Origin of the sequence: Pantoea sp. S61 (assembly GCF_016625145.1) — a bacterium.
GTDB lineage: Bacteria > Pseudomonadota > Gammaproteobacteria > Enterobacterales > Enterobacteriaceae > Pantoea > Pantoea rwandensis_B.
This window is the reverse complement of sequence record NZ_JACVUO010000003.1, coordinates 1-115,343: the sequence shown is the minus strand read 5'-3', so window position 1 is coordinate 115,343 and position 115,343 is coordinate 1. Positions and strand designations below refer to the sequence as shown.

The window sequence follows — 115,343 nt, the reverse complement described above, 5'->3', positions numbered from 1 at the left end:
AATTATTGTTTTTTCATAGGATACGCGAAGGCGTTTCTCACTGAAATAGTGATAAAAAACCCGGTTACATTTTTCACCGGGCCGATACATTACCGGCCCGGGAAAGCGTTACAGTTTCAGTTCAGATTCTTTCAATGCCGTACCGCCACCCAATACTTTGTAGAAAGTATTCAGGTTTTGGTAGTAGGCCTGCTCAACACTGACCAAACTGGTCCGCGCCGTGTAGAGCGTACGCTGGGCAGTTAACGCATTCAGATAGGTATCAACCCCGTTCTGATAACGCAGGTCGGCCAAATGATAGTAAGTCTGCGATGCAGCAACATTATTACGTTGGCTGGTCAACTGATCGTTGATGGTGCCACGCCGTGCCAGCGCATCCGCGACTTCAGAGAAAGCGGTTTGCACAGACTTCTCATACACCGCAACGTAATACTCTTTCTGCGCTTTGGTGTAGTTCAGGTAGGAAACGTTATAGCCACCTTTGAAAATCGGCAGCGAAATGCTAGGTGCAAACGACCAAATACCTGCGCCATTCTTAAACAGTGAAGACAAATCGGCACTGCCAACACCTCCGCTTGCGGTCAGCGTAATGCTCGGGAAGAAGTTGGCTCGCGCGGCGCCGATATTGGCATTGGCCGCTTTTAGGTTGTGCTCGGCCTGCAACACGTCTGGGCGATTGTTCAGTGCGTCGGATGACACGCCAGCAGGTACGGTTTTCAAAGCATTGCCAATCGACTCAATATCCTGGGGTAACAGGCTATCCGGTACACGCTTCCCGACCACCAAATCCAGCGCATTCTTATCCTGCGCCACGCTGGTGGTATAGCTGGCCACATCTGCCTGTGCAGATTGATAAGTCGTTTCTGCTGAAGCCACATCCACCATCGAATCCACGCCGTTTTGCAGACGTTTGCGCGTCACCTCCAGCGACTGACGCGCACTCTCTGCCGTCTCTTTCGCGATCGCCAGATTACTGCGATCCGCCGCCAGCTGTAACCAGTAATCCACCGTGTTATACAGCACCGTCAGGCGCGTGCTGCGAGCACCCTCCAGCGTACCAAGATAGGTTTCATACTGCTGACGCGAAAGACTCTGATTCTTGCCAAACAGGTCCAGCTCGAAGGAGCTCACGCTGCCTTCCGCCGAATAGGTATTACTGAGCGCGGTTTGATTCCCCTCGCCCGTCAACGCACGCGAACGGGTGCCGCTCACGCCTGCGCTAATCGTCGGAAAGAGATCGGCGCGCTGCTCGCCGTACTGTGCGTGTGCCGATTTCACACTGGCGACCGCTTCACGCAGATCGCGGCTGCTGTCCAGCGCCATCGCCACCACCTGACGCAGCTTGCTATCCAGCACATAATCCTGCCAGCTGATATCACGATAATTCGCTGGCGTGCCCTGCAAGCCACGATAGGCATCGCCGGTTGGCGTGCTGCTGCTGACCGCATCATTGGGACGATCGTAGTGCGGATCGAGTGACACACAGCCCGCGAGAAAGCACGGTAACAACACCATTAATAATTTTGCAGACATATTACTCCTCCGCCTTCACAGCTAATTCGGTTGACTGTGCATCGTCATGCGGAATCGCCGGAAACACGCGACGGACCAGAACAAAGAACAGCGGTACAAAGAAGATGGCCAGTAACGTTGCTGTCAGGGTGCCGCCGATAATACCTGTCCCGATAGCAATACGGCTGTTAGCACCCGCGCCGGTAGAAATCGCCAGCGGCAGCACCCCAGCAGTGAACGCCAGTGACGTCATGATGATCGGACGCAAACGCATCGTGGCGGCATGAATCGCAGCTTTCACCAGATTCTCGCCTTTGCGGTAATTTTCCTCCGCAAACTCCACAATCAGAATCGCGTTCTTCGCGGATAGGCCGATGATGGTGAGCAACGCCACCTGGAAGTACACATCGTTTTCCAGACCGCGCAACGTAATCGCCAGAAGTGATCCAATCACCCCTAACGGCACCACCATCATCACCGAGAACGGCACCGACCAGCTTTCATACAGCGCGGCAAGACACAGGAACACCACAATCAGAGAAATGCCATACAACGACATCGCCTGGTTGCCAGAAAGTTTTTCCTGATAAGAGAGTCCACTCCACGCAAAGGTTGTGCCAGCCGGTAGTTTGGCCGCCAGCTTTTCCATTGCGGTGATGGCATCGCCCGAACTCTTGCCCGATGCTGACGATCCTTCAATTTCATAAGAAGCCAGGCCGTTATAGCGTGACAACACATCTGGACCGTAAGCCCATTTTGAGGAGGCGAACGACGAGAACGGCACCATGGTAGTGTTACTGCTGCTATCCGTTCCACGCACATACCATTGATCAATATCTTCAGGCTTACTGCGGAACTGTTGATCGCCCTGCATATACACTTTCTTCACGCGACCACGATCGGTGAAGTCGTTGATGTAACTCCCGCCAATCGCTGCACTCAGCGTGTCGTTAATGTCGCTAATGGTCAGCCCCAGCGATTGCGCTTTGGCATCATCAATACTGACATCCAACTGCGGCAGATCTGGCAGTGAGTTCGCGCGTACCGCACTCAACACCGGGTCCTGATTGGCTTCGGCAATCAGCTGGTTACGCATTTTCAGCAGTTGGTCGCGATCGGTGGCCCCGCGCGCCTGTAATTCAAAGGTAAAGCCGTTCGATTGACCTAACCCCGATACTGAAGGCGGTGAAAGTACAAAGATCTGCGCGTCACGGATGCTGGAGAGCGCAGCCATCGCGCGGCCTGCAATGGCGTCGGCGCTGTTCTCCGTGCCTTTACGCTCGCTCCAGTTTTTCAGCGAGATAAAACCAATACCGGCGTTTTGTCCGCTACCCGCAAAGCTGAAACCGTTAACCAGCATGCTAACGTTAACGTTGTCTTTTTCTTTGGTGGCAAAGTACTGCTGTACCTGCTGACGGACTTCACTGGTACGGTTTTCCGTGGCACCCGGTGCCAGCTGATACTGCACCATGATATAGCCCTGATCTTCCGTTGGCAGGAAGCCGGTTGGCAAACGCATATACAGCACCGCACAACCGATCAACAACACGCCGTACAGCAGCAGGTAGCGCACTGAACTGTTCACCACATGGCCCACACCGTTTTGATAGCGCCCCTGCACTTTTTCATAACTGCGGTTAAACCAGCCAAAGAAACCTTTGGTGCCGCTTTCGTGGTTATGAGGTTTCAGTAAGGTTGCACAAAGTGCCGGCGTCAGTGTCAGCGCCACAATCACCGACAGCACCATCGACGACACAATGGTGATCGAAAACTGGCGATAGATCACACCGGTTGAACCACTGAAGAAGGTCATCGGCAGGAACACCGCCGACAGCACCAGCGCGATACCAATCAAAGCACCGGTGATCTCCTTCATTGATTTTTCCGTGGCTTGTCGCGGCGGTAACCCCTCCTCGCGCATCACGCGCTCAACGTTCTCCACCACCACAATCGCATCATCGACCAGCAAGCCGATGGCAAGCACCATGCCAAACATGGTTAAGGTGTTTATCGAGTAACCAAACAGCGACAGCACACCGAACGTACCCAGTAAAACCACCGGCACGGCAATCGCCGGGATCAACGTCGTACGAATGTTCTGCAGGAACACGAACATCACGATAACCACCAGGATCACCGCTTCGATCAGCGTTTTCACCACCTCTTCAATCGAGATTTTGACGAAGTCGGTGCTGTCGAGTGGATATGCGATCTCGTAGCCCGCCGGCATGCTGCTACGGAACTCATTGATGGTGGCTTTCACCTGCTCAGCGGTGGAAAGCGCATTCGCACCTGATGCCAGCTGCACAGCGATACCGGATGCGGGATGGCCATTCGCCAACACGTTGGCACTGTAGTCTTCATCGCCCATTTCAACGCGCGCGACATCACTCAGTCGCACTACCGAACCGTCTGACTGACTCTTAAGCACGATGTTGCGGAACTGCTCTGGTGTTTGCAGACGCGAACGCGAACGAACTGTCGCCACCAGCTGCTGCTCTTTGCTGGCTGGCTGTGCGCCCAATTGCCCAGAAGAAACCTGGGTATTTTGGCTCTCCAGCGCGGTGGTGACATCCGACGGCATCAGTGAATAGGACGCCAGCTTACTCGGGTCCAGCCAGATGCGCATCGCGTACTCGGCACCAAACACTTGCACGCTACCCACGCCGGAAACACGCGCCAGCGTATCTTCCATATTACTGACCATATAGTCAGCGACATCGGAAGAGCTGCTTTTATTGGTTTTGTCGTACACCGCCAGAATCAGCAGGAAGTCGCTCTGCGCTTTCTCCACGGTGACACCTTGCGTGGTGACCGCGGTAGGCAAACGGCTCTCTGCCTGCTGAACCTTGTTCTGTACCTGAACCTGGGCGATATCGGGATCGGTGCCCTGCTGGAAGGTCACATTGATCTTTACCTGCCCGGTCGATGCCGTGCTGGTGGAGTCAAAATAGAGCAACCCATCCAGCCCGGTGAGCTGCTGCTCAATCACCTGGGTGACGCTGCTCTCCAGCGTTTCCGCCGACGCACCGGTGTACGTTGCCTGAATACTGATCTGCGGTGGCGCGACGTCAGGATATTGCGCTACGGGCAGGCTGTTAATACTGAGTAGACCGAACATCATAATGCAGATGGCGATAACCCAGGCAAATACCGGCCGACGAATAAAGAACTGAGCCAACATATCAGTTACCCTCGCTGGTCGCGGCTTTATCGTTTGGCGTCACTTCCACGGCTTTAACACTCATGCCCGCCTGCACTTTTCCCGTGCCTTCAACAATCAACTTGTCACCACTATTGAGGCCAGAGGTGATCAGCCACTTATTCCCGATCACGCGATCAGCAACCACTTCACGGCTTTCGACTTTATTCTCTTTATCGACCACCAATGCCGTGGCGTTGCCTTTGGCATCACGGGTGATCCCCTGCTGCGGTGCCAGGATTGCGTCGGATTTTACGCCGTTCGTCACATTGGCGCGGACATACATGCCTGGCAGGAGCTCATGTTGCGGATTAGGGAAGATAGCGCGCAGCGTCACGGTGCCGGTGGCTTCATCTACCGACACCTCCGTCAGTTCCAGTTTGCCCGGATGGTCATAAGCACTGCCATCTTCGAGTTTCACCGTCACAGGCACGGCATCAGTGCTCTGCTGTAAGGAAGCCTGCTGACGCTTCAGTTTGAGCAGTTGGACGCTGGATTGCGTCAGATCGACATAAATTGGGTCGAGAGCACGAATCGTCGCCAGCGCAGTGGTTTGACTGGCGGTCACCAGCGCACCTGGTGTCACCGATGAAATGCCAATACGACCGCTGATCGGCGCTTTGATTTGGGTGTAATTCAGATTGATGCGCGCACTTTCTACAGCGGCACGATATTGGTCCACCGATGCCACGTTTTGCTGATAGGTTGCCAAAGCATCATCAGCATCCTGACGCGACACGCCGTTCTCTTTCACCAAAGCTGCATAACGCTCCGCTTTTAATTTGCTGCTTTTTACCAACGCCTGCGCGTTCTTTAATTGTGCGAGCGCTTGATCGTAACTGGCCTGATAGCTGGCCGGGTCGATCTGATATAACACCTGTCCGGCTTTCACTTCGTCGCCTTCGGTAAACAGGCGTTTCAGGATAATGCCCTCAACCTGCGGACGAACTTCGGATGTCATACTGCCGGTCACACGTCCGGCAAGTTGGCTGTCCAGCGTAACCGATTCGTTTTGCAACGTTTTCACACCCACTTCCGTTGTGGTGGCGTGGGTTTGCTGATTGCTACTTTGATCGCAAGCGGCGACTAACAACACCAGTCCGGCGATCACACTGCGCTGAAAATTCTTCATGAATAACCCTGTAGTGAACGTTCATTCTCACCTCACAGTCTACCAAAACATCCATAGATCAACTGTCAGGAAAATGAAAAGAAAGAGAACGGCGCTAAGCTAAACGTGCGGAGCCAAATAGGGAGCTTAAAAAGTTCCGTGAGTGCTTATAAGCAACTGGCGAATAGGCAATTGATATGGGAATCAGTAAAGAAGTTGCTCTTGCGGCGGCGGAACCCGACATGCCAATACACAGGCCGATAGCGATACTAATGGCTTTACAACGCGCATAATAGACGTGGCGTGTGGTAACAGACTGACAATATTTATGTTATTAGGCTTTGCCGCCAAATATACGCTTTCCGTTTCTGTGGCTTTGCACTCAGAATTAATCGCTTCCCTGTCATTTAATCTGATTCACGGTGCAATCAGCGGCATCAGTGCGGGGATATTCTGGGGGAGCATGCTGATTTATTTCATTCCCTGGTATCGACAGCGTAAGAGATTATCCATTTAGCGGGTAAAAAAGGGAGGGCGCCACGTGCAGGCGTCCCTTCCGCGACATTAACGCTTTGCGATCACCGCGGCTAATGCCAGCTGCGGTATCGTCAATGGACGCTCGCTCTCCGGCATGCTGTTTGCGGCGGCTGCCATTGAGACCTGCGCCAGTGCTACGTGTTGTGCGCCCTGCTCGCGCCCCTGTTTTACCGCGTCGGCGATGAGCGCGTGATAGCGTTGATGATCGCCCGCTTTAAATGCGGCCCAGGCGTCAGGAATCAGTGCGACCTGCAGCTGTTTATCCGCTGGCAGCGTCGGTGGACAGAACAACAGACGGGTAGCCGCTAAAGTTGATTCAGCCGCGCAGAGCACCAGTGCAGGTCCTGCCATTTGATGCAGATGATCTGCCAGCATCCGATCTGCGCGATATACCGGGCACCCCGTGTTCTGAGGATTAAAGGTGTCGGCCACGGGCCCCAGCGTTGAACAGGTGATCACTATCGCATCAAACCATGGAGTAAAACTGTGCAGCAACTGTGCCAAACGATGCTGCTGCTCCTGCGTCATACCGCCACTCTCCTCTGCTTCAGCCAGCAGGTGCGGCATCACGATATGACTCAATGAATGAGCAGGTAATTCAAGTGATCGGGCCGCGTGGTCAAACAGCGCGATATTGCTGGCGGCAGTGTGCAGGCAAGCGATGGTCATGGGCTTCCTTATTGTTGTGCGATTGAAATGTCCGCTTAGTCCCGGCGGCGTGATTGCAGTGGTAGATTATTGCTTCACCGTCTAATAATATTCAAAATTATTTAACATATTTAGCCGTTACCCTCATGAACCTGCACGTGCTCGCCTTTATCATTGCGATATTACCGGTGGCCTTGTCGCCAGGAGCGAGTTTCACCCTCGCGATCAACAACACGCTGGTGGCAGGCTCGCGCGGGCTGGCGGCGATCATTCTCGGCACTGCACTGGGTATTTATACCCATGCGCTGCTGATTGGCTTGGGGATCAGCGCCCTGTTAGTGCGATCTCCTATTATCTTTAATCTGTTAAGCGTGGCGGGTGCCGCTTATGTGCTGTGGCTCGGTATACAGCTGTTGCGCCGTGGTCATCATATTTCCCAACCCGTCGCCTCCTACCGCAGCGCCCGCATGGGGATTAAAGATGCCTGGCTAGCCAATGTGCTCAATCCCAAAGCGGTGATGCTCTATCTCACCGTGGTATCGCAATTCGCCGGGCGCGACCATGCCTTGCTGCATTATCTGTTGCTGGCCTCCATACACGTTGCCATCATGGCGCTGTGGCTGGTCATCATCTGTTTTACGTTGCTGACCTCGGCGCGAGTAATCAATATTCGAAAGCTGTCTATTGCCATCAATATCGGGGGGGGATTGATTTTGGTGTTCTTTGCTATCAGCAATTTGGTTCAGCTTTTTATGACATTAAAAGGATTTCCGTGATGATTACAAAGAACAATTTTCGAGGTATTAATAAAAGATAAACGCGTAGTCATTAACCCCTCAAAATCAACCCCATAATTAAGAGCTGACTCACAAAACTACCAATAGTCACCCTTTCAAGGGGTGTCACTCTACTTGAATAAAATATCATTTACTTTTCAAACTTACAGATTGAAAATAATTTCCTCGTAAAAATGATGTGCAATCTTTTTTTAGTCTACCCTCATTTATATCAAGACTGATTCGACGTCATAAAACATTATTTCTTTGAGGAGAATGATGATGCCTGAAACATGGAATAACGATCCCGCGATCGTAACCGAAACGGTTACTGGATTGCCATTAAAACGAATTTCCTGGAGCGCCGTTCTTGCAGGCGTTATTGCTGCGCTTATTGTCCATATATTCCTTGGGTTACTCGGAACCGCAATTGGCGCGACGGTTATCGATCCTCAACAAGATCAAAACCCTCTGGCACACTTAGGTACAGGCGTATTAATTTGGACCGGTTTAAGTATGCTGATTGCCATTGCTGCGGGGAGTTATGTAGCAGGCCGTCTTGCGCAACGTGAAGGTGCGTTGCATGGACTGCTTATGTTTGGTGTGAGCACGCTTATCACGCTTTGGCTGGCTTTCTCGCTTGCCAGCGGAGTGGTAGGAGGTGCCTTCAATATTCTTGGTGCAGGAGCGAATGTTGTTGGAAATGGCCTCTCAGCTGTTGCACCTTCTGTTACGAATATGGCTAAAGAGAAGTTGCAAGAAAACAACATCAATCTTGATTCGCTACAAAACGAATTACAGACCACCCTGCGCCAAACGGGAAAACAAGAATTACAGCCAGAAAATCTACAACAGGATGTCAATAGTGAGGCTAACGGGGCAAGGCAACAGGCTGCCAATACCGCGCAAAATCCGCAAAATGCCGATACCGATATTATCAACTGGGTACGTGGCGTGATGAGTCGTCACTCTGATACCCTGCAAGCCGCAGATCGGGACGCACTGAAGAACATCATCAAAGCGCGCACCGGAAAAAGCGATCAGGAAGCCGACCAGATTGTGAACCAAACGGTCGAAAGCTATCAAAAAGCCGTTGCACAGTTTCAGCAGTTAAAACAGCAGGCCGAACAGAAGGCTCGTGAGGCCGCAGAGAAAGCCGCCGCAGCCACTGCCAAGGCAAGCTGGTTCACATTCTTTGTATTACTTATCGAAGCGGTTCTGGCAGCTGTTATTGGCCGTATAGCTCGACGTACACAACCACGTCAGGTTTTAACCCAAAATGTTCACCATTAAGGGAAATGGGTAAAAGCTTTTATCCACTGCCATGGTCTTGTGATGGGCTATGGCAGTCTAATTACTCACTTTGATACTAAAAACAAGCAACACCTGCGCCGCCTGGCTTATTTTTAAATCTCATCGCAAGCGAAACGGTAATTAACCAAAAAAATACACTTCTTAAGAAAAATCCTCATAAAACCGATCGGTTAAATAAAACCCAGCCCATTTCTCTAGTTGTCCTATATTTAACGAGGTCTTTAAAAATATACTGGAGTGGAACAATGTCGAATGAAGCAAATAAAAAAGAACTCAGCCATCGAGCCCCCACTAAAGGGCCAGAATCATCCCAACCCGGTTTAGGATCTTTAGCGCCTGAAGACGGTTCGCACCAACCACCCGCAGAACCAACACCGCCTGGAAAGCAGCCTACCGCACCCGGCAGCCTTAAAACGCCTGAAACCCAAAGCGCCAAACTCCAACAATTGGAGATAAACCGTAAAAACGGTTCTCATCAGGCGCTCACGACGAACCAGGGCACGCGCATTGCCAACGATCAGAACTCATTGCGCGCGGGCACACGTGGCCCCACTTTGCTCGAAGATTTCATCATGCGTGAAAAAATCACGCACTTTGACCATGAACGCATCCCTGAGCGCATCGTTCACGCCCGAGGATCTGCTGCTCACGGCTACTTTCAGCCTTATCACGCGTTAACAGCACTGACAAAAGCGCACTTCCTTTCTGATCCGGAACAAATCACCCCGGTGTTTGTCCGTTTCTCCACCGTCCAGGGCGGCGCCGGATCGGCTGACACCGTGCGCGATATTCGTGGGTTCGCCACTAAGTTTTATACCGATGAAGGGGTTTTTGATTTAGTGGGTAACAATACCCCCGTATTTTTCATTCAGGATGCCCATAAATTCCCGGATTTTGTGCACGCCGTTAAACCTGAGCCGCACAATGAAATTCCTCAGGGTCAAAGTGCACATGACACCTTCTGGGATTACGTTTCCCTGCAGCCCGAGACCTTGCATAACGTCATCTGGGCGATGTCCGATCGCGGGATTCCACGCAGCTATCGCACCATGGAAGGTTTCGGTATTCACACTTTTCGATTGATCAACGCGGAAGGCAAAGCCACTTTTGTCCGCTTCCACTGGAAGCCTGTCGCAGGTAAGGCCTCTTTACTTTGGGACGAGTCGCAGAAATTAACCGGGCGTGATCCAGATTTCCACCGCCGTGACCTTTGGGAGGCGATCGAAGCGGGTGATTTCCCCGAATATGAATTAGGCCTGCAGCTTATCCCCGAAGAGGACGAGTTTAAGTTCGATTTCGATATCCTTGATGCCACTAAACTGATTCCGGAAGAGTTGGTGCCGGTAGAGATCGTTGGCAAGATGGTGCTAAACCGCAATCCCGATAATTTCTTTGCAGAAACAGAACAGGTCGCCTTCCATCCTGGACACATTGTTCCGGGGCTGGATTTTTCCAACGATCCGTTGCTGCAAGGCAGGTTATTCTCGTACACCGACACGCAGATTAGCCGCCTGGGCGGGCCTAATTTCCATGAAATCCCTATCAATCGTCCGGTTTGCCCTTATCATAATTTCCAACGGCAAGGCATGCACCGTCAGGACATTGATACCAATCCAGCAAATTATGAGCCCAACTCGATTAATGATAATTGGCCACGTGAAACACCGCCGGCAGCAGAAGGTGGCGGCTTTGACAGCTATCAGGAGCGAATGGAAGGACATAAAGTGCGGGAGCGCAGCCCCTCCTTTGGCGAATATTACTCTCAACCGAGATTGTTCTGGTTAAGCCAAACGCCTGTCGAGCAGCAGCACATCATCGATGCCTATTCGTTCGAGTTGAGCAAAGTTGCCCGCCCTTACATTCGAGAGCGTGTGGTCGATCATCTGTTGAATATTGATATCGCTTTAGCACAAGGGGTTGCCGATAACCTCGGGATTGCCCTCACGGCTGATCAATTGAAGACGCCGCCCGCACCAGACGTTAATGGCCTGAAGAAAGACAGTAGCCTGAGTTTGTATGCTGTGCCCGACGGTGATATCAAAGGCCGTCAGGTTGCTCTGCTGTTGAGCGATGGCGTGAAATCGGCAGATGTACTGGCCACATTGCAGACACTGAAAACCGCTGGCGTACACACAAAATTACTGGCGCCACATATGGGTCAGATTCGTGCTGATGATGGGTCAGTGTTACCGGTTGACGCGACTTTTGCTGGACTACCTTCACTGACATTTGATGCGGTATTTGTCCCAGATGGCAACATTGATGCACTGCTGTTGAGTGGAGACAGTCGCTACTTCTTATTGGAAGCGTATAAACATCTTAAGGTGATTGGCCTCAGTGGAGAGGCTCGTCGTTTTAAGGCGCAATTCGCGCTCAAAGATGATGAAGAAGAAGAAGGGATCGTGGAGGGTGATACTTCCGACGACAAGGTACTGAATGCCTTTGTCGATGCAATGAAGGCTCATCGCGTATGGTCGCGTAGTCAAAAAGCGCTTTCCGTCCCTGCTTGATGGAGTCCTTAAGACAACGGAGAAGCAGCCTTCTCTAAACAAAAAAGCGCACCTGTACAGGTGCGCTCCTTAAAATGATTTCATGATTTCATGACTTCATTACTTCAAACGGAACGCCACTACGCTGTCACCCGCCTGGGTACCCAGCGAACCGTGACCACCCGCCGCGATGACCACGTACTGCTTACCGTCTTTACCCATAAAGGTTGACGGTGTGGCCTGCGCACCCGCGCTCAGCTCGGTCTGCCACAGCAGCTCACCGGTGGTGCTGTCGTAAGCACGGAAGAAGTTATCCGCGGTTGCGCCATGGAACACCAGATCACCCGCTGTCAGCAATGGACCACCGTGTGCCACCATGCCCATCGGGAAGCCGATTGGGAAGCGGCCCGGCAGGAAGCTGGTTTTCAGATTTTTGGTCACACCCACACGGCGCAACCACTCGGTTTTCCCGGTTTTCAGATCCACACCGACCATGCGACCCCAAGGTGGCGCGATACACGGAATGCCCAGCCCAGACGCCAGCTGCTGAATGTGAATCGCGTAGTCACCCTGGAAGTTTTCATTCCAGTATGGCTGGCCATCTTTGGTGAACAGACGCTGCGTTTCGGTCTGCGGCGTACGCTTGATCAGGTTGTATTTGTAGGCCAGGCGTACCGGTGCGGCAATGAGCATCTGACGCTGCGGATCAACCGCCACAGAACCCCAGTTGAACACGCCAATGTTACCCGGGAAGATCAGCGAACCGGCTTCAGTGGCTGGCGTCCATGGGTTGCCATCATAACGCAGCGAACGGAAATCCATGCGGCATGACATCTGGTCAAACGGCGTGATGCCCCACATTGATTTCTCAGTCAGCGGGTCTGGAATGAAGTTCAGGCTCGACACCGGCTGAGTCGCGGCAAACTTCTCACCCGGCACACCGCCTTCAGTGGATACCTTCACCTGATTAACCGGATACACCGGCTGACCGGTCAGACGATTCAAGACAAACAGGTTACCGGTTTTAGTTGGCAGGATCACCACAGGCTGTTTCTGACCCTGATAATCGATATCCAACAGCGACGGCTGTGATGGGTTATCGCGGTCCCACAGATCGTGGTTCGAACTCTGATAACGCCATTTGAACGCACCGGTTTGCAGATCCAGCGCCACTAATGCGTCGCGGAACTTCTCGGTGTTGCTGTTAGCATCACGCTCGATGCCCACTTCATCCGGTGACGCGTTACCAAACGGCACGTAAACCAGACCATTTTTCAGGTCAGCGCTCAGCGTGCCCCAGGCGACGGGCGTATCCTGCGGATAGTTTTGTCCTGCTGCCACTGGCGATGTATTGTCAGGGTTAGCCGGATCGAAGTTCCATACCAGACGACCGGTTTCGGCGTCATAAGCACGAATCACACCCGACGGGTTACCGCTGTTGAAGCCGTTGTCCATGACTGAACCACCGACAATCACCAGCTTGCCGGCCACCAGCGGTGCGGCAGTTTGCATCAACGCATGTGGGCGCACTTCGCCCATGTTGGCATGCAGATCCACCACGCCGTTAGTGCCGAAATCAGCACAAGGTTTGCCGGTATCGGCATCCAGAGCAATCAGCTGTGCATCGGTGGTGGCGTTGAAGATACGCTTACGGCAGATGGCTGGAGCCGCAGCTGAATCTTGCGCAGCAACCGGGCTTTGCTCGTAATAGCTCACACCACGACAGGTCTGGTGCTGCTGCAGGTAAGAACGATCTTTATTTGGTGTGTACTTCCACTTCACCGCACCGGTTTCAGGATCGAGTGCGTGCACTTCGTTATGAGGCGTACAGAAGTACAGCATACCGTTGGTTTTCACCGGCGTAGCCTCGAAAGTGTACTCGCTGGCATCCGCATCCTGACGCAAATCGCCAGTGTGATAAGTCCAGGCCACTTCGAGGTTTTGTACGTTCTCTTTGGTGATTTGATTCAGTGAAGAGAAGCGTTGACCGTCAGTGGTCCCGCCGTATGCGGTCCAGTCGTTAGCGGCACCCTGCTCGCTGGCTTGTTCACGCGCATTGCTGATCGTACCCGCCTGTGGCAGTGGATCGTAAAAGCACAGCCCGATCACCACCACAATCATCACGATGACGGTGCCACCCAGGAAGGTGTGGAAGCGGCGTTCGCCCTGATACAACGGTTTGACAACCCACGGCATCGCCAGCCACAGGCCGATCACGCCAAACAGATCGCCACGAGGGATCCATTGCCATTTATCAAAGCCCACTTCCCAGATAATCCAGGCCAGGGTAATCCACATCAGAACCGCATACAGCGTCAACGCACTACGCTGGTTTCTGAACAGTAAAATAGCGGTAATCAGCAAGCCCACCGCCATCAGTGCATAGAACGCGCTGCCGCCCAGCATCAGCAATTTTCCGCCCATATAGAGCAGCGCTAATGCCAGAATCGCCAGCACGATACTGGTTAATTTGTTAACCATGCCAATCCCTCAACGTTTTTCATCAATTACCACCCAAAATAAACCCACATAAACTCAACAGAATTTTAACGTACGTTATCGAACAGTAAAAACCCGTTGCTGAGTGTGTCGTTAGCTCCGCTTATGAATGTAGCCGGGCTAAAGACTGATGAATCCCGCCGAGTTCAATGTGTGACTGAAATCACGTTTTATTTTTCGTCGTGAGAATTAATCATTAGTGAGGATAAATCGCATTTTTTGATAACGCCCCATGCGAGATATTTTACCCGTTGCGGCTTTTGCGCTCACTGCATAACGTTGCGCGGATTTGTTACTACGCCTGCTGTAGCGGAAAACTTACGCTGTTTTCTTTTTTCTCAGGGAAACACGATGAAAGTTACGCTTATCGCCAGCGCATTGCTGGCCATCACCTTCAACGCTTTTGCTGCCAAAACCGAACTCGTGGTGGGCGATCAAAAAGGCAACGCCCGAGCGGTGATGTCCGCCGCCGGTGAACTCAACAATCTGCCTTATGAGATCAAATGGTACGAATTTCCTAACGCCGCTCCCTTGCTTGAATCACTCAATTCTCAGCATCTGGATGCGGGATTAGTCGGTGATGGTCCACTGGCTTTTGCGGTAGCGGCAGGCGCTAAAATTCGCGCCATTCAGGCCTCGCAATATCTGGGCAACGGATTGCTGGTCAAAAAGGACAGCGCTGTTCGTAACATTGCCGACCTCAGAGGTAAAAAAGTGGCCACGGTGAAAGGCTCATCAGGCCAAAACATGGTGCTCAACGCACTTCACCAGGCCGGATTACCTGATGACAGCGTTAACTTTGTTTTCACCACGCCTGCTGAAGCGACATTAGCACTGGATAACGGCGCAGTGGATGCCGTGGCGACATGGGAACCCTATGTCTCCTTTGCGGTAGCTCAGTCAGGTGATCGCATCGCTATCGACGGTAAGGAGGCGCCCGTCTCCAACTATCTGGTGGCCACCGATAGTGCGATCAGCAGTAAACGCACGGAGCTGAGTGATTTTCGGCAACGCCTGATACGCGCTCGCGCATGGGGCGTGGCTCACCCGCAGGAGTATGCCAATGGCATCGCATCGTTGTTGCGCCTGCCTGATAACGTCACCCTGAGTAAAGTTCAGCGTGAAAACAATGCCCCGGTTGAAGACTATGCGCTGGTGGCACAGCGCCAGCAGGCCGCCATAGATACCTTCGCGCGCAGCGGATTAATCAAACCCGGCCTGCAAGCAAGCAGCCTGGTTGATGCATCATTCTTTGAAAAACAGGGAGCGTCTAAACCATGATGAATCTGGCGTTGTACCTCGACTCAGGCATTCATCAGGGGGGCTGGCGTCATCCGCAGGCCGCCACGACCGGCGGCCGTAACTGGCCGCTGTACCGTAAAATTGCCCAACGCGCTGAAGCGGCAAAACTCGATATGATTTTTGTGGCGGATAAGTTAGCGATTGATGATGTGTATGGCGGACATCTGGCACATACCGTGCAGCATCGTCAGGTAGGTTGGTCTGAGCCGCTCACCTTACTGGCCGCACTGGCGGCGGTCACCGATCGTATTGGCTTAGGCGGTACGGTCTCCTCCTCCTATTCCGAACCCTATACCACCGCGCGGCAGTTGGCCAACATCGATCACATCAGCAATGGGCGCGCGGCATGGAACGTGGTGACCTCACTTACTCATGCCGAAGCACGTAATTTCGGCCGCAGCCAGCACTTCAGCCATGAGGATCGCTATCGCCGAGCAGCAGAGTTCATCGACGTGATGAAAACCCTCTGGGACAGCTTTGAAGAGGATGCGTTGGTGGTAGATAAAAGCCGCGCACGCTTTGCCGACCCGGCGCGTTTTCATCGCTTCGACCACCAGGGTGAATCGTTTGAGGTGCAGGGTCCCCTAAACCTGCCCCGTCCGCCGCAAGGGCATCCGGTGGTGATTCAGGCCGGTGTTTCTGAAGCTTTTATCGATTTGGCCGCCCAACACGCAGAGATGCTGTTTGTAGTGCAACCTAACCGGGAACGCGCGCAGCAATTTTATCAAACCCTCAAAGAACGTGCGCAACACTACCATCGCCAACCCGATCAACTCCGTGTCATGCCGGGTTTAGTGCCCATTGTTGGCCACAGCGAACGGGATGCCAGCGATCGTGCTGAATATCTCAAATCACTGATCACCGTGGAATCCGGCCTTAGTTTTGTCTCTGCCAGCATGAACATCGACCTGTCACAGTATCCGGTAGATGGACCGGTGCCCGATTTGCGTGAACAGATCACCGGCAGTAAAGGCCGTTTTCAATATGTCATTGCCAACGCGATCGAGCAAAATCTGACGCTCGGCGAGATGGCGAAACGTTATGCGGAGAGCCTGTCGTTCCCTTCACCCACTGGCACGGCGGATCATATCGCGCAACAGATGATCGATTGGTATCAACATCAGGCTTGTGATGGATTTGTCATTCTTCCCACCTATATTGATGAAAATGAAGATCTGTTCCTCAGCCAGGTGGTACCGCGCTTGCAAGATGCAGGGGTGTTTCATCAGGATTATGCTGCGGGCACACTGCGCGAACGTTTAGGCCTTGCTAAGCCGGCTAATCGCTTTCATTGATACGTTCGCTGATGATCGCAAGCAATCGCAAAAATTATGCTTTTTGCGATTACTTGCGATATCTCAACGTTTTTTTAGCCACTCTTTGAGTTTCCATAAGGAGACCGGCGCTTGATACACCGTGCCCTTACCCTCTTTGATCGGTCTCAATAAGCCTTGATCGGCCAGGTTTTTTAACCGACTGCGCGCGGTATTATCTGCGATACCGAGTCTTGCCTTCACCCCTGCGGCGCTCAACAGCGAACCCGGCGCATGCAGCGCAATCGCCATGATATCCAGCTCACCTTTCGCCAACGACATATTCTCTTCGACCCAATGCACCAGGCGCGCCCGTTCCTGATGCAGCGTGGTAATTTGCTCTGTGAAAGCGTGCACGGCGCGCATGACGACTTCACATTGGAATTGGACAAAATAGGTAAGATCAAGCTCGTCCGTTTCGCTGTAGAGGTAAGACATTCCGTATTTAACGGCGGCAGCCTTGAGGAGTTTACTGATCGAAATATAGCGAAAGGCGTGATAGCCACGACGGATCAAATGATGATAGAACAAGCCACGAGCCGTACGTCCATTGCCATCATTGAAGGGATGAATGTAACCAATGGCAAAATGCAGAATACACGCGACCAGCAACGGGTGTGTACCCTGCTGTTCAAGAAACTCAACTTCAGCGCATAACGCATCCAGCATGCCATTCAGTGCGGCATAATCGGGCGGTTGATGAATGATTTCGCCATCTCGCCCGGCGACAAATACGTCATTGTTGCTGCGCACTTCCCCGGGCCGATATTTTTCGTCATTGATGCCGGAACAGGCGATGTGATGCATATGCAGGATATCGGCGCGGGTCAGCGGCCCCTCGCCCATTGCGGCAATATGCTGCATCAGCCGCCAATTCCCCATGATCATGCTCTCATCTTCGTTGCGGGGCTCCCTTCCTACCTCCAGTAATTCCATGGCCACCCGCGAGGTGGTTGCGGCCCCTTCAAGCTGGCTGGAAGAAATCGCCTCTTCCATGATCAATTGGGACATCAGGTAGGAAGCCGCGTCTTCATCAGTCGGCTCACCGTTGCGCGCAAAGGTCATGCGATCCACCAGGGAGATGGCCGCGTTAATTTTGGCGGTAAAGTTGCAACTCACTTCCTGTGACGCAATCACGAAGTGCTGAGCACTACTCTGTCGTTTAAATTTTAACGCGCTCCACGCGGCCAATCGTTCATCAGCATCCCGGATACGACGGCTAAGCTCGTCGAAATGCAGATAACGCATATCCCACTCAGCATAGCGGCTTAGCAGCTCCACTGTCTCAGCGTGGGTCTGGGTATCAAGCAGTTGTTTAGGGGGACGGCGTAATCTCATCTCAAGCAATCTCAAAAATAGTCACTTTTGAGTTTACTTGAGAGAGTGCGCGGTGACCAATATTGCATTCATTTAAAAATGAAAAATTGATGACTCCCCGCACTATAAAAGAACGCTTATGTGATCATGCTGGTGCAAAGTGTCTAACCATGAGCAACCTGTTGATCACCCTTATTACATTTGGGGCTTTCCTTGCAGACTCTCACTAGTTGTTAGCAGCCTTACCATTTTGGCATCAGCTTTGCTTAATGATTTCTGTGTTCTTTTTCAGGAGTCGCGCTATGCAAGCATCCTCTACTCGCTACACAATTTTTTCACTGCTGTTTTTGATCGCGCTGATTAACTACGTTGATCGCGGCGCGCTCTCTTTTGCTGCTAACGCCATCTCCCAAGAGTTTCATTTCAGCAAAGTCCAACTGGGCGCGGTGCTGAGTTATTTCGGTTTCGGTTATCTGTTTGGCTCGCTGTGTGGTGGTTTTCTTGCCGACCGACTTGGTACTAAAAAGGTGTGGCTGATGGCGGGCATCCTGTGGTCGTTGCTGGAAATGGCTACTGCATGGGCCGGAGAAGTCGGCATGGCCATATTTGGTGGTTCAGCCATTATGGGGTTTGCCGCGTTACGAATCCTGTTTGGTTTTTCCGAAGGTCCAGCCTATGCGCTGATGAACAAAACCATTGCTCACTGGGCGCCAGATAATGAACGCGGTTTTGCCTTGAGCATCGGTTTGCTGAGCACTCAGGTCGGTTCGCTGTTAACGGCCCCGATTGCCGTAGGACTGCTGCTGTTAACCAACGACTGGCGGATGATGTTTATTCTGCTGGGTGCTTTCTCTCTGCTGGCCATGCTGTTGTTTGCGCGTAACTTTACTGACACGCCGCTGTTGCACCCGCGCGCCAACGTGGCTGAACGGCAGCTGATTATCAATGGACAAAAGCGTGAAAACCAACATGACGGCGCGCTGCCATGGTGGCGCTTCTTCACCAGCCGTACCCTGGTGTGCAACGCGCTCGGTTATTTCAGCTTCCTCTATATCACCTTCACCCTGGTGACCTGGTTGCCTAAATATCTGCAGGATAACTTCCACTACGATCTGCATTCTTTGTGGTACGTGGCAATGATTCCGTGGAGCGGTGCCTGCTTCACTGTCCTGCTCGGCGGGCGTATTGCCGATCGACTGCTGGCACGCTTTAACAATCTTCGCCTCGCAAGGAACGTCTTTGCGGCCATCACGCTCTGCGCGACCGCCTGTTGTTTTATGGCGATTCCATGGATGAGTTCAGCGACAGGTATCATCGCACTGATGACGCTGGGTAACGCGCTCAATGCGCTGGTGAATAACGTGTATTGGTCTGTAGTGATTGATGTGACGCCGAAAGCCTCAGTAGGTGCTTATAGCGGCATGACGCTGGCGATTGCCAATCTCGCCTCGATCATCTCTCCAATGTTGTGCGGTTGGTTAGCGGAATATTACGGTTACAACGCGATGTTCACCGTCACCGCCTGCATAGCTTTTGGCAGTATGCTGGCGATGACGCTGTTGCAACCCGAGAAACGCCTGCAGTCCGATGCACCGGCAGTAGCAGCACAGCAGGCGATGTAGTTTCTATACCGCGTGCCGCTGACAGAACGCAGCAATGTCTGGCGACTGGAAGTCCGCCAGATGTGCCATCAGCTTCTCCAGCGGCCAATTCCACCACGCAATCGCCTGCAACTGAGCCGCGATGTCCGGCGTGAAACGGCCACGAATGGGTTTCGCAGGCACGCCGCCAACAATGGTGTAAGGTGCCACGTCTTTAGTGACCACCGCGCCAGCAGCCAATACCGCACCATCGCCGACGGTCACGCCCGGCAATACAATCACGCCATGACCGATCCACACATCGTTGCCGATGATGACGCGGTCCTCTCGACGGTTGGCAAAAAAACCCGCATCACGCTGTGCCTGAGGGTCATAATATTCCGGGCAGTAGGTAAAACGATGCTGGGAAGCGCGATCCATCGGATGATTCGGTGCCCCAATACGCACCTGATTGGCAATCGCGGTGAAACGTCCAATCTGCGCATCAGCGACACAACAGTGCTCGCCCAGGTAAGAGAAATCACCCAACTCGCTATATTCAAGATAACTTTCGGCGAGAATCTCACATTGCTGACCAATGTGGGTTTCGCGCATACGCACGCCAGGATCGATGACGGTGTGTTGCAGTTTAGCCGGTTGGACAGCGGCAATAGCCATAGCAAGCTCCAATGTGGTCAGAGGTCTGGATAACGGGATGTATCAGGTCAACGGCGAAGCACAACACTAAAGCGGCAAGATGACAGAAATGCTATCGTAGCGGCTTCGTTATCGGCCATTTAAGGAAAGGGAATGAGAACACCGTGGTCACTGTTAGCACTATTGTGGTCTTCTGGTCAGGCGTCAGCGGCACTGCCCGCTGATATCAAAGCGGGTGATATCGTGCAGGTGCAGTTATCACAATTGCATCCCACGCAAGCCGCGATTGGGTACCGCCAGTTGGATTACAAACTGCACCGTTACCAGGCCGATTCCAAAAAGCTGTTCGATGATTTTTGTGAAAGCATGGGACAGAAAGGCGTAGACAAGTTCAACAGCAAATCACGCATCTCAGATCCAGACAGCTTCACCTGTAAAGCCCCGGTGGGTGCGCAGCCAGGACCGATGAAAACCGCCGTCATCGCCCCGGATAATGCACTCTACCTCACGGATGGTCACCACACTTTCAGTAACTTTGCTGACATTGGTGGCTTGAAAACACGCGTGCAGGTGCGCATCACCAATGATTTCCGCAATCTGAAAACCATGAGTGCTTTCTGGCAGCAAATGGAGGCCGCGCATCTGGTCTGGCTGGATACGCCCAAAGGCAAAATCACCCCGCATGACCTGCCGAAAGAACTCGGCCGTAAATATATGCAGGATGACGAATATCGTTCGCTGGTCTATTTCGTGCGCGATATCGGCTTCGAGAAAGAGGACAATCCCCCGCCGTTCCTTGAATTCTATTGGGGTAAATGGCTGGAGACTGAACTGCCGCTGAAATCATTCGATCTGCACGATCGCAAAGGCTATGGCAAAGCAGTGAGTGCTATTGCCGAAAAAATCACGGATATTCCCAAAGACACGGTAATTGCGCAAAGCGATAGCGGTGCGCTGACCGCTGAAAAGCTCGGCGCAATGAAAAAGGTGAACGAGAAGAAACTGGACAAGCTGATTTCTGAAGATGGCAAATTGGGTTGGGCGTTCAAACAGTAATGGCAAGCACGGGGTGTGCATTACACCCGTGCTTATCACCCTCTTTTAGCGCGGTTAAATAATTACACCAACTCGCAATCCTTCACATCTGCTGAAGGAGCTAATAGATTTTTATCGAACTCACGCAATGGCGCTGTATCACGGATACGCATCGGCCAGTCAGGATTGGCCAGCGCGCTTTTACCCAGCGCCACAAAATCAGCCCCCTGTTCCAGTGCCTGTGAGGCTCGATGGCAGTCTGACAGCGAACCATTTGCCACAATGGTCAGACTGGGTGCCACCTCGCGAGCAAGCTGCACCAGCGAGCGTGCATTGTCAGTAAACGCGGGTTGTAGCGCGTCATATTCGGTGAGGTGCAGGTAATCAATGCCCGAATCCGCTAACAGACGGAACACCTGCTTTGCGCCCGCTTCCCCTTCCCGCCACTTATGGTGGAAATCATTCACTTTGCCCTGTGAAATACGCACACCTAAGGTGACATCCTGGCCAATGCGCTGGCGTACCGCTCGGATCACCGCAAGGGTCAGCGACAAGCGTGCTGTGATATCGCCGCCCCAGCGATCGTGACGCTGATTGGTGTAATCCGTGAAGAATTGATCGAGCAGATAGCCATTCGCACCATGAATTTCAATGCCATCAAATCCGGCTACACCAATCGCGCGCGCGGCAGTCTCGGCAAAACTGTCAATTGCCTGCTGAATCTGCTCCTCGCTCATTTCTGTCGGCAACGCATAGTCGCCATGACCATGGTAAAAGCCCAGCTGTTCTCCGCGCGGTTGCACGGCTGAGGGAGCAAGGGTATCGCGTCGGTAAATATTGCCCTGGGAAATCGCGCCTGCATGCATCAGTTGTGCGATGATTTTGCCGCCATGCTGATGCACAGCATCCGTAATGGCCCGCCAGCCCGCGACCTGTCGGCTATTGACCAAACCAGCCTGGAACGCGTAAGTCTGCGACCAGGCTTCATCGATATACAATCCTTCCGTAATGATGGTGCCAAAACCGCCGCGAGCGAAACGGGTGTAATAGTGCTTCATACGGTTGCCTGGCACGCCATCCACCGTGGCAGAGATGCGTGTCATGGGCGCAACCATGATGCGATTCTTCAATGCGAGGCGATTTAACGTGCCGCTCTGAAATAAGTGTTTATCGGCCATTTTGCCTTGTTCTTTCCTGATTATCGTCAGAGCGCAGTATAGTGTGTCGCATTAAGCGCAAAAATGGCCAAAGATGATACGTCTGTATAACGGAAATCGTTAAAATGAACTCCAAAGATATTGAGGTTTTCCTGATGGTGTCGCAAACCCGTAGCCTGACGCAGGCGGCACGTCGGCTAAATACCACGCCGATGACGGTGTCACGGCGGCTGGCCTCGCTGGAGGAAGATCTCGGCGTGAGGTTGCTGCACCGCACCACCCGCGCTATCGCGCTAACGGTAGAAGGGGAAGAGTTTCTGCCTTACGCTAAATCACTGGCGGAAACCGAGCAGAGCGCACGCAACCTGTTTTCCCCACACCAGCAAGGTGCGACCGGACAACTGCGTATTACGGCACCTTCAGGATTTGGCCGTCGCACCATCATCCCTTTGTTACCTGCTTTAATGGAGGCGAACCCCGAACTGCGCATTGAATTTCAGTTCAGTGATGATGTGACCGATCTGGTGGGATTGGGCTACGATGTCGCCATTCGTATTGCACCGCTGCGTGACTCCCGTCTGGTTGCTCATCGTCTTGCTGACAACCCGCGTATGCTGTGCGCCTCACCCGATTATCTGCAACGCTTTGGTACGCCTCAGACATTGAATGATCTTCACAGGCATAACTGCCTGCGACTTTCCGGTGTGGTGCAGTGGAGCTTTATCATTGATGGACATATTTCCAGCTTGAGCGTGGAGGGGCGTTTCAGTGGCAGTAACGTAGAGGGTGTGCGTACACTCTGTGTGGCCGGCAGTGGCATTGCGCAGTTATCCGAGTGGGATATAAGGGAAGAACTATCTGCAGGCACACTGGTTGCCATCGATTTACTCGATGCCCAACCACAGATGCTCGGTGTTTGGGCGCTGTTCCCTACCACGCGACAATTACCCGCACGCGTGACGGTATTTCTTAATGCGCTGAAACAAGTAATGGACAAAAACAGATAAATACCCTGTTCTCGCGCCGCCGTTATAGGCTTAAATCATTGATTCAATGATTCACTTCATGGAGGCCCATCTTGAAACCTGAAATTCACACCCTCGCATCGACAGAAATCTATCACAATCGCTGGATGACGCTTAAAGAAGATAAAATTCAACGGGCGGATGGCAGTGAAGGCATCTACTCAGTGATTGAAAAGAACGATTTTGTGGTGATTCTTCCGGTAGAGCAGGACAGTATTTTCGTGGTGGAGCAGTACCGTTATCCTATCAGTGAACGCACCATTGAGCTTCCCCAGGGCAGTTGGGAACTCGACCCTGGCGCCACACCCGAAGCGCTGGCCGCTGGCGAGTTGCAAGAAGAGACCGGGTTAATTGCCGATCGCTGGCAGTATGTTGGCTATCAAAAACTGGCACAGGGATATTCAGCGCAGGGATACCACATCTACCTTGCCAGCGAGTTGCGCTATCAGGGACAAAGCCTGGATGCGGAAGAAGTTGGGCTGACCGCGCGAAAAATGAAGATCAGCGAGTTTCTGCAACTGGTGTTGGCAGGGAAAGTCACCGATGCCACCTCCGTGACCGCGTTTTTGCTGGCGCGGGCGAAAGGGTTGATAGATTAATTAAAAGTTAAGTTTGAGGCGTCGTTCATGAATAATGAACTGATGAAGTTATTGCGTGTTATTCCCAGGGCGCACTGCCAAGGCCGGACGCCGTGAGTTTGAGGAGTACGCATTGCTGCACACTCCTCCTTAAGGCTGACGATTAGTGACCCGCGATGTCCGCCAGCACCTTTTGCGCATCCGCTTTTTCAACCGCTACGCCATCAATATAAAGCTGGCGCCGTTCTCCGGCTGGCAAGGCGATCTGCAGCGTTTTCCAGGCAGGCTGGTAATCGCCTTTACGTTGGAAACTCAGGTGAATCGCTTCGGCATCGCTGCGCATTTCCCAGCTTAACCACAAGGCGTTGCCCTGCTGATAACCCCAGGACTCACCGTCATCTTCAAATACCAGACCTTTGCTCTCGCCTTTACCCTGTAATGGATAAAGTTGCAGCGTGCGACGGTCATCCGCTTGCGCATCCACATGACGCAAACGCTGACTGAGCGGCAATGCAGCGCCAGCTCGCACCAACATCGGCTGGGTTTCCAGTGGTGCTGGCAAGGTGATCCACTGACCGCCGCTATACCACTGCTGCGTTGCGAAGTCATACCAGCCAGTTTGGTTATCTGGCAGCCACAAACGGCGTTCACGCTGTCCTGCTTCCACCACGCTGGCCACCAACAGATCGCGACCCAGCATAAACTCATCGCACTCAGCGAAGGTCTGTTTATCCTGCTCATGATCGAGGAAGGTTGGGCGCAGCATCGGCTCATCATCAGCATGCGCTTGCCACAGCAAGGTATAGAGGTAGGGCAGCAGGCGATAACGCAACTCAATTGCAGCACGAATCGCTGGCGTGACTGTCGGATACATCCAGGGTTCATTCACCGTGTGATCGTCATTCCACGAGTGAATGGTGAAACGCGGATGCATCACGCCGTTTTGCACCCAACGCACGAACAATTCTGCATCCGGCTTATCACCCGAGAACCCGCCCACGTCATGACCCACGTTGTACAGTCCCGACAAGCTCATCCCCAGGCCCATGCGGATGTTGTAACGCAGTGACGTCCAATTAGTACGGTTATCACCACTCCAGGTTTGCACATAGCGTTGCATGCCGGCGCAGCCAGAACGCGAGATCAGGAAAGGACGCTTCTCTGGGGCAAAACGCTGCTGCGCTTCCATTGACGCACGCATCATCAGTAATGGCATCACCGGGCGAATATGCTTGATGGCAATGGGTGTGCCGAAACCGTGGCAGCGCGCTTCACCATCCCACACTTCATATTCGTTGTTGTCGTTCCAGGTAGAGTCAATGCCCTTCTCCAGCAGTTGTTTGGTGACATTTTCCTGCCACCAGGCCACCGCCTGCGGATGGGTAAAATCGAGATGTGAACCTTCATCGTCCCAGAACACCGAGCGCTCTGGCGCATCCTGTTCCGAATCACGGATAAACAAACCTTGCGCCGCAACTTCTTCGTAGCGCGGATGGTCCTGCAATAAGCAAGGCTTGATGTTGGCTGCCAAGCGCAAACCGGCATCGTGAAACGCCTGGCTCATCACTTCCGGTTGCGGCACCTTGTCGTAGTTCCAGTTGAACACATAACGTTTGTTATTAATCGAGGTGTAACCCGATGACAGCTGGAAGGAGTCGCATGGAATGTCGTGCTGTTCGCACAACCGGATGAATTTCATCAGCTGATTCTGCGCGTCCGGTGCATCGGTGTAGTGCATGGTGGAGCCGCTGTAACCCAGGCTCCATTTCGGGCCAAACAGCGTTTTACCGGTCAGACGCACAAAGGCTTTGGTGACATCCAGCACTTTGCTGCCAACAAACAGATAGTAATCAATATCGCCACTTTCAGCCTGCCAGCGGCGATAAGGCTGATGGTAGTTATCTAACTCATTACCGAGATCGAACCAGCTGCTGCTGAGGTTATCGTAGTAAAGGCCAAAGCTCACTTCGCTGCGGCGCGTAATGGTAAAGGGTACATGTTTGTACAGCGGATCGGTTGAAGAGGCGTTATAACCCATCGCATCAAGGTTACGCATTTCATAACGCTTGCCATTGCGCTGCAGGTCACCGGCTTTCTCGCCCAAGCCGTAATAGGCATCGTCATTCATACGACGCTGGTAGTGCGCCACGCCATCGCCGTGCGCGTTAATCAGGTAGGCACTGGTTGGGCGGTCGCAGGTCAGCAGTTGCCAGGCGCCAGCGCTATCACGATGTTGCCACTCCAGCGCCAACGGCTGATGGACAATCACGCGCAGCACATCGGTGGAGACCACCAGCGTATCGCCCTCTTCTTCCAGCGTGAATCCTGGCAGGGTAAAGCCTGCCAGACTGTCACGCGGACGCCCTTCCCACGGCACATCGCTGTCTGGCGCAATGCTCCAGGTGCGGTCCAGCGCATAGCCGCTTTGGCGTTTAATCGAGACACGGAACATGCCAGATTCCAGCACATACAGGTTCAGCGTGTATTTTCCATCGACGGTTAATGCAACATGGTGTTGATCAGAATGTGTGAGTGACCAATTCTTTAAGGTTTTCATTGTTACCTACTTTATTCAGGCGCGCTGCGCGCGACGTTCAGCAATAAATGCAATCAGGAAGACCGCGCCAATCAGGTCGAAGAAGCCCATGGCGACAAACAGCGGGTTAAAGCCAATCTTGTCGGCGGTGACGCCGATCACCAGTGAGAACAGGAAGCTGGAGATCCACGCGAAGGAACCGCGCATACCGTTGACGGTGGCCATCTGGCCCTTATCGAATTTCTCCACTACCAGCGCGCTGAGCATGCAGGAGATGATCTGGTGACCGAAACCGCCAATCGAGATCAGCGCAATTGCGACGTAGGGATCTTTAGTCATCGCCACCAGCGCGAGGGAGAGCATCAGGAAAGAGCCGGTGACCGAGCTGGCGACCACGGAGTTGACCAGTCTAAAACCAAACAGACGGGTGTAGAGACGCGTCAGATAGCCACTGGCCACACTGCCGAGGTCCGCAGCGAGGAACGGCATCCAGGCAAACATGGCGATCTGCTTGAGATCCATCCCGAGATCTTTCGCCAGATAGAGCGGCACCCAAAAACTCAGTACGCCCCACGCCGGTTCAGCCATAAAAGCGGGAATGGCGATACCGTAAAAACGTTTATTTTTTGAAACGCTTTTCAGTGCCTTGAAGAAAGGGAGTTTGACGGCGGGAGGTTCATTATCCTGACGAATGAATTCGAGTTCCGATGTAGACAGATTGGGATGAATTTCAGGATCGCGATACAGCAACCACCAGAGCACCACCCACGCCAGCGCCAGGCAACCGGTGAACAGGAAAGCGCCCTGCCAGCCGAAAGAGGCGTGCGCGAAGTAGATGATGGGCGGTGCCAGCATCGCACCAATTGAGAAGCCCACGCCGGCCCAACCCGCTGCAACCGGACGCTCTTTTTTCGGGAACCATTCGCCTAACACTTTGGCGTTGGCTGGTGTTGCCGCAGCTTCCGCGCCACCCATGACAAAGCGCAGAATAGCAAGATGCACCCAGCTCGCTGCCCCGGCATGGAACAGACAGGCAACCGCCCAGACCGAAGCACAAATCAGGAAGCCGACTTTGAGGCCGATGACATCAATCAGCCAGCCGCAAATCGGTTGAAAGAAGGTATACGCCAGCTGAAACGCACCGACGATCCATGAATATTGTTCAGTGGTGATGCCCAGGCTGGTTTTCAGCTCAGGTGCCAGAATGCCCAATGAGTTACGCGTGATGTAGTTGACGGTAACGCCCGCTAAGAACAACACCAATACCCACCAGCGCAAATTGCGGAAGGTGCGTTTGCTGCCAGCGGCAGCGATCCCTGGATTCAAACTGCGGTTCATCTGGTTCTCCAATCTTTATTAACATCATGAGCTTACAAATCCTGTGATCTTTGCGCGGGCATCGATAAACCGGAAATATCGCTGGCTGCCGCACAGGAATTGCTGCTTGTTGTTGAGGAGCGACTTCAGTGAGTCATCTCTAACCATCCGCCAGGAGTGAACCACAGATGCTGAATCTGGTCGCCAGTAAGATGCCGCATTTGTGATCTGGTTAACCAAAATGGCTAACTAGGTTGACATCCGCTGTCAAAGAGTCGAATTTTAGGGCCTGAAAGCGCAATCCATGTCAAAAACAGTGCGCTAACCGATAAATAGGTCAACCAATATAAGAATCGTCTTGAGTTTCATCTCAGGGCCGAGAAGAGGTAACAACATGAAGCAGACCTGGCGCTGGTATGGCCCAAATGATCCCGTTTCTCTTGCCGATGCACGCCAGGCTGGCGCGACCGGCATCGTCACCGCCCTGCACCACATCCCTAACGGCGAAGTGTGGTCGGTGGACGAAATTATGCAGCGTAAAGCCATCGTGGAAGCCGCTGGTCTGGTGTGGTCAGTGGTGGAAAGCGTGCCGATTCACGAAGAGATCAAAACCGGTAGCGGTGAGTGTCATAAGTGGATCAGCCATTATCAGCAGTCTCTGCGAAATCTGGCGCAATGCGGTATCAAAACAGTCTGCTACAACTTCATGCCGATTCTCGACTGGACGCGTACGGACCTTGAATATCTGTTACCCGATGGCGCGAAAGCGCTGCGTTTCGATCAGATCGAATTTGCCGTGTTTGAACTGCACATTTTGCAGCGTCCCGGTGCGGAGAAGGATTACAGCGCCACTGAAATAGCGCAGGCAGCGGATCGTTTCGCCACCATGAGCGAAGCGCATAAAACCCGTCTGACGCGCAATATCATCGCGGGTTTACCGGGCGCCGAAGAAGGTTACACGCTGGACCAGTTCCGTGCGCAATTAGCCCGTTATGACGGTATCGGCAAAGCTGAGTTGCGTGAAAACTTCGCCACCTTCCTGCGCGCCATTATTCCGGTAGCAGAAGAAGCCGGCATTCGTATGGCTGTTCACCCGGATGATCCACCTCGTCCGATTCTTGGTTTACCGCGTATTGTCTCCCATGCAGAAGACTTGCAGTGGATGATCGATACCGTACCCAGTCCGGCGAATGGGTTCACCATGTGCACCGGTTCTTATGGCGTCTTAGCTGAAAACGATCTCGCCGGCATGGTGAAGCGTTTTGGTCCGCGTATCTACTTCGCGCACTTGCGGTCAACCAAACGCGAAGAGAATCCAAACACCTTCCACGAGGCGGCGCATTTGGGCGGCGATGTCGACATGTTCGCCGTGATCAAAGCGATTGCTGAAGAAGAACATCGCCGTAAAGCGGCCGGTCAGGAGGATTTGATTCCGATGCGCCCTGATCATGGTCACCAGATGCTCGACGATTTAAGAAAGAAAACCAACCCCGGCTATTCCGCCATTGGTCGTCTGAAAGGGTTGGCGGAAATTCGCGGTGTGGAGCTGGCGATCCATCGCGCTTATTTCTGAAAGCTTAGCGCCGTTGTGGTCGCCATAAATGGCGACCCTATAATCCATCGGTAGGCTGTAGGGGACATCCCCCCAAAATCCACCGGTAGGCCATATGGGGCCTCTCCCTAACATGCATCGGTCCGATGTAGGGTGCGCATTTATGCGCATCGGGTCGAATGGAGTTTACATGGAACACAACCTTGCCAATGGCGAGCTAAACGTCACCCGCCCCGCCTGGAATCATCAGCGGCTGGTGCCGCGTATTGTGCATATCGGCTGTGGCGCCTTTCATCGCGCGCATCAGGCGTTGTATCTGCATCATCTGCTTGAAATCAGCGACACTGACTGGGGCATTTGTGAGGTCAACCTGATGTCGGCGAGCGGCAAACTGTTGGTCGAACAACTGCGCCAGCAAGACCTGCTCTACAGCGTGACGGAAAAAGGTGCCAAGCAAAACGACGTTCACCTCGTTGCGGCCATCAAAGAAGCCTTGCACCCTGCACTGGATGGACACGACGGCATTATCGACGCGCTGGCTCGTCCGGAAACCGCTATCGTTTCATTGACGGTGACGGAAAAAGGCTATTGCACTCAAGGTGCCAACGGTGAGTTGGATGCTGACAATACGTTGATAAAACATGATATTGCGCACCCCACGACGCCGAAATCTGCCATTGGTTTCATCGTCGAAGCATTACGTGTTCGTCGTGAACGCGGTGTTGGGCCGTTTACGGTGCTCTCCTGCGACAACCTGCGCGATAACGGCCATGTGGCGCGCGCCGCTGTGGTAGGCCTGGCGCAGTTGCGCGATGCGGCACTGGCGCATTGGATTGATAAGAACGTGACATTCCCCAGCAGCATGGTTGACCGCATCGTTCCCGCGGTGACAGATGAAACCCAACAGGAAATTCGTGCGCTACTGGGCGTAGACGATCCCTGCGGCGTGGCCTGTGAGCCGTTTCGCCAATGGGTGATCGAAGATAAGTTTGTCAACGGTCGCCCAGAATGGGATCGCGTTGGCGCGCAGTTTGTGACCGACGTTGCGCCATTTGAAATGATGAAACTGCGTATGCTCAACGGCAGTCACTCATTTCTTGCCTACCTCGGGTATTTGGGCGGCTGTGAAACCATCGCTGACACCATGCAACTCCCGACCTATCGCCAGGCGGCATTGGCACTGATGATGCAGGAGCAGGCACCTACGCTGTCGATGCCTGAGGGGATCGATCTGCAAGCCTATGCCAGCCAGTTGATTGAGCGTTTTAGCAACCCTTCCCTGCGCCATCGAACGCAACAGATTGCGATGGATGGAAGTCAGAAGCTGCCACAGCGCTGGCTCGATTCCGTTCGCTATCACTTGCTGCAGGGCAGTGACTATCGCCACTTGATACTGGGCATTGCTGGCTGGATGCATTACGTACTCGGACAAAATGAACGAGGTGAAGCGTTTGATGTGGTTGACCCATTAATTGCCACGCTAAAAGACATCAACCAGCACACGCCAGAAGGCGACGCGCGTATTCGCGCCCTGCTCGCCGTGAGAACCATTTTTGGAGACGATTTGCCCGCCAATCCGGGCTTCGTCAGCCATCTTCAACAGGTGTACGCGCAACTTTGCCAGCATGGTGCCCGCGCCGCCGTTGCATCCCTGAATCAGGAGCCGAAATGAAGCACTTTATGGATGACGATTTCCTGCTGCAAAGCGACGTTGCGCGTCGTTTGTACCATGACTTTGCCGCCGATATGCCGATCTACGATTATCACTGTCATCTCAACCCGCAGGAGATCGCCGAGGATCGTCAGTTCGCAAACCTCGGTCAGATTTGGCTGGAAGGTGACCATTACAAATGGCGCGCCTTGCGTGCTGCAGGCGTGGATGAATCGCTGATCACCGGTAAATCTACGAGCGATTACGATAAATATCTCGCGTGGGCCCACACCGTGCCCAAAACGCTGGGCAATCCGCTCTACCATTGGACGCATCTGGAGCTGCGTCGCCCATTCGGCATCACCAAGACGTTATTTGGGCCGGACACCGCACAACGCGTATGGGACGAATGCGCCGAGAAACTGGCAACCCCGGCATTTTCTGCACGCGGCATTATGCGTCAAATGAATGTACGTATGGTTGGCACCACCGATGATCCGGTTGATTCGCTGCAATATCATCGTCAGATTGCTGAAGACAGCAGCTTTGATATTGATGTCGCCCCAAGCTGGCGCCCGGATAAGGTGTTCAAGATTGAGCTTGAAGGCTTTGTTGAATACCTGGGACGGCTGGAGGCATCAGCGGATGTGGCGATCACCGACTTTGATGCGTTGCGCACCGCGCTGTTGCGCCGTTTAGATCACTTCTCTGCCCATGGCTGTCGTGCAGCGGATCACGGGATTGAAGTGCTGCGCTTTGCGCCGGTTCCCGACGATAGCGTGTTGGACGCCATTCTGGCGAAACGTCGCAACGGCGACACGCTAAGCGATCTGGAAATCGCGCAGTTTAGCAGCGCGGTGCTGGTCTGGCTGGGTTCCGAGTATGCACGACGTGATTGGGTGATGCAGTTACACATCGGTGCCATTCGCAATAACAGCACTCGCCTGTTCCGTTTGCTCGGTGCCGACAGCGGTTTTGACTCCATTGGCGATAACAATATTGCTTTGCCGCTCTCGCGCCTGCTGAATGCGATGGATGTTAATGATCAACTGCCAAAGACCATTCTGTACTGCCTCAATCCGCGTGACAACGAAGTGCTGGCGACAATGGCAGGTAACTTCCAGGGTGCGGGCATCGCCGGAAAAGTGCAGTTTGGTTCCGGCTGGTGGTTCAACGATCAGCGCGATGGCATGCTGCGCCAGTTGGAGCAACTGTCTCAAATCGGTTTGCTCAGCCAGTTTGTCGGGATGCTGACCGATTCACGCAGCTTCCTCTCTTACACACGTCACGAATACTTCCGCCGTATTCTGTGCAACCTGCTCGGTCAATGGGTGCAGGATGGCATTGTGCCGCACGATGAAGCCGTACTTGGCAGCATGCTGCAAGATATTTGCTTTAACAACGCACAGCGCTACTTTGCCCTCAATCCACGTTGAAAATTGCGCCCTGTGCTATAGTGCAGGGCGCAATTGATGGCAGCGTCAGTGGTCGTAAACTTCTTAATCAGCAGAAAAGAGCTCATGAAAACACAAGCATCAGCACAGCGCCCTTATCAGGAAGTGGGGGAAATGTTGCGTAACATGATTACGCAAAAGCAGTATGCCGTGGGCGAACGGTTGCCGCCTGAGCGTGAACTGGCTGCGCTGCTGGATGTCACGCGTACGCTGGTGCGTGAGGCTCTGATTATGCTGGAACTGGAAGGCTTGATTGAGGTGCGCCGGGGTGCAGGCATTTATGTTGTAAATGACAGTCCTACACCGCGAGCAGCAGCGCAGGCGGCCTGCAATGATGCCGGTCCGTTTGAGATGCTGCAGGCACGTCAGCTTCTGGAGAGCAATATTGCTGAGTTTGCCGCGCTGCAGGCAACCCGTGAAGACATCATTAAGATGCGACAGGCGCTGGAACTGGAAGAGAAAGAACTCGCTTCTGGCGCGGTCAACGAAAGCGAGAACGGCGATCGTAATTTCCACTTAGCGATTGCCGAAGCCACCCACAACAGCATGTTGGTCGAACTGTTTAAGCAGTCCTGGCAGTGGCGTGAAGACAATGTGATGTGGAGCCAGCTGCATCGTCATCTGGTCAACACTCATTACCGCAAACAGTGGCTGGACGACCACAAGAAGATCCTCGCCACGCTGATTAAGAAAGATGCACGCGCCGCCAAGCAGGCTATGTGGCAGCATCTGGAGAATGTAAAACAGCGCTTGCTGGAATTTTCAGACGTCGATGACATCTATTTTGATGGTTACCTGTTTGAATCCTGGCCGCTGGACAGCGCCAACGGCTAGCATGAGCCCTTGTCACCAAGGGCTTTCAGGTGATTACTGCGGTAACGAAGTTTTTAAACGCTGTGCTGCGAGAGCTAAATTGGTTTCCGATACCGAAGCATACGAAATACGCAGTGTAGAAGTATCCGGATTATCACAGTAGAAGAATTCACCCGGCACATACACCACGCCGTTGCTCAGCGTGGTTTTCAGCCATTCGGTGGTGTTGAAGGCTTCTTTGAATGTTGCCCACAGGAACATGCCACCCAGCGGGCGATAGAAGTGCAGCTTATCCCCCAATTCCGTCTCCAGTGCTGCACACAGTGCATCGCACTTCTGCTTATAGGCCGCGCGAATTAAGCGAATCTGCTCCGGCAAGCGACCGGTTTCCAGATAATGACGCGTCAGGGATTGTGACAAGGCACTGGTGTGCAGATCCGTAGCCTGCTTCAGGTTCACCACCGATGATTTCAACCAACCCGGCATGGTAATCCAGCCAACACGCGCACCCGGTGCCAAAATTTTGGAGAAAGTCGAGGTATAAATGACATTCTCACTGGCACCCATGGCTTGCGCATGGGATTTCAATGGGCGGAATGTCTGGTCGGTGAAGTTAATCTCGCTGTAGGGATCGTCTTCAAAAATCAGGAAATCATACTGTTTCGCCAGTGCAACCAGCTGCTGACGGCGCGCTTCTGATAAGGTCACACCGCTTGGGTTGCCAAAGGTCGGAACGATATACACGGCTTTGATTGACGTCTGTTTGACCAGTTCTGCCAGCTCGTCAACGATCATGCCTTCGCCATCGGTGCCCACAGACTTAAATTGCGCATCAGCTAACTGGAAGACCTGTAACGCGGCGAGATAAGTCGGACGCTCCACCACCACCACGTCGCCTGGGTTAATCAGCGCGCGCGCAAGGATATCCAGTGATTGCTGTGACCCGGAAGTGACCACAACGTCGTCCGGTGTGCAATCGATACCACGATCCGCTGAAATGCGGCAGATCGCTTCACGTAACAGCGGATCCCCTTCACTCAAGCCATACTGAAACGCGTTGTGGCCATCCTGTGATAACGCACGATCCATCGCGATCTGCAGGCCTTCGGTATCAAACAGATCGGGATTCGGGATACCGCCACCGAGAGAAATCACCCCTTCCATTTTGCTGTGTTTCAATAGATCGCGAATGGCTGATGAATGAATGCGTTTAACGTTACGGGATAACTTTTGCGACGACATAAAACCTTTACCTGATTATATTTTTCTAAGGCTAAATTCATAACATAAGTTAGCTATGCTGATAATCACATTTTCACGGTTTGGCAAAGAGAATTTAGTACCGGAAGGAAACGACTGATATTGCGAAATTATCACTGTGGGCAAAGAACGAAAAAAGGCGGAGGGGTGAGCTCCGCCTTGCTTCAAGTTCCGGTCAATGTGCCTGACCGGTCAGTTGCAAAAGGGCAACGATGATTTGCAGGATCACCCGGACCAGGTCCAGGAGTAACCGAACAAGTTCCATCACTTTCCTTCTCCTCTGACAGGAGCGCGCCTTTCAGCCGTCAGGGCTTTGACTCCACCCGCCGATGGCCTGAGCACAATTGTGAGGAGTGCTGAGCGCCACTCATTGTGGAAGCCACAGGCCAGCACCACCTGAAACCTGCCGGGATTTGACTATCCGCGCCCCTGGGAGTCATCAGAAAACAATGAGACTGCGCTCGCCACTCAACACCTGTATAACCATACAGTATTTTAGCGAAACTTGAAATATTTCCCCGCACATTTTATGATTTGCTTTGTGAGGAGTGCTGAGCACCCCGTTCGCAGCGCGGTTACCAGCCAGTTAGCGAACATAAAAAAAAGGATTTGGCGTGATAGCCAAATCCTTTTTTATTGCCTGCGATAATCAGTTTGCCGAACTGACACGCCAGATAGCATTACCGGCATCATCCGCGATCAGCACACCGCCCCGCTGGTCTGAAGCCAGGCCGACCGGCAAACCTCGTACCTGTTTTTGGTCATCGGTCAGGAATCCCGTGACGACTGGCTGCGGCTGTCCAACCGGTTTTCCGTTTTCGAATTTCACCCACACCACCTGGTACCCATTCAACGGCGTACGATTCCAACTGCCGTGCTCACTGATAAATGCCCCTCCGCGATACTGCGGCATGTTATCTGCGCCATAGAACAGCAAGCCAAGCGGTGCCACATGCGAGCTGAGCGCGTAGTCCGGCTTGATGGCTTTCTCGACTAAATCGGGACGCTGTGGCTGCGCTCGCACATCGATATGTTGGCCATAATAGCTGTAAGGCCAGCCGTAAAAGCCTTTCTCCTGCACTGATGTCATGTAATCTGGCACCAGGTCTGAGCCGATTTCGTCTCGCTCGTTGACAATCGCCCACAGCTTGCCGCTTTGCGGTTCCCATTGCAGACCGGTTGGATTGCGCAGACCGCTGGCATAAATGCGACTGGCTCCGCTGGCTGCATCGACCTCTAATACCGCAGCACGGCGGTACTCTGCACCAATGCCGTTTTCCGTAATGTTACTGTTGGAACCAACGCCGACATAAAGCTTAGTCCCGTCCGGACTGGCGACCAGTGATTTAGTCCAGTGGTGGTTAATCGGCCCACCGGGCAACTCGGTTACCACCACGGGCGGTGTGCGAATCTCGGTTTGGCCGCTCTCATACGGGAACTTCACCAGACTATCGGCATTGGCAACATACAGCGTGTTGCCCACCAGTTGCATGCCAAACGGCGCGGTGAGGTTGTCGATAAAACGATGTTGCTCCCATTTGCCGTTCACGTTACGTAGAAGCGTAATTCGGTTTCCGCCAGCCCCGCCTTTACCTGAGGCATTTTTCACCATACCGGTGATGAGATCTTTAGGTGCCGTGGTCGGCTTCGGCGTACCGTTGGATTCGGCGACCAGCACATCATTATTAGGAAGGACCAGCACCTGGCGGGGATGCTGCAAATTGTCGGCGATCTTTTCAATTTTCAGCCCCTGCGCGACCTTCGGCATTTCACCCGCTTTCCACGGTATGGCTTCTGGCACCTGCATCGGCGGCATAAAGAAGTTTTGTGCTTGCGGCAGCTCAGGATTGGGGCCAATTTGCTTTTGCGGATCGATCAACGCACCATCGTCACAGGCGCTCAGAACCATTGTCAGAGTCACTGCACCAAGAATCTTCTTCATTCGCGACCTCCTGACGTGCTGCGTCCGCGCAGCGCGAGCTGCATATTAGCGACCAGCAGTAAGGCCACCACCACCGTAGAGAGTGTGACGCCAAGTGGCACCACCGCGTAAGCATCGCGACTGTGAATAAAAGCATTCGCGATAGCCACGAGGATAGCCAGCAGTGACAGCCAGAAATGAAGCTTCTCACTGGGATAAGGGCCGCGAAATAAGTAAACAAGAGTGATTAATCTTGGCAGGATCGCCAGCACCAGACCCATCGCAATCAACCAACTGGCTGATTTGGTCCACATGATGACGAAGGTTTGCAGATAGATGATATCGAACAGCCAGGCCGCGACAAAAAAGCCCAGCGGCAGCGGCTCCAGCAGAGCGTAAAGCCCTACAGCAAACGCTGAACGTCCCGAGGTATATAACATTTCACTCTCCCTATTACGTTTATTATTCAGGCGATGGCGGCGATTTCGCTTCCCCGAAATCGCCGCCTGGCGCCTGTAAAATATTAGTAAAGATGAAGAGTAATGAGCGTTATTGCCGCAAATAGCCTAAATTATGACTTCTCAGCCGGCAGTGTCACCCAGTAACCTGGCTGATAAGGCAGTGGCAGAAACTTCTCATGGAACTCGCGGAAGGTGGCGTCAGGATCGAGATCTTTGAACAGGTCCGGATGCAGCCACTTGGCCAGTGCCTGAATCGCGACAAACTGATACGGGCTGTCGTAGAACTGATGCCAGATGGCGTGCGCATTACCGTTATGCGCTACTGGCAAAGTTTTAAACGCATCGCGCATCATCAGCAACTTCAGACGTGCCGTGGCTTCTTGTGTATCAGCACCAGGACCCACGCCCACCCATTTACCCACGGTGTTGTAGTTCTTCCAGTTTGCGCCCGTCACCACCACTACATCCGGGCGGCTGGCAATGATTTGCTCTGGGTTGAGAGTACCGAACGTCCCTGGAATCAGATCTTTAGCGATATTGCTGCCGCCAGACAGTTCCACCATCTGACCAAAGTTCTCGTTTCCAAACGACATGCAGCATTCGTCGGTATACCCGCCCGCACGGTCAATCATCACTTTCGGACGCGGACCCGCGAAGTTTTTCAGGCGATCGGTCACCTTTTCGATCTGCGCACGGCGGAAAGCCACGATTTCTTCAGCACGCTGCGGGTTATTGACCAGTTCGCCCATGATGCGGATGCTCTTCTCGGCGTGCTCCATCGGTTTCTCACGGAAGTCGATAAACACCACCGGTACGCCAACCGCCTGCAACTTCTCAATCAACTTGCCTTCATCCGTCGCCGCTTTGGATTCCAGATTCATCAGCACCAGATCCGGTTTTAACGTCAGGGCTTGCTCAACGTTAAAGGTGCCGTCTTTTGCGCCACCGAAGGTCGGCAGCTTTTTAATTTCCGGATACTTTTTCTCATAGGCCATATAACCGTCATAGTCGGCCTTATGGAAGTCATCACGCCAGCCCACCACGCGATGGAACGGTGCAGCAGTATCGAAAGCCGCCAACAGATACATCTGGCGCCCTTCGCCCAAAATAATGCGTTTCGATTCCTCTTTAACTTCAACCTGACGTCCTGCAATGTCAGTGATGATTTTTGCCGAAGCGGAATCCGCCACAGCCAGTAACCCCAGCGCTAACAGCCATTTTTTCATTGAATCTACCCATACAAATGATAATGATTATTATTAAAATTTCGCGGCGTCACTATTACCTGGCAGACACGAAATGAAAAGCCCCTAAGACACATTTTTTTACATCCGTTAACGCATCACATCACTGTGCCATCGCTCACAAAACGTCCCGCATCCGTGAATATGCTCACAGCAAGCCATGCAACTGCCCAATTAATCGGCTGCTCTTCCCGCATTTTGGCTAATGCGTAAACAAAATGTGAAGGCTAAATTACGAAATGAAACGCCGTTTTAATTTTTAGATAACGCTCAGCATGAGCATGGAAATCGTTCTGGAGGCCATACCGTGAAGATCAGCGCCATTGATGTCACTCTTTTTACCTACCCAACGCGCCGTGTTTCCGACAGCGCCGGGCACTCCCATCCCGGTGCAGAAACCGATGCACAAATGGCGCTGCTCACCCTGACCAGCGAAGACGGCGACTGTGGTTACGCCTTTGCGCCAGCAGAAGTCATACGGCCGCATGTGGTCAACGCCTTCTTCCGTAAGGTGCTGATCGGGCAAAACGCCTTTGATCGTGAACGTCTGTGGCAGGATCTGGTGCACTGGCAGCGCGGCAGCGCACATCAGCTCACCGAACGAGCGCTCTCCGCCGTGGAACAAGCCCTGTGGGATTTGATTGGCCGCAAACTTAAACAGCCGGTGCATAAGCTGCTGGGCGGCTATCGCGAGAAAATCCCCGCTTACGGCAGCACCATGTGTGGCGATGAGCTTGAAGGTGGCCTCTCAACGCCGGACGAGTACGCCCAGTTTGCCGAGAAGTTGGTAGCACGCGGTTATCAAGCCATCAAACTGCATACCTGGATGCCGCCGGTTTCATTTGCCCCCAGCACCGCGATGGATATCAAAGCCTGTGCCGCGGTACGCGAAGCGGTAGGTCCGGATATCGCCCTGATGCTGGACGGCTACCACTGGTACAGTCGCAGCGAGGCCCTCACCATCGGTAAAGCACTGGAGAAGCTTAACTTCGCCTGGTTTGAAGAGCCGATGGAAGAGGAAAGCATGGCCTCCTATGCCTGGCTGGCGGAAAACCTCAGCATTGACGTCCTTGGGCCGGAGAGTCTCGGCGGCAAACACCACAGCCGTGCCGATTGGGTGCGTGCAGGAGCCTGTGACATCCTGCGGGCCGGGGCCAACGGCGTCGGTGGCATCTCTGCCACCCTGAAAGTGGCCAGCCTGGCCGAAGCCTTCGGCATGGATTGTGAAGTCCATGGCAACGGTGCAGCCAGCATCGCGGTGGTGGGTGCGATTCGTAACTGCCGCTGGTATGAGCGCGGACTGCTGCACCCTTTCCTCGAATACGAACAACCGCCCGCCTATCTCAACAGCCTGGTCGATCCGATGGATGACAAGGGCTTTGTGCATCTACCCACGCGGCCTGGACTCGGGGAGGACATCAATTTCAGCTGGATTGAAACGCATACGGTGAATCGCTGGTAAGCGTCGAACACAAGCAGTACGGCAAACAACTATAAACCTCTGACCTGCTGGACTTTGCTTATGAATATTTCTCGTTATTGCAGAGCGTGGTGTGCCACGCTGCTGCTGCTCACGGGTAGCCCGTCGCTGCTGGCCGCCACGCCAGACGACCAGCTGATCGTGGGCATGAACATGAACAACCTATTGACGCTCGATCCCGCTGCCATGACCGGCAATGAAGTAGTGGGCATTGTGGTCAATCTTTATGATGGGCTCGTCGAGTTGGACCCGCGCCAGCTCACCCACGTGCGCCCTGCTCTGGCGGAACGTTGGGAGATCAGCGCCGATCATCGCCAACTCACTTTCCATCTGCGAGATGGCGTGCATTTCCATTCCGGTCACCCGCTGACGAGCGAAGACGTGATTTGGTCGATGCGTCGGGTGCTGCATCTAAATCTGGCACAAGCTTCAGTGTGGAAATCGTACGGCTTTAGCAAGGACAATGTGGATCAGATGATCACTGCCCCCGATGCCCACACGGTGGTGATCCAGTTGCCTAAGCCTAACGATCCGCAGCTGGTGCTCTATTCCCTGGCCTCACTCGGCAGCATGGTGGTGCTGGACAGCAAAACGGTGCAGGCACATGCGGTCAATAATGACTGGGGCAACCGCTGGTTAACCACGCACGAAGCCGGTTCAGGCCCGTTTCGTCTTGATGTGTGGCAGGCCAAAGATGTATTGCGCATGAGCAGGGATGAAAATTACTGGCGTGGCGCTGCCAGATTAACCCGCGTGGTGTTCCGCCATTTGCAGGAGTCACAAACCCTGCGTTTGATGATGCAAAAAGGGGATATCGACATCGCCAGTAACATGGCCATTCCTGATGTGCAGGCGCTGCGCCACGATCCCGATCTCAGCATTGATGCGGTGCAGAAAGGCACCCTCTATTACCTGGCAATGAGCATGAAGGATGACCACTTCGCCAACCCGCAAGTGCGCGAAGCCGTGCGCTACTTAGTCGATTATCAGGGCATCAATAAAACCCTGATGGCCGGTTATGGCACCTTGCATCAGCGTCCGATCCAGTCTGGTATGCCTGAAACATTGCCCGATCCCGGCTATCGACTCGATGTGCCACGCGCCAAAGCGTTGCTGGCGGCTGCGGGCTACCCTAATGGCTTCGACACCACCTTGCGCGTGTTAGCCGACCAACCCTTCCTGAACATCGCCATCGCCATTCAATCGACACTGATGCAGGCAGGCATTCGCGCCAAAATCATCACCGGCACCGGTAACCAGATTTATGGCGCAATGCGCGAACGCCAGTTCAATTTACTGGTCGGTCGTGGTGGCAGCGGTGTAGAACCGCACCCGCACTCTAGTCTGCGTTCGCTGGTGTACAACCCGAATAATGCTGACAGTGCCCGGCTGACGAATTTTCAAGGCTGGCGCACCGGTTTCTACGATGCCCAGCTCAACAAGATGATCGATCAGGCGCTACTGGAACGAGATACACAAAAGCAACAGCAGGATTATTTTGCCATTCAACGACGTTATGACCAGTTGATTCCGGCTCTGATGCCGATTTCTCAAATGACCGATTCGGTGGTGGTGAACAATCGCGTGCAGGATTATGTGCCGCACCCTTCCGCCACCACCTTCCTGCGCGATGTGTGGAAAACGCCAGACAGCCTGGCTGGAGGTGCCCAATGACCTTAACCAAACGTCACTGGCGGCGAGCGCGTAGCCGTGTATTGCAGGTCGCAATCACGCTGTTCGGCCTGTTGCTACTCACTTTCTTTATTGGCCGCGTGATGCCGCTGGATCCGGTGCTGGCGATTGTCGGACCGGATGCCGATCACGCCACCTATCAGCAGGTTTACCACCAGCTGGGTTTTGATAAACCGTTGTGGATGCAGTTCTGGATTTATCTGCAAGGCTTGCTGCACGGCAATCTTGGGCTGGCGCTGCTCACCGGACAGCCGGTGATCAACGATATTTTGCGTGTGTTCCCAGCCACCGTTGAACTGGCCACACTCGCCATTCTGCTCGGCACCGGTCTGGGCGTGCCGCTGGGCGTGTGGGCTGCTGCACGGCGCAACAGCGTGGTGGATTATCTGGTGCGCATCATCAGTCTGGCCGGCTACTCCACGCCAATTTTCTGGGTCGGTATGATCGGTTTACTGCTGTTCTACGCGCATCTGGGTTGGGTCGGCGGTGCCGGTCGGGTTGATTTCAGTCTCGATGGCATTGTGCCGCGTCGCACTGGATTGTTGCTGATCGATGCGCTGCTGGCAGGCAATCTCACGGTGTTTAACAATGCGCTCAATCATCTGATCCTGCCCGCTTCTTTGTTGGGCTTCCATTCACTCGCCTACATTAGCCGCATGACGCGCAGCTTTATGCTGGCGCAGCTGTCGCAGGAATTCATTTTGACCGCGCGGGTGAAAGGCCTGACGGAGTGGCAGGTGATTTGGCAACACGCCTTCCGCAATATTCTGGTGCAGCTGCTAACGGTGGTGGCGCTGGCGTATGGATCCCTGCTCGAAGGCGCGGTGCTGATTGAAACCGTGTTTTCCTGGCCTGGCTTTGGCTCTTATCTCACGGGCAGCCTGATGCTCGGCGATATGAATGCGGTGATGGGCTGCGTATTGGTGGTCGGCCTGATTTTCGTGCTGCTTAACCTGCTGTCTGACCTGCTTTATCAGGTATTCGATCCGAGGACCAAAGTATGACTGTTTCTCTCGATCTGCTTCATGCCAGCACCACGCGCGAACGCGTGGCACGCTGTCGCCGTACTCTCTCGCGTATCGGCCATTTCCTGTGGCAAATGGCCTGCAATCCCCTCACGGCCATCGGTGGGGGCATCATTTTACTGCTGCTGATCGTGGCGCTGTTTGCACCGTGGATCGCCCCCTACCACCCACTGATTCAGGATTTGAATAACGCACTCACGCCGCCAAACGCACAGCACTGGTTTGGCACCGATGAGTTTGGACGCGACATCTTCAGTCGTCTGGTGTGGGGGGCGCGCATTACTTTGTACATCGTCATGCTGGTGTCGATCACCGTCGGGCCATTAGGCCTGCTGTTGGGTGTGACTGCGGGCTACTTCGGCGGCAAAGTGGACAGCGTATTAATGCGCGTCACCGATATCTTCATCTCGTTCCCGAGTCTGGTGCTGGCGTTGGCGTTTGTCGCGGCGCTGGGTCCCGGCCTGGAACATGTGGTGATGGCCATCACCCTCACCGCCTGGCCGCCGATTGCTCGCCTGGCTCGCGCGGAAGCGCTGTCGCTGCGTCAGGCGGACTTTGTCTCTGCCGTGCGCCTGCAAGGTGCCTCTTCCCTGCGCATTTTGTGGAAACACATCGTGCCGCTGTGTCTGCCCTCGGTGATCATCCGCATCACCATGAACATGGCCGGCATTATCCTCACCGCCGCCGGACTCGGTTTTCTTGGCTTGGGCGCGCAGCCGCCCGATCCTGAATGGGGCGCGATGATCGCCAGTGGCCGCACTTACATGCTGGAGTGCTGGTGGGTGGTGACCGTGCCGGGATTAGCGATTTTGATCAACAGTCTGGCGTTTAATTTCTTAGGAGATGGCTTACGTGACATCCTCGATCCCCGTAGCGAATAGCGCTGTTCCCCTGCTCGATGTGCAGGACCTTCAGGTTAATTTCGTCAATGGCCGCCAGATGACGCCAGCGGTGCGTGGCATCTCCTTCCAGTTAGGCAAAGAGAAGCTGGCAATTGTCGGTGAGTCAGGCTCAGGCAAATCCACGGTCGGCCGGGCGCTGTTGCAACTGCACCCGCGCAGCGCGCAAGTGACCGCACAGCGCATGCAGTTTGCCGATGTCGATCTGCTACGCGCTTCGCCTGCACAAATGCGTGCCGTGCGCGGCAAACGTATTTCGATGATCATGCAAGACCCTAAATACTCACTGAATCCTGTGGTACGCGTGGGTGAGCAAATTGCCGAAGCCTGGCGCAGTCACCATCCGGGGCAGCGCGAGGTGGCACGCCAGCGGGCGCTGGAGATGCTGGAGGTGGTACAGATTCGCGATCCACTGCGTGTGTACCAATGTTATCCGCACGAGATCTCAGGCGGTCAAGGCCAGCGCGTGATGATCGCCATGATGCTGATCACCGACCCCGAGTTGCTGATCGCCGATGAGCCGACCTCGGCGCTGGATGTGTCGGTCCGGTTGCAGGTGTTGACGCTGCTGGATGAGTTGGTGCAGCAGCGCGGGCTGGGCCTGATCTTTATCAGTCACGACCTCAATCTGGTGCGACGTTTTTGCGATCGCGTGTTGGTGATGTATGCCGGCCGCGTGGTCGAATCGCTGGCCGCCGATCAGCTCGATCATGCCCGGCATCCTTATACCCAGGGATTACTGGCCTCGCTGCCGGATATGGACGCACGCCGCTCGCGATTACCGGTGCTGCAGCGCCAGTCCAGCTGGTTACAACCTTAAGGAGAGAGCATGAACGAGATGATCCGTGTGAGTCACCTTAACCTTAGCTTTGGCGAGGACGAGCAGCGCAACCAGGTGCTGTATGACGTCAATTTGTCGGTGCGTGAAGGAGAAATTTTTGGCCTGGTCGGCGAGTCTGGATCGGGGAAAACCACGGTGCTGAAATGTCTTGCCGGGCTGTTTACCCATTGGGACGGCGAGCTCGCGATTGCAGGACGAAAACGGGAGCATCGCATCGACCGTGCCCTCTGCCGCCAGGTGCAGATGGTGTTCCAGGATCCCTATGGCTCGTTGCATCCGCGCCACACCATTGGCGACATCCTGGAAGAGCCTTTGCACATTCACAGTATCGGACAACGTTCGCAACGCGTGATTGCCATGTTGGAAAAGGTAGGACTCAATCGTGCCTGGCAAACCCGCTATCCGCATCAGCTCTCTGGCGGTCAGCGCCAGCGTGTGGCCATAGCCCGTGCGTTGATTCTCGAACCACGTGTGCTATTGCTGGATGAGCCCACCTCCGCGCTCGATGTCTCCGTGCAGGCAGAGATTCTCAACTTGTTAAGCGACTTGCAGCAGCAGGAGAACTTGACCTACATGATGGTGACGCACGATCTGGGCGTCGTGGCGCATCTGTGCCATCGAGTGGCGGTGATGCAGCATGGCAAGCTGTTAGAAACATTAGATGTGGAAACCCTGGTGGGGAATGGTGCGCAGATGCCCTATACGCGAATGCTGGTGGAATCGAGCCGGGCTTAAATAATGGGGCCTGTTAAAGCATCAATTAAGCATGGGGTGATAACGCAGTCTGGTGCCGCAGCAGAGGCGCTGCGGCCCGTACCCTTGCAGATGAAAGAAAACTGCCTTTTTGAAAAAGTCAGTCTGGCCAGATCATAGGCTTAACTCATCGATCTTAAGAACCAAACCCCATCCATAAGATGGCTTGGTTCGATTCTGCAAGGCGCGCATTCAGGCTCACCTGCATACCCAGACAAAATTATCTCGGCTGAACGCAACCCATCGTTACAGCAGGTCACGAACAAAGCGCACGATGTCCTGATTCTGTCCGTGTTCGAACAGACACGCCTGGAAGCGAGCACCGCCAACGGCGGCTTTCACCAGTTCAGGATCCAGTGCGCGCAGTGAATCAAGGTAATCTTCTTTCAGCAACGTGGCTTTCACCTGATTGAGAATGCCCGCATTACGCACCTGCGGTTCTTTACGCTCTGGCGGATAGCCTAAGCCTTTTTCGCCGGTGAAGGCTTTCTCGAAGATAAACCGTAGATTCAATTCGGCTCCCCAACCAAAACCCTTGGCGAAAGGCAGCGACAGCGCATTGCCGTTGTTAATTTGCGCGAACAGATAAGCATCGGCGGGATCGATACAGTAGCCGCACACGACACCGGGATGCAGGTTGAGCGACACCAACGCTCCTTGCCCGGTCCCACAACCTGCGACCACAAAGTCAGCCGCTTTACTGTTCAGCAACAGTCCAGCCATGATGCCGAGGTGAATATAAGTCAGATGATGATCCTGCTCGTCGCTCATGCCGACGTTAAACACCTGATGGCCGAGCGGTTGCGCGACAGTTTGCAGTTCTTTCCATACGGTTGCGTTCTTAGCGGCCTGGCTATTTTCCATCATCAAAGCGATTTTCATGATCCATCCTCATATTAATTTGAAACACCGTTTCATTTTAATCAAGGTGCGCTAAAATGCAGCCCTGAAATGTCCCTTTCGATGTGAGATCTGTCACACATTGATGAAGTCACTGGTGAGGAAAACCGATGTTTATTTATAAAAGCGCGACGACTAAAGAAGACCTCGGCAACGGCGTGACGCGGCGCGTCATGGCCCACGGGGGGCGGATGATGGCGGTCGAAGTGACCTTTGAAAAGGATGCAGTGGGGCCATTGCATCATCACCCCCATGAGCAACTGACCTATGTGTTGGCCGGCCGTTTTGCTTTTACGATTGATGGGGTTACGCAGGAAGTCGGCGCGGGAGACACATTATATAAAGCGCCTAATGTGGTGCACGGTTGCGTCTGTCTGGAGGCGGGTACGCTGCTGGATACCTTCACGCCACAGCGCGAGGATTTTCTCGGGTCGCGGTAGATAGCGGATACACATGCAGGTGCATCCCTGGAGAGTGCATGCGTTCCTGCTGGATTGCCGCTTGCACGTTAAACGATCGGCGTTAGCGCCGTCTGGGGCCGCTCATTAACTTCTGTACGTGATGTCAAAAGGCTACAAATATGGCGGGTAGCTCAGGATGGACAGGATGGCAGCCGCCCCAGTGCGCAAAAAAAACTGCCACTTGGAAAAGTGACAGCTTTACTAAGCAAAAGCCTTATTTGTGCGTCAATACGCTGCTTAGCGCGATCTGACACTCACTTACGCGTTAGTGAAATTTTTCAGCCCACCATAGCCGCAATTTCAGTCCCCAGGCACTGCTCCAACCGGTGGTGGTGCTGACCACTTTGCCGCGCTGTAACACGATAAAGGTCGGCGTCACGTTGATATCCCAGCGTTGACTCACTGCACCGTTTTCATCGTTCACCGCCGGGCCCTGGAGGCCTTTTTTCTCCAGCCAGGTGGCGACACGCTGGTCATCACCCGACCGTAGTGCCACGGTCACCACCTGCGTACCGTTCTGGCTGAGCGCAGCCACCGTGGGCGTGGTGAGTTTGCACACCCCACACCAGGTGGCCCACACATACACCAGCACCGGCTTATCCTGACTTAACGTGGCCAGGTTGACTTCGCCATTGATCGTCGTCAGCGGCTGTTGTGCCAGATCGGCTGGCAGCTGCGGGGCGCGCAGCCAATCCATGCCCCACATTATCGCCGCGGCGATCAGCACCAGCACTGCTGCTTCACGCAGCCAGCGCTTGAGACGCATCATGGTTTCGCCTGCAACGCGCCCTTCACTGCGGCTTCCAGTTGCGCATAAGGCACCGCGCCGCTGATCAGCTCATTGCCCACCAGCGTAGCAGGCGTGCCCTGTACACCTAACTGCTGCGCCAGCGTCAGATTCTCATTGATGGTGTCGAGGCTGGCTTTACTGGGTTCTTTCAGCTTGATACCGGTTTTATCCAGCGCCGCGGCAATGCTCGCTTCGTAGTGGTTGCCCTTTTTCGCCATTAAGCGCTCGTGGAGTTTCAGGAAGTTTTTAGGTTGCTGTTCCCAAACCGTCAATGCCAAACGCGCGGATGTCAAAGAGGTTTCGGCACGATACGGCAGCGGTTTTAATACTACCGCCACCTGTGGATAGGTTTTCAGCAGCTTCTCAATATCCGCATCGAATTTCTTGCAGAACACGCAGTTGTAGTCAGTGAAATACACCAGCGTCAGCGCCGGCTTTTCTGCCCCGATGCGCGGCGAGCCGGCATCATTGAACAGGGCATCGTGGTTTTTCTTCACCATCTGCGCGACAACGCTCTGCTGCTGTTTCGCCGCTTCTTTATCAAAGGCATCAGCTGCTTCGGCCAGAATAGCCGGATTCTGCACCAGCGTTTCACGAATCAGCTGTTTGATGCGTGCCTCTTGTTCAGATGTAAACGGTGCCGCCGCCAGTGCGGGCAGGGTCAGAAACATCAGGGACAGTAACAGGGATTTTTTCATCATTTTTTGGCCTCAGAGAGAGTCGAAATCACCGCTTCACGACTCAGCAGCGGTGACAAAATCTGGCCATGCGGCAGTGCCGGGCCATAAATTTGGTTAAAAGGGATGGCAACGCGATCGCGCTTGCGCAGGAATTCACCGATCGCGGGGTCCGGCTGAGTCCAGTCACCGCGCAGCAGCACCACATCATCGGCTTTCAGCGCGGCGCGCACGTCAGGTTGATTCAGCACCCGGGATTTATTCACCTTGCAGGTAATGCACCAGTCGGCGGTGACATCGACAAACACGCGCTTATCTTGCTCCAGTGCCTGATTGATCGCCGCTTCGGTCAGCGGCTGCCAGTAGAGCGTTTCCTCCTCTGGCTCAATGCGCGTCATCAGGAATACCGCCCCAACCAACGTCAGGGTGATAAACACCACTCCGGCTTGCTGCAGCGCCCGACGCTTAATTAACCAGCCACACAGCACCAGCAGCAATACACCACCCAGCACCATGGCAAAAGATTCACCCCAGTGTGGGATCAGCAGTGTGACCAGCCAGAAAGTGGCGAGCAGCATCAACAGACCAAGCAGGGTACGCAGATGAACCATCCAACGCCCCGGACGAGGCAGGCAGCGCGCCAAACCTGGCAACGCCGCGACCAACAGCCATGGCAGGCTCATGCCGATACCTAATGCGGCAAACAGCAACCACAACTGCGGCAAGGGTGCGGTAAGCGCATAGGCCACTGCGGTTCCAAGAAACGGTGCGCTGCACGGCGTCGCCAGTAACGTGGCAAAAGCCCCCTGACCAAAATGCCCCAGCAGCCCGCTACCGCCCTGCGTTGCCAGTCGGGTGTTAAGACCTGAAGGTAAACGGAAATGCAGCAAATCAAACAGACTGGCAGTGAAGAAGAACATCACCAGCACCATAACCAACAGGAAACCACTGCTCTGGAACTGGATGCCCCAGCCCAACGCCTGGCCACTCAGCCGCAGGCCGGTCATCAACGCCGCGAGTAGCAGGAACGAGAACAGGATTCCGGCGCTGGAGGCAAGAAACTGCTGCCGAGTCTGACGCCGCGATTGGCCTTGTTGCTGCACCAGACCGCTGAGTTTTATTGCCAGCACCGGCAGCACACATGGCATCAGGTTGAGGATCAATCCCCCCAACAGCGCCAGCCATATCACTGACCATAAGGTTTGTGATGTGCTATCGGAAACAAGGGGCTGAGCGCCGATGATCACCGAACTTTGCTGGGCGATACCCGCGTCAACCACCACCAGCGACAACGTTTTACCGCGCAAATCGGGTGCCGCTTCACCCCACTCATCGGTGACCGCAACCCGCGCGCTGAGGATGTCGCCCTTCACCGTGATCTGCGGTGCAGCCAGCATGCTGCCTTGTGGATAGTCGAAGAACAGCTCAGGTTTAGTCCATCCACCCTGACGCTGAGCGCGGATTTGGAGTTCGCCATTGACGTTGCTGACGTCGAGTTGATCGGTCAAACCGCTTTCAGCGGGGATCTGCCCCATCGCCTGGGCGTAATCGCGGGCAAAATCGGGGGCAGCCTGCTGGTCGAGATCCAGAGTGAAGGGGAAATCGGTCAGAATGCAGACATCGCTACAGGTCGAGAGTGTGAGCGTGCCGGCCAGTTTTTTATCTGACACCTCTTCAAGCTCAATCGGCAGCGTGATATTGCCTTTGTAGCCTTGGGTGGTGAGCCCGCTCACGTCAAAGCGAGCAGGCGCAGGCCAATACCATGTGGCCTTGCTGGCGGTCGTTTGCCAGCGAATTTCCGGGGCCACGCCGCCCTCGCCCGGCGAACGCCAGTACGTTTTCCAACCGTTTTCCAGTCGGATATCCAGTAATATTTGCGCATCAGCGCCATGACTCGCGCTGCGTAAGCGTACTTCTGCATGGCTGTTTTGTGCATTACGCAGCCAGCCTGTGTCGGCAGCGTGCACAATACTCGTGCAGCTGACCAACAGGAGCAGCAGGCTCCTGATAAAGAGATTCATTAATTTTTCTCCGGTGAATAACAAGGTTTACGCGATGGACAGCGTGGTGTTATTCCCGGAAGACACAGAAGGTCAGATGCCGCCGCTGTACGGGCGGAAAGAGAGGCTCACGACGATAACCTGATGTGGGTTTAGACGAGAAGAGCGTGGTCAGTAAGGCGATGACCATCAACAGAAACGGCATGACGCTGTCGATAATCGGGGCAGCAGCGTGGAGTGATTTTGCGCTGATGGAACAGATTTTTTCGCCACCGATTTGGTCGTGATCGCTGAACGACGAGGCGCTGATCTGCGCCTGAGAAGCATTGGGCAGATTAAAACTACGCTGGGCGAGACAAAATGCCAGCACCAGACAAAGCAGTGCCAGAATCCATTTTGCGCGTTGTGCTGATTTGGTCATGCCATCGCCCCAGAGTAAAGTGCGGGCATTTTAAGCACATGCAGCAGAAACACCAAGCGTTGCTGTGTAAACTTTTGTCTGGCTCAGGTTCTTCGTGGCGTTGTCGCAGCGAAGTCTATGCGCACCACTCGGCCATCATGGGGCTTAAGAAGCACGTAATACGTTACGCTGCGACACGGACTGGCAATTTACTGTGGATTAAACAATATCATCCACTACTCCGCCATCGACGCGCAGTGCCGCGCCAGAGGTGGCCGAAGCTTGTTGCGAGCACACGTATACCACCATATTTGCCACCTCTTCCACCGTGGCTGCACGCTGAATCACCGAACTCGGACGCTGCGCCATGACAAACTCTTTCGCCAGTACTTCTAGCGTTTTTCCGGTTCGTTTGACTTCGTCTTCCATCATTGCTGCAAAACCATCTGAGATGGTGGGGCCAGGCAGCACGCTGTTAACCGTCACGCCGCTCCCTGCTGCGACTTTCGCCAGCCCACGCGCCAGCGAGAGTTGTGCGGTTTTGGTCACACCGTAATGCACCATATCCGCGGGGATGTTGCGCGCCGATTCAGAAGAGATAAACACCACGCGCCCCCAACCGCGTTTCACCATCTCCGGCAGCAAAGCGCGGGATAGTCGCACACCCGACATCACGTTGGTCTGCCAGTAAGCTTCCCAGGTGTCGTCATCGGTGGCGTAGAAGTCTTGCGGGCCGAAAATTCCGGCGTTGTTGACCAGAATATCAATGGGCGGCAATCCGTTCAGCAATTGCTTTACGCCCTGTGCGCTGCCGAGATCGGCAATAAAAGTATGAATTTTGGCGCCAACCACCAATCCATTCAGCTTCTCACGTGCCCGGCTCACCGAGTCTTCACTGCGCCCATTAAGCACCACTTCGGCACCGCTCTCAGCCAATCCCTGAGCGATGGCGAAGCCAATGCCGCCCGTTGAAGCAGTGACTAATGCGGTTTTACCGTGCAAATCAATGTTCATAGAGTCTCCTTGATGGATGGGCTATATCATGCAAAACATTCAACAAGCCTGGTTGAGCGTGTGAAATATGCCTTGTCAAATCATGCGGTTATTATCACGGCTGTGAATTAGCACAAGCGTGTCTGGCCTGCTTTCTGCCCCGCCAAATCACCCGCTGCGCCACCGCCAGCAGCAATAACCGTGCCGGACAAAACCGCTGCAGGTGGACGGTTGTATTTGCTTGCACTTCCCTAAGCACAATCTCTTCAGCGCGATCCATACTGACAACTTGATGCCTAAAGGAGTGACCGTAATGAAGACGATTGCTATCGCCGCACCGGGCGCTATGGGCGCAGCCATCGGTGCTGTACTTGCCCGGCATGGGGCGCGGGTGATTGCTCCGCTGAGCGAACGCTCAGCCCAGTCACAACAGCGTGCCCAACAGGCCAATATCACCAACTGCAGCGCACAGGCGCTTTGTGAGGCCGATATGATTCTGTCGATTCTGCCGCCCGAATCGGCACTCAGCTGGGCACAACAGATGGCTCCGCTTTTACAAGCCGCCGCGCACAAACCGTTGTATGTGGATTGCAACGCCATCAGTCCGGAGACGCTCAAACGAGTGGTTCAGGTGATTGAAAGCACCGGTACCCCTTTTGCCGATGCGGCGATAATTGGCTTGCCGCCTGGCGAGCAGAATCCTTCCGGACCGCGTTTCTGGTTTGCAGGGCCACATGCCGAAAAACTGGCGCAGTTAAGTGATTATGGGTTACGGGTGCGGGTGATGGGGGCTGAGAACGGCGCCGCCTCGGCATTGAAGATGGCTTATGCCGGGATTAATAAAGGCATCACTCTGCTGACCTCGGCGATGCTGATCAATGCCAGCCGAGTGGGTGCCGCCGATGCACTGCGTGAAGAGATGCAGGAGAGCCAGCAGGCGTTACTGAAGCGAATGGAAAAAGCCGCCCCGGATATGCTGCCAAAAGCCTGGCGCTGGGCGGCGGAGATGGATGAGATTGCCACGCTTAATCAGGGCGAACTGGCCACCGATCAACTCTATCGGGCCTTAGGGGAAATCTGCCGCCAGCTGGCTGACGATCGCCAACACGATCAACAGTTCAGCGCCTTACTGGCGGACTTCTTTCAACCTGATGCAGACAAAGCGGGCTGAGCACTCACCGGCAGCCGCAGCTGACGTTGCAACCAGGCACTCGCCGCCGCTTCATCCGGATCGGCGGCATTGAGTTGCAACACCGGCCCGAGCGCCATCGGCTGCGCCGTTTCCGCCAGCTTACGTAGCTCAGGCAGATACTCGGCACCTGGATGACCCGGCATGCGATCGGTCAGTCGTGACTGATAACGCGCTACCGCTTCGTCAGGGGTGATCGCCAGCCACAGCTCCAGCACCCGAGTGATACCCGCCTGCTCTAATCCTTGCTGCAAGACTTCTTTTGGCTGGAAGCCGAACCAGGCGTCAATCAGGTATACGCAGCAGGTGGGAGCTTGCCCGACCACCTTCCAGATTGCCTGATAAGCCGCACAACCCAACTGACGGTTACGCAGGCGATCCACCGGCGCGAAACTGGCCATAAAAGGTTCTTTGAGGCTGTCCAGCGTCAGTACCGGAAAACCAAACCGTTCCGCCATAGCCCGTGTCAGGGTGCTTTTCCCCGACGCGGGAATGCCGTTGACCAGCACCACCATCTTTTCTTCAGTGTGAGAAGTCATAGGATTTCTATCACCTCCGCCACACTGCTGGCCTGACGTAACCGCACCAGCGTCTCTTCATCTTCCAATAGTGAGACAATCGCGCGAATGCCCTCTTCGATGTGTGCATTGCTGTCACGCGCGCCGAACATGATGACGATATCGGCTTTGTCACTCCCCTCAAAAGAGATCGGCTCATCCAGCACAATCATGCTGAAGCAATCTTTCAGCACGCCCGTTTCCGGACGCGCATGCGGAATGGCTATCCCTTCCTCAAACACATAATAAGCGCCGTGCGTCAGAGTATTGGCTATCACCGCCTCCGGATAGGAATCCTTCACATATCCACCGCTAACCAACGGTTGTGCAGCCAGCGCGATCACTTCGCGCCAGTCCGTGGCGCTGATCCCCACCTGAATCGCATTCGCTTCTTGCAGCAGTCGCTTAATACTCATACTGCCTCCTTAAATTGATTTGCGGATGGTATTACGCAGTTCATCAATTTTAACGAACAGCGGATCAATTTCCTGACGAAAACGGCGGCTTTTCGCAAAGATATTTAATGCACGATTATATTCCAGCATTAATTGTTTCTGCGCATCGACCGCTTGCGGATTAATAGCGAGCTGTTGTTCCAGCTCGCTAATTTTTCCACTGATGGTTTCTGCCTGAAGATCTATTTCTTGTGAATCCTGACTCTTATTATCCGAGCCCTTTTTCAAGAATCCAAACATAGCGTCTCCTGCCCCGAATGGCGCCAGGGCAACTCAGGTTTATTACGTCATGAGTGAGTCGTACTTAACGGAACAGTGAAATCTTTTCTACCAGCACATTGGTGACGGCATCATTAGCGGGCACCAGGAAGTTGCGTACGCTGTCATTCACTTTACCTTTTTCAAACGTCTGCTTGCAGTTTGCCACCCACTGCACATTCATTTCCGTGCCGACGTTCACTTTTTCGATACCGCTGCGCACGGCCAGACGCATATCGTCATCGCTTACGCCGGTGCCGCCATGCAGTACCAGAGGCGTTTTGGTGGCATCCGTGATATCCGCCAGACGCTGATGCTGAATGTGTGCCTTACCGGTATACAATCCGTGTACGGTGCCGATGGAGATGGCCAGCATATCCACGCCGGTTTCTTCGACGAAGCGTTTGGCATCATCTACGGTGGTGAAGGAAGCATCGTTCATTTCGACTTCTTTACCGTCTTCTGAGCCGCCAATCGCACCCAGTTCCGCTTCTACTGAGACGTGCAACGGGCGCGCCATATCAATCACGCGACGCGTATTGGCAATATTCTCTTCAATCGATAAATGCGAGCCGTCATACATAATGGAACTGAATCCTGCATCCAGTGCCGTTTGAATCGCATCGAGATCTGAACAGTGATCGAGATGCAGGCACGTTGGCACATTACGGCTTTCAGATAACGAGCGAATCGCATCCACTAATAATTTATGTCCCAGATATTTCGCCGTGCCGGTTGAGATCTGAATCATTAATGGACTGTTGGTTTTCTCTGCTGCTTTAAAAAAGGCCGGTAACATTTCCAGGCAGTGCAAATTAAAGGAACCAAGCGCTTTAAATTCACGTTGTTTAGCCACCTGTAACAGATCGGTAAAGTTATAAAGTTTCATGAAGCTTTTCCTCGTGGGATTTAGGGGATTTTCCGTTAACAAACCAGGCGATCAGAGTGATAAAGACAATAAAGAGTGCGACGAACAACCAGTTGCCCTGGAACGCATGGCCCAAAACCAATCCGGTACTGATGACGTCAGAGTCACTGAAGGTCACACCGGTGAAGCCGTAGCTTTCGAGCATTGGCACCAATATGGCCGGCAGGAAAGTGATGAACAGGCCATGAACAAAACCGCCAATCATCGCTCCACGACGTCCACCCAGCGCATTACCGAATACACCTGCGGTGCCACCGGCAAAGAAGTTGGTGAGCAGGCCAGGCAGAATCATCGCCAGACCGAACATGGGGAACACCAGCATACCGACCACGGAACCCAGAGTTGTCGCCAGGAAGCCGACGATCACGGCATTCGGTGCGTAAGGGAACATCACCGGACAGTCGAGCGCGGGTTTTGCATCTGGCACCAGGCGCATCGCAATGCCACGGAACGCTGGCACCAACTCGTTGAGCAGTAAACGCACGCCGCTATACAGCACGAACACGCCGGCGACGAACTGAATCGACTGCATGAAGGCATACATCAGATAGTTCATGCCGTTGCTGTACTGGCCGATAAATTCTGGTCCTGCTGCCACTGCCGGGATCAGGTACATCGGTACCATCACCACTGCCATCGACAGATAGGTGTCCTGCAGGAACTTGAAGTTGTCTGGCAGCTTGAGATCTTCCGTTGAGCGCGAGCCTTTACCGACCACCTTCGCCACTGCCGCCGTCAGCAGATAGCCGATGGTGCAGAAGTGTCCCAGTGCCACGTCATCAGAGTCTGTGATTCGGCGCACCACCGGCTGAGCCAGCGCTGGCATCACGACCGCCATAATGCCGCCGAAGATGCCGCCTGTTAGGATCAGCGGTAAACCCGTCAGCCCGGCTTTATAGCCGATCACCGCTCCGATGGTTGCCATCCACAGCAGCGCCTGGCCGGTGAGGAAGATGTATTTGAACGGCGTCAGACGCGCGATGATGATGTTGACGATAAAGATCACCAACAATGTCAGCGCTACTTCTGATCCCAACTCGCGGCTTGCTAATCCGGCAATGGCGGCCACATCGGTGATATAGCCCTTCATACCAAAACCGTGGGTGAAGATGGTATTCAGGAAGGTCAGCGTACCGACTATGATATTGATACCCGCCATCATGATTAAAAAGCCCAGCAGGGTTTTAAAGGTGCCTTCCACCACCTTACCTGCGGATTTTTTCTGCAGTAGCAGACCAATCAGAGCAATAAAGGCGATCAGAATTGATGCCTGCCCTAATAAGTCTTTTACCAGGAAGTTGATCACACTATTCATAGTTAGCAACCTTCAGATTACGTTCTTTCATAAACGCCACGATTTTTTCCTCAATTTCAGCTTTATCGGTCAGCTTGTTGAGAATAATCACCCGTTTAATTTGTTCCGGGCTGGCATCCGCGTTAAGGACATCCGCAAATGCTTTTTGAGTGAGAATCATATCGGATTTAAAAGCATTGGCTTCTGAAATAGTGGTGTGATCAATATCCGCTTCAATTTCGAGTTTCTTTAATACGGATTTGGCACTCATTTCGATGGCGAAACTAGAACCCAGACCACATCCACAGACACATAATATTTTCAGCATGGCGTTTTCCTCACAGAATATGCAGTTGTTTAGCGAGTTTGTAATGATGCCCTTCGGTATCAACCAGGCGTTTTTTCATGCTTATAAGATCAATCGGTATCGGTCGATTACTGCCATTAATAATCACCGCTTTGTTGCGCATCCCCGACTGAATACAGCGCGCAACTTCACTGGCCATAATGGTGCCTTGATAAATCTCTTCACAGGTCGGGTCACCACTACGCAAGCCATAACCGATAATAGTTTTACGAATTCGTACCCCTATCAGCGGCTCAATCTGTTTAATTAAGGTATCAATCGCGCCCTGAAAGCCCGGTGAATATTCACGCGTGTAACCTTCAGAGCAGAGAATCACCACGCTGTTCTGAGCGGCAAGCCGCTGCGTGATGCGTTCTGCCAGTTCTTGCGCCGGGATCTGGCACTCCGGAATCAGCGCGAAATCAGCATTGGATTTGATCGCCGATTGCAGCGTCAGTTCGCCACAATAGCCGCCGAGCAACTCAACCATAAATACACGACCGGTTAACGCGCGGCCGGTATTTCTTAATTTCGATACTTCTTTTAAGACTTGCTCACAAGCGGTAGAGAAACCAATGGTGTAGTCACTGCCAAAAACATCATTATCAATGGTCATGCCTACACCAAAGCAATTCACGCCGAATTCGCTTAATGTATGTAAAAACTGTAATGAGCCATCACCCCCGGCCATAATTAATACATCGATGCGTAGCGATTTGAGTTGTTTGGCGATCACCTCATACTCAGGGCGAATTAATTTTCGCGTGGTTCGTCCCGATTGCATCACGGGAATTGAAGTGATGGCATAATCCACCAGATCGCGCTGCGACATTTCCTGATGGCGATTTTCTAATAAACCGGGAATGCCGCCATTAAATAACACCATATCCGCCTTCGTCATACGTGATATCTGAAACACAAAGTTATTTATTCCGGTAACATCGCCACCGCTTATCACTATGCCAATTCTCATTGTCATCACTCCGTATGCTGCGCGTCTGACATTCATTCTTCCGGTGAACGGCTTTTCTATTTGCAACGAAGATCACATTTTTGCCATGAATTTCATTCCTCGTAACGTTGACAAGCATTAATAAGCGCTGTTTTTTGTGATATTAATCACATTGCGAATTTTGGCCATCATTTAATAAAACCAATAAAATCATTTGGTTATATTTATTTAATCGTAGAATACGCACCGAACCTGCCATCGCCTTTTCATCTGAATTTCTTTCGATCTGAATTGTGATTGCCCACGCATTTTTATCAGTTCGCCGACTTTTCTCCATGAAGGATAAAGGGATAATGATTCAGTGCGTTATTTGTTGATCAGTACCGATGAATGATTGACGTCACGTTTATCTGGCTGTCCAATATCGCAGCAAATAAATGACGAAGAAGAGAAAACATGACCAACTCGCAGGAGATGTTGCGTCAGCTCGCTGGCATAGTGGGCGGCAAACAGGTATTGACCCATGCCGATGATAAAGCCTGGTACACCAAGGGATTTCGTGTCGGTCGCGGTGAGGCACTGGCAGTGATATTGCCGCAAAACTTGCTGCAACTGTGGCAAAGCCTAAAGGTATGCGTGGCACAGGACGTCATTATTTTGATGCAAGCCTCGAATACTGGCGTGACCGGCGGGTCAACCCCGGATGGCAATGATTATGACCGCGACGTGGTGATCATCAGCACCCGCCAGCTCAAGGGCGTACAGGTCATCGATCAAGCGCGACAGGTCATCGCCTTCCCCGGTAGCACCCTGACCGAACTGGAGCACACGCTGCAACCGTTGGGACGCGAACCGCATTCGGTGATTGGTTCCAGCTGCATTGGCGCTTCTGTCGTGGGAGGCATCTGTAACAACTCGGGCGGTTCACTGATTCGCCGGGGCCCCGCCTTTACTGAAAAATCACTGTTTGCCCGTATCCATGATGATGGGCGCTTAGAGATGGTCAATCACCTTGGTATCGATTTGGGTGATACGCCGGAGGCGATGCTGAAGAGTCTGACTGAACAACAGTATCAGACCGGCGACCAGGCCGATTGGGACGGCAAAATCTGGGCTGAAGATTACGCCGACCGTCTGCGGGATGTCCGCGCTGATTCCCCTGCGCGCTTCAATGGTGACCTACGTTATCTGCACGACAGTTCCGGCAGTGCAGGAAAAGTGGTGGTGTTTGCTGTGCGGCTGCCCACCTTTGAAGCGAGCGCGGGGAGCGACACCTTTTATGTCGGCACCCATGATGAGAGTGTTTTGGTGGCGTTACGCCGTTTTCTCCTCACCGAAATGAGCGAACTGCCACTGCAGGCAGAGTACATTCATCGCAACGCGTTCGATTTAACCGTGCGATACGCCAAACATATGTATCTGGCGATCCGTAAATTCGGTCCCCAGGCCATTCCTAAGATGATGGGCAATAAAGCGAAATGGGATGTCCGTGTCAGTCATCTGCCGTTCCTGCCACGCAATTTTGTTGATCGGGCGCTGCAATGCTTTAACCAGCTCACACCCAGCTTTATTGCCCCGCGCATCATGGCTTATCGCGACGAATATCAACATCATCTAATGATCAAAGTCGATGCGCAGCAGACCAACGAATTGCAGACGTTGTTGCAGCAATTTTTTGCCGGACATCCCGGCGGCTTTTTCCATTGTGATGCCCGCGAAGGCGCAGATGCATTCCTGGTGCGTTTTGGCGTAGGCGGGTGCACCATCTCTTATTGTGATGCGCTGGGTTATAACCCGAACGAAAGGCTGGTGGCCTTCGACGTGGCGTTGCGCCGCAATGACGATGCCTGGCGCTTAACCTTGCCGGATCACTTAGCGGCACAGGTGCAGGTCGATTCCTGCTGCGGGCACTTTTTCTGTTATGTGAATCATCAGGATTATGTGCTGAAGGAAGGGGTGGATGCGAAGGCGTTTAAAGAAGCGGTCAAAGTCTATCTTGAACAGCGTGTTGCGAAGTACCCGGCTGAGCATAATGTGGGACATCTCTATCAGGCATCGTGCGAGCATGTGGCGCACTGGAAGCAACTGGATCCGACTAACAGCTGCAACCCTGGCGTGGGAAAAACCAGTAAGAAGAAGTATTGGGCGTAAAGGCAGATCCAAAGAGCGCCTCATTTTTAGCTGAAACGCATCCTGACGCTGGTGCAGGGTCAGGATGCGTCACCTTGCTTGGCTGGTATGCCGTGCGAATTACTTCGCGTATGCCTCGGTAGAAAGGGTCAGCGTCACATCATCGCTCACGGCTGGAACGTACTTATCCAGCTTAAAGTCCGAACGTTTAATCACGCCCGTAGCGTCAAAACCAATCGCCTGCTTCTTCACCATCGGGTGCATGCCCTGTTGATTCAGCGTCGCGTGTAGCGTGATCGGCTTAGTGATGCCTTTCAGCGTCAAATTGCCTTCCACATCAAACTTATTGTCGCCCTTCGCCACCACTTTGGTGCTGTGGAACACAGCTGAAGGATATTTAGCTGTATTGAAATATTCCGCACCATGGAACTCTTTGGTCAGCGCGGGCACATGCGTATCAATCTGGGAAACCGGCAGCGTTACATCGACGCGCGATTGCTCTGGATGATCCTTATCGAACACCAGCGAACCTTTGCTGTTCGGGATGTCGGCCGTTGGATGGGAGAAACCGAAGTGCGTCCAGGTCATGATAACCGAGGTATGCGCGGGGTCGAGGTCATAATGCATCGCCGCAGCCTGAGAAATAGGTGCATACAAAGCAGCGGCTGCCAGCATTGGCAGGACTAAACGGGTAACGTTTTTCACTCAGAGTTCCTTTTAGATCGGGAGAATCTATTGAGTGTCTCGAAATCCCGGGCTGAGGAATAGTGAAGAGATTTGCCCGTGACCTTCAAATATATTCAAAAATATCAGTAGGTAATGGTTTAGTGTGGTGAAAGTTTTTTAGACTGATAGTATTCATAGCCTGTTAACTATGACATCTGTCATAGCAGAAATAAGCTGTGGGATTGCGCACACAACACCGCAGTATTTGATTGGCGATTCATTCAAGTAGTGTTCAATTAAAAATAGCGGCCTGCCCCGTATTTTGCTATGTTCTCGTTTATATACCTACAATCTGTAATGGAATTATTGATAAGGAAATCAACTTGCACAACGACTACATCATTTCTCAAATCGAGTCAGACAGGTCTCTAGCTCTGCGCTTAGAGAACGCCGTCAAAGGTGTAAGTGAAAATCTTGCAAAACAAATGAGCCAGATTGGCTCTGGTGTGACCCGACTCAGCTGGTATACGTCATGTTTAACTGATAACTATCTCGACGTGTGCTTTAAATTAAAGGACGAAGATGTTAGATTTTTACTCGGCCTACGGGAAATTTACAAAAGGCAGAGCATTGCAGTAGATATAATACAAATATATGTGGAGCATGAAATAAAAAACCTTAACTCTCATGGTAGAGATAAAATAATTAAAGAGTTAAGTGGGTATGGTAGTCGAATAGCATCCAACTTTGGCTTGAGCAATGGGTTTTCCCTGTCTATTGCAATAGCTGTAACTCGTGGGTTAAATATTTCTGCATTTCATGCCGGGAGATGGGTGGCTATTCCTGTATCGGCAGCAGGGCTTTATGGTGTTGTTCAGGATGCTGCAGAATCAGCTGGAAGATTGAAAATCTTAAACCCTTTATTTTATCATGTTCTTTATACTGAAAAATTAGAAATGATGTACTTTATAGTGGAACCGGTTCTTGGTCATGTCATTAAAGATTCCTTTTTCGAAGAAGATAGAGTAATAAAAAATATAAAAGATCTCCTCGCAATATCAGGAGTTCAATAAGACAATGAAAATACTAAAGAAGTTACTAAATGACATTCTATGGATGCAAGTTTATATTGTCATCCCTGTTATAGTTTTGGCTTGCATTGCAGCATTTACATATGACCGGTGGCCTGAAAAAACTTGGGGGACGTTAGCTATAAGTGCATTTATACTGTATGGAATATTGACTTTGCTCGCAAAGAAATTTTGGAAATGACTTTGATTATTCATAAATACTCATGGAGTAGGATGGGATGTTGAAAAAAATTGTACATTAAGAGCATGTTCAAATCAGAGGGTTACATAACTGATTGTGCCCTGCACATTTTCATGGCTGAGGCCGAATACCGCCGGCATTTAGTGCAGATGGAGGGATAATATGTCTACGTACAAAGAGTTACTGGAAAAACAATCCGCAGAAAGCCAACTACGCATCACAAAGAAAGTTGAAAAACTGCGTTAGGAAATTGCTTTAAGCCAACTGCGTGAAGAGTTAAACCTGTCACAAACATAACTTGCCCGCACGATTGGCATATCCCAACCAACGCTCGCTAAAATTGAAAATCCCGGCAATGATCCGCGCCTTTCAACATTAAGACGTTACGTGGCTGCATTGGGTGGGGAAAAACGTATTGATGTGACTTTGCCGAATGGTAAGCACATCGCTTTTCAACTTTGATTAATCAGTATTCGCCAGCGGCGGCGTTCGCGTAATAAGCGGTGATAAAGCTGCTGGATAAGGGGCAGCGTCAGGGATGCAATCGCATCAGGCGTAAGATTCGGCAATGCCTGCTGTTGTCGTAGCCCCTGCAGTGCGGCTTCCGCGTTATCGCGGATATCGCACTGCTCGCGCAGTGTGGCTTGCCAGGCCGCGAAAGTTGCCGGCGCGATAGCGTCCAGATCAGCCACGGTCTCACGTAAAAAGCGTTTGCAGTGTCCAAGCAGCGTTTGCCATGGAATCTGTGACGACTGGAGTGCCAACAGCAGCCCATCGACATCCGCCACGCGCTGGTAGCGCGCCGACACCACATAGCCAATTTGCTGATCGACCCGCAGTCGCTGGAAAAAGCGCGGTTCCAGAAACAATGAGAGCGCGCGCAGTGCCGCTAAATGCCGCTCATCAGCAATCGGCAGCGGAATAAACAGCAGCAGCGCCTGATCGCCTCCGGTACAAGGGATCGGCTTAATACCTCTTTGCAAGCGCGGCGGCTGTGCACTGCTTACCAAATCAGGCGCGAAGTTGCTCAGCAGATGGGACACACGCTGATGTAATAGCCCGTGTTTGCCACACCACGCCGCCAGCCATGGGGTATCACTGGTGGGAGCAATCAATTGAACGGGCAAGGCTGAGAGCAACTGTCGAATCACGATCGTTTGCGCAGGCGCCAGCGGTTTTGCATCGGGAGCCAGATTCAATGCCTCAAGTGCATGATGTACGGCCAGCAAAGCGGGTGACTCAGAGACCGGCAAATTCAGCACCAACTGCCAGCCCCCCTGCTTCTGCTGCCAACTGCCACTTCCTCCGGCATGACGCAACGCCGCCAGCACTGGACGCAGTCGGGTTTGCCGTGCCTGCGCATCCTCGTCACTCAGCGTGTGATAAAAAGCCGGCCGCAACAGCAAGGTCTCAACCTGTTGTCGTGGCGCGATACGCGCCAGGGGCATCGCTATCGGCGACAACGTGGGCAATACGGCCTGGTGCGCAGCGGGATAGAAAGAAAATGCGGGCGTTGAGAATGTACTCAGGCTGCGCGGCAGCCCTTTTTTGCGCCGCAGCGTGAAACCTTGCGTCTGGACGCTTTCTGGCGAGTCCAGTTGCTGTTGAGTGAGCAAGCGTGAACAAGGCTTCTGCGCCAGCGCAGCGATAAAAGCGCTGAAATCCTGCGGCACGGAACCGGCAGGCGCAAAACCTAACGCCCGACCACGCAACTGTTCCAGTGGCGTTAGACAGGCAAAATCGTGCTGCGCCAGCTGAGAATAATGCTGGAGATGCTCAGGGGTGCAAAGTTTGATGGCGGCTAAATGCTGCCAGAAGCAGTGCTCAATGCGTTGCGCCTGCTCCGCGCTGATTTTAGGCCCACTGAAGCGCAGCGCTAACCATCCGTGCTGCTTATCCTGCCACAGCCATTGTCCCTGCAGCGTATCGCACAATTCAGCCTCTCTGAGTGCGGCCAACAGGCTGCCCGGCGCTTCATCTTGCCAGAACACACTGAGCAAGGTGACATTGTCACGTAAAACAGGTTCCTCACCCGATAACATCAGCGTCAGCCAGAAACTCTCATTATCTGATAGCTGCAACATCACGTCACCCGAAGGCAATGTGGATGCGGCATATGAAGGGGTGTTTTTTGTTGAATTGACCGCCGAAAAGTGTTGCGCAAGATGCGCCAACTCATCCAGCGATTGCGGGCCCTGTAACCACAGTTCCAGCGTATTTGCGTGATAATAACGCTGATGGAAGTCGCGCAACGCGGTCTGCAACAAAGTGACATTGTCACCAAACGACTGTTGATTACCGATGCGAAAACGCTGAAAAACCCCACCCAGCGTATCCACCAGCGCGGCTTCGCTGAGCGTTTCAGCATGATGTTGCAGAAGTTGACACTCTGCATCGATCACCGCGACTTCCTGCCGAATCGCCTGCTGGCCGAGCAACGGAGAGGCGATCATGTCGCTTAACCGCTGCACACCTTCAGCTAAATCCGCTGCTGGCAGCTGGAAGAAAAAGGCGCTGTGGCTGAGTTGCGTGGTGGCGTTGACCTGCCCACCCCGCTGTTGCACCCACGGCATCAGGCGCTCGCTATCTTTAAAACGCTCGCTGCCGCAGAACAACAGGTGCTCCAGCAAGTGCGCCAGACCCGGCCAGCGATCGGGTTCATCCAGACTGCCCGCTTGCACGCGGATCAGTGCGGCGGCATCACGCGCACCAGCCTGATGATGCAGGTGGCAACGCAAGCCATTGGCTAACACCAGCTGGCGCGAGGTCATCAGGTCACTCGCTGCTTGAAAATCAGCTCAGAGTTGGAGCGATTGCGGAACTGAAGCTGGGCGATTTTGATATCGCTGCAGGTGGCTTCGCGGCGCGCTTCCAGGATCTTACCGTGATGCGGTGACTTACTGCACACCGGATCGGTATTATCCGCATTGCCGGTCAGCATGTAAGCCTGGCAACGGCAACCACCGAAGTCTTTTTCTTTCTCATCACACGAACGGCACGGTTCCGGCATCCAGTCGTAACCACGATAGCGGTTAAAACCAAAGGAGTTATACCAGATGTCTTCCAGGCTATGCTCCAGCACCGACGGGAACTCCACCGGCAACTGACGCGCGCTGTGGCATGGCAGTGCCGTGCCTTCAGGCGTGACACTCAGAAAGATTGAACCCCAGCCGCCCATGCAGGGTTTGGGCCGTTCTTCGTAATAATCCGGCGTGACGAACAGCAAATTAGTGAGGTTGCCACTTTCGCTCATACGTCCACGGTACTCCGCCACCACCGCTTCGGCATGGGCAATCTGCTCGCGTGTCGGCAATAAGCCCTGACGGTTAAGATGCGCCCAGCCGTAAAACTGACAGGTTGCCAGCTCAACGTCGTCCGCTTCCAGTTCGATGCACAGGTCGATGATTTTATCGATCTGGTCGATATTGTGTCGATGCAGCACGAAGTTCAGCACCATCGGATAGCCGTGCGCTTTCACCGCTTTCGCCATCTCCAGCTTCTGCTGGAAAGCTTTTTTCGAACCGGCCAGCGCGGCGTTGAGGGTTTCATCACTTGCCTGGAAGCTGATCTGAATATGATCCAGACCCGCATCGGCGAAGGCGTCGAGTTTCTTCGCCGTCAGACCGATACCGGAAGTAATCAGGTTGGTGTAGAAACCGAGATCGCGTGCCGCTTTGATCAACTCGGGCAGATCTTTACGCGTCAGCGGTTCGCCGCCCGAAAAGCCCATCTGCACACTGCCCATGGCGCGCGCCTGACGGAACACGTCGATCCACTGCTCAGTCGTCAGCTCTTTCTCCTGTTGCGAGAAGTCGAGCGGATTCGAGCAATATGGGCACTGCAGCGGGCAGCGATAAGTCAGCTCAGCCAGTAGCCACAGCGGCGGCGTGGCGGTTTTATTCAGGTTCACGACACTGGATCCATTTCTGTTCTACGGCGGATTGCAGGAATTCCTTCACGTCATCATCCACGCCGCCCGCTTCCGGGAAACGGCTGTTGAGAATGGCGATGATGGCGGCCACATCCTGTTTGCCGGTGACCAGTTCAAGGATCGCCGTTGCGGTTTCATTCAGCTTGGCCATGCCTTCGGGATACAGCACCACATGGCTCTCCTGCGCCGGTTCCCACTGCATGCGATAGCCACGACGGAAAGCCGGAATCAGATTATCTTTCATCATGTTATACCAGTCTTGTGCTGTGCCAGGACACCTGATCGGTGACCGTGTGATAAGGCGGGCGTTGCAAAGAATACGCCATGGTCATGGCATCCAGCAGCGTCCAGAGAATATCGAGTTTAAACTGCAGAATCTCCAGCATGCGGTTCTGCTGCTCAGCAGTGGTGAACACTTCCAGCGCCAGCGCCAGCCCGTGCTCCACATCGCGGTTTGCCTGGCTCAGGCGGCTGCGGAAATAGAAGTAACCCTCTTCTTTAATCCACGGATAGTGCTGCGGCCAACTGTCGAGGCGCGACTGGTGGATTTGCGGTGCAAATAGCTCGGTTAATGAGCTACAGGCCGCTTCCTGCCAGTTGGCGCGACGGGCGAAGTTAACGTAGGCATCCACAGCAAAACGCACGCCCGGCAGCACCAGTTTTTCTGACAGCAGGACTTCACGATCCAATCCCACTGCTTCACCGAGTTGCAGCCAGGCTTCAATACCGCCTTCCTGACCGTTGCTGCCGTCATGGTCGAGGATGCGCTGTACCCACTTACGACGGGTTGCAGGGTCCGGGCAGTTCGCCATAATCGCCGCGTCTTTCAGGGGAATATTGGTCTGGTAATAGAAGCGGTTCGCGACCCAGCCCTGAATCTGTTCACGGGTCGCTTCACCATTATGCATCGCGATATGGTAGGGATGATGAATGTGGTAAAACGCGTCTTTGGCACGCAGCGCCTGCTCAAACTCTTGCGGCGATAAGGCTTCGGTAATGATCACGATGCGCTCTCCAGCAGATGAATCGCCATTCCGTCCCAGCTCACTTCAATGCCCTGCTGCGTCAGATACTGACGCTGCGGCGACTGCTCGTTGAGGATCGGATTGGTGTTATTAATGTGAATCAGAATTTTGCGTTGTGCGGGCAATGACGCCAGCAGCGCCATCAGGCCGTGTTCCTCTGCCAGCGCGAGATGGCCCATCGCTTTGCCGGTGTTTTTACCGACGCCGGTGGCAAGCAGCTCATCGTCTTGCCAGACGGTGCCGTCAATTAACAGGCAATCGGCTTTTTCCAGCCACGGCATGATCACCGCATCGGGCTCGCCCAGACCTGGCGCATACAGCAGTGTCTGGCCATTGGAGGTATTTTCAATAAACAGCGCGACGTTATGCCCCGGCAGTGGACGATCGCGATACGGCGAATACGGTGGCGCATTGCTGAGAATCGGGATAGCAGTGAACTGCAGGTCGCGACACACATCAACGCGAAACGGTTCAAGGGGCGTAAGACCATGGTGCTGCAAACCGCCGTTCCAGTGCTGCAACATGGTGAAAATCGGGAAACCGCTGGTGAGATCGGCATGCACCTCGGGCGTACACCACACCTGATGCGGGCAGCCTTCGCGCAGACTGAGTAAACCGGTGGTGTGATCGATCTGACTGTCGGTAAGAATGATGCTGCCAATCGCGGTGCCGCGCAGGACCCCTTTTTTATTCAGTTCGGGTGTGTGGGCGATCTGTTGGCTGATATCTGGCGATGCGTTACACAGCACCCAATCTTCGCCGTTGTCACTGACAATGATCGAGGATTGCGTCCGCGCCTGAGCCTGAATCGTACCGTTGCGCAGGCCGCTGCAATTGGCGCAGTTACAGTTCCACTGCGGAAAGCCGCCGCCTGCCGCTGAACCGAGCACTTTAATAAACATGAGAGATAACCAGAATGAAAAATAAAATGCCCGCACGAGTGGCGGGCAGAAAGTCTTAGCGGTTGGAGATGTACAGAGTCACTTCCAGGCCCAGACGCAGGTCAACAAATTCAGGTTTTTTCCACATAACTTTCTTCCTCAAAACAAATAACGCAGAGCAGGCTCTGCTGGAAATGCTTGCACCAGGAAACGAATTTTCTGGCAACAAGGCACGACGCGGGCTGATGTTGCGCCAATGTAACGGTCAGATCAACCCCGATTCGGTAAGGGAATGGTGCTAATCCTGCCAAATCTGTTGCAGGACTCGCTGCCAGTTACCCCAGGCAAACTGCTCAATCATGGTTTGATCATAGCTGAGCGAAGTGAGCAACGCATACAGACGCGGCAGCCCAGACACATCTTTCAATTCATCTGGCACACTGATGCCGTCAAAATCCGAACCAAATGCTACGTTTTCTAGTCCCATTATTTCAACTAAATGATCCAGATGTTTAACAATTTCGATCAATGGCGTATCACTATCGCGTTTGCCATCCGGCCGTAAGAAAGCGTTACCAAAATTAATCCCTACCACTCCGCCGCTGTCGCGAATGGCACGCAGTTGCTCGTCGGTAAGATTGCGCGGCTGCGCGCAACGCGCGTGTGCATTAGAATGGCTGGCCACCAGCGGCGCGTTTGAGAGCCGTGCGGTATCCCAAAATGCTTTCTCATTCATATGCGACACGTCAATCATCATGCGATGGCGATTAGCGGCAGCGATCAACTGCTCACCAGCCGTGGTGAGGCCCGCTCCGGTATCGGGCGAATGCGGGAAAGCGCCGTTTACCCCTTCACCGAAACGGTTAGGTAAATTCCAGAAAGGCCCGATACTGCGCACCCCAGCCTGATAGAAAGCATGCAAATCTTCGCCATCAGCATCGAATCCATCGGCCCCTTCAATATGCGCGACCATCGCCAGCACACCCTCGTGGCGACAGGCTGCAATATCCGCCGTCGTCAGGCATAAACGGGCGCGCCCGGCGGACTGTGCCGCCAGCGTTTTGAGGATATCGAGTTGTTGCCAGAGAATATCGAGCGGCTGCCACTGCTCGTTTGCACGTTGCGGCGCGACCTCATTGATGTAGCGCTGCGGCGGAACAAAGAGCGCAAAGAGTCCGCCGGCAAAACCGCCTTGCTGCATACGCGGAAAATCCAGATGCCCTTTCTCAATACCGGCAAAAAAAGCATTAGCGGGATCATCATGATGATGCAACCACAGGTTAAGCAGCAGGTCGTTATGACCATCGAAGGTTTTAAATAACATAGGGGGTCACACAGCGAGACAACATGGACGCTATGCTACTCGCCCCCTGCTGATTCGCCAAACACAGGGGCACAAAGCGTTAGTTCTGTGCAACCTTTAAGCCATGATAAAAGGTAGGTTTGACGTCGAGGCGCTGCTTGATCAGCCCATATTTTTGATAAAAGTCGGCGGTGTCCTGCTGCTGCGCAATCGTGGCTTCATCGATAGCTTGCCAATGCGACTGGCGCCGCGCAAAGGACTTCGCCGCGGCTTCTTTTGGGAAGCCGATGATTTTCGCCAGCGTGGTGGAGTACGCATCAACATGGCTGTTCGCCCAGCGATCCGCCGCCGCAAGGCGATTAACGTAATCCTGCAGCGCCGCGCGTTTGGCCTCATCATTAAGGGCTGCATCGGTTGCCGCCAGGAAACTGTTACCGCTGGAAAGGCCCACGCCGTTGATCAAAACGCGGCCCGTGTGTGTCACTTCCGCCAGTGCGGTGTAAGGATCCCAGGTTGACCAGGCATCCACCGATCCGTTTGCCAATGCAATGCGCGCATCGGCGGGTGTCAGGAAACGAAAGTTGACGTCCTTATCCGTCAAACCGGCCTTTTCCAGTGCTTTCAGCGCTTCAAAATGGCCGATAGAGCCACGCCCGGTGGCAATATTTTTTCCTTTCAGATCGGCCACGGTTTTGATCGTTGAATCCGGGCTCACCAATACCGCTAAGCCTTCAGGCACCGATTTACTTACCGCCACCGCTTTCACCTGCGAACCCGCCGCCAGCGAGAACAGCAGCGGCGCGTCACCGATAATACCCGCATCGACCGCGCCCGCATTCAGTGCCTCCGCCAGCGGTGCCGCTGCCGGGAACTCCGCCCATTCGATTTTATAATGGAGATTGTTGAGCTGCTGCGCTGCTTCCATCTCGGCGTGCATATTGCCCTTCTGGTCGGCAATACGCAGTGTGACGGTTTCCGCCGCAGCGGTTCCACTGGCAAGCATCACAAACAGGGCTAAAGTTGTTCTTTTCATTCTATTTTCTCTTCTGGCGCAAAACCCCAGACTACCCTGTTGTGCTAAAAGCCCAGATGCCGATTTCGTCTGAGGAATATCATCCTGCGCATAAGCAGCACAACGCTTTTAGCCGTCGATTCTCATCACCCTCCACATTTGTTGTGAACGGTTGGGACAGAGTGGGTTCACAGAATGTGGGGCCTGGCTGTTGCGGCAACTTCACAACGATATGTCAGTTATGCAACGTGAGTTGTCAGTTATGCGTGAGCAGCGTGCGGCGATGTGGTCCAGACTGAGTACAGACCCATAAGGAGAACCTCATGCTCAACCACCCTGCAGAAAAATACCGCCCCTTCCCGGTGATCGATTTGCCCGACCGCCAGTGGCCATCGCGCCAGCTCACCCAGGCACCGCGCTGGCTTTCCACCGATCTGCGCGACGGCAACCAGGCGCTGGCGACGCCAATGGACAGCGCACGCAAGCTGGAATTCTGGCAGCTGCTACTGCGTTGCGGCTTCAAAGAGATTGAGGTGGCGTTTCCTGCTGCCTCGCAAACCGATTTCGACTTTGTACGGCTGCTGATTGAACAGCATCATATTCCGCAAGGCGTTGCGATTCAGGTGCTGACACAAGCACGCAGCGATTTAATCGATCGTACCTTTGAAGCGCTGCGCGGTGCGCCGCAGGCGATTATTCACCTGTACAACGCCACTGCGCCGTTGTTCCGCGAGCGCGTATTCCGCCAGAGCAAGGCGGAGATCATTGAGCTGGCCTGCGCCGGTGCCCGGCAAATCCGCGCCCAATGTGAAGTACAAAGTGATACGGCCTGGACCTTCCAGTATTCACCAGAAACGTTCTGCTTTACTGAACCGGAATTTGCACTGGAGATCTGTGAAGCGGTATCGGCGATCTGGCAACCGGGTCCGGATCGCCCGATGATTATCAACCTGCCCGCTACGGTGGAAGTGAATACCCCGAACGTCTATGCGGATCAGATCGAGTATTTCTGCCGTCACTTTAGCCAGCGTTCACAGGTAGCGATTTGCGTGCATCCGCATAACGATCGCGGCACGGGCGTGGCCTGTGCCGAGCTGGCGATGCTGGCCGGTGCCGATCGCGTAGAAGGTTGCTTGTTTGGTAATGGTGAGCGTACCGGCAATGTCGATATTGTGACGCTGGCGCTGAATTTATATACCCAGGGCGTGGCTCCGGAACTCGATTTCAGCGATATCCAGCAGGTGCTGGAAGTGGTGACCCGTTGTAACCAATTGCCGGTTCATCCACGCCATCCGTATGCCGGTGAGCTGGTGTTTACCGCATTTTCGGGTTCGCATCAGGACGCGATTCGTAAAGGCTTTGCCGAGCGTAATGCGCGTCAGGAAGCCATCTGGCAAATGCCGTATTTGCCGCTCGATCCGGTCGATATCGGTTGCAGTTATGAAGCGGTGATTCGCGTCAACAGTCAGTCGGGTAAAGGCGGAGCTGCCTGGCTGCTGGAGCAAAACCATGGGCTGCAGTTACCGCGTGGGCTGCAGCAAGACTTCAGCCGTATTGTGCAGCAGCAGACGGATGGACACGGCCAGGAAATGACGCATCACGCACTGTGGCAACTGTTCTGCCAGCATTACGGCTTAACGCAGCCTTCGCGTCGGTTACTGGACGCGGAAAGCCACAGCGATGAGAAAGGTGAAACGCGATTTAAAGCGCGGCTGCAGGATGGCGGACAAACGCTGACGCTGGAGGGCAAAGGCAACGGGCTGCTGTCGGCGGCGGTAGCGGCACTGCGCCAGCGCTATGATCTGGCCATCAGCATTGAGGATTACCACGAGCATACGCTGGGTAAACGCAGTGACAGCCGCTCTGTCACCTACATTAGCTGTACCAATGCACGCGGCGAACGTGCCTGGGGTGTGGGCATCGATAATGATGTGACACGCGCCTCATTGCAGGCGTTACTCAACGCAGCCCACGCTTTTCTGCCGCAGGAAAGTAGTTCGCCGGCGTAACGCCGAGCACGCGTCGGAACATCGCACTGAAGGCGCTCGGGCTGTCATAGCCCAGTTCGAGCGCCACCGTTAACACCGTTTCACCCTGCGCCAGCCGCGCCAACGCCACGCTGAGGCGTGCGCGACGCACCCAATCGCTGAACTGCAAGCCGGTTTCGCGGTTAAAATGGCGCGCCAGCGTGCGTTCAGCGACACAGAGTTCGCTGGCTGCTCTCGCAAGTGTCCAGCTTTCGCCCGGGCGCTGGTGAATTTGCTGGCACAGTGCGCGCAGCCTTTCACTCTCCGGCCACGGCAGGCCAAACGGCAGCACATCCATCACGCGAATTTCATCGAGAATCAATTCATAAATGCGTTCAGCGCGGCTGCCAGAGGCGTAAGCGTCCGGCAATGCCAGCGCACTGACGATCAGCTCACGCAGCAGCGGGGAAATCTGCACCACCTGACAGCTGGCAGGCAGATCCGCTCGTGCGAGCGGATCGACAAACAGCGTGCGTGCCGCCACGGCTCCGAGTATGTGCAGTGCATGCCCGGTGCCCGCCGGTAACCACACGCCACGACTCGGCGGCACAATCCAGCTACCCTGCCGGGTTTCGACTTTCACTACGCCGCTTAAGGTATGGATTAACTGTGCACAATCGTGGTGATGCCACGACTCAGCATCACCGTGCGCATAATCATGCGCATAAGGCACCAGCGGACGCTGGCTAAAATCGAAGTTGAGGCGCTGGCTCATTTAGCGCTTCAGGTATTGGTAAACCGCCGCCAGGTCTTGCTCGCCGTAACCGGCATCGACCGCCTGCTGCCAGACATCGACGATGTTCTCCAGCGCAGGCAGTTTGCTCTCACCCGCCGCATCCAGTGCCAGTTTGGCATCTTTCAATGCCCATACCAGGTGCATCTGCGGGGTGAAATCACCACTGGCGATCATACCCAGTTTCATTTTGGCGTAAGGTGCCGCCAGCGGGCCGCCATCCAGCACTTTCCACAGATCGTCGGTGCTGAATCCAAACTGCTCCGCCAGGCGTGTACTTTCCGCCAGACTTTGCATCAGGCCAATCAGCCAGCTGTTGACCACCAGTTTCATACGCGAGCTGGCACCCGCCTCACCCAGCCACTGCGTGCCTTTACCAATGGCAGCAAACACCTGCTCAGCGGCCTGCGCTTTGCTTTGATCGCCGCTGGCCATCACCAGAATCTGCGCATTTTCGGCAGGCGCTTTGGTGCCGGAAACCGGGGCATCGATAAAGAGCACATCCGGGCGTGCGTGTTGCAAATCGGCGATCAGCGCATCAGTGGCTTCCACGCCAATGGTGCCCATCTGGCAGACGGTCGCGCCCTGCTTCAATGCGCTGCTTGCTTCGGTCAGGGTCTGACGCGTGGTGTCGCCGTCAGACAGCATCGCGATCACCACATCGGCACCCTCTACGGCCTGCGCTGCGCTGTCGCTGAGTTGCAAACCGGCATCCAGCAAGTCTTCACCTTTGGCACGCGTGCGGTTCCAGCCGCGCACCACAAAATCTTTTTTCAGTAAGTTTGCGGCAAACGCATGCCCCATTGCACCCAAACCTAATACCGCCACGACGGGTTGCTGACTCATCTTGATTCCCTTTTATGCATTCAGACAAAACAGTGAGACTGACAGAAATTTCTGCGCGCAGCCAGGCGAGAGGTGCGCCGAAAGGCATTTTTAATCACACCCCCGACAAGATACAGGGTTAATCAGCATGCTTTTTAAACAGCGCTGGGCGCTTCCTGGCAAAGAGGATCGGATAACAATTTACCGGGTTAATTTTATCATTGCGGCAAAGGCACCAGCATTCGTATTCATCGCTATTCGATTATTGGAAAAAGTTCGCATATGATAAATGGGAAACTAACACTCTATAAATAATTACCGATGACATCAGAAAACCAAAGCTTAAAAGTCGCTCGAGAACGTGGAAGACCCCGCGTCTTCGATATGGACGACGTTTTAGATAAAGCAATGATAGTATTCAGAAAGAAAGGTTATCACGCGTCCTCAATAGTCGACCTGGGCGAAGCCATGAGTTTAACGGCTGGCAGTATATATAAGGCGTTTACTGATAAGCGCACCCTCTTTTTGCGGGTATTTGAACGCTACATTGCCCTGCGTAATGCCGATTTACGTCAGCGGTTGCAACATTTCCCGGATGGCAGATCGCGGATTGAGGAATTACTGCAATTTTATTTAGACTCAGCGGTTGAGATTGAAGGGCGTAGAGGTTGTTTGGTTGTTGGGAGTACGGTTGAACTGCAAACGCTGGATGAAGAACTGTCAGAGTTAGTCAGGCAGGCCGTGATGCGCAATCAAAACTTTCTCGTTTCGCTTATTATTGAAGGCCAGAAGGACGGATCTATTTCCTCTCAACTGGATGCTGAAACTGCGGCAGGCATACTGCTGTGCGTAGCATTCGGCATGCGTGTGGTGGGTAAAGTTCAGGATGTGACTAATGGGAAAAAAACCATTACTATGGTGATGAAGGTTCTGGACTAATTTATTTGCCATATTAGGAAATAATCATTTCCTAATTAAATTTAATCATAGCGCTCTCCTGAACGCCTGTGATCCCTAAGAGGAATTGATATGTGCATCAATGACGCAGCGAAGAGTCACAGAAAAGTTAAGGCGGAGGATGTGGCAACTCCGAAAGATATTTCAGAAGAGGAAGCCCTGGGACGCGTTGTGGGCGAAATTTTAAGCGCGGGAAAAACGCTCAGTCGCAAAACACTGTGTTTTGAATTGCTCAAAAAACTGGATGAGACTAAAGAATCATCAGTTAAAAAGCACTATTCAAATATTTTTAAAAAATTATTGTCTTGTTAGCCTCTAAATGAAAATCGCATCCGCTTGATTGCTTTTAATATCTCTATTTTGAGCAATCATCTGTTTTGTGTCGCCGACATCCTGCTTGTATTCGATAAAACCCTGCGCCAATGCTTGCCGTTACGCTTATTTTTCTCGTTTCTGTATAAGAAACATCCCAATAATGGCTAAAACCAGGTAATAGGGAATAATCTGCTTTCCCCGGCGCAGAAAAAAAACAAAATCACATCCTCATCAGATAAGAATTAATTATGTGTTTAATCCATGATTAAGGCATGAGGATAATAAAAAATGAAAGATCCTATACAGCGCCGCATCCCGTCAAATTTGTCGCGAATTGAATTATCTGAACAGTGGCAAATCACTTACTGGACGCTCACTCTGCATACGACGCAGGAAAGACTTACCCGGGCAGTGCGAGAAGTAGGATCAGAGACCGAAGCGGTTCGCCGATGGCTCAATGACCATCCTCCTGTCCGACAGCCCAAGTCTCTTTAATAAGACCGACTATCGCCATGACACTGACGGGATAGACGCGTAAAGACAACGTGATCGCAGTTTCGCCAACGTTATGGCTAATGAATCTACCAGGCGGCAGCTCAGTCGTTTATGTTGACCTTGTTCAGCCCATTGCCAGGAAAACAGCCGTGAGCCAACCGCCTATACGCTCCCAACGTCACAGCAACCTCCCCGCCCGAAGTATGTCAGTCAAATAACAGCATTTATTTAATATAAAGCGTGAAAATGTAATACCATTTATCGACAAAACTATTAACATATGCGCGATTAATGTTCCGCTTGGTTCATTCCACGTCTTTTATACGGTCTTTCATAATGAAAATTGCTTTACTGCGACAGGCACCGTTGCTGATGCTGCCTGCATTATTCCCTTTGCAGCTGATGGCAGCGGATAATGCCAGCAATACCATGGTCGTCAGTGCCGCGCCTGCGGGCACCGGTTTGTCAGAGCTGGATACGCCCGCGGCGGTGAGTGTGGTGTCCGGTGACGATATGCGTCATGCGGCACCACGCGTCAACCTCTCGGAAAATCTCGCCAGCGTGCCGGGTATGCAGATTCAGAACCGCCAGAATTATGCGCAGGATTTACAAATTTCCGTGCGCGGATTTGGCTCGCGATCGACCTTTGGCCTGCGCGGTATCCGCCTGTATGTCGACGGCATTCCCGCCACGATGCCGGATGGTCAGGGACAAACCTCAAATATCGACATTGGTTCGATTGATCACGTTGAAGTACTGCGCGGCCCCTTCTCAGCCCTGTACGGCAACTCATCGGGTGGTGTGATTAATGTCGAAACCCAAACCGGTCAGCAACCCACCACGCTGGAAGCCAGCACCTGGTACGGTAGCTATGGCAGCTGGCGCAACAGCGTCAAAGCCAGTGGGGCCACCGGCGATGGTACCCAGGCGGGCGATGTGAATTACACCGTGTCGGCTTCGCGCTTTACCACCCATGGCTATCGCGATCACAGCTCGGCACAGAAAAACCTCGGTAACGCCAAACTCGGGGTGCGCATTGATGATGTCAGCACCCTGACACTGCTGTTTAACAGCGTTCACGTGGATGCACAGGATCCCGGCGGTTTGACCGAGGCGCAGTGGAAAGATAACCCGCGTCAGGTTGCCAGTAACGTGACGCTCTACAACGCGCGCAAAACCGTCGACCAAACACAGGCTGGGCTGCACTATCAGCGCCAGATGAGCGAGAATGACGATCTCAGCGTGATGATGTACGCCGGTGAGCGTGAAACCACACAGTATCAATCGATCCCCATGGGACCACAACTTAATCCAAAACATTCAGGCGGCGTGATAAACCTAACCAGACATTACCAAGGAATTGACACGCGTTGGTCTCATCACGATTCACTTTTTAATGTCCCAGTTACTGTTACTGCTGGTCTTGACTACGAAACCATGACGGAGCGTCGTAAAGGCTACGAAAATTATACATCCAGTAATGGCGTTACAGATTATGGCGTGGAAGGTAATCTTCGCCGCAATGAACGTAATTTGATGTGGAACCTTGACCCATATTTGCAAACGGCTTGGCAGCTAACTGATAAGTGGTCACTGGATGCCGGAGTTCGCTTCAGCACAGTAAACTTCGACTCTAATGATTATTACATCACTAATAGTAATGGAGATGACAGCGGCGATGCCACTTACCATAAGTGGTTACCGGCAGCGTCATTAAAATATGCTATTGATGATTCGTGGAATGCGTATGTTTCGGCAGGTCGAGGATTCGAAACACCAACTATAAATGAATTGTCATATCGTTCTGATGGCGAGACAGGACTCAACACAAACTTGAAACCTGCTACGAGTGATACCGTTGAGTTAGGCACCAAAAAGCGTATTGGCAACGGCTTAATCACTGCAGCGGTATTCCAAACTGACACTCAAAACGAAATAGTTACAGATACTAGTAGTGGTGGCCGTAACACTTACAAAAATGCCGGTGAAACCCGTCGTCGCGGACTGGAGTTGGGTCTGGATCAGGAGTTTGGCTATGACTGGCGCGTGAAAGCGGCGTGGACTCTGCTGGATGCGCGCTATCGTTCCAACGCCTGCGGCACGGACAGCTGTGACGGCAACCGTATTCCAGGCATCGCACGTAATATGGCCTATGCCGGATTAGCCTATGCGCCGGATCAAGGCTGGTATGCCGGCGGTGATGTGCGCTACATGAGCGACATTGCAGCGGACGATGAAAATGATGTCAAAGCACCCTCTTATACCGTATTTGGTCTGAACTCGGGTTATAAGTGGCTGGTACAGAACTGGACGCTGGACTTGTTTGGTCGCGTAGATAACCTGTTCGACCGTACTTATGTGGGTTCTGTGATCGTCAATGAGAGCAACGGTCGCTATTACGAACCGGCGCCAGGGCGCAACTACAGCGTAGGCCTGACGGTGAGTTATGCGTTTCAGTAACTGATACCGCGCGCCTGTGAAAAAGCCCTGCAAGCATCTTCAGATCGCAGGGCTTTTTTTATGCCATTGAGACAATACGGGCGCGGTCAATGCAGGCCCATGGCAATGAAGATTACTTCAGCAGAGCCAGCACATCGGCCGTTGAGCCCGTTTCGCCCAGACGCGGGAAGATACGCTCCACGCTGTTTTGGTGGGTATCAGCGTTCAGACAGGTCATCGCATCTGTTGCCAGCGTGACGTTGTAACCCAGCTCGTAAGCCTGACGCGCAGTGGATTCCACGCCAATGCTGGTGGCGATACCGCACACCACCACCTGAGTGATACCACGCTGCTGCAACTGATCGTGCAGATCCGTGTTGTGGAAACCACCCCAGGTCTTTTTCGTCACGGCAATTTCATCGGCCTTCAGCGCCATTTCCGGCACCAGCACAGCCCAGTCGGCTGGCAGTTCGCCACTGTGGCGTGCCTGCTCGTTACGGCCTGGTGCGCCACCGGCGACATTCACTTTCACCACCGGCAGGTTTTTGCCATGAAACGCCTTAACCAGCTGTGCACAACGCTCAACCACAACATCGGCTGACAAAGGCGCAACAGGAAGACGGACAATGCCGTGCTGCAGGTCAATCACAATCAGGGCGGTTTTTGCGTCTAAGGTTGTTAAAGCCATGGGAATTCCTCTCAGGATTATTGGTCGGCGATACGTTGCAGTAAGGGAATAGCGGCCAGTAAAATTTTCTGTTCCGCACTATTGAGCGTGGTTGCCATGCTCTGGAGTAGCCAGTCATCACGCTTTGCACGATTGGCGGCGATCAGCGTCAGGCAGCTTTCCGTCGGCAGATAACGGGTTTTACGGCCATCCAGCGGATCGGCTTCCCCTTTCACTAATCCCTGCGCCTGCAAGCTGGCCACGGTCGCGCCCATCGACTGACTGCGCACGCCTTCTAACCCGGCCAGTTCTGTTACCGTCATCGCGCCATCGCGCACCAGATAACCCAACACAGAAACCTGTGGCCAGGTGAGATCGCCCGGTGGGGCCGATTCGCGCAGACGTCGCGCCAGCTTGCCATTCACGCTGCGTAGAGTTGCAGCCGCGCTATTCAGGTCGCTCATGGCACCTTCTCCTTACTGATGAAGCGCGAGTATATAAATACGAAGGCAAACTGTGTAGTTTACCTTCGTATCAATTTGTAATTGGCACTCAGGGCCGCTTGATATAATGAATCAAACTGTGAAAACGCAGCGGTGTGCTGAGGGGATTGCGATAACTGTGTGCGACATCCGCCGCAAACTGGTGCGCTTCGCCGCTTTGCAGACGACGCCAGGTGCCCTCCACGCAGAGCAGCAGTTCACCTTCCAGCACCACCACCTGCTCGATGACGCCATTTTCGTGCGCTGATGAATCGCTTTGCGCGCCACCGGCAAGCGTGACCTCCAGCAGATCAAAACGCAATGCCGCATCATACGGCAGCAGCGGCTTGACCTGCATTTGCGCATTGGGTTGGCTAAACGTCGCGGCGCTACCCGGTGGTTGATCGCTGCCCTGGACAAAAAACGAGAAAGGCACATTGAAACCGGTGGCGATTTTCCACAATGTCGCCACCGTCGGGCTGGATTCACCGCGTTCGATTTGGCCCAGCATCGCTTTGCTGACACCGGTGCGATCCGCTGCCAGTGTCAGGCTCCAGCCGTTCGCCTGGCGCAATTGTTTTAACGCCTGACTCAAATGTTGATGCAGATTTTCCATGATATCTCCTGGCAAATTCGCGCGCAGTGTAGCACTTGTGCGTTATAACACACTCGTGCAATAGTGTGCGTTATAACGCACAGCAGGATGCATTTCGATGATGACCGCCACTTCGCGCAACGCTTTCTCCTTCCCTATGCTGGTTTCCGGTTTTATTGCGGTGCTGGTGGGATACAGTAGCACTGCTGCATTGATTTTCCAGGCCGCTCAGGCCGCAGGCGCCTCGCCAGAACAGATCGGCGGCTGGCTGTCGATGCTCGGCATCGGCATGGGGCTCGCCTCTTTTGGTCTTTCGGTGTGGACACGCATGCCGATTCTGGCTGCCTGGTCGACGCCAGGCGCGGCACTGTTAGCCACCAGCATGCAGGGCCTGACCTTGAATGAAGTGGTGGGCGTGTTTGTGGCGACCAATGCGCTGATCGTACTGAGTGGCGTGACCGGACTGTTTGCCCGCTTGATGAACCACATCCCGCAATCTTTGGCAGCGGCGATGCTGGCGGGGATTTTACTGCGCTTCGGGATAGGCACCTTCACCGGTTTACAAGGTAACTTTGCGCTGTGTGGCAGTATGTGTCTGGTGTGGCTGTTAAGCCGACGCTGGCTGCCGCGCTATGCCATCATTCTGGCCCTGATCGCCGGCGTGCTGGTGGCGGTGGGTCAGCAGGCGATTCACTTCCCGCCGCATGCGCTGACGCTGAGCGTGCCCGAATTTATCATGCCACAGTTTACGCTGGCCTCGCTGATTGGCGTGGGTTTGCCCTATTTCCTCGTCACCATGGCTTCACAAAATGCGCCGGGCATTGCGACCCTTCAGGCACATGGTTACCAACCGCCGGTTTCCGCTCTTACTGGCTGGACCGGCTTCATTGCGCTGGTCTTGTCTCCGTTTGGCGGTTTTTCGGTGTGCATTGCGGCCATTACCGCTGCCATTTGCATGGGAGACGATGTGGATGCCGATCCGAAACGACGCTGGATGGCCTCCGCGATTGCCGGGATTTTCTATCTGCTGACTGGCTTTACCGGCGCGCTGATCGCCATTCTGTTAAGTGCCTTGCCGCAGGTGCTGATCGCCACGCTGGCCGGTCTGGCGCTACTGGCCACCCTCTCCGGCAGTCTGCAACGCGCCCTCGCCGAACCCGATCACCGTGACAGCGCCATCGTCGCCTTTTTGATCACCGCCAGTGGTATCTCACTGCTGGGTATTGGTTCTGCCTTCTGGGGATTAATCGGCGGGATGATCACCCATTTGGTCCTGAGCCAACGCGCACGCGCTTAAAATTTCAGCAACCCACGCCTACACGCGGGAAAAACACCCTGTTTTTCCCCCTTTATCAGCCGTTTGATTCCCTGCATTTGGCTTAAGATCACCAGCATCGCCAATTACACACACTGTTTTGCTTCAGGCAACCACCGATAAGGGCCCTACGAGTGGCAAAAACTTTTCTGCGCAGCGGCAATCTGGATTCGGTACTGGCACTGGGTGAAAACGGCCAGCCGGTCTGGGCCTCTGCCTTGCAAATCCGTGAAACACTGCGTTTACGTCGCCAGACGGCGCTGGCTAACTGCCTCGCCATTCCCCAGGCCAACGAGCGTGGTGACCGCCTCGACTGGTATGCGCCCTTTAACGGCAAAGTGAAATCCTGGCGCGGCGCCAGCGATCATGAGCGGCAAAAAGCGCTGGAACGCCTGACGCTCAATCAGCAGGATTTACTGGCTGCAAGTTTACGCGCGCGTGACGCGGAGAATCCGGCAATGCGCCTGTTTGGCGCCTTACTGAGCAAGACGCTGCAGTTCCCGGATCAGCAGTACGTTTATCTGGTCGATGGCAAACCCGTCATCACCTTCTGGGGCTTTGTCGATCCGCAGGCGCGCTCACGCGATGACGCACTGGCCTGCCTGCGCGACAGCCTGGAAGAGGATTTACCGCCGTTGCTGCCAGAACCACCGGCCGCTGTTGTCGTGGCACCGGTTATCGCGCCGTTGATTGAAGTGCCTGCCGTTGCTGCTGCACCCGTGGTGGAAGAGCCCGTCGAGATCGCCCAGCCTGAACCTGAACCTGAAGCGCCACAGCCGGTGCCTGAACCTGAACCTCAAGTCGAGCAGCCGCCTGTCCGTCGCCCTTCCGCACTGCGTCCACTGATGCTGCTGCTCCCGGTCGCTGCCGCGGCGGCAGCAGGTGTGGCATTCTGGCTGCACAGCTCACCGCCTGAAGCCGCACCGCAAGCCCAGGTCACCGATGCACCCGTGCCCGTTTTCACGCCACCGCCGGTGGTCGCGAAAGCTGAAAAACTGGCCGCGACGCTGCCGCAAAAAACGGCCACCGTCAGTGCCGCGCCTTTGCCTGCCGCGCCACCTGCCCCGCCAGAAGTGATTGCTGAACATACGGAACCGGCTAAGGCTGATGACCTGGTCATGACCACCGAAGATGCGCGTATTGGCTCCGTGAAGTTTATCAACGGCACCTGGCGCGTCATATTACGACAAACTAACCTGCCAACCGGTAAGCCACCGAGCCTGCGTTACCAGCTACGTAACGGTAAAGGCATCGCCACCATTACGCAGGGCGATAACATCCGCTGTAAAGCCGATGTCACTGCCGCGATGACGGTAGACGGCACCATGGTGGTTCGCAGCCGCTATACTGCGACCTGCAGCGACAAATCGCGCTACCGCATGCCGGAACTGGTGTGTAAAGCCGGTGATGGTATTGCCAGTTGCACTGCGCAGTACGGCGCAGATCAGGTCTTCCCGTTGACGATTAAGCGTGAGAGTAAGTAAACATGTTGGCTCCCCTCATCGATGACAAACAAAAAATCACGCTGATTGAAGATAGCGGTGTGCAGTTTCTCGATTTTGGCTTACGTCTGCCTGCCTTGCAGGCGCGCCGCCAGTTCGTTCGTCAAACCGCTAACGGACCGCTGCTGCGGCTGAACGTTGACGGCAACAGCGGCAAATTTTTGCTCTATCCCGAAGATGGCGGTGCAGCAGAAGTGGTGCGTCCCGAGTCGGACATTGCACTGGCAGATTCGTTAACGCTGCTGGCACACCAGTGGCTGCCGCTGCCGGTGCTGCGCTGCACCAGCGGTCGCCGTTTTATCGGCGGCCCAGATAACTGGGCGCGCCTGCACCTGGCACCGCTGGCACCGCCAGATGCCGCAGGTAACACCCATCGCATTACGCTGGCGTTTGATACCCGCATCGTGCCGGAACAGGACGGCGGCGAACAGCACGGTCTGAGCAAAGCCGATGCGCAAAACGGCGTGAGTTTCGCCCTTGCCTGGCACAACTATGAACTGGGTGAGTTTCTGGACCACACCTGGGTGGATGGCTGGCTGCGTGAAACCTTTACGCAGCAGGTCAACGCGCTGGAGTCTCGCCGCGAGCAGGAGCTGAATCAGGCACTGCGTGAGTTTGAGTATCAGGCTCATTATCTCAACCTGCTGGAACTGCTGGGTGAGCAGTTGGATCTGGCCGAGATCTACATTCAGGCCACTTCGCTGCAAACCCCGGCGGTGAACGTGGATATCATCCTTGACGTCGGTAACTCGCACACCTGCGGCATTTTGGTAGAAGACCACGCCGAAGAGAGCAACGGTCTGCGCCAGACTTACGAACTGCAACTGCGCGACCTCTCTGAACCGCATCAGGTCTACAACGAGCTGTTTGACAGCCGTCTCGAATTCGCAGAAACCCGCTTTGGTAAAGCGAATTTCTCACTGGAAAGTGGCCGCGAAAACGCCTTTATGTGGCCCTCGCTGACGCGCGTGGGTCGTGAAGCCAGCCGTCTTGCGCTGCTGCGCGCAGGCACAGAAGGCAGTACCGGTCTCTCCAGCCCGCGCCGTTATCTGTGGGATGAAGCACGTTATCAGCCAGGCTGGCGCTTCAACGCCCATGGCAGCAGTGACGAGCCACAGGCAACCGCGCTGCCTTTCACCCTGCTGCTGAACGATGAAGGCCAGCCGTTGCACGCGCTGGCTGAAGACGATCGCCTGCCGGCGTTCACTGCCAGCTACAGCCGCAGTTCGCTGATGACTTTTATGCTGTGTGAGCTACTGGCTCAGGCGATGATGCAGATGAACAGCGTGGCACAGCGCCAGCGTATGCCGCAGAGCCAGGCCCCGCGCCAGTTGCGCCATGTGATCCTCACGCTGCCGTCAGCGATGCCGAAACCAGAACGGGAAATTTTCCGTCGCCGCATGCAGGAAGCCATCGCGCTGGTGTGGAAAGCTGAAGGCTGGCATCCCGCAGAAGACGATTTCAGCACGCAAAGCCAGGCGAAAAGCCTGCGCCCGGTGCCGGATGTCCAGATGGAGTGGGATGAAGCCACCTGCGGACAGATGGTGTGGCTGTTCAACGAAACCCAGGTAAACTTTGCCGGGCGTGCCGAAGATTTCTTCAGCAGCATGGCACGTCCGGATCGTCCGCGTGAAGCCGACGAAGTGCCGGGCAAAAGCCTGCGCATTGCTTCCATCGACATCGGTGGCGGCACCACCGATCTGGCGATCACCCAATATCGTCTTGATGACGGCCAGGGCAACAACGTCAAGATCACCCCGCGCCTGCTGTTCCGTGAAGGCTTTAAAGTCGCGGGCGACGATATTCTGCTGGATGTGATTCAGCTGTGGATTCTGCCTGCGCTGCAACAAAGTCTGCAAAAAGCAGGCCTGACGCTGGCCGAACCGCTGATGAACAAACTGTTCGGTCACGACAGCCGCATGGATGGGCAAGCCACGCTGCGTCAGCAAGTCACCCTGCAGCTGTTTATCCCGCTGGCGCAGGCAGTACTGGAGCGTTATGAAAACTGGGACCCGCTCGACAGCCACAGCGAAATCAATGCGCTGTTCGGTGAGCTGGTACCGCAAAAGCCTGCCAGCAGCGTGCTGGCGTTTGTAAACGGTGAAATCCAGCGCACGCTGGGCGGCGACAACCGCTTCGATCTGCTTGATGTGCCTTTGGTGGTGAGCATGGCGCAGTTGCACGGTGAATTCCTGCAGCATCGTATGGCGATCATCCCGGCCTTGCGCGCCATGTGCGAAGTGGTGTCGCTTTATCAGTGCGATGTGCTGCTGTTGACCGGCCGTCCTTCGCGCTTCCCGGGCATTCAGGCGTTGGTGCGTCACCTGCAACCGCTGCCGGGCAGCCGTATTTTGTCACTGGAAGGCTATCACACCAGCGACTGGTATCCGTTCAACAAACAAGGCCGCATTGATAACCCGAAATCCACTGCTGCCGTGGGTGCGATGCTGTGCCTGCTGGCGCTCGATCTGCGTCTCAGCAGCTTCTGGTTCCGTGCGGGTGATTTCGAACCTTACTCCACAATCCGTTATCTGGGTGTGCTGGATGAGAACGCCACGCTGAGCGATGACAACCTGTGTTACAGCGAGATTGACCTCGATAAAGGTGATTTCGCGCTGGATCGGAAAAGCAGCTTCCGCATTCGCGGTAACGTCTGTCTCGGATTCCGTCAGCTGGATAATGACCGCTGGCCAGCTTCACCCCTTTACAGTCTGAGCATCACCGATCCGCATCTGGCACGTAAAGTGGCCGGCGAAAGCATTTTGCGCATTAAGCTGGCGGTCCAGCCGGGGCCTGACAACTTTGGCCCGGAGCGTCTGGTGCTGAGCGATGCCCGTATGGATGACGGCAGCCGCGTGCCACTGGAACAACTGAGCCTGAAACTGAATACGCTGTCTGCGACGGGCAATGCCAACGCGCAGTATTGGATTGACAGCGGGAGCGTCTGCAAACGATGAGAACTGCCAAGAGAGTCACCTCTGTTACGCCCGCCAAACGTCTGAGCCTGATGCAGGAGACGCTGGATGGCGCACTGAACTGGATTGAAAACCACCACGCGCAGGCACCGCGTCTGGCGCTGGAAGCGGATACGCTGCGGCTGCAACTGCGCCGCGCGCGCGTGGAGAGTCACGCCCTGGCGCGTCAACTGGCGCGTCCGGTGACGCTGGCGCTGTTTGGCCAGTCGCAGGCGGGCAAAGCCTGGCTGTTAAGTGAGATGGTGGGCGATGCGCAGGGCCAGCTGATGGCACGTCTGGGCGATCGCGTGGTGAACTATTTCCAGAACATCAATCCCGGCAATCTCGATTTTGCTATTGCCACCCGCTTCAGCCACCAGCGTGAAACCCAGTCCAGCGCCTGGCCGCTGGAAATGACGCTGCTCAATGACGTAGAGCTGATTCGTCTGGTGCTGGCCTGTGCCAAAACCGAAGCGCAGCCGGATAGTGCGGTGATCGATGCCGCGCTGCAACGTTTGCAGCGCCATCGTCAGGACGAGCTGCAGCCGGGCCTTGACAGCGATGCGTTGATCACACTGTGGGCGTGGAGCCGCCGCCAGCATCGTCACGCCGAGGTACTGGATCGCCACTTCTGGCCGCAGGCGGTGGAACTCGCCCCGTGGTTGAACGTCGATGATCGCATTCAGCTGTTTGCGCTACTGTGGCCAAACCAGGTGGCGCTCAACGAACAGCTGCGCAATCTGATGCATCTGCGTCACCAGTTGCGCCAGGCACCACGCCTGCTCGCCCCCCTCAGCCTGCTGACCGATGACGCCTCGCTGCCGGCGGAGAAACTGATTAGCCACGATGCAGACTGGCAGGAAATGATTGAAGTCTGCCCGATCGTCGCCAATCGTGTCGGCAAACCGCAACAAGTGCCGCTGGGCTTACTGGCGCTGCTGACGCTGGAAATCACCGTTCCATTGAGTTCGACACCGCGTCAGGCGCTGTATGATGAAGCCGATATGCTGGAACTGCCTGCGCCCGGCCAGCCTGCTGATTCGGGCCAGCAAGAGGATTTAGCGCAACTGCGCAAGCGCGATGCTTTGCGCGCTGCGCTGCTGGAGCAGAAACGCGCGCTGCTGCCGGGTCTGTATGCCGCACGTCAGGGCATCGACCTGATGTTAATTTGTACTGCCGCCAGCCAGCGTCAGGATACCGAGCTTGCCGCTAACGCCCTGCGTGAATGGCATATCCACCAAACTGTGGCCGCCAGCGGGGAAAAACCCCGCCTGATTTGGGCGATTACCCCGCACGATGCGCGTTACCAGCAGCATCAGATTAATGTGGATGAAGCCGTACAGCGTCAGATCGGGCAACCAGGACAGAGCTGGGGTTCCATGCTGGCACTCGATCGTGCAGGTGTCGATCGCATGGGCAGCTGGTTGCAGGACGAAATGCAGCCAGAAGCACGTCGTGATCGTCTGGCCCAGCAATTAAGCACCTTGCAGCAAAAGCTGGTGGAGCGTTTGCAACCGTGGACCGAATCCACTGCCACGCCAGAACAAGCAGCACGCAAGCAGGCGATTTCCGATACCTTGCTGAAGTGCCTGCAACATCGCACTGGCCTGCACGGCGAACTGCTGGAGCGCTTGCAGCCTTCGCGCGAAGCAGTGCGCCAGCTGTGGCTGAGCCAGAGCAGCGGCAATGTCGTGCAGCACAGCGCGAAAACCGCTGCGGCTGAGCAGAGCTATTTTGGTATTGGCTTTGAGTTTGACCTGTTTAAAGATGAACCGGTGGCCCCTGCGGAACCGCGTAACGGCAGCGGCCAGCGCGATCAGCAATTTCCGCAGCAGGTGTTTGCGCTGTGGCTTGAGCACCTACGTCAGTTGCCGGAGAGCCGGAGTTTACTCACGCTGCTGAACGTGGATAAACCGACCATGGAATTGCTGGTGGAAGAGCTGATTACCGCCAGCTTCCGCCTGAAGGTATTAAGCAAGCTGCAGAGCGCGCTTAACGAACCGGATGCTCAGGCCAGTGCGCATGAAGCGCGGACCGATCGCCAGGTTTCCCGTGCGATGACGGTGCTGGGGGATTTTGTGGCCTGGTTAGGCTTCCTGCAGCGCCCGGAGAGTGAACGGCCTGAGAGTCGCGTTAATCGCGGACAAACCATCTTCGCACGTCCGCCTGCGCCAAGCGTGAGCTTCTCACCAGGCCAGCGTTTAACGCGTTTGTCAGCCGCACCCGCTAATCATACCGCGTATTATATTTATGACTGGCTGGTGGGATTAAATTCGGTGATCGTGGAAAACAACGGCTATACCGGCGGCAGCGATCTGCCCGCCAATGCCCGTCAGATGCTGGCGATTCTGCTGCTGCCACTGCACGCGTAATCAGTCATGAATCAGGCGCAGCTCGCCTCGCAGCTGCTGCGCCGCTTCTTCCATCAGCGCCAGCACCGGTGCAAACTCCGCCTCGCTCGCCTGTGCAATATGATGCAAATGCAGTTCAGCCGGCAGCGCAATCCCGCCCGTCAGCCAATCCCACAGTGCATCCAGATTACAGCCAAACTCTCCGCTGCAGCCGCTTTGGGCCACAAACTCGCGGTAGAACGCCTGCCGGCTGGCCAATTGCTGGAAATCAAAAGAGAGCGTCAACATGGTTAGTTCACCTGTTTGAAGCTGCGATAGTGATCGGTGGTCAGAAAGATCAGTCCATCTGAAGAGTAAAGCAGACGATCGGCGTCGCGGTGGCCGCAATCGTAATTCACATCGGCCTCATACCATTGCCGCCCCGCTTGCATTGGCAGGCGTTGCTCACGATTGCTAAAACGATCGCCACCAATGGCTCGACCCGGCAACACCGTGCATAAGTCGCCTTTGCTGGGGTTCCAGCCCTGACGGCGTGCTTCACTTTTGGTGAGATAAAGATCCGGCAACTGATGATTTTGCTGTAACCACTGCGCCACGGTGTGGGCTTCGGTGAGCTTGGCAATATCTGTGCCGTGTGCGGCGGTTTTACCGGTTAAATGCGGCTTAAGCCCAGCCCAGGTGGCGGCCAGCGCGAGAATGAGTCCAATCCAGAGTTTCTTTGACATAGTGACATCCCGAAGTGCAGGACGCCGATAATAGCAGGATTATCGTGAAGAAGAACGCGGGCCAGCATGGCTGGCCCTGGCGGAGGTGTTACTGCATCGCACTCGCTGATGGCACGGCATGTCGACGCCATGCGCCAGGCGCCACGCCATACTGACGTTTGAAGCTGCGATTGAACGACTGCTGCGAATCAAACCCCAGTGAAATCGCCACATTAAGGATAGGTTCGTTGGTGGTCGTTAAACGGTCCGCCGATTTTTTCAGTTTCTTATTACGAATGTACTCACCCAGCGGGTAGCCGGTGTGCTCTTTGAACATACGCTGCAGGTGCCATTTCGAATAACCGGCGCGCCCTGATACGGTGTCCAGATCCAGACGTGCTTCAATGTTGTTATCAATCCAGTCGATCAGATCGTGAATAAATGCGTCGCTCATCATCCCATTTTCTCCCGTCGCCTTAACGAACAGTATCAGTATCAGTTGCAATTACACTTTAAGGGTGACTGACTATGACATTTAATGCAAGTTTTATTATTGCATTAAATGCCGCACTCGCCGTAGGGGCTTTCCCCCCTTGAAACGAATTGATCAAAACAGCACATAAAGTGTATCAGATATTCTTGCAGATGCAGTTTGCAGCAGCCTACACTCATCCCGTTTTAATGCAATCTTAAAAGTTGCAGATTTTTCGTACATGTCCTTTCTTTTTTCACACCAACGCGGAATAACAACAATGCATCTGCAAACATATGGGGTTCGTCGGGCAGTAAGCCTGTCAGGAGTGATGTTGCTGGGAAGCCTGCTGGCCGCTTGCGATCGGGGTGTGGCGCAAAACGCCCCGCCACCGCCGCCCGAAGTGAGTGTCGCGCAGGTGGTCGAACAAAAAGTCAGCCAATGGGATAGCTTCAATGGTCGCTTTGAAGCGGTGCAAAGTGTGCAACTGCGCCCCCGCGTTTCCGGCTATATCGATCAGGTTAACTATCGCGAAGGCGATGACGTGAAAAAGGGTCAGGTGCTGTTTACCATTGATGACCGCACCTATCGCGCGACGTTAGAGCAGGCACAAGCTGAACTCGCCACCGCGCGCAGTCAGGCCTCGCTGGCACGCAGTGAGTCGGCGCGCACCGATAAACTGATTGGCACCAATGTGGTGTCACGCGAAGAGTGGGAGCAGCGTCGTTCTGCAGCAAACCAGGCGCAGGCCAATGTGCTCTCTGCGCAGGCCGCCGTTGATATGGCGCAGCTGAATCTCGATTTTACCCGCGTCACTGCCCCGATTGATGGCCGTGCCAGCCGCGCGATGATCACCACCGGTAACCTGGTAACAGCCGGTGACAGTGCCAGCGTGCTGACCACGCTGGTGTCGCAGGATCGTATGTACGTCTATTTCGACGTCGATGAAGCCACCTATCTGCAGTATCAGGCGATGGCACGTCAGGGACAAAATCGCGGTTCGCTGCCGGTGGAAATCGCGCTGACCGGCGAGCAAGGTTATCCGCATCGTGGCACCGTTGACTTCCTCGATAACCAACTGACCGCCAGCACTGGCACCATTCGCATGCGCGCCACGCTGGATAATCATGAACGTCAGTTCACCCCAGGTCTGTTTGCCCGCGTGCGTTTACCCGGCAGCGCCGCGTTTAACGCGCTGTTGATCGACGATAAAGCGGTGTTGACCGATCAGGACCGTAAATACGTGTATGTGGTCGATGCGCAGGGTAAAGCCGAGCGTCGCGATATTCAGGCTGGCGAGTTGGCTGATGGCCTGCGCATTGTGCAATCCGGTTTGAAGCCGGGTGACAAGGTGATCGTCAATGGCCTGCAGAAAGTCTTCATGCCTGGCATGCCGGTGAAAGCTCAGCCGGTGGCAATGCGCTCCGCTCAATAATAATCGAGACTGCCTGTTATGGATTTCTCCCGCTTTTTTATCGACCGACCGATCTTTGCGGCGGTACTGTCGATTTTGATCTTTACCACCGGACTGATCGCCATACCGCTGCTGCCGATCAGTGAATATCCCAATGTGGTGCCACCCAGCGTGCAGGTGCGCGCGGAATATCCTGGCGCCAACCCCAAAGTGATTGCTGATTCCGTGGCAACGCCACTGGAAGAGGCGATCAACGGGGTCGAAAACATGATGTACATGAAGTCGGTGGCCGGTTCTGATGGCGTGCTGGTCACCACCGTGACCTTCCGTCCGGGTACCGATCCCGATCAGGCGCAGGTTCAGGTTCAGAACCGTGTGGCGCAGGCAGAAGCGCGCTTGCCGGAGGAAGTGCGTCAGTTGGGTTTGACCACGCAGAAGATGTCACCGACGCTGACGCTGGTGGTGCACATGTTCTCGCCGAAGGGCAAGTATGACTCACTCTATCTGCGCAACTACGCCACGCTGAAAGTGAAAGATGAGCTAGCGCGCCTGCCGGGCGTTGGTCAGATTCAGATCTTCGGTGCCGGTGAGTACGCGATGCGTGTATGGCTTGATCCCAACAAGGTGGCGGCGCGTGGTATGACCGCTTCGGATGTGGTCAGCGCCATGCAGGAGCAGAACGTGCAAGTGTCTGCCGGTCAGTTGGGGGCTGAGCCGACCAAAAAGGCCAGTGACTTCCTGTTGTCGATCAACACCCAGGGCCGTCTGGAGAGCGAAGAGCAGTTTGGCAATATTATCCTGAAAACCGCCGATGACGGCTCGCTGGTGCGCCTGCGTGACGTGGCGCGTATTGAGATGGGTTCCGGTAGCTACGCCCTGCGCTCGCAGCTGAATAACAAGGATGCGGTCGGTATCGGTATCTTCCAGGCACCGGGTGCCAACGCCATCGACTTGTCGAATGCTGTGCGTGACAAGATGGCCGAACTGGCCACTCGTTTCCCGGATGATGTGCAGTGGGCGGCACCGTACGATCCAACCGTGTTCGTGCGTGACTCGATTCGTGCCGTGGTGCAAACGCTGTTTGAAGCGATTGTACTGGTGGTACTGGTGGTGATCCTGTTCCTGCAAACCTGGCGTGCATCGATCATTCCGTTGCTGGCCGTGCCGGTTTCGGTGGTGGGGACGTTCAGCGTGCTTTACCTGCTGGGCTTCTCGCTCAACACCCTCAGTTTGTTCGGGTTGGTGTTGGCGATAGGTATCGTGGTGGATGACGCCATTGTGGTGGTGGAGAACGTCGAACGTAATATCGCAATGGGACTCTCACCGACAGCGGCTGCGCATCAGGCGATGCGCGAAGTGTCGGGGCCTATTATCGCGATTGCGTTAGTGCTGTGTGCGGTATTCGTGCCGATGGCGTTCCTGTCCGGTGTGACCGGTCAGTTCTACAAACAGTTTGCGGTGACGATTGCCATCTCCACGGTGATCTCCGCCATTAACTCACTGACGCTCTCTCCGGCGCTGGCGGCCAAGCTACTGAAGTCGCATGATGCACCGAAAGATATGCTGACGCGTCTGATTGATCGCTTGCTCGGCTGGGTTTTCCGTCCGTTCAACCGCTTCTTCCAGCGCAGCTCGGATGGCTACGAGTCGATGGTCGGCAAAACCCTGCGTCGTCGCGGTGCGGTGTTTGGCGTTTACGTGATACTGCTGGCGGGCGCGGGCTTTATGTTCCACACCGTGCCGGGCGGTTTTATTCCGACGCAGGATAAACTGTATCTGATTGGCGGCGTAAAAATGCCGGAAGGTTCGTCACTGGCGCGTACCGATGAAGTGATTCGCAAGATGAGCGAAATCGGCATGAACACCGAAGGCGTGGCCTACTCTGTCGCTTTCCCCGGTTTGAATGCCTTACAGTTCACCAATACGCCGAACACCGGAACCGTATTCTTCGGTCTGAAGCCGTTTAATGAACGTACCCGTACGGCTGCGGAGATTAACGCTGAAATCAACGCGAAAATCTCCAAGATCCAGCAAGGCTTTGGTTTCTCGATTATGCCACCGCCGATTCTGGGGCTGGGTCAGGGTTCGGGTTACTCGCTGTATGTGCAGGATCGTGCGGGCTTAGGTTACGGTGCGTTGCAAACCGCCATTAATACCCTTTCCGGTGCGGTGATGCAGACGCCAGGCATGATGTTCCCGATCTCCTCGTATCAAGCCAACGTGCCACAACTGGATGTGCAGGTTGATCGTGATAAAGCCAAAGCGCAAGGCGTGTCGTTGACTGACCTGTTCAGTACCTTGCAGGTGTATCTCGGCTCCTCTTACGTCAACGACTTCAACAAGTTTGGTCGTACCTGGCGTGTGATGGCGCAGGCGGACGGTGATTTCCGTAGCAGCGTGCAGGATATTGCCAATCTGCGTACCCGTAACAATCAGGGCGAGATGGTGCCAATCGGCAGTATGGTCAACATCACCACCACTTACGGCCCCGATCCGGTGATTCGCTACAACGGCTATCCGGCGGCGGACCTGATTGGTGATGCCGATCCACGCGTGCTCTCTTCGGCACAGGCGATGGAAAAGCTGGAGGCGATGTCGAGCCAGGTACTGCCAAACGGCATGAATATTGAGTGGACCGACCTGAGCTACCAGCAGGCGACGCAAGGCAATACCGCGTTTATCGTCTTCCCGGTTGCGGTACTGCTGGCGTTCCTGGTGCTGGCGGCGCTGTATGAGAGCTGGACGCTGCCGCTGGCGGTGATCCTGATTGTGCCGGTCACCATGCTGTCCGCGCTGGTCGGTGTGTGGCTCACCGGCGGCGATAACAACGTGTTTGTGCAGGTAGGTCTGGTGGTACTGATGGGACTGGCGTGTAAGAACGCGATTCTGATCGTCGAGTTTGCACGCGAGCTGGAGATGCAGGGCAAAGGGATTGTCGAGTCAGCGCTGGAAGCCTGTCGCCTGCGTCTGCGCCCGATCGTGATGACTTCGATCGCCTTTATTGCCGGTACCATTCCACTGATTCTGGGTGAAGGCGCCGGTGCGGAAGTGCGCGGTGTTACCGGGATTACGGTGTTCTCAGGCATGTTGGGCGTGACGCTGTTTGGTTTGTTCCTGACGCCAGTGTTTTACGTGACCTTGCGTAAACTGGTGACACGTAAGCAGCCTGATGCGGAAGTGCAGACAGTGTAAATCGGTTTACAGTCAATTGAGTGAGGCGGCCGAGGATGGCCGCCTTTTTTATAAGGGAACGAAGAGCCTGAAACAGGCACCCGGCGCGGGTTTCAGGGCAATGTCACCGCGATGCAATTGCACCATACGACGAACGATCACTAAACCCAGTCCACCATTGTTGCGGCGGTCAGGGTCAATGATGGAAGGCCGTTCAAACAAGGTCTGACTCACGATGGCATGGCAAAAGACGGTATGGAAAAAGATGAGATGTCAAAGGACGGGGTGTCTAAGTCGTAAAAATCTCGGTTACCGGGCGGATGTCCGGTAACCGTTTTACTGATTTCAGCGGGTTCGTTTGCAGAGATCTTCGATTTCGAGATCGGGCAATTCATCGCAGCTGCTGGTATCGTGTTTCTTTAGCTCAGCCAGTGCGTCAGCCACCGTACGCGTCTCCAGCACCTTCAACGACGCTTCTTCTGCTTCTTCCGCAATCGATTTGAAGTACCAGCACAAATTCGCACTGACCAGGCAACGCGGTGCCACATCAGGGCGTGAAGCCCAGAGCTTTTTATCTTCAATTACAGAAGTATAAATGTCACGCAGCGTGATCTCCGCCGCCGGACGGCCTAAGTGGATCGAACCGGTACGTCCAAGCGTAGAGACGATGATGCCATCGCGTGTTAACGGAACCATCAGTTTCCGAATGAAACTGGGGTTCGCTTCAAGACCATAAGCCAAAATAGCACTGGTCGAGCGTTTGCCCAGTTGCTCCGCCATCGCTACGCTCAAAACCATCTGCAAAGCTGTCGGGAAGCGGTAATCTAGCATTTCTGTATCCTGATTTGCGGTCTATCTTATTGTTTTCATACCGCGACAGTGAGTAATCAATGAGCAATAAATATAACAAACACTGTTGCTTTTTAGAAGCCAGCGACTGTGATCAAGGCACGTATTCATCATTTGATCAGGCAGAAGCGCACAGGCTGCTTAGTTTATCGCCCCCTTTTACGTTTTCGGCTTCAGTGCAGGCAATTTTTGCTTCAGCACCCCCACCAACAACACGTTGATTAACGCCAGCAGGCACAGCAACCCTAGTGTGGCATTTGCGCCGAATTGCTGAAAAACATATCCCCCTACCAATGGCGTTAACGCTTGGCCAATCAGTGCCGGGCGCGCCATGCGCCCAACCACAATGGCATAAGCCTCTGGTTTGACCATGACTAGCGGTAAAGTTCCGCGCACAATGGCACGCAGGCCATTTCCGGCACCATAGAGCACCATGCTGACCAGTGCGAATTTAGGATAAAGGGTCAGTAACAGCAGCCCTATCGCCACTAATCCTACCGAGAAAAATGTCGTCCAGATCGGATGTCCGCGTTTGAACGCGATATCCACAATACGTGACCCCACCTGACAAGGGCCCAGAATCGCGCTGATGGCTAAGGCGGCGGTTAATGAGTGACCGCTGGCCTGTAACAGACTGATCAACTGCACCGAAATAGCAGTCATGATCACCGAAGCGAGGGTAAAAATGCTGCATAGCAACCAAAACAGCGCGGGTGCCAAATCACCACTGGCGTTACGCTGCTTTGCTGCCGTTTTCACGATGGGCTGAATTGGCGCAGGCAGGGCATACCAGTAGGCAGGCAGCACGGTGAGGCATAACAGCGCGGCAATGGCGAAACAGGCGCCACGCCAGTCAAGCCAGTGAATCAGCAGCGCAGTGCCCGGCCACACCAGCGTGGTGCAAAAGCCGGAGATTAAGGTAATGCCGGTGATCGCACCGCGAGCCTGTCCACCGTACAGCGTTCCAAGAGTGGCAAACAGGGCGTCGTATAAACCCATCGCCATTCCAATGCCGATAATCAGCCAGGCAAAGAGAAACAGCAGTAAATGGTGGCTCAATCCCATGATGACCAGACCCAATGCCATCATCGCTCCACTCGACGCCAGTAGCACGCGACCATAGCTGCCAGCAATCAAGCGGCCACTCCAGGGCGCTAACAGGCCAGAAACCAAAATGCCCAGGGACAACGCGCCATACACCCACTGCTGAGACCAGCCGGTTTCCGCGATAATCGGATTCGCCATCACGGCCATGAGATAAAAGGATCCGCCCCATGAAAGGATTTGGACCCCGCCCAATGTCACAATGGCAGGAACCGCAGGTTTAGGGTGATGCTCCACGACACGTTTCCATTAGCAGGCAAAGCATTGTTATAACATGTTCATCCTGCTGGAAAAATGCTTGTGTGCCCTGCTTCGCGAAATCACGTTTACAGAGTGGAAGATCGGCACCAAATACGATAAGTTAAATGGTATGTTGTAACTACGGAGCGTAACATGTCTCGCTATGATTTAGTGGCTGATTTGCACGAGTGCGTCAACGCATTGGAACAAGGTTTAACGACTCTGCGCCAGCAGGTCGAACAACAGCCGTTGCTGATTGCGCGCGCATTCAGCTTGCCCGAAATCGAGAAAGGCCACGAGAATGATGAGATTGAGCGTATCGCCGTCACTCAACATCTCGGGCAAAAAGCACGTGACATGGCGCTGGCTCACTACTGTCGTCTGTTTATGCAGCACCAGTCGGAAAAACTCAGCACCAAGGCTGCGGTGCGTTTGCCTGGCGCCATCTGTATAGAAGCGGATGAAGCCGTCAGCGAGCACATCAGTCAGCAGGTGGCCGATATCAATGCGCTTAAACTGCGCCTTGAGCACCTGATTACCGTGGAATCAGGCCTGCCGAGTGAGGCACGCTTTGAGTTTGTTCACCAGCATTTGCGCGGTTTAATCACTCTGAACGCCTACCGTAGCGTGACCTTACTGCACGCGCCGGATAGCCTGCGTTTTGGCTGGGCCAACAAGAACATCATTAAAAATCTGACGCGTGAAGCCGTGGTCGAGCAACTGGAACGCAGCCTGAAGGCAAACCGTGCGCAAGCGCCCTGGACGCGCGAACAGTGGGCAGAGAAAGTCCAGCAGGAGCTGGACATGATCCTGTCACTGCCCGCCGATGCGAAACTGAAAATCAAACGTCCTGTGAAGGTGCAGCCAATTGCCCGCGTGTGGCGCGCCAGTAATAAGAAACAGGTGCAACTCGCCTGCCCTTCACCGCTGCTGGTGTTGTGCCGGGATAAGACGCAGGTGCCAATTTTGGGGGAATTGCTGGATTACGATGCTGATAACGTCACGCATCGTCATAAGCCGCTGGCGCAGCCGCTGCATCTGGTGATCCCACGATTACATTTGTGGAGCGACAAGCTTTAACGAAGAAGCGGCCCTTAGGCCGCCTCTGTAATAACCCATTATCGCTGAATTGAGCCGTATCAACCCTCAGTTAACCGCGATAATTATTGCTTCATACTGCCAACCATCTCTTCCGGCCGTACCCACTCGTCAAACTGCTCTTCGGTCAGATAGCCGAGCTTCAGCGCTGAGCCTTTGAGCGTCAGCCCTTCTTTATGGGCTTTCTTGGCGATTTCTGCCGCTTTGTCGTAACCGATATGGGTATTCAACGCGGTCACCAGCATCAACGATTCATTCAGCAACTGATCGATGCGCTCGCGTACCGGTTCGATGCCCACCGCACAGTGATGGTTGAAGCTGTCCATACCATCAGCCAGCAAGCGAATTGACTGCAGGAAGTTATGGATCACCATCGGACGGAACACGTTCAACTCGAAGTTGCCCGATGCCCCACCAATGTTCACCGCGACGTCGTTACCCATCACCTGGCAGCACAGCATGGTCAGCGCTTCACACTGCGTCGGGTTCACTTTACCTGGCATGATTGAGCTGCCCGGCTCGTTTTCCGGAATGGCAAGTTCGCCAATCCCGCAACGCGGACCCGATGCCAGCCAGCGCACGTCGTTGGCGATTTTCATCAGAGACGCCGCCAGGCCTTTCAATGCGCCATGTGCATGCACCAGCGCATCGCAGGTTGCCAGCGCTTCAAACTTATTCGGTGCAGTAACGAACGGTTGCTGAGTCAGTTCGGCCAGCGCTTTCGCCACGCGAACCGCATACTCCGGATGGGTATTTAAGCCGGTGCCCACCGCCGTGCCACCCAGCGCCAGTTCAGCGACATGGGGAATGCTGTGTTCGATGTGCTTGAGGTTATGTTCCAGCATCGCGACCCAGCCGGAAATCTCCTGACCCAGCGTCAACGGCGTGGCATCCTGCAGGTGAGTACGACCAATCTTCACGATGTCCTTAAAGGCTTCAGACTTCTCGCTCAGGGTCTTTTTCAGGACATGAATCTGCGGAATCAGCTGCTCCCGCACGGCGATGACCGCAGCCACGTGCATGGCGGTGGGGAACACGTCGTTGGAGCTCTGGCTCTTGTTGACGTCATCGTTTGGGTGCACCAAACGCGACATGCCACGCTCGCCGCCGAGAATTTCACTGGCACGGTTGGCCAGCACTTCGTTCATATTCATGTTGGTCTGAGTACCGGAACCGGTCTGCCAAATCGCCAGCGGGAACTCGTCACTGTGTTTATCAGCCAGCACTTCATCAGCGGCATTCAGGATCGCTTCAGCCCGCTCTGCTGGCAACAGGCCAAGATCGCGGTTCACCTGGGCTGCAGCGCGTTTGGTCAATGCCAACGCATGCACTAATGCGACGGGCATCTTCTCGGTTGAGATACGGAAATGCTCCAGCGAACGCTGGGTTTGTGCCCCCCACAACTTATCTGCCGGTACTTCGATCGGTCCCATTGAATCTTTTTCAATGCGATTCGCTGCCATGACTACGTCTCCTTAGCTCAGATTTGAGGTTTCCGCCCAGGTCGTCTTCCCGCGACGCCGTTGAGCGAGCAAGATTGTCACACACAAGAAATTAACATTATGCGAGCCCATCGCGTTTATTGCACTTGTTGATGTATTTTGTATGGCACTTTCTGCTTTAATAAGCCTATTTACTTACGGTTATTAAGGGTAAACGATGCAAAAAATGAACAATTCGCTGCAAAATTACGCTTGGGGCAGCAAAACTGCGCTGACCGAACTTTACGGCATTGAGAACCCGCAAGGATTACCGATGGCGGAACTGTGGATGGGTGCCCATCCTAAAAGTCCGTCAACCGTTGAGTTCAAGGGTGAAAGGCGTTCCCTTCGCGATGTGATCAATGATGACCAGACCGCAGCCTTAGGCGCGGCAGTCGCAGCGCGTTTTGGTGAGTTGCCGTTTTTGTTTAAGGTGCTGTGTGCCGATCAGGCCTTATCGATTCAGGTTCACCCGAGCAAAGCCGCTGCTGAAGAGGGTTTTGCGCGCGAGAATGCTGCCGGTATTCCGATTGGCGCCGCTGAACGCAACTACAAAGATGCGAATCATAAGCCGGAACTGGTGTATGCCCTGACCCCTTTCCAGGCGATGAACGGCTTTCGCGAAATGCACGAGATTGTCTCGCTGCTGGAACCCGTGGCGGGTGCCCACCCGCAAATCGCTCACTTCCTTGAAAAACCTGATGAAGTCAGCCTTGCCAAACTGTTCTCTACACTGCTATCGCTAAATGATGAACCTAAATCACTGGCGTTAGCGGTACTGAAATCGGCGCTCAACTCACGTGGCGGCGAACCCTGGCAGACCATCAAAAGCATTGCGGCAGATTATCCGGACGATACCGGCTTGTTCTCACCGCTGTTGTTAAATGTCATCACTCTGCAGCCCGGCGAAGCCATGTTCCTGTTTGCCGAAACGCCGCACGCTTATTTGAAAGGCGTGGCACTGGAAGTGATGGCGAATTCCGATAACGTACTGCGTGCGGGACTGACACCAAAATTCATCGATATCCCTGAGTTGATGGCGAACCTGAAGTTTGAAGCGAAACCCGCTGCCACCTTGTTGACGCAGCCTCAGCAAGTGGGAGACACGCTGGACTTCCCGATTCCGGTGGACGATTTTGCCTTTGCCATCCACGCCCTCTCCGCCACACCACAGCCGTTAGCGCAACAGAGTGCGGCGCTGCTATTTTGTATCGAAGGTCAGGCGGTGATTGAGAAGTCAGGTGAGCAACTGCTGTTGAAGCCCGGTGAATCATGCTTCGTTGCTGCCAATGAATCCCCGGTTAATGCCGCAGGCACAGGACGCCTGGCGCGGGTCTATAACGCGCTCAGCTGATCCGGCTGACGATACCAGCATTAACTGCTATTCTTTCAAACTATTACTTTAAAACGCCTGCGGGCGTTTTTCTTCACCGTCGCACCCCATGTAGCGGCGTGCGGACCCAAGGATAAGGACGACTCAGCGATGAAAAAGACCAAGGTTGCCGTAGGTGTGATTGTGGCGCTCGGCGTGATCTGGACAGGCGCGGCCTGGTTTACCGGCAAGCAGCTGGAAAGCCATATGGATCAGATGTTGCAGAATGCCAACACGCAGCTTAATGCCTATGCACCGAACGCTCGCCTGACGCTCAGCTATCAGGATTACCAGCGCGGCATCTTCAGCAGCAAAACCAAACTGGTGATTCAGGCCAGTTCACAGACTGAAGACAACCCGCTGCTGAAGCCGGGTCAAAGCATCGTGCTGAACGAAACCATCGACCATGGTCCCTTCCCCTTTGCGCAGCTGAAACGCGGCAGCCTGATTCCGAGCATGGCTTCGGTGCATACCGAGCTGGAAAACACCGATGCGGTGAAGAAACTGTTTGAGCTTACCAACGGCAAATCGTTGGTGACCGCTGATACGCGTGTGGGCTACAGCGGGGCCACCGACACCGCACTGGATCTGCTGGCGGTGGATTATAACAACGCGCAGACTGGCGACCGTCTTGCCACCAACGGCGGAACCCTGGAGATCAGCGCAGACAGTAAAGGCGATAAAGTCAGCCTGAACGGTGACTTTTCCAGCATTGCCGTCACCAGCAAAAACCAGATTGAGCAGCCGGTGCTGTTTACCCTTAACGGCCTGAAGCTGAAGGGTGATACCCATCTCAGCCCGGAAGGCGTGCGCGTCGGCGATCAGTCCATCAGCCTGGATAAAGTCGACGCCAGCATTAACGGTCAGGAAGGTTTGTCATTACAGAAGCTGGACACCCAATCCTCCTTCGATAATAAAGATGGCAAAATCGGCGGCGATCTGAATATGAACGTCGGCAATATTAGCTTGCAGAAGCAGCCGTTCGGCGAAGCTAAGCTGGCGATGAAGTTTGCACAGTTTGATGCGCAAGCGGTGAAAACCTTCTCGGATAGCTACAACGCGCAGATGCAGGCACTGCTGAACCAGCCAGGTTTAGTCGAGGACCCCGTCCGCTATCAGGCTAGCGTGCAGACCATCCTGAAGAATAACCTGCCGACGCTGCTGAAGGGTTCACCTACCGTCAGCATCGCGCCGCTGAGCTGGAAAAACGATAAAGGGGAAAGCACCTTTAACCTTAGCATCGGCTTTAACGATCCCGCCACCGTCACCGGTGAAGCGCAGACGTTGAGCGCGGCAGTGGATCGCGTACTGAAAACGCTGGATGGCAAACTGAACATCAATATGCCAATGGCCACCGAAACGATGCGTCATGTCGGCCTGGCCGAAGGTTATCAGAGCGACGATGCGCAGAAGATGGCGGACCAGCAGGTGAAAGGTCTGGCGGCAATGGGCCAGATGTTCCGTCTGACGCAGCAACAGGATGACAACATCACCACCAGCCTGCAGTACGGCAACGGCCAGGTGACGATGAATGGCGACAAGATGTCACTGGAACAGTTCTTGTCTCGCTATATGCTGGGTGCGCAGACCAGCGAAGGGATGCCTGAGTAATCAGAGGATGCAGCGCCGAACCGGCGCTGCTTTCTGGCTGCACCTAAATGCGCCCTTTCCCATCACGCTTCTTCTACTCTCCCCCTCGCACCAACAGTGGCGGCACAATCAAGGTTTGTACTTCAGCTTCCGGCTGTGCCAGACGCTGCAAAATACGCTCTGCGGCTCGCCTTCCTACATCACGCGCTTCACTACTGACAAACGTCAGCGAGGAGTCATACGATTCGCGTTGCGGATCGTCATTAAAGCCGACCAGCGCCAGCTTTTGCGTGAAGTAGCTGTCCACCGCATCTTCGCCCAGCGAGCGTCCGCTGTGGATCGCACCAAAATAGCAGCCGAGCGTCGTGCTGGCGTTATGGGCAATGATAGCGGTGATGCGTGGGTGATGATGCAGTAAGTCTTGCGTCAATGCCGATACGCTCTGTTGCCGGTCATCACACTCAATGATCCAGTCCGGGCGGAACGGTAAACCGTATTGCAGCAGTGTGGCGCAATAACCGCCAATTCTTTCAGCACGCGTCAGTGAAGACCCCAATCCACCTACCCACGCGATACGCTGATGCCCCTGACGGATCAGATACTCCGTCGCGATGCGCGCGGCCTGGCTGTTGTCTGGACGCAAGGAATCGACTTTATCGAGGCTGCTGGCCCGCGCGGCGCAGATCAAGGCAATTTGCTGTTCGTGTGCCTGCGCCACCAGCATTTCCGCCTGCGCCACGGCGCCGCCCAACACGATGCCATCGGCCCCTTGCGCCACCAATGAATCGAAACAGCGCTGCAGATTTTGCCCGTGCTGACCACTTTGCGTCAGCACCAGGACTTTGCCCTGCTGTTCCAGCACTTCGCTCAAGCCTGCGGTCATCGCCGCGTAAAAGGGCTGGCTGAGATCGCGCACAATCAAACCTATGACACCACTCTCGCCACCACGCAGGATGGAGGCTGAACGGTTGCGCACGTATCCCAGCTGCTCAATCGCCTGATTAACGCGTTCGGCCGTGGCGGAAGAGATACGACCTTTGCCGGACAGCACCAAAGAGACTGTCGATACCGATACGCCAGCCGCCTGCGCGACATCGTGAATAGTGGTTTTAGGCTGAGACATTCGGTTCCGTTTCCAACAACTGATGAAGAAACAAAGAGGTAAAACGTTACACTGATTGACGCAAAAATAAAGCCTGGGATTAGTCACGCTTTGTGACTATAGCCACAAAACTGCTTGGTAAAACGTTTTATCATTCTTTACCTTTATGAAAACTTGTCGCTTTTTAACCAGGAGAGACCATGTCCGCCAGCCGACCCAAAATGTCACTTTGGGAATTTTTCCAGAGTCTGGGTAAAACCTTTATGTTGCCCGTCGCCCTGCTGTCTTTTTGCGGCATTTTGCTTGGGATAGGCAGCTCGCTCAGCAGTCACGATGTCTTGACGCTGATCCCGATGCTCGATCAGCCCTTCCTGCAATATCTGTTTATCTGGATGGCAAAGCTGGGTTCATTTGCCTTCAGCTATCTGCCAGTGATGTTCGCCATTGCGATTCCACTGGGCATGGCGCGGGAGAACAAAGGCGTCGCTGCCTTTGCCGGTTTCGTCGGCTATGCAGTCCTGAACCTGAGCGTCAACTTCTGGCTCAATATCAATGGCATTCTTCCCACCACCGACGCGGCGGTGCTGAAAGCCAACAACGTTCAAAATATCCTTGGCATCCAATCCATTGATACCGGTATCCTGGGCGCGGTGATCGTTGGTGTGGTGGTGTTCTGGCTGCATGAACGCTTCCACAACATTCGCCTGCCGGATGCACTCGCCTTCTTCGGTGGTACGCGCTTTGTGCCGATTGTCACCACCGTGGTGATGGGTTTGCTCGGCTTAGTGGTTCCGCTGATTTGGCCCTTTTTTGCGCGCGCCATCACCGGTCTCGGCTGGATGATCAACAGTGCCGGGGAATTTGGCCCGATGATCTTCGGCACTGGCGAACGCCTGCTGCTGCCGTTTGGTCTGCAGCATATTCTGGTGGCAATTATTCGCTTCACCGATGCGGGCGGTACGCTCGACGTCTGCGGCAAAAGCGTCAGCGGTGCCCTGACCATCTTCCAGGCGCAGTTGGCTTGCCCGGATACTCACAGCTTTGCGGAAAGCGCCACGCGTTTCCTGTCGCAAGGCAAAATGCCGGCCTTCCTCGGTGGTTTACCGGGTGCGGCACTGGCGATTTATCACTGTGCCCGTCCCGAAAATCGTCACAAAATTAAAGGGCTGCTGATTTCTGGTGTGGTGGCTTGCGTCGTCGGCGGCACCACCGAACCGATCGAATTCCTGTTCCTGTTCGTGGCTCCGGTGCTGTATTTGATCCACGCCCTGTTGACGGGTCTGGGCTTCACCGTGATGGCGATACTCGGCGTGACTATCGGTAACACCGACGGCAACGTTATCGACTTCTTCGTGTTCGGCGTGCTGCACGGCCTCTCTACCAAATGGTATTGGGTGCCGGTCATTGCCGCGGTGTGGTTCGTGGGTTACTACGCGATCTTCCGGTTTGCTATTACCCGCTTCAACATCAAGACTCCGGGTCGCGAAGCAGAAACCAGCAGCGTGGAGCAGCAGGTCAGCCGCGCGGGCGTGGGGAAATCAGGTTACAACACCCCGGCGATTCTGGCGGCGTTGGGCGGGGTGGACAACATCACTTCGCTGGATAACTGCCTGACGCGTCTGCGCCTCACCATTGCTGACATGAGTGAGGTGGACGATGCCGCGTTAAAAGCCAACGGTGCCATTGGTGTCGTGCATCTCAACCAAACCAGTCTGCAGGTTGTCATCGGTCCACAGGTACAGTCGGTGAAAGATGAAATGGCACACCTGATGAGTGCGACGGTGTGATGATGCAGAGGTTTGATTTCGACCAGAGCGTGGATCGTCACGGTAGCTGGTGCACGCAGTACGATTTTGTAGCGGATCGCTTCGGTGTGGAGGGCTTATTGCCCTTCACCATCTCCGATATGGATTTCGCGACGGCACCCTGCATCATTGAGGCGTTGCAACAGCGCTTGAACCATGGCGTATTGGGCTACAGCCGCTGGCAGCACAATGATTTCACCTCGGCGATTCAGCACTGGATGCGCAGCCGTTTTGCCACCGACATTGAGGCGCAATCACTGGTTTATGGACCGTCAGTGATCTACATGATGGCGCAAATGATGCGCCACTGGACAAAACCCGGCAATGAAGTGCTGATTCATACGCCCGCCTACGATGCGTTCTATAACACTATCAACGGTAATCAGCGCCGCGTGCTGGAACTGCCGCTACAGCGTCAGGGTAATGACTGGCAGTGTGATATGGCACGGCTGGAACAATTACTGGCGCGACCCGATTGCAAAGTGATGCTGCTGTGCAGCCCGCACAATCCTACCGGCAAAGTGTGGCAGCGTGAGGAGTTACAGCAAATGGCCGCGCTCTGTGCGCGTTACGATGTGAAGGTGATCAGCGATGAGATCCATATGGATATGGTGTTGAGCGATGCAGACCACATCCCATGGAGCCAGGTAGCGCAATCTCCCTGGGCGTTATTCACGTCGGCATCGAAGAGTTTCAACATCCCGGCACTGACCGGCGCCTGGGGCATCATTCCGCATGAAACCGATCGTCAGGCCTGGTTCCACGCACTGAAACAGCAGGATGGCTTATCGTCACCGGCGGTGATGGCTGTGGCTGCCACCATTGCCGCGTATCGTGAAGGTGAAGCCTGGTTGGATGCACTGCGCGATTATCTACAGGCGAATATGCAGCACATTGCGCAACGATTGAATGCGGATTTTCCTGCGCTTAACTGGCAGCCCCCTGCCGCTACCTATCTGGCATGGATTGATCTCACACCGTTGGGCATTGATGAACAGACATTACAACATCGGCTGATTCATCAGTACAAAGTCGCGATCATGCCGGGTTCAACCTACGGTGAAGCCAGTCGGGGATATCTGCGGCTCAATGCCGGTTGTCCGCGCAGTAAACTCGATGACGGACTGGATCGTCTGATTGCGGCTTTAAAATCGTGTTAAAGGCGTTCGGATGCTGATTAATTCAGCATCCATTTCACAGCTTGCGCAAATCACTGGCGCTGTTGCGCAAGATGTTTTTATAATGCTCTGCACTTTATGAAACTTTAGCGAGTGCGACATGATTGACCTGAAACTCCCCCTGACCGACATTCACCGCCACCTTGATGGCAACATCCGCGCACAAACCATCCTTGATTTAGGTCGCCAGTTTAACCTCACGCTGCCCGCTAACTCGCTCGACGAACTGCGTCCGCATGTGCAAGTCACAGCCAATGAACCCGATCTGGTGAGCTTCCTGCAGAAACTGGACTGGGGCGTCAAGGTGTTGGGCGATTTGGATGCCTGCCGCCGCATCGCGCTGGAAAACGTGGAAGATGCCGCACGTGCTGGCATTCACTACGCAGAACTGCGTTTCTCACCGGGCTATATGGCGATGACGCACAACCTGCCGATCGCTGGTGTGGTGGAAGCCGTGATTGATGGTGTACGCGCGGGCGTAAAACAGTACGGCGTGGATGTGAACCTGATCGGCATTATGAGTCGCACCTTCGGTGACGAAGCCTGCCTGCGCGAACTGGAAGGTTTGCTGGCACACCGTGATGGCATTACCGCCGTCGATCTGGCCGGTGATGAGCTCGGCTTCCCGGGCAGTGAATTCCTCAGCCACTTCAATCGCGCGCGCGATGCCGGCTTCCGTATTACCGTGCACGCCGGTGAAGCCGCTGGTCCGGAAAGCATCTGGCAGGCGATTCGCGAACTCGGCGCTGAGCGTATTGGCCATGGCGTAAAAGCGATTGAAGATCGCGCATTGATGGATTTCCTGGCAGAGCAGCGCATTGGTATTGAATCCTGCATGACTTCCAACATTCAGACCAGCACAGTAGCTTCACTGGCCACTCATCCGCTGAAAGCCTTCCTGCAACACGGTATTCTCGCCACCATTAATACCGATGATCCGGCGGTTCAGGGTATTGAGCTGGCGCATGAATATGAGCACGCTGCGCCGCAGGCAGGATTAACCGCTGAAGAGATGCGTCAGGCGCAGGAAAATGGTGTGACCATTGCCTTCCTCAGTGAAGCAGAGAAAGCTGCCCTGCGTCAGCGCGTGGCGGGGTAATCACGTCAAAAGTAAAAAGGTGCGCTTCGCTGCGCACCTTTAAATCACATCGCACGTTAGGGTGAGGCCCTTTTTGAGTGACATCACCCTGGCGTATGCTTTTACTCCGTCACTTCAGCGACATCGTCTGGCGCTTCTCAGCGGACTGTAAGCCGAGTTCAATCAACTCCATCACCTGAATCGCCTCTTCAGCATGGACTGGGTTATCTCCGGTGCCCGCAATCGCATCACGAATCGCCGCGTAGTACGCCGGATAGTTACCCGGTAGAGTCAGCAGTTCTTTTTCCACCATCACGTCGCCTTCTGCCAGCGTCAGAGTGCCATTGCGCATGTCATAGCCCCAGTCTTCCTGCGGAGGACGTTCACCTGCTTTCAGGCGATCTTCCTGCGGATCCAGACCGTATTTGACGTAGCTGCCCCGCGTGCCGTGCACCACAAAACGTGCAGATTCTGCCGCCACCAGCATGCTGGCGTGTAACACGACCCGACGAGTGGGATAAGTCAGCACCGCATGGAAATAATCGGTGGTTTGCGCGCCAGGACGCAGTTCAGCCATATCCACAGTGATCGCCACCGGCGGGCCAAACAATTGCAGCGCCTGGTCCAGCACATGGGGTCCAAGATCAAACCAGATACCGCTGCCCGGGCCTTTCATTTCACGCCAGCGCTGACGAACTTCGGGACGGAAACGGTCGAAATGCGATTCGAGATAGCGCACATCACCTAAGGCGCCATCAGCCAGCAAGGTTTTCAACGTCAGAAAATCACTGTCCCAGCGGCGGTTGTGGAATACGGAGAGCAGCAGCCCTTTGGCTTTGGCCAGTGCATCCAGCTCACGCGCTTGTGACAGTGTCACGGTAAAGGGCTTATCCACCACCACATGTTTACCGGCATTCAGTGCCGCTTTGGCTAACGGGAAGTGAGTATCATTTGGCGTCGGTATGACAATCAGTTGCAGTGTCGGATCATCCAGCAGGGCTTGTGGATCGGAAACCACTTGCACCGAGGGCCAGTCGGCATGCACCTTGCTGGCGTCGCTGCTGGAGACGGCTGCCAATTCAACGCCTGGCGTGCCGACGATCAAAGGAGCATGAAAGGTTTTGCTGGCAAAACCGTAGCCAATCAGGCCGACACGTAATTTATCGCTCATTCTCATTCCTCTTGTTCGTTACCAGACTGATTTAAGACGAATCAGCCAGTAACAACAAGGCGGAATCAGCTGAAAACTCAGGAGATCGCACTCCGTGCCGGTTGCCAGCTCTCCTGAGCCACTAAGGCATCGTGCGCATCCTGACTGCGGCGGCGGAAATCACTGGGGCTGACGCCCACCCGTTTACGGAACACGCGAGAGAAATAGAGCTGATCGTCATAACCCACTTCGCGCCCGACCGAGGCAATCGGCTCCTGCGTGGTTTGTAGCAACAGTTTGGCGCGGATGACCCGCTGATCTTCGCGCCAGCGCAGCAGATTAATCCCCATCTGCTCGCGAAACAGATGCGCCAGCCGTGACGGGGAAAGACACACATGGCGCGCCACTTCCTCGATTTTCACCTCACTGGCTAAATGGTTGGTGACGTATTGACAGGCCTCAATCACGCGCGGATCACGAATTTGCTGATGGCTGCGCGGATCTTCCTCCACCGCGCGTAACAGCAGACGCTCCAGCAGATTCATTGCCAGTTCCTCGGCAAAGCGACGACCCGAATTGTGAGTCTGCTCAATGCTGGCAAACAGGCGGTCAAACTCGGCACGTTGCGCTTCTGGCAAACGTAACCGCCCCACGCCCTGGCTCTCATCCTGCCACTGTAACCAATCCGTCCAGTAGGCACGCGGACGGAAATAGACCCAACGGTGGAACCAGCATGGGCTGTCAGGGGAACGGCCGTAATAGTGCGGAGTTTTCGGCTGAAACAGCAGCAAATCGCCGGGCTCGCAGTCAAACGCCGACTCACCATCAAAAATGCGCCCCTGGCCTTTGATGGTCAGATTGAGGATGTAACCTTTCATGCCGAGCGGCCGGTCGATAAAGAAGTCCAGCTGATCGTTGGCATTGATTGGCGTTAAGCCCGCCACCAGCCAGGCATTAAACGGATAGCCGGGTAGCAGTGGATTCTGCTGCTCACTGGGGGGTTCACGATGGTACATAGTGCCCTCACGGTAACCTGTAAATGCGCAGTGGATCGCGCCAGATGGGCGACCATTTGGCCGCCCTGCCTCATCTTTTACGGCTGGAATCAGGCCGCTTTGTTTTTCTGTTTGTAGCGGTCAAAAATCACCGCCGCTAACAGTATCAAACCGCGCACCACATACTGTGAGAACGGCGAGATATTCAGTAAATTCATCGCATTCTCAACCGTACCCAGAATCAGTACGCCCGCCACCACATAAGAAATCTTACCGATACCGCCTTTCAGCGAAACGCCGCCCAGCACACAGGCTGAAATCACAATCAGTTCATACCCGAGCGAGGTCATCGGCTGACCACTGGTCATGCGCGAGGCCAAAATAATCCCCGCCGCCGCCGAAACCAACCCCGAAAGAATGAAGATGATGATGCGGGTGCGCACCACCGGCACCCCAGCCAGACGTGCGGCTTCTTCATTACCGCCAATCGCCAGCGTGTTGCGACCAAAGGTGGTTTTGTTCAGCACAAAACCGAAAACAATCATGGTGGCGATGGTGAGCCAGATGGGCGCTGGCAAGCCGAGCCAGTTGGCATAGCCGAGGGTGAAGAAGCGTTCATCCTCAATGCCGACCGCTTTCCCGTCAGAGAAGATATACGCCAGACCACGCACAATCTGCATGGTTGCCAGCGTGGTGATCAGCGCATTGATCTTTAGCCGGGCAATCACAAAGCCATTAATAAATCCGGTGGCCATACCCAGCACCAAACCGGCCGCGACGCCCAACCACAGACTCTCCGTCATGTTGATCACCACCGCGGTCACCACACCGGCGCAGGCAATCACCGAGGCCACCGAGAGGTCAAAATCGCCAGAAGCGAGGCAGAACAGCATGCCGCAGGCCACCATGCCGGACATCGACATGGCCAGTCCCAGCCCTTTCATATTGATGAACGTGCCAAAATTGGGTACGAAGATGGCGCAAACGATAAACAGCAGCGCGAAAACCACCAGCATGCCGAAATTATCCCAGATACGCCCCAGCTGCAGGCCGTTACGCTGCACCGGTGGTGTGTTGGAAGTGGTAGATGAAGCCATTGTTGCTCTCCTTTACATCAGGCCACGGCGGCCGCTTGAGGGGTTTTCGGCATCGCCAGGCTCAGCGTCAGCTGCTCCGTGGCCGCATCGTGTGGCAGTTCTCCGGCAATCTCACCTTCGCGCATCACCACGATACGGTCAGCCAGGCCCATCACTTCGGGCAGATCGCTGGAAGCAAACAGCACCGCGATCCCTTTATTCGCCAGTTGGTAAATCAGGTTATAGATTTCATGCTTGGCACCGACATCAATACCGCGCGTCGGTTCATCCAGCAGAATCACATTCATCTCTTCGGACAACCAACGACCCAAAATCGCCTTCTGCTGATTGCCTCCCGACAGATTCATGATCAGCTGTTGCGGGCCAGGCGTTTTGATGTTGAGCGATCGGATGTGAAGATCGGCGTTCTTCGCCTCCCAGCCGGGTTTGATCAGACACCCCGCCGTGAGATTATGGCGGCGCGCGCTGATATTGATGTTGTCGCGCACCGAGTGCACCGGAATAATCCCTTCGGATTTACGATCTTCCGGACACAGCATGATCCCCGCGCGAATCGCATCGATTGGCTGGCGAATGTTGAGCTTTTTGCCATCCAGCGACACGCTGCCGCCACGCAGTTTGGTCGCACCAAACAGCCCCTTCATCAATTCACTGCGCCCCGCACCAACCAATCCAAACAGGCCAACAATTTCACCAGCTCGTACCGTCAGCGAAATTGGCATGCGCACGCCTTTGGCCTCTACTTGATCAAGTTGCAAACGGACTTTACCCAATGCGCGCGGCGTATAGCCGTAAATATCGCCGAGGTTACGCCCGACCATCGCCTGTACCAGATCGTCATGATGGGTGTTCGGCATGTCGGTGAAGGTGCGCACGTAGCGACCATCTTTGAACACGGTGATGGCATCGCTGAGGGCAAAGATTTCCTCCATACGATGCGACACGTACAGCACGGTGCGGCCCTGATTGCGCAGCTGACGAATGACGCGGAACAGATGCTCGATTTCACGTGCAGACAGTGAGCTGGTCGGCTCGTCAAAGGCGATGATGCGCGCATTACGCGCCAGCGCTTTGGCAATCTCCACCATCTGCCACTGACCGAGCGACAGATATTTCAGCGGCATGTCTGGATCGATATCCATGCCGAGATTTTTAAGCTGTAGATCGGCTTCATACCGCAGCAATTTGCGATTCACCAATCCGCGTTTGTGTGGCAACTGTCCGAGATAGATGTTCTCCGCCACGCTCATCTCCGGCACCAGATGCAGCTCCTGATAGATGATCGCCACGCCCGCATCCAGCGCATCCACGGTGTTGTTGAAGCTTTTCACTTCGCCTTTGATGCGAATCTCACCTTCAGTCGGCTGATAACTGCCGCTGAGAATCTTTAACAGCGTGGACTTTCCCGCGCCGTTTTCGCCCATCAGCGCATGCACTTCCCCGGCGCGGCACTGGAATGAGATATCCTGCAGCGCTTTCACGCCCGGAAAGGTTTTACTGATGCCATGAAAGGACAGAAAGGCTTGATCAGTTTCCATGGAAACTCCTCTTCGCCCCCATCCTTCGCGCCATTGCCGCGTTGGCTTCGCACATTTGTCCCAGCGACGAGCGACACGGGAGCAAACGCGGTGGCCAACCTGCTGCAACACCAGGGATGGAGGCTGCGTTTATCATTCAGGCGACTTACATCAGCCCTTTCTTCGCCAACTCAGTTTTGAAGTTGTCGCGGGTAATCAGCACCACATCGGTGACTTCGGTGAACTTCGCGGGCTCTTCGCCTTTGGTCACCCAGTTGTAGAGCATCTGACTGCTCTTATAACCGTGCACATCCGGGCTTGGCAGCAGTGAGCCATAGAAACCGGTTGGCGCCCCTTTGGAGAGTTCGCTCACCGCATCCACGCCGTTAATGCCAATGCCGATCACGTCTGGCGCTTTAAAGCCCTGGCCTTCAGTCGCGCGTACGCCACCCAGCACGGTGTTGTCATTCATGCCGACAATCAGCCAGTGTTTCACCTCGGGATGCTGCACCAGCAGCGAGTTACCGGCATCAAACGCGCCGGGAATGTCGTTGGATTTGGTGGGTACCTGATAGATCTGCTTCTCCGGGAATCCGGCTGCTTTCAGCGCTTCCATCGAACCGCCGGTGCGGCGACGCGCGGTGTCCAACTCATTGGCGGTAATCGCCATCACGCCGGTCTCTTTCGCATCCCAGCCGCGCTTCTGCATCTCTTTATAGAGTTCCTGGCCCTGGCGCTCACCGATTTTGGTCGCCGCCATCATCACCAACGGCACCGTGTCCATTGGCTTGCCTTTGGCGGTGACGAACTGATCGTCAACCGCGATCACTTTCAGGCCATAACTGCGCGCCTTCGCCACGATGGCTGAACCCAGTTTCGGGTCCGGTGTGCAGATCACGAAGCCTTTGGCACCGCTCGCCGCCAGGCTGTCGATGGCATTGAGGGTTTTCTCGCCGTCAGGCACCGCGATTTTGATGACGTCGAAACCGAGATCTTTGCCGGCTTTATCGGCGAACTTCCATTCCGTCTGGAACCAGGGTTCCTCCGGTTGTTTGACGAGGAAACCGAGTTTCATGGTTTCGGCGATAGCGGATTGTGACATAACCGCGGCGAGACCTACCGCCGCCAGCGCTTTAGTGAATTTATGCATGATGCTCTCCGGCACAATGGTGTTTTATCGCTGTTAATAACGAATCGGTGTAAACGCTACCAATTGGATTTCACGTTTGGGTACAGCGCAAAATCAGCGCGTTAGCTCAAAGGTTGTACAAAGGCTGTGCAAACGCTGGGCTAGTTGTAGCGGTATTGGCGAAGAAAAATGTAGAGCGGTATCACATCCCAAAACGATGACTAATTCCTCCATATATTCAGCGAAATTAACCAGTCATTAACTTTTGCTGCCGATCACATAACCTCGCCGATGGCAGAAAAGTGCATATTCTCAGCCAGCGATGACTAACGGCTTATGCCCCCGCATTCCAGGATAGAGCCAGATAACTCACACAGGAGAATCCCAATGGGTGCTGGCGCCATAACAATTGGGCTGGATTTTGGCAGTGACTCGGTGCGTGCCCTCGCCGTGGACTGCCGCAGTGGTCAAGAGCTGGAAACCGCGGTGGTGAACTATCCGCGTTGGGCGCAGGGGCAATTCTGTGACGCGCATGCCAACCGTTTTCGTCATCACCCACAGGATTACATTGATGCGCTGGAGCAGGCGATCGTGGCGGTGGTGCAAGCGTTAACAGTGGAACAGCGGGCTTTGGTGGTGGGTATTGGTGTCGATTCCACCGGCTCAACCCCTGCCCCGATTGACCGCGATGGCAACGTGTTAGCCTTGCGTCCGGAGTTTGCGACCAATCCCAACGCCATGTTTGTTCTGTGGAAGGATCACACCGCAATTGAAGAAGCGGAAGAGATTAATCAGCTGTGCCGCAACGGTCATTTCACCGATTACACCCGCTATATCGGCGGTGTGTATTCGTCGGAGTGGTTCTGGGCCAAGATTCTGCATGTGTCACGCCAGGATGCTGCGGTGCGTGATGCTGCAGTGTCTTGGGTGGAACTCTGCGATTGGGTACCGGCACTGTTAAGCGGTCGCACCGCCCCGGCGCAGTTGCGGCGTGGACGCTGTGCTGCCGGGCATAAATCGCTGTGGCATCCTGAATGGCATGGCCTACCGCCTGCGGACTTTTTCCGTGCCCTCGATCCGATGTTGATCGAGCAGTTGGATTCCCCGCTATTTACCGACACCTTCACTGCTGATGTGCCGGTGGGTACGTTGTCTGCCGAATGGGCGCAGCGTTTGGGACTGTCTGAACAGGTGATTCTCTCCGGTGGTGCTTTTGACTGCCACATGGGCGCGGTCGGTGCAGGTGCGCAGCCCTATACGCTGGTGAAAGTGATTGGCACCTCAACCTGCGACATTTTGATTGCCGACAGCGATAAAGTGGGCGATCGCGCAATTAAAGGCATTTGCGGCCAGGTGGATGGCAGTGTCGTGCCGGGTGCCATCGGCTGCGAAGCCGGTCAGTCCGCGTTTGGCGATATTTACGCCTGGTTCAGTCGTTTGCTGGGCTGGCCGCTGCAGCAGGCCGTGGCACGCCATCCTGAGTTGCAACCGCAACTCGCCGAAATGCAGCAGGATTTGATCCGCTCCCTTACCGAAGCCTGGGCTACCGATCCACAGCTCGATCATCTGCCCGTGGTGCTGGATTGGTTCAACGGGCGTCGTACGCCGGATGCCAATCAGCGCCTGAAAGGCGTGATCACCGATTTGAATCTCGGCACTGACGCGCCTGCATTGTTTGGTGGTCTGGTGGCCGCCACGGCGTTTGGTGCCCGCGCCATTATGGAGTGCTTCGAGAAACAACAGATTCCGGTGGAGAGCATTCTGACGCTTGGCGGCATCGCACGTAAGTCTCCCGCCATTATGCAGGCATGCTGCGACGTAATGAACCGCCCGCTGGATATCGTGGCTTCTGACGAATGCTGCGCGCTTGGCGCCGCCATTTTTGCCGCCGTCGCCGCGAAGGTGTATGCCGACGTCCCTGCCGCACAGCAGGTGATGGCGAGTCCGATCGCCGTGACCTTGCAGCCTAACAGCCTGCGCGTAGCGGGCTATCAACAGCTTTATCAACGCTATCAGAACTGGTGCCAGGCCGCTGAACCTCAGTATGCCGCCCGCGCCACATCCGCTAAGTAAAGGAGCGAGAAATGGAACAGAACGTTTGGTTTGTGATTGGGACTCAGCATCTCTACGGAGCGGAAACCTTGCGCCAGGTCGAACATCACGCGCGCCAGGTGATGGACGGTTTGAACCAGGCGGGCACGCTGCCGGTGCCGCTGGTGTTGAAGCCACTGGTGAAATCACCGGATGAAGCGCTGGCGCTGTGCCGCGAAGCCAATCACGACAGCAATTGTGTGGGGATCATTACCTGGCTGCATACCTTTTCACCGGCCAAGATGTGGATTGGTGGGCTGAGTATCCTGAATAAGCCATTGCTGCAATTCCATACTCAGTTCAACGCAGAAATTCCGTGGGACAGTATGGATATGGACTTTATGAACCTGAACCAGACTGCTCATGGCGGCCGTGAGTTCGGCTTTATTGGCGCACGTATGGGCCTGCAGCACAGCGTGGTGACTGGCCACTGGCAGGATAAGACCAGCCAGCAGCGCATCGGACGCTGGATCAATGCAGCATTAGCAAAGCAGGCCAGCCAGCAGCTGAAAGTGGCACGCTTTGGCGACAATATGCGTGAAGTGGCGGTGACCGAAGGCGATAAGGTGGCGGCGCAGATTCAATTTGGTTATTCGGTTAACGGTTGGGGCGTGGGTGATCTCGTTGAGGTGGTGAACAGCGTCAGTGATGGCGATGTGCATGCGCTGATCGATGAATACGAGAGCCAGTATCTGTTTAGCGAGGCTGCCGCCGTGAATGGCGAGAAGCGTCAGAATGTGCTGGATGCGGCGCGCATTGAACTGGGTTTGAAGCGTTTCCTCGATGATGAGGGCTGCAAAGCCTTTACCACTAATTTCCAGACTCTGCACGGCATGACGCAGTTGCCGGGCCTGGCCGTTCAACGTTTGATGGGCCAGGGTTATGGTTTCGCCGGTGAGGGGGACTGGAAGACAGCCGCGCTGCTGCATATTTTGAAGGTGCAAGCCGGGAATCGTGCAGGCGGTACTTCATTTATGGAGGATTACACGTATCACTTTTCACCGGGCAACGATTTGGTGTTGGGTTCACATATGCTGGAAGTGTGCCCTTCGATTGCCAAAGAGGCGAAGCCGTTGATTGATGTGCAGTTCCTCGGCATTGGTGGCAAAGCCGATCCGGCGCGCATGATTTTCTCCACGCCGGCTGGGCGCGCGGTGAATGCCAGTGTGATTGATATGGGTGATCGTTTCCGTTTGCTGGTGAATGTAGTGGATGCGATTGAGCAGCCGAAACCGCTGCCGAAGTTGCCGGTCGCGCGTGCTTTGTGGCGTGCACAGCCCTCACTGGCTACCGCTTCCGAAGCCTGGATTCTGGCCGGTGGCGCGCACCATACGGTGTTTAGTCAGGCACTGGATTTGGATGATATGTATTTGTACGGTGAGCTAAACGGCATTGAAGTGCTGGTGATCGATGAGGATACGCGCTTACCGGCGTTCAAGGATGCGTTGCGCTGGAATGAGGCGTATTACCGTTTAGCGCGTTGATCGTTTGATTACCGGTTAAAGCCGCGTTAAGTCGCGGCTTTTTTTCGTCGCTAAAACGCGCGGTTCAGTCGACAAAGGTGAGTTGTGGCTAAAAGCGTGCGGTCCAGTAGACAAAGGTGGGCGTTGTGACTAAAAACGTGCGATCCAGTCAACAAAGGTGGGCGTTGCGTAAAGTCGGCGTGAATACATCCCTG

At 54.4% G+C, this 115,343-nt stretch carries 96 protein-coding genes and 1 pseudogene; 43 read left to right on the top strand and 54 right to left on the bottom strand.

The features are described 5' to 3' along the window. Positions 1 to 108: 108 nt before the first annotated feature. The 4 genes from IAE30_RS08560 to IAE30_RS08545 form a co-directional block, all read right to left on the bottom strand. Complete coding sequence (locus IAE30_RS08560) at positions 109 to 1,533, bottom strand: efflux transporter outer membrane subunit (protein ID WP_200679223.1); 1,425 nt, start codon at positions 1,531 to 1,533, stop codon at positions 109 to 111. 1 nt (position 1,534) lies between these two features. Beyond that, entirely contained in the window at positions 1,535 to 4,696 is a 3,162-nt protein-coding gene (locus tag IAE30_RS08555; protein ID WP_200679222.1) for an efflux RND transporter permease subunit, read from the bottom strand. Between the two features lies 1 nt (position 4,697). Next, a complete protein-coding gene (locus IAE30_RS08550; protein ID WP_045814306.1) occupies positions 4,698 to 5,846 on the bottom strand; it encodes an efflux RND transporter periplasmic adaptor subunit in 1,149 nt (382 codons plus the stop codon). Positions 5,847 to 6,389: 543 nt separating this feature from the next. After that, on the bottom strand, positions 6,390 to 7,031 hold the full coding sequence (locus IAE30_RS08545; RefSeq protein ID WP_038647060.1) for a hypothetical protein: 642 nt from the start codon (positions 7,029 to 7,031) through the stop codon (positions 6,390 to 6,392). Between the two features lie 137 nt (positions 7,032 to 7,168). Between IAE30_RS08545 and IAE30_RS08540 the strand changes: the two genes are divergently transcribed. The 3 genes from IAE30_RS08540 to katE all read left to right on the top strand — a co-directional run bounded on the left by IAE30_RS08540 (position 7,169) and on the right by katE (position 11,610). After that, positions 7,169 to 7,786 (top strand): LysE family translocator, encoded by a 618-nt coding sequence (locus IAE30_RS08540; RefSeq protein WP_370585531.1) that lies wholly within the window; start codon positions 7,169 to 7,171, stop codon positions 7,784 to 7,786. A 282-nt stretch (positions 7,787 to 8,068) separates the two neighbouring features. Beyond that, positions 8,069 to 9,079 carry a TIGR04086 family membrane protein gene (locus tag IAE30_RS08535; RefSeq protein WP_200679475.1) on the top strand — a complete coding sequence of 337 codons (1,011 nt, stop codon included), beginning with the start codon at positions 8,069 to 8,071 and terminating at the stop codon, positions 9,077 to 9,079. Positions 9,080 to 9,345: 266 nt separating this feature from the next. Further along, on the top strand, positions 9,346 to 11,610 hold the full coding sequence (gene katE, locus IAE30_RS08530) for a catalase HPII (RefSeq protein WP_200679218.1): 2,265 nt from the start codon (positions 9,346 to 9,348) through the stop codon (positions 11,608 to 11,610). A 99-nt stretch (positions 11,611 to 11,709) separates the two neighbouring features. Here katE and IAE30_RS08525 read toward each other — a convergent pair whose 3' ends face one another. Then, positions 11,710 to 14,070 (bottom strand): membrane-bound PQQ-dependent dehydrogenase, glucose/quinate/shikimate family, encoded by a 2,361-nt coding sequence (locus IAE30_RS08525; RefSeq protein WP_200679216.1) that lies wholly within the window; start codon positions 14,068 to 14,070, stop codon positions 11,710 to 11,712. A 369-nt stretch (positions 14,071 to 14,439) separates the two neighbouring features. Between IAE30_RS08525 and IAE30_RS08520 the strand changes: the two genes are divergently transcribed. Both IAE30_RS08520 and IAE30_RS08515 read left to right on the top strand, forming a co-directional pair. Next, the gene (locus tag IAE30_RS08520) at positions 14,440 to 15,369 is read left to right on the top strand and encodes an aliphatic sulfonate ABC transporter substrate-binding protein (protein ID WP_200679214.1); all 930 of its coding nucleotides are present in this window, start codon (positions 14,440 to 14,442) and stop codon (positions 15,367 to 15,369) included. Then, the gene (locus IAE30_RS08515; protein WP_200679212.1) at positions 15,366 to 16,685 is read left to right on the top strand and encodes an NtaA/DmoA family FMN-dependent monooxygenase; all 1,320 of its coding nucleotides are present in this window, start codon (positions 15,366 to 15,368) and stop codon (positions 16,683 to 16,685) included. Before IAE30_RS08520 ends, IAE30_RS08515 begins: the two co-directional genes overlap by 4 nt. A 63-nt stretch (positions 16,686 to 16,748) precedes the next feature. Here IAE30_RS08515 and IAE30_RS08510 read toward each other — a convergent pair whose 3' ends face one another. Beyond that, positions 16,749 to 18,041 (bottom strand): Fic family protein, encoded by a 1,293-nt coding sequence (locus IAE30_RS08510; RefSeq protein WP_200679204.1) that lies wholly within the window; start codon positions 18,039 to 18,041, stop codon positions 16,749 to 16,751. Between the two features lie 281 nt (positions 18,042 to 18,322). On the opposite strand from IAE30_RS08510, the gene IAE30_RS08505 reads away from it, so the two are divergent. Continuing rightward, a complete protein-coding gene (locus IAE30_RS08505) occupies positions 18,323 to 19,642 on the top strand; it encodes an MFS transporter (protein ID WP_200679202.1) in 1,320 nt (439 codons plus the stop codon). A 3-nt stretch (positions 19,643 to 19,645) separates the two neighbouring features. On the opposite strand, the gene IAE30_RS08500 is transcribed toward IAE30_RS08505, so the two are convergent. Further along, a complete protein-coding gene (locus tag IAE30_RS08500; RefSeq protein WP_200538552.1) occupies positions 19,646 to 20,278 on the bottom strand; it encodes a DapH/DapD/GlmU-related protein in 633 nt (210 codons plus the stop codon). A 132-nt stretch (positions 20,279 to 20,410) separates the two neighbouring features. Here IAE30_RS08500 and IAE30_RS08495 point away from each other — a divergent pair, with 132 nt between their 5' ends. Continuing rightward, positions 20,411 to 21,313, top strand: coding sequence for a ParB/Srx family N-terminal domain-containing protein (locus tag IAE30_RS08495; RefSeq protein ID WP_200679200.1), 903 nt, complete (start codon positions 20,411 to 20,413; stop codon positions 21,311 to 21,313). A gap of 62 nt (positions 21,314 to 21,375) precedes the next feature. Here IAE30_RS08495 and IAE30_RS08490 read toward each other — a convergent pair whose 3' ends face one another. Then, positions 21,376 to 22,470 (bottom strand): tRNA-dihydrouridine synthase, encoded by a 1,095-nt coding sequence (locus IAE30_RS08490; protein ID WP_200538553.1) that lies wholly within the window; start codon positions 22,468 to 22,470, stop codon positions 21,376 to 21,378. A 104-nt stretch (positions 22,471 to 22,574) separates the two neighbouring features. Between IAE30_RS08490 and IAE30_RS08485 the strand changes: the two genes are divergently transcribed. Next, the gene (locus IAE30_RS08485) at positions 22,575 to 23,456 is read left to right on the top strand and encodes a LysR family transcriptional regulator (RefSeq protein WP_200538554.1); all 882 of its coding nucleotides are present in this window, start codon (positions 22,575 to 22,577) and stop codon (positions 23,454 to 23,456) included. A 71-nt stretch (positions 23,457 to 23,527) separates the two neighbouring features. Further along, entirely contained in the window at positions 23,528 to 24,073 is a 546-nt protein-coding gene (locus tag IAE30_RS08480) for an NUDIX hydrolase (RefSeq protein WP_200679198.1), read from the top strand. 142 nt (positions 24,074 to 24,215) lie between these two features. Here the strand turns inward: IAE30_RS08480 and IAE30_RS08475 are convergent, their stop codons facing one another. Together IAE30_RS08475 and IAE30_RS08470 are read right to left on the bottom strand one after the other, a co-directional pair. Beyond that, positions 24,216 to 26,609, bottom strand: coding sequence for a TIM-barrel domain-containing protein (locus IAE30_RS08475; RefSeq protein WP_200679196.1), 2,394 nt, complete (start codon positions 26,607 to 26,609; stop codon positions 24,216 to 24,218). A gap of 15 nt (positions 26,610 to 26,624) precedes the next feature. Next, a complete protein-coding gene (locus IAE30_RS08470; RefSeq protein WP_200679194.1) occupies positions 26,625 to 27,926 on the bottom strand; it encodes an MFS transporter in 1,302 nt (433 codons plus the stop codon). 373 nt (positions 27,927 to 28,299) lie between these two features. Here IAE30_RS08470 and uxuA point away from each other — a divergent pair, with 373 nt between their 5' ends. The 4 genes from uxuA (at position 28,300) to uxuR (ending at position 33,396) form a co-directional block, all read left to right on the top strand. Then, positions 28,300 to 29,478 (top strand): mannonate dehydratase, encoded by a 1,179-nt coding sequence (gene uxuA, locus IAE30_RS08465; RefSeq protein ID WP_200538556.1) that lies wholly within the window; start codon positions 28,300 to 28,302, stop codon positions 29,476 to 29,478. Between the two features lie 169 nt (positions 29,479 to 29,647). Beyond that, entirely contained in the window at positions 29,648 to 31,129 is a 1,482-nt protein-coding gene (locus IAE30_RS08460) for a fructuronate reductase (RefSeq protein ID WP_038647091.1), read from the top strand. After that, positions 31,126 to 32,544 (top strand): glucuronate isomerase, encoded by a 1,419-nt coding sequence (uxaC, locus tag IAE30_RS08455; RefSeq protein ID WP_200679192.1) that lies wholly within the window; start codon positions 31,126 to 31,128, stop codon positions 32,542 to 32,544. The genes IAE30_RS08460 and uxaC overlap by 4 nt, the downstream gene beginning before the upstream one ends. Before the next feature lie 84 nt (positions 32,545 to 32,628). Beyond that, complete coding sequence (gene uxuR / locus IAE30_RS08450) at positions 32,629 to 33,396, top strand: Uxu operon transcriptional regulator (protein WP_038647095.1); 768 nt, start codon at positions 32,629 to 32,631, stop codon at positions 33,394 to 33,396. A gap of 33 nt (positions 33,397 to 33,429) precedes the next feature. On the opposite strand, the gene IAE30_RS08445 is transcribed toward uxuR, so the two are convergent. From IAE30_RS08445 to IAE30_RS08430, 4 genes are all read right to left on the bottom strand, one after another. After that, the gene (locus IAE30_RS08445; RefSeq protein WP_200538558.1) at positions 33,430 to 34,617 is read right to left on the bottom strand and encodes a PLP-dependent aminotransferase family protein; all 1,188 of its coding nucleotides are present in this window, start codon (positions 34,615 to 34,617) and stop codon (positions 33,430 to 33,432) included. A gap of 667 nt (positions 34,618 to 35,284) precedes the next feature. Further along, a complete protein-coding gene (locus IAE30_RS08440; RefSeq protein ID WP_038647098.1) occupies positions 35,285 to 36,577 on the bottom strand; it encodes a sorbosone dehydrogenase family protein in 1,293 nt (430 codons plus the stop codon). Then, positions 36,574 to 36,996, bottom strand: a complete 423-nt coding sequence (locus tag IAE30_RS08435) for a DUF2231 domain-containing protein (RefSeq protein ID WP_200679183.1) — start codon at positions 36,994 to 36,996, stop codon at positions 36,574 to 36,576. The genes IAE30_RS08440 and IAE30_RS08435 overlap by 4 nt, the downstream gene beginning before the upstream one ends. Before the next feature lie 131 nt (positions 36,997 to 37,127). Beyond that, entirely contained in the window at positions 37,128 to 38,243 is a 1,116-nt protein-coding gene (locus IAE30_RS08430) for an ABC transporter substrate-binding protein (RefSeq protein WP_045832036.1), read from the bottom strand. Between the two features lie 325 nt (positions 38,244 to 38,568). On the opposite strand from IAE30_RS08430, the gene IAE30_RS08425 reads away from it, so the two are divergent. The 6 genes from IAE30_RS08425 to IAE30_RS08400 all read left to right on the top strand — a co-directional run bounded on the left by IAE30_RS08425 (position 38,569) and on the right by IAE30_RS08400 (position 44,933). Further along, the gene (locus IAE30_RS08425) at positions 38,569 to 39,723 is read left to right on the top strand and encodes a mandelate racemase family protein (RefSeq protein ID WP_200679181.1); all 1,155 of its coding nucleotides are present in this window, start codon (positions 38,569 to 38,571) and stop codon (positions 39,721 to 39,723) included. 165 nt (positions 39,724 to 39,888) lie between these two features. Then, a complete protein-coding gene (locus IAE30_RS08420) occupies positions 39,889 to 41,415 on the top strand; it encodes an ABC transporter substrate-binding protein (RefSeq protein ID WP_370585538.1) in 1,527 nt (508 codons plus the stop codon). Beyond that, positions 41,412 to 42,437 (top strand): ABC transporter permease, encoded by a 1,026-nt coding sequence (locus tag IAE30_RS08415; protein WP_200538561.1) that lies wholly within the window; start codon positions 41,412 to 41,414, stop codon positions 42,435 to 42,437. Before IAE30_RS08420 ends, IAE30_RS08415 begins: the two co-directional genes overlap by 4 nt. After that, on the top strand, positions 42,434 to 43,339 hold the full coding sequence (locus IAE30_RS08410) for an ABC transporter permease (RefSeq protein ID WP_045814332.1): 906 nt from the start codon (positions 42,434 to 42,436) through the stop codon (positions 43,337 to 43,339). The genes IAE30_RS08415 and IAE30_RS08410 overlap by 4 nt, the downstream gene beginning before the upstream one ends. After that, on the top strand, positions 43,311 to 44,177 hold the full coding sequence (locus IAE30_RS08405; protein WP_200679178.1) for an ABC transporter ATP-binding protein: 867 nt from the start codon (positions 43,311 to 43,313) through the stop codon (positions 44,175 to 44,177). Before IAE30_RS08410 ends, IAE30_RS08405 begins: the two co-directional genes overlap by 29 nt. Before the next feature lie 18 nt (positions 44,178 to 44,195). Next, entirely contained in the window at positions 44,196 to 44,933 is a 738-nt protein-coding gene (locus tag IAE30_RS08400; protein WP_038650133.1) for an ABC transporter ATP-binding protein, read from the top strand. Between the two features lie 264 nt (positions 44,934 to 45,197). Here the strand turns inward: IAE30_RS08400 and IAE30_RS08395 are convergent, their stop codons facing one another. Beyond that, a complete protein-coding gene (locus IAE30_RS08395; RefSeq protein WP_045832032.1) occupies positions 45,198 to 45,833 on the bottom strand; it encodes an RpiB/LacA/LacB family sugar-phosphate isomerase in 636 nt (211 codons plus the stop codon). 128 nt (positions 45,834 to 45,961) lie between these two features. On the opposite strand from IAE30_RS08395, the gene IAE30_RS08390 reads away from it, so the two are divergent. Then, complete coding sequence (locus IAE30_RS08390) at positions 45,962 to 46,291, top strand: cupin domain-containing protein (RefSeq protein WP_038647114.1); 330 nt, start codon at positions 45,962 to 45,964, stop codon at positions 46,289 to 46,291. A gap of 286 nt (positions 46,292 to 46,577) precedes the next feature. Here IAE30_RS08390 and IAE30_RS08385 read toward each other — a convergent pair whose 3' ends face one another. From IAE30_RS08385 to IAE30_RS08365, 5 genes are all read right to left on the bottom strand, one after another. Further along, the gene (locus tag IAE30_RS08385; RefSeq protein WP_200538565.1) at positions 46,578 to 47,081 is read right to left on the bottom strand and encodes a protein disulfide oxidoreductase; all 504 of its coding nucleotides are present in this window, start codon (positions 47,079 to 47,081) and stop codon (positions 46,578 to 46,580) included. Next, positions 47,078 to 47,800: a DsbA family protein gene (locus tag IAE30_RS08380; RefSeq protein WP_200679474.1), complete on the bottom strand. Its 723-nt coding sequence runs from the start codon at positions 47,798 to 47,800 to the stop codon at positions 47,078 to 47,080. The genes IAE30_RS08385 and IAE30_RS08380 overlap by 4 nt, the downstream gene beginning before the upstream one ends. Further along, positions 47,800 to 49,800, bottom strand: coding sequence for a protein-disulfide reductase DsbD (locus IAE30_RS08375; protein ID WP_200679176.1), 2,001 nt, complete (start codon positions 49,798 to 49,800; stop codon positions 47,800 to 47,802). The genes IAE30_RS08380 and IAE30_RS08375 overlap by 1 nt, the downstream gene beginning before the upstream one ends. A 49-nt stretch (positions 49,801 to 49,849) precedes the next feature. Further along, the gene (locus IAE30_RS08370) at positions 49,850 to 50,200 is read right to left on the bottom strand and encodes a hypothetical protein (RefSeq protein WP_045832029.1); all 351 of its coding nucleotides are present in this window, start codon (positions 50,198 to 50,200) and stop codon (positions 49,850 to 49,852) included. A 198-nt stretch (positions 50,201 to 50,398) separates the two neighbouring features. After that, positions 50,399 to 51,193: an SDR family NAD(P)-dependent oxidoreductase gene (locus tag IAE30_RS08365; protein WP_200679174.1), complete on the bottom strand. Its 795-nt coding sequence runs from the start codon at positions 51,191 to 51,193 to the stop codon at positions 50,399 to 50,401. A gap of 292 nt (positions 51,194 to 51,485) precedes the next feature. Between IAE30_RS08365 and IAE30_RS08360 the strand changes: the two genes are divergently transcribed. Continuing rightward, positions 51,486 to 52,343 carry an NAD(P)-dependent oxidoreductase gene (locus tag IAE30_RS08360; RefSeq protein ID WP_200538567.1) on the top strand — a complete coding sequence of 286 codons (858 nt, stop codon included), beginning with the start codon at positions 51,486 to 51,488 and terminating at the stop codon, positions 52,341 to 52,343. Here IAE30_RS08360 and IAE30_RS08355 read toward each other — a convergent pair. The 7 genes from IAE30_RS08355 to IAE30_RS08325 all read right to left on the bottom strand — a co-directional run bounded on the left by IAE30_RS08355 (position 52,316) and on the right by IAE30_RS08325 (position 57,172). Further along, positions 52,316 to 52,900, bottom strand: coding sequence for a glucokinase (locus IAE30_RS08355; RefSeq protein WP_045814338.1), 585 nt, complete (start codon positions 52,898 to 52,900; stop codon positions 52,316 to 52,318). The two genes, IAE30_RS08360 and IAE30_RS08355, sit on opposite strands and share 28 nt — an antisense overlap. Beyond that, positions 52,897 to 53,334: a PTS sugar transporter subunit IIA gene (locus IAE30_RS08350; RefSeq protein WP_038647128.1), complete on the bottom strand. Its 438-nt coding sequence runs from the start codon at positions 53,332 to 53,334 to the stop codon at positions 52,897 to 52,899. Before IAE30_RS08350 ends, IAE30_RS08355 begins: the two co-directional genes overlap by 4 nt. Positions 53,335 to 53,343: 9 nt before the next feature. After that, on the bottom strand, positions 53,344 to 53,613 hold the full coding sequence (locus IAE30_RS08345) for a hypothetical protein (protein ID WP_038647130.1): 270 nt from the start codon (positions 53,611 to 53,613) through the stop codon (positions 53,344 to 53,346). A 64-nt stretch (positions 53,614 to 53,677) separates the two neighbouring features. Continuing rightward, a complete protein-coding gene (locus tag IAE30_RS08340) occupies positions 53,678 to 54,520 on the bottom strand; it encodes a class II fructose-bisphosphate aldolase (RefSeq protein WP_038647132.1) in 843 nt (280 codons plus the stop codon). Beyond that, entirely contained in the window at positions 54,507 to 55,874 is a 1,368-nt protein-coding gene (locus IAE30_RS08335; protein WP_034827290.1) for a PTS sugar transporter subunit IIC, read from the bottom strand. Before IAE30_RS08335 ends, IAE30_RS08340 begins: the two co-directional genes overlap by 14 nt. Next, on the bottom strand, positions 55,867 to 56,181 hold the full coding sequence (locus tag IAE30_RS08330; RefSeq protein WP_200679172.1) for a PTS sugar transporter subunit IIB: 315 nt from the start codon (positions 56,179 to 56,181) through the stop codon (positions 55,867 to 55,869). Before IAE30_RS08330 ends, IAE30_RS08335 begins: the two co-directional genes overlap by 8 nt. Positions 56,182 to 56,191: 10 nt before the next feature. Continuing rightward, positions 56,192 to 57,172, bottom strand: coding sequence for a 6-phosphofructokinase (locus tag IAE30_RS08325; protein ID WP_200538625.1), 981 nt, complete (start codon positions 57,170 to 57,172; stop codon positions 56,192 to 56,194). A gap of 435 nt (positions 57,173 to 57,607) precedes the next feature. Here IAE30_RS08325 and dld point away from each other — a divergent pair, with 435 nt between their 5' ends. Beyond that, positions 57,608 to 59,302 (top strand): D-lactate dehydrogenase, encoded by a 1,695-nt coding sequence (gene dld / locus IAE30_RS08320; RefSeq protein WP_200679170.1) that lies wholly within the window; start codon positions 57,608 to 57,610, stop codon positions 59,300 to 59,302. 99 nt (positions 59,303 to 59,401) lie between these two features. Here the strand turns inward: dld and IAE30_RS08315 are convergent, their stop codons facing one another. Then, on the bottom strand, positions 59,402 to 59,956 hold the full coding sequence (locus IAE30_RS08315; RefSeq protein ID WP_234472713.1) for a YceI family protein: 555 nt from the start codon (positions 59,954 to 59,956) through the stop codon (positions 59,402 to 59,404). Between the two features lie 374 nt (positions 59,957 to 60,330). On the opposite strand from IAE30_RS08315, the gene IAE30_RS08310 reads away from it, so the two are divergent. Beyond that, on the top strand, positions 60,331 to 61,020 hold the full coding sequence (locus IAE30_RS08310; protein ID WP_200679166.1) for a hypothetical protein: 690 nt from the start codon (positions 60,331 to 60,333) through the stop codon (positions 61,018 to 61,020). A gap of 361 nt (positions 61,021 to 61,381) precedes the next feature. Further along, positions 61,382 to 61,681, top strand: a pseudogene (locus tag IAE30_RS08305) (helix-turn-helix domain-containing protein). On the opposite strand, the gene pqqF reads toward IAE30_RS08305, so the two are convergent. From pqqF to IAE30_RS08265, 8 genes are all read right to left on the bottom strand, one after another. Beyond that, on the bottom strand, positions 61,672 to 63,990 hold the full coding sequence (pqqF, locus tag IAE30_RS08300; protein WP_200679164.1) for a pyrroloquinoline quinone biosynthesis protein PqqF: 2,319 nt from the start codon (positions 63,988 to 63,990) through the stop codon (positions 61,672 to 61,674). The pseudogene IAE30_RS08305 and the gene pqqF sit on opposite strands and share 10 nt — an antisense overlap. Continuing rightward, the gene (pqqE, locus tag IAE30_RS08295) at positions 63,990 to 65,129 is read right to left on the bottom strand and encodes a pyrroloquinoline quinone biosynthesis protein PqqE (protein ID WP_045832024.1); all 1,140 of its coding nucleotides are present in this window, start codon (positions 65,127 to 65,129) and stop codon (positions 63,990 to 63,992) included. Before pqqE ends, pqqF begins: the two co-directional genes overlap by 1 nt. Next, a complete protein-coding gene (gene pqqD, locus IAE30_RS08290) occupies positions 65,116 to 65,394 on the bottom strand; it encodes a pyrroloquinoline quinone biosynthesis peptide chaperone PqqD (RefSeq protein WP_045832070.1) in 279 nt (92 codons plus the stop codon). Before pqqD ends, pqqE begins: the two co-directional genes overlap by 14 nt. A 4-nt stretch (positions 65,395 to 65,398) precedes the next feature. After that, positions 65,399 to 66,154 carry a pyrroloquinoline-quinone synthase PqqC gene (gene pqqC, locus IAE30_RS08285; RefSeq protein WP_200679163.1) on the bottom strand — a complete coding sequence of 252 codons (756 nt, stop codon included), beginning with the start codon at positions 66,152 to 66,154 and terminating at the stop codon, positions 65,399 to 65,401. Beyond that, positions 66,151 to 67,077: a pyrroloquinoline quinone biosynthesis protein PqqB gene (gene pqqB, locus IAE30_RS08280; protein WP_200679161.1), complete on the bottom strand. Its 927-nt coding sequence runs from the start codon at positions 67,075 to 67,077 to the stop codon at positions 66,151 to 66,153. Before pqqB ends, pqqC begins: the two co-directional genes overlap by 4 nt. A 55-nt stretch (positions 67,078 to 67,132) precedes the next feature. Continuing rightward, complete coding sequence (gene pqqA / locus IAE30_RS08275) at positions 67,133 to 67,204, bottom strand: pyrroloquinoline quinone precursor peptide PqqA (RefSeq protein ID WP_010617686.1); 72 nt, start codon at positions 67,202 to 67,204, stop codon at positions 67,133 to 67,135. A 150-nt stretch (positions 67,205 to 67,354) separates the two neighbouring features. After that, entirely contained in the window at positions 67,355 to 68,380 is a 1,026-nt protein-coding gene (locus IAE30_RS08270; RefSeq protein ID WP_200538576.1) for a dipeptidase, read from the bottom strand. Between the two features lie 79 nt (positions 68,381 to 68,459). After that, entirely contained in the window at positions 68,460 to 69,392 is a 933-nt protein-coding gene (locus IAE30_RS08265) for an ABC transporter substrate-binding protein (RefSeq protein WP_200679159.1), read from the bottom strand. A gap of 302 nt (positions 69,393 to 69,694) precedes the next feature. On the opposite strand from IAE30_RS08265, the gene leuA reads away from it, so the two are divergent. Beyond that, positions 69,695 to 71,380: a 2-isopropylmalate synthase gene (leuA, locus tag IAE30_RS08260; protein WP_200679157.1), complete on the top strand. Its 1,686-nt coding sequence runs from the start codon at positions 69,695 to 69,697 to the stop codon at positions 71,378 to 71,380. On the opposite strand, the gene IAE30_RS08255 is transcribed toward leuA, so the two are convergent. Next, positions 71,331 to 72,113 (bottom strand): helix-turn-helix transcriptional regulator, encoded by a 783-nt coding sequence (locus IAE30_RS08255; protein ID WP_200538579.1) that lies wholly within the window; start codon positions 72,111 to 72,113, stop codon positions 71,331 to 71,333. The two genes, leuA and IAE30_RS08255, sit on opposite strands and share 50 nt — an antisense overlap. Then, on the bottom strand, positions 72,114 to 72,977 hold the full coding sequence (locus IAE30_RS08250; RefSeq protein ID WP_038647159.1) for an NAD(P)-dependent oxidoreductase: 864 nt from the start codon (positions 72,975 to 72,977) through the stop codon (positions 72,114 to 72,116). Between the two features lie 300 nt (positions 72,978 to 73,277). On the opposite strand from IAE30_RS08250, the gene IAE30_RS08245 reads away from it, so the two are divergent. From IAE30_RS08245 to pqqU, 4 genes are all read left to right on the top strand, one after another. Then, positions 73,278 to 73,895: a TetR/AcrR family transcriptional regulator gene (locus IAE30_RS08245; RefSeq protein ID WP_038647161.1), complete on the top strand. Its 618-nt coding sequence runs from the start codon at positions 73,278 to 73,280 to the stop codon at positions 73,893 to 73,895. A 90-nt stretch (positions 73,896 to 73,985) separates the two neighbouring features. Beyond that, the gene (locus IAE30_RS08240; RefSeq protein WP_200538580.1) at positions 73,986 to 74,225 is read left to right on the top strand and encodes a biofilm development regulator YmgB/AriR family protein; all 240 of its coding nucleotides are present in this window, start codon (positions 73,986 to 73,988) and stop codon (positions 74,223 to 74,225) included. Between the two features lie 291 nt (positions 74,226 to 74,516). Then, complete coding sequence (locus tag IAE30_RS08235; RefSeq protein ID WP_200538581.1) at positions 74,517 to 74,723, top strand: DUF3606 domain-containing protein; 207 nt, start codon at positions 74,517 to 74,519, stop codon at positions 74,721 to 74,723. 336 nt (positions 74,724 to 75,059) lie between these two features. Beyond that, the gene (gene pqqU / locus IAE30_RS08230; protein WP_200679155.1) at positions 75,060 to 77,183 is read left to right on the top strand and encodes a TonB-dependent receptor PqqU; all 2,124 of its coding nucleotides are present in this window, start codon (positions 75,060 to 75,062) and stop codon (positions 77,181 to 77,183) included. Between the two features lie 112 nt (positions 77,184 to 77,295). On the opposite strand, the gene IAE30_RS08225 is transcribed toward pqqU, so the two are convergent. The 3 genes from IAE30_RS08225 to IAE30_RS08215 form a co-directional block, all read right to left on the bottom strand. Continuing rightward, on the bottom strand, positions 77,296 to 77,850 hold the full coding sequence (locus IAE30_RS08225; RefSeq protein ID WP_038647165.1) for an isochorismatase family protein: 555 nt from the start codon (positions 77,848 to 77,850) through the stop codon (positions 77,296 to 77,298). Positions 77,851 to 77,867: 17 nt separating this feature from the next. After that, on the bottom strand, positions 77,868 to 78,293 hold the full coding sequence (locus IAE30_RS08220; RefSeq protein WP_045832017.1) for a MarR family winged helix-turn-helix transcriptional regulator: 426 nt from the start codon (positions 78,291 to 78,293) through the stop codon (positions 77,868 to 77,870). Between the two features lie 88 nt (positions 78,294 to 78,381). After that, positions 78,382 to 78,927, bottom strand: a complete 546-nt coding sequence (locus IAE30_RS08215; RefSeq protein ID WP_038647169.1) for a helix-turn-helix domain-containing protein — start codon at positions 78,925 to 78,927, stop codon at positions 78,382 to 78,384. A gap of 97 nt (positions 78,928 to 79,024) precedes the next feature. Here IAE30_RS08215 and IAE30_RS08210 point away from each other — a divergent pair, with 97 nt between their 5' ends. The 4 genes from IAE30_RS08210 to IAE30_RS08195 all read left to right on the top strand — a co-directional run bounded on the left by IAE30_RS08210 (position 79,025) and on the right by IAE30_RS08195 (position 87,049). Then, positions 79,025 to 80,203 (top strand): benzoate/H(+) symporter BenE family transporter, encoded by a 1,179-nt coding sequence (locus IAE30_RS08210; protein WP_200679153.1) that lies wholly within the window; start codon positions 79,025 to 79,027, stop codon positions 80,201 to 80,203. Positions 80,204 to 80,355: 152 nt separating this feature from the next. Further along, positions 80,356 to 81,705, top strand: a complete 1,350-nt coding sequence (locus IAE30_RS08205; protein ID WP_200679143.1) for an SrfA family protein — start codon at positions 80,356 to 80,358, stop codon at positions 81,703 to 81,705. A gap of 2 nt (positions 81,706 to 81,707) precedes the next feature. Further along, positions 81,708 to 84,680, top strand: a complete 2,973-nt coding sequence (locus IAE30_RS08200; RefSeq protein WP_200679141.1) for a virulence factor SrfB — start codon at positions 81,708 to 81,710, stop codon at positions 84,678 to 84,680. Next, complete coding sequence (locus IAE30_RS08195) at positions 84,677 to 87,049, top strand: virulence factor SrfC family protein (RefSeq protein WP_038647175.1); 2,373 nt, start codon at positions 84,677 to 84,679, stop codon at positions 87,047 to 87,049. Before IAE30_RS08200 ends, IAE30_RS08195 begins: the two co-directional genes overlap by 4 nt. Here IAE30_RS08195 and IAE30_RS08190 read toward each other — a convergent pair whose 3' ends face one another. From IAE30_RS08190 to IAE30_RS08180, 3 genes are all read right to left on the bottom strand, one after another. Beyond that, positions 87,050 to 87,316 (bottom strand): barstar family protein, encoded by a 267-nt coding sequence (locus IAE30_RS08190; RefSeq protein ID WP_038647177.1) that lies wholly within the window; start codon positions 87,314 to 87,316, stop codon positions 87,050 to 87,052. A gap of 2 nt (positions 87,317 to 87,318) precedes the next feature. Then, on the bottom strand, positions 87,319 to 87,753 hold the full coding sequence (locus tag IAE30_RS08185) for a ribonuclease domain-containing protein (protein WP_200679139.1): 435 nt from the start codon (positions 87,751 to 87,753) through the stop codon (positions 87,319 to 87,321). A gap of 88 nt (positions 87,754 to 87,841) precedes the next feature. Then, a complete protein-coding gene (locus IAE30_RS08180; protein ID WP_200679137.1) occupies positions 87,842 to 88,189 on the bottom strand; it encodes a helix-turn-helix domain-containing protein in 348 nt (115 codons plus the stop codon). A gap of 295 nt (positions 88,190 to 88,484) precedes the next feature. Here IAE30_RS08180 and IAE30_RS08175 point away from each other — a divergent pair, with 295 nt between their 5' ends. Together IAE30_RS08175 and oqxB are read left to right on the top strand one after the other, a co-directional pair. Then, positions 88,485 to 89,639: an efflux RND transporter periplasmic adaptor subunit gene (locus IAE30_RS08175; protein ID WP_038647183.1), complete on the top strand. Its 1,155-nt coding sequence runs from the start codon at positions 88,485 to 88,487 to the stop codon at positions 89,637 to 89,639. A gap of 18 nt (positions 89,640 to 89,657) precedes the next feature. Continuing rightward, a complete protein-coding gene (gene oqxB / locus IAE30_RS08170; protein WP_200679135.1) occupies positions 89,658 to 92,810 on the top strand; it encodes a multidrug efflux RND transporter permease subunit OqxB in 3,153 nt (1,050 codons plus the stop codon). Positions 92,811 to 92,858: 48 nt separating this feature from the next. On the opposite strand, the gene IAE30_RS08165 is transcribed toward oqxB, so the two are convergent. From IAE30_RS08165 to IAE30_RS08155, 3 genes are all read right to left on the bottom strand, one after another. Then, entirely contained in the window at positions 92,859 to 93,011 is a 153-nt protein-coding gene (locus IAE30_RS08165; RefSeq protein WP_200679489.1) for an ATP-binding protein, read from the bottom strand. A 123-nt stretch (positions 93,012 to 93,134) separates the two neighbouring features. After that, on the bottom strand, positions 93,135 to 93,620 hold the full coding sequence (locus IAE30_RS08160; RefSeq protein ID WP_038647187.1) for an Rrf2 family transcriptional regulator: 486 nt from the start codon (positions 93,618 to 93,620) through the stop codon (positions 93,135 to 93,137). A 177-nt stretch (positions 93,621 to 93,797) separates the two neighbouring features. After that, positions 93,798 to 94,979 (bottom strand): MFS transporter, encoded by a 1,182-nt coding sequence (locus tag IAE30_RS08155; RefSeq protein ID WP_200679133.1) that lies wholly within the window; start codon positions 94,977 to 94,979, stop codon positions 93,798 to 93,800. Positions 94,980 to 95,135: 156 nt separating this feature from the next. Here IAE30_RS08155 and tus point away from each other — a divergent pair, with 156 nt between their 5' ends. Continuing rightward, the gene (gene tus, locus IAE30_RS08150) at positions 95,136 to 96,062 is read left to right on the top strand and encodes a DNA replication terminus site-binding protein (RefSeq protein WP_045832010.1); all 927 of its coding nucleotides are present in this window, start codon (positions 95,136 to 95,138) and stop codon (positions 96,060 to 96,062) included. Positions 96,063 to 96,145: 83 nt separating this feature from the next. Here tus and fumC read toward each other — a convergent pair whose 3' ends face one another. Beyond that, positions 96,146 to 97,543 (bottom strand): class II fumarate hydratase, encoded by a 1,398-nt coding sequence (fumC, locus tag IAE30_RS08145; RefSeq protein WP_200679132.1) that lies wholly within the window; start codon positions 97,541 to 97,543, stop codon positions 96,146 to 96,148. A gap of 196 nt (positions 97,544 to 97,739) precedes the next feature. Here fumC and manA point away from each other — a divergent pair, with 196 nt between their 5' ends. Beyond that, positions 97,740 to 98,915, top strand: a complete 1,176-nt coding sequence (manA, locus tag IAE30_RS08140) for a mannose-6-phosphate isomerase (RefSeq protein WP_200679130.1) — start codon at positions 97,740 to 97,742, stop codon at positions 98,913 to 98,915. A gap of 129 nt (positions 98,916 to 99,044) precedes the next feature. Next, a complete protein-coding gene (locus IAE30_RS08135; RefSeq protein ID WP_200679128.1) occupies positions 99,045 to 100,544 on the top strand; it encodes a YdgA family protein in 1,500 nt (499 codons plus the stop codon). 73 nt (positions 100,545 to 100,617) lie between these two features. On the opposite strand, the gene malI is transcribed toward IAE30_RS08135, so the two are convergent. Continuing rightward, entirely contained in the window at positions 100,618 to 101,646 is a 1,029-nt protein-coding gene (gene malI, locus IAE30_RS08130; RefSeq protein WP_038647199.1) for a Mal regulon transcriptional regulator MalI, read from the bottom strand. A 179-nt stretch (positions 101,647 to 101,825) separates the two neighbouring features. Between malI and malX the strand changes: the two genes are divergently transcribed. From malX to add, 3 genes are all read left to right on the top strand, one after another. Next, a complete protein-coding gene (gene malX / locus IAE30_RS08125; protein WP_200679126.1) occupies positions 101,826 to 103,412 on the top strand; it encodes a maltose/glucose-specific PTS transporter subunit IIBC in 1,587 nt (528 codons plus the stop codon). Further along, complete coding sequence (locus IAE30_RS08120; protein ID WP_200538618.1) at positions 103,412 to 104,590, top strand: MalY/PatB family protein; 1,179 nt, start codon at positions 103,412 to 103,414, stop codon at positions 104,588 to 104,590. The genes malX and IAE30_RS08120 overlap by 1 nt, the downstream gene beginning before the upstream one ends. Positions 104,591 to 104,708: 118 nt before the next feature. Beyond that, positions 104,709 to 105,707 (top strand): adenosine deaminase, encoded by a 999-nt coding sequence (add, locus tag IAE30_RS08115; RefSeq protein WP_200679124.1) that lies wholly within the window; start codon positions 104,709 to 104,711, stop codon positions 105,705 to 105,707. 109 nt (positions 105,708 to 105,816) lie between these two features. Here add and IAE30_RS08110 read toward each other — a convergent pair whose 3' ends face one another. From IAE30_RS08110 to IAE30_RS08090, 5 genes are all read right to left on the bottom strand, one after another. After that, complete coding sequence (locus IAE30_RS08110) at positions 105,817 to 106,857, bottom strand: oxidoreductase (RefSeq protein ID WP_038647207.1); 1,041 nt, start codon at positions 106,855 to 106,857, stop codon at positions 105,817 to 105,819. Positions 106,858 to 106,934: 77 nt separating this feature from the next. Continuing rightward, positions 106,935 to 107,852, bottom strand: a complete 918-nt coding sequence (araC, locus tag IAE30_RS08105; protein ID WP_034827384.1) for an arabinose operon transcriptional regulator AraC — start codon at positions 107,850 to 107,852, stop codon at positions 106,935 to 106,937. Positions 107,853 to 107,941: 89 nt separating this feature from the next. After that, positions 107,942 to 108,928, bottom strand: a complete 987-nt coding sequence (araH, locus tag IAE30_RS08100; protein ID WP_034827386.1) for an L-arabinose ABC transporter permease AraH — start codon at positions 108,926 to 108,928, stop codon at positions 107,942 to 107,944. Positions 108,929 to 108,945: 17 nt separating this feature from the next. Then, entirely contained in the window at positions 108,946 to 110,466 is a 1,521-nt protein-coding gene (araG, locus tag IAE30_RS08095) for an L-arabinose ABC transporter ATP-binding protein AraG (protein ID WP_200679122.1), read from the bottom strand. A gap of 145 nt (positions 110,467 to 110,611) precedes the next feature. Next, a complete protein-coding gene (locus IAE30_RS08090) occupies positions 110,612 to 111,595 on the bottom strand; it encodes an arabinose ABC transporter substrate-binding protein (RefSeq protein WP_038647214.1) in 984 nt (327 codons plus the stop codon). Between the two features lie 366 nt (positions 111,596 to 111,961). Here IAE30_RS08090 and IAE30_RS08085 point away from each other — a divergent pair, with 366 nt between their 5' ends. Both IAE30_RS08085 and araA read left to right on the top strand, forming a co-directional pair. Then, positions 111,962 to 113,647 (top strand): ribulokinase, encoded by a 1,686-nt coding sequence (locus IAE30_RS08085; protein ID WP_200679120.1) that lies wholly within the window; start codon positions 111,962 to 111,964, stop codon positions 113,645 to 113,647. Between the two features lie 11 nt (positions 113,648 to 113,658). Next, complete coding sequence (gene araA / locus IAE30_RS08080; RefSeq protein ID WP_038647218.1) at positions 113,659 to 115,149, top strand: L-arabinose isomerase; 1,491 nt, start codon at positions 113,659 to 113,661, stop codon at positions 115,147 to 115,149. The last annotated feature ends 194 nt before the right edge of the window (positions 115,150 to 115,343 follow it).

Coding starts and splice junctions, on each gene's coding strand:
- araA (WP_038647218.1), top strand. CDS start 113,659: ATGGAACAGAACGTTTGGTTTGTGATTGGGACTCAGCATCTCTACGGA.
- malX (WP_200679126.1), top strand. CDS start 101,826: ATGTCCGCCAGCCGACCCAAAATGTCACTTTGGGAATTTTTCCAGAGT.
- IAE30_RS08505 (WP_200679202.1), top strand. CDS start 18,323: ATGCAAGCATCCTCTACTCGCTACACAATTTTTTCACTGCTGTTTTTG.
- IAE30_RS08355 (WP_045814338.1), bottom strand. CDS start 52,900: ATGACTTCTCACACTGAAGAAAAGATGGTGGTGCTGGTCAACGGCATT.
- IAE30_RS08240 (WP_200538580.1), top strand. CDS start 73,986: ATGTGCATCAATGACGCAGCGAAGAGTCACAGAAAAGTTAAGGCGGAG.
- IAE30_RS08215 (WP_038647169.1), bottom strand. CDS start 78,927: ATGGAAAATCTGCATCAACATTTGAGTCAGGCGTTAAAACAATTGCGC.
- IAE30_RS08550 (WP_045814306.1), bottom strand. CDS start 5,846: ATGAAGAATTTTCAGCGCAGTGTGATCGCCGGACTGGTGTTGTTAGTC.
- IAE30_RS08325 (WP_200538625.1), bottom strand. CDS start 57,172: ATGAGAATTGGCATAGTGATAAGCGGTGGCGATGTTACCGGAATAAAT.
- IAE30_RS08335 (WP_034827290.1), bottom strand. CDS start 55,874: ATGAATAGTGTGATCAACTTCCTGGTAAAAGACTTATTAGGGCAGGCA.
- IAE30_RS08380 (WP_200679474.1), bottom strand. CDS start 47,800: ATGAAAAAATCCCTGTTACTGTCCCTGATGTTTCTGACCCTGCCCGCA.
- IAE30_RS08265 (WP_200679159.1), bottom strand. CDS start 69,392: ATGAAAAGAACAACTTTAGCCCTGTTTGTGATGCTTGCCAGTGGAACC.
- IAE30_RS08135 (WP_200679128.1), top strand. CDS start 99,045: ATGAAAAAGACCAAGGTTGCCGTAGGTGTGATTGTGGCGCTCGGCGTG.
- IAE30_RS08190 (WP_038647177.1), bottom strand. CDS start 87,316: ATGTTGACGCTCTCTTTTGATTTCCAGCAATTGGCCAGCCGGCAGGCG.
- IAE30_RS08160 (WP_038647187.1), bottom strand. CDS start 93,620: ATGCTAGATTACCGCTTCCCGACAGCTTTGCAGATGGTTTTGAGCGTA.
- araH (WP_034827386.1), bottom strand. CDS start 108,928: ATGGCTTCATCTACCACTTCCAACACACCACCGGTGCAGCGTAACGGC.
- IAE30_RS08415 (WP_200538561.1), top strand. CDS start 41,412: ATGACCTTAACCAAACGTCACTGGCGGCGAGCGCGTAGCCGTGTATTG.
- IAE30_RS08180 (WP_200679137.1), bottom strand. CDS start 88,189: ATGATGAGCGACGCATTTATTCACGATCTGATCGACTGGATTGATAAC.
- IAE30_RS08330 (WP_200679172.1), bottom strand. CDS start 56,181: ATGCTGAAAATATTATGTGTCTGTGGATGTGGTCTGGGTTCTAGTTTC.
- tus (WP_045832010.1), top strand. CDS start 95,136: ATGTCTCGCTATGATTTAGTGGCTGATTTGCACGAGTGCGTCAACGCA.
- IAE30_RS08210 (WP_200679153.1), top strand. CDS start 79,025: ATGATGACCGCCACTTCGCGCAACGCTTTCTCCTTCCCTATGCTGGTT.
- IAE30_RS08490 (WP_200538553.1), bottom strand. CDS start 22,470: ATGGCCGATAAACACTTATTTCAGAGCGGCACGTTAAATCGCCTCGCA.
- IAE30_RS08370 (WP_045832029.1), bottom strand. CDS start 50,200: ATGACCAAATCAGCACAACGCGCAAAATGGATTCTGGCACTGCTTTGT.
- IAE30_RS08395 (WP_045832032.1), bottom strand. CDS start 45,833: ATGAAAATCGCTTTGATGATGGAAAATAGCCAGGCCGCTAAGAACGCA.
- add (WP_200679124.1), top strand. CDS start 104,709: ATGATTGACCTGAAACTCCCCCTGACCGACATTCACCGCCACCTTGAT.
- IAE30_RS08360 (WP_200538567.1), top strand. CDS start 51,486: ATGAAGACGATTGCTATCGCCGCACCGGGCGCTATGGGCGCAGCCATC.
- IAE30_RS08225 (WP_038647165.1), bottom strand. CDS start 77,850: ATGGCTTTAACAACCTTAGACGCAAAAACCGCCCTGATTGTGATTGAC.
- IAE30_RS08445 (WP_200538558.1), bottom strand. CDS start 34,617: ATGTCGTCGCAAAAGTTATCCCGTAACGTTAAACGCATTCATTCATCA.
- IAE30_RS08220 (WP_045832017.1), bottom strand. CDS start 78,293: ATGAGCGACCTGAATAGCGCGGCTGCAACTCTACGCAGCGTGAATGGC.
- uxuR (WP_038647095.1), top strand. CDS start 32,629: ATGAAAACACAAGCATCAGCACAGCGCCCTTATCAGGAAGTGGGGGAA.
- IAE30_RS08475 (WP_200679196.1), bottom strand. CDS start 26,609: ATGAAAACCTTAAAGAATTGGTCACTCACACATTCTGATCAACACCAT.
- IAE30_RS08555 (WP_200679222.1), bottom strand. CDS start 4,696: ATGTTGGCTCAGTTCTTTATTCGTCGGCCGGTATTTGCCTGGGTTATC.
- IAE30_RS08430 (WP_045832036.1), bottom strand. CDS start 38,243: ATGAAAAAATGGCTGTTAGCGCTGGGGTTACTGGCTGTGGCGGATTCC.
- IAE30_RS08085 (WP_200679120.1), top strand. CDS start 111,962: ATGGGTGCTGGCGCCATAACAATTGGGCTGGATTTTGGCAGTGACTCG.
- IAE30_RS08420 (WP_370585538.1), top strand. CDS start 39,889: ATGAACATGAACAACCTATTGACGCTCGATCCCGCTGCCATGACCGGC.
- malI (WP_038647199.1), bottom strand. CDS start 101,646: ATGTCTCAGCCTAAAACCACTATTCACGATGTCGCGCAGGCGGCTGGC.
- IAE30_RS08510 (WP_200679204.1), bottom strand. CDS start 18,041: ATGAGATTACGCCGTCCCCCTAAACAACTGCTTGATACCCAGACCCAC.
- IAE30_RS08185 (WP_200679139.1), bottom strand. CDS start 87,753: ATGTCAAAGAAACTCTGGATTGGACTCATTCTCGCGCTGGCCGCCACC.
- pqqD (WP_045832070.1), bottom strand. CDS start 65,394: ATGAAAGATAATCTGATTCCGGCTTTCCGTCGTGGCTATCGCATGCAG.
- IAE30_RS08440 (WP_038647098.1), bottom strand. CDS start 36,577: ATGAAGAAGATTCTTGGTGCAGTGACTCTGACAATGGTTCTGAGCGCC.
- manA (WP_200679130.1), top strand. CDS start 97,740: ATGCAAAAAATGAACAATTCGCTGCAAAATTACGCTTGGGGCAGCAAA.
- IAE30_RS08315 (WP_234472713.1), bottom strand. CDS start 59,956: ATGCTGGCAGCCGCTGCTTTGTATGCACCTATTTCTCAGGCTGCGGCG.
- pqqB (WP_200679161.1), bottom strand. CDS start 67,077: ATGTTTATTAAAGTGCTCGGTTCAGCGGCAGGCGGCGGCTTTCCGCAG.
- IAE30_RS08235 (WP_200538581.1), top strand. CDS start 74,517: ATGAAAGATCCTATACAGCGCCGCATCCCGTCAAATTTGTCGCGAATT.
- IAE30_RS08470 (WP_200679194.1), bottom strand. CDS start 27,926: ATGAACCGCAGTTTGAATCCAGGGATCGCTGCCGCTGGCAGCAAACGC.
- oqxB (WP_200679135.1), top strand. CDS start 89,658: ATGGATTTCTCCCGCTTTTTTATCGACCGACCGATCTTTGCGGCGGTA.
- katE (WP_200679218.1), top strand. CDS start 9,346: ATGTCGAATGAAGCAAATAAAAAAGAACTCAGCCATCGAGCCCCCACT.
- IAE30_RS08110 (WP_038647207.1), bottom strand. CDS start 106,857: ATGAGCGATAAATTACGTGTCGGCCTGATTGGCTACGGTTTTGCCAGC.
- pqqF (WP_200679164.1), bottom strand. CDS start 63,990: ATGACCTCGCGCCAGCTGGTGTTAGCCAATGGCTTGCGTTGCCACCTG.
- IAE30_RS08245 (WP_038647161.1), top strand. CDS start 73,278: ATGACATCAGAAAACCAAAGCTTAAAAGTCGCTCGAGAACGTGGAAGA.
- pqqU (WP_200679155.1), top strand. CDS start 75,060: ATGAAAATTGCTTTACTGCGACAGGCACCGTTGCTGATGCTGCCTGCA.
- uxaC (WP_200679192.1), top strand. CDS start 31,126: ATGAAGCACTTTATGGATGACGATTTCCTGCTGCAAAGCGACGTTGCG.
- IAE30_RS08345 (WP_038647130.1), bottom strand. CDS start 53,613: ATGTTTGGATTCTTGAAAAAGGGCTCGGATAATAAGAGTCAGGATTCA.
- IAE30_RS08090 (WP_038647214.1), bottom strand. CDS start 111,595: ATGCATAAATTCACTAAAGCGCTGGCGGCGGTAGGTCTCGCCGCGGTT.
- IAE30_RS08350 (WP_038647128.1), bottom strand. CDS start 53,334: ATGAGTATTAAGCGACTGCTGCAAGAAGCGAATGCGATTCAGGTGGGG.
- dld (WP_200679170.1), top strand. CDS start 57,608: ATGACCAACTCGCAGGAGATGTTGCGTCAGCTCGCTGGCATAGTGGGC.
- IAE30_RS08390 (WP_038647114.1), top strand. CDS start 45,962: ATGTTTATTTATAAAAGCGCGACGACTAAAGAAGACCTCGGCAACGGC.
- IAE30_RS08120 (WP_200538618.1), top strand. CDS start 103,412: ATGATGCAGAGGTTTGATTTCGACCAGAGCGTGGATCGTCACGGTAGC.
- araC (WP_034827384.1), bottom strand. CDS start 107,852: ATGTACCATCGTGAACCCCCCAGTGAGCAGCAGAATCCACTGCTACCC.
- IAE30_RS08525 (WP_200679216.1), bottom strand. CDS start 14,070: ATGGTTAACAAATTAACCAGTATCGTGCTGGCGATTCTGGCATTAGCG.
- IAE30_RS08535 (WP_200679475.1), top strand. CDS start 8,069: ATGCCTGAAACATGGAATAACGATCCCGCGATCGTAACCGAAACGGTT.
- IAE30_RS08485 (WP_200538554.1), top strand. CDS start 22,575: ATGAACTCCAAAGATATTGAGGTTTTCCTGATGGTGTCGCAAACCCGT.
- IAE30_RS08545 (WP_038647060.1), bottom strand. CDS start 7,031: ATGACCATCGCTTGCCTGCACACTGCCGCCAGCAATATCGCGCTGTTT.
- IAE30_RS08255 (WP_200538579.1), bottom strand. CDS start 72,113: ATGAGCCAGCGCCTCAACTTCGATTTTAGCCAGCGTCCGCTGGTGCCT.
- IAE30_RS08520 (WP_200679214.1), top strand. CDS start 14,440: ATGAAAGTTACGCTTATCGCCAGCGCATTGCTGGCCATCACCTTCAAC.
- IAE30_RS08435 (WP_200679183.1), bottom strand. CDS start 36,996: ATGTTATATACCTCGGGACGTTCAGCGTTTGCTGTAGGGCTTTACGCT.
- IAE30_RS08560 (WP_200679223.1), bottom strand. CDS start 1,533: ATGTCTGCAAAATTATTAATGGTGTTGTTACCGTGCTTTCTCGCGGGC.
- IAE30_RS08495 (WP_200679200.1), top strand. CDS start 20,411: ATGAGAACACCGTGGTCACTGTTAGCACTATTGTGGTCTTCTGGTCAG.
- fumC (WP_200679132.1), bottom strand. CDS start 97,543: ATGGCAGCGAATCGCATTGAAAAAGATTCAATGGGACCGATCGAAGTA.
- IAE30_RS08195 (WP_038647175.1), top strand. CDS start 84,677: ATGAGAACTGCCAAGAGAGTCACCTCTGTTACGCCCGCCAAACGTCTG.
- IAE30_RS08175 (WP_038647183.1), top strand. CDS start 88,485: ATGCATCTGCAAACATATGGGGTTCGTCGGGCAGTAAGCCTGTCAGGA.
- IAE30_RS08375 (WP_200679176.1), bottom strand. CDS start 49,800: ATGAATCTCTTTATCAGGAGCCTGCTGCTCCTGTTGGTCAGCTGCACG.
- araG (WP_200679122.1), bottom strand. CDS start 110,466: ATGGAAACTGATCAAGCCTTTCTGTCCTTTCATGGCATCAGTAAAACC.
- IAE30_RS08515 (WP_200679212.1), top strand. CDS start 15,366: ATGATGAATCTGGCGTTGTACCTCGACTCAGGCATTCATCAGGGGGGC.
- leuA (WP_200679157.1), top strand. CDS start 69,695: ATGCTCAACCACCCTGCAGAAAAATACCGCCCCTTCCCGGTGATCGAT.
- IAE30_RS08270 (WP_200538576.1), bottom strand. CDS start 68,380: ATGTTATTTAAAACCTTCGATGGTCATAACGACCTGCTGCTTAACCTG.
- uxuA (WP_200538556.1), top strand. CDS start 28,300: ATGAAGCAGACCTGGCGCTGGTATGGCCCAAATGATCCCGTTTCTCTT.
- IAE30_RS08385 (WP_200538565.1), bottom strand. CDS start 47,081: ATGATGCGTCTCAAGCGCTGGCTGCGTGAAGCAGCAGTGCTGGTGCTG.
- IAE30_RS08200 (WP_200679141.1), top strand. CDS start 81,708: ATGTTGGCTCCCCTCATCGATGACAAACAAAAAATCACGCTGATTGAA.
- IAE30_RS08250 (WP_038647159.1), bottom strand. CDS start 72,977: ATGAGTCAGCAACCCGTCGTGGCGGTATTAGGTTTGGGTGCAATGGGG.
- IAE30_RS08500 (WP_200538552.1), bottom strand. CDS start 20,278: ATGGCTATTGCCGCTGTCCAACCGGCTAAACTGCAACACACCGTCATC.
- IAE30_RS08410 (WP_045814332.1), top strand. CDS start 42,434: ATGACTGTTTCTCTCGATCTGCTTCATGCCAGCACCACGCGCGAACGC.
- IAE30_RS08340 (WP_038647132.1), bottom strand. CDS start 54,520: ATGAAACTTTATAACTTTACCGATCTGTTACAGGTGGCTAAACAACGT.
- IAE30_RS08400 (WP_038650133.1), top strand. CDS start 44,196: ATGATCCGTGTGAGTCACCTTAACCTTAGCTTTGGCGAGGACGAGCAG.
- IAE30_RS08365 (WP_200679174.1), bottom strand. CDS start 51,193: ATGAACATTGATTTGCACGGTAAAACCGCATTAGTCACTGCTTCAACG.
- IAE30_RS08460 (WP_038647091.1), top strand. CDS start 29,648: ATGGAACACAACCTTGCCAATGGCGAGCTAAACGTCACCCGCCCCGCC.